The following is a 115343-nucleotide window of genomic DNA, read 5'->3' as shown; positions in this document are numbered from 1 at the left end:
TTTGACGGTTCGATCGTAATTAAGTATCGTTAAACAAGAGACGTTTTAACGGGAGGAATTTTGGGATGAAAGCGATCGAACAAACGGTTGTTCAGGAAAAGATCAATGAATTAGCGAATCAAGATGTATATGTACATTTAGAAACAACGAATGGGGCCTATGCCAGCCATTTTGATGAGAAAGCATACAATGTGGGGGCGTTTATTAGAAATGCGCACGTTTCGTACCAGCACGGTAAGATTGTCAGCACAGGAGGTTCTTATCGGGTTGGGCTAAAACTGGACCTTGGCTGGGTTTATGCTGAGGGAGTGACCGACTTTGAAATCGATGATAAAGGGCGACTGTTGATGGCGGGCCATGACCGGGAAGGGCGCCTAATGGTTGCTCTGGAAATTAGTGAAACTCCTTTTTCTCATGAGGCGGATGTTCATGAGTAATCAGCATGTTGTCGTTATTTTTCCTCATCCAGATGATGAATCATTCGGTGCCTCTGGTACCATTTCTAAATTTAGGGCTGAAGGGATTCCCGTCACCTATCTATGTGGAACGCTTGGTGAAATGGGCAGAAATATGGGAAGTCCGGTATTCGCGAACCGGGAAACATTATCTTCTTATCGAAAGCAGGAATTAACTGAAGCTGCAAGGCGGTTGGATATTGATGTTGAACTGCTGGGATATCGGGACAAGACATTAGAATTTGAACCGCGGGAAGAGGTAGCTGACTACTTGTTGAAAAGGTTGAAAGCCTTGCAGCCCAGCCTCGTCATTACACACTATCCAGGTTATGCTGTTCACCCTGATCATGATGCCCTGGCAGCGGCAGCAGTTTCTGCTGTCGGTCAAATGGATGAGTCGTTACGGCCTGAAGTATGGATGCATGCCATTTCCAACCATCATGAGGAAGATCTCGGAGAACCAGATTATATTTTGGATATTGAACCTTATTGGGAGCAGAAGCTGGCGGCGATTCAGGCGCATTTATCCCAGGCTGATGGCATGATGAGCTTAATTGATAACCATGATAAGAAGTCAGAACAGACAGCACGATTGAAGTTAGAACGTTTTTATAAATGGAAGTTCACTTAATGTTCTTAAGCACCTTAGATGACAGTATTGTCTTTAAGGTGCTTTTTTAGTTTTCAACTCTTCTAAATGGGGAAGGCTTAAAGAAAAGGAGCGATTAGATCATGAATGAAGAACGCATGAGAATTCTTACGATGATTGAAAAAGGTACCATTTCTGCAGAAGAAGGAGCTAAGCTGCTGACTGCTATTGAAGAAAAGGATTCAAATACGAAATCCTCAAAAAAGAAATATGGCTTCAAGGATTTTATCGGTGAAGCTGTTGATAAAATAAAAAATACAGACTTTGATTTATCGTTTGGAGAGTCTGTTGAATTCAAACATGAATTTGAAACGGATGCGACATCTTTTCACGATATTGATGCATCGATTGCCAACGGATCGCTTGACATTCTACCGTGGCAAGAAGACCGTGTTCGTGCTGAATATCAAGTGAAAGTGTATCAAGTTGAAAGTGAAGAGGAAGCCAGGTCCAGATTTCAGACAGACAATCAGTTTGAAGTTGGCCAGGAGATTCTGCGGATATCGTGCCCATCTAAAAAAGTGAAAGCTTCCATAAAACTTTATGTACCGGAAAGTGAATATGAGTTTATTAAAGTTAAAATATCAAATGGATCTGTGACGTCTACATCGATTAATGCGACTCATTTTCATTTAAAAACTGCAAATGGATCTATCCAGTTAAAAGGAGCTCAAGGGGAAGCGAGTAAACTTTCAACAGGTAATGGTTCTATTACCGTGACGGACAGTAAGTTTGAAACGTGTGAAACGGAAACCATCCATGGCAGTATGACGCTTTATGGCCAGTTCGGAAAAAATGACGCTGCTACGATTTCAGGGGCGATTCATGTAACGAACAGCGGCGGGCATGCGCATACCGGTTTTTTCAAAACTGTAAGAGGAAGCATCACATTGACACTGCCGCCTCATAAACGTATAGACGGCAAAATGAAATCTTCTGTTGGAAGTTTGAATTGTGAGCTCGACAATTACAAAATTTTGAATAATAAAAAGGAAGTCATGAATAAAGAGCTTCAATTCGAAGCACATGAAGAGTATGAAGATGCGTATCATTTAGAAGCAGAAACAAAAACGGGATCTGTGACGATTAAGAATCCTCGTTTGTAAATCCTGCTGCTAGAAGTGAGGGATAGAGGATGAAAAGCTGGATATTACACATTTTGGTGAATGCGGCCGCCATCATTATCGTCGGCGCCTTGTTTGCTTCGGTATCGATCGATGGATTTGGAGGGGCCTTGCTGGCTGCCTTTATACTATCGACATTGAACGCTATTGTTCGCCCTATTCTGGTGGTGTTAACCTTACCGATTACAGTCGTAACCCTTGGGTTATTTTTATTTATTGTTAATGCGATCACGTTAGCCATGACAGATGCTTTCTTAGGAAGTACATTCGAAATCACTAGTTTCGGAATGACGATTGTGGCCGCCATTTTGATTTCACTGATTAACCTTGTGTTGAACAGCTTTATTAAAGAATAATAGCAAAAACATAGACCGGTCTGCTTTCTATGGCGGACCGGTCTCTTTTTTCTCTAAGCTTGAAAAACGTGCTACAATAGGAGAAGTGACTGCATGATTTATTCCACAGGAGGTAAAGGTTATGAACAAGGTTAGAACGGAGCATTTACTTGAGCAGTTTAACTTGGAGATTGTGGCAGGAGAAGACGGTATTCACCGTGAAATACATATGAGTGATATTTCCCGTCCGGGGATCGAAATGACGGGATACTTTAAATATTACCCGAAAAGAAGGTTACAACTGTTAGGAAAAACGGAGCTTTCTTATTTCAATGACCTCACACATGAGCAACGTCGCGACAGAGCTGAGCAATTGTGTACGGATGTTACGCCGGGAATTGTTATTACGAGAGGCATGGATATTCCTGAAGAGTTGTCAGTGGCTGCTAAGGAAGGGGCTGTTCCACTGATGCGTTCCCCTTATAAAACGACAAGAGTAATCAGTCGGCTGACTAATTTTTTGGAAACAAAATTTGCCCCTTTCACAGCGATTCACGGGGTGTTGGTCGATATCTATGGGATCGGAGTACTGATTACTGGACAAAGCGGAGTCGGTAAAAGTGAAACGGCCTTGGAACTCGTGAAGCGCGGGCATCGCCTCGTCGCTGATGATAGTGTAGAGATTAGACAAGAGGATTATGACCGTTTAATTGGAAACAGTCCCCCGCTGATTGAACACTTGCTTGAGATCCGAGGGCTGGGTATTATTAATGTTATGACCTTGTTCGGAGCGGGTGCGGTTAGGAGTTTCAAGCGTATTACCCTTGTGATCAATCTTGAAATATGGGATAAAAACAAACAGTATGATCGCCTCGGCCTTGAAGAAGAGACGATGAAAATTATGGATGTTGAGATTCCTAAAGCGACCATTCCGGTTCGTCCAGGACGTAACTTAGCTGTCATTATTGAAGTGGCCGCGATGAACTTCCGTTTGAAACGAATGGGTGTGAACGCTGCGGAAGAATTTTCAGAGCGTTTAACAAAAGTAATTGATGATGATCAATCGAATAATGAGTAAGGGAGAGTGACCTTGTGGCTTGTACACCCGAAGCATTGGATCGTGTATTTTTACAGCTAGGCCCCCTGTCAGTCTATTGGTATGGTGTCATTATTGCAGCTGGCGCATTTCTTGGCTTATGGCTGGCAACTAAAGAATCAGAACGATTAGGGGTAAACAAAGATTATATGGTAGATATCGTGGTCTATGCGATACCTGCTGCGATCGTATGTGCACGTATTTATTATGTTGTGTTTGAATGGGACCGTTACGTAGGCGGCCCGTGGTGGGACGTGTTTGCGATATGGGAAGGCGGAATTGCGATTCACGGAGCGTTAATAGGCGCTGTTTTGACCGCTTATTTATATACTAAGCTTAAGGGTGTGTCTTTCTGGATGATGACGGACATTGCCGCCCCCAGCATTATATTAGGACAGGCTATAGGCCGTTGGGGCAACTTTATGAACCAGGAGGCTCATGGTGGTCCTGTTACGGAAAGCTTTTATAACAACTATATGCAATACTTACCTGAGTTTATTAATCAGCAGATGTGTATCGGTGGAACAATGTATCATCCTACTTTTTTATATGAGTCATTGTGGAACATTGGAGGATTTATAGTCTTGTTAATCTTAAGATACAAATTTAATCCTCGTCGTGGTGAAGTGTTCTTAAGTTATGTAATCTGGTATTCTTTCGGACGCTTCTTTATCGAAGGCATGCGTATGGATAGCTTGTACTTGTTTGGGGAAATTCGCACAGCCCAGCTTATTTCTGTTGTCCTTATCGCTTTAGCCATTGTGATTATGGTTTATCGTCGAAAGACCGGTTTAGCGGATAAATATTATAATGGAAAGAAAGTAAAATAGAGGAGAGACATAGGCATGTACGGCATCTTAAAGCGTGGACTAACTAAAGGTCTTCAACTGACATGGACATTAGGAAAAGTTATTTTCCCCGTCACTCTGATTGTGACGATTCTTCAGTTCACTCCAGTCCTTCCGTGGGCAATGAATAAGCTTGAACCAATTATGGGGTGGATTGGTCTCTCCGGGGAGGCGGCAGTTCCACTTGTGCTCGGAAATTTCCTGAACTTATATGCTGGAATTGCTGCGATTATTTCCTTTGATTTTACTGTGAAAGAAGTATTTATACTAGCCGTCATGCTGTCTTTTTCACATAACCTTTTGATAGAATCTACAGTTGCGAAAAAGGTGGGAGTCAGTTGGTGGTTTGTAGTAGGTGTCAGGCTAAGTCTTGCCTTTGTATCTGCTTTTCTGATTAATTTGTTTTGGAAAGGTGGACAGGAGCAGGCGGTTTATGGGTTCGCTCCTGAGCAGCAGGCTGTTCCTGAAGGGTGGACAGAGATTATAATGCATGGTGTGCAAACAGCATTGATCGGAATTGTCCAGTTGGCTTTTATTGTTATACCGTTAATGATCGTAATGCAATATTTACGGGAGAGCGGCTGGCTGACTAGATTTTCTGGCTGGGTGGCTCCGGCGATCCGTTTTCTTGGAATGGAGCGTAATACATCGATGACACTCGTGGCTGGTCTTACGATTGGTCTCGCATATGGGGCGGGGCTGATGATTCAAGCTGTAGAAGAAGATGGCGTTTCTAAAAAAGACATGTATTTGGCAGTATTATTTTTAGTGTCCTGCCATGCCGTTGTCGAGGATACACTCGTCTTTATTCCGCTTGGGATCCCGGTCTGGCCATTATTACTTATTCGGTTGTTGACAGCGATTGTGCTTACTGCTGCTGTCGGATTTGTCTGGAATAAGTTACAACGAGAAAGAAAGGAAACGACTAATGAGCATACGTACAATACTTTTTGATTTAGATGGAACACTAATTGATACAAATGAACTGATTATTGCGTCGTTTATTCATACTATTGAACGATATGGCAAACGTCCATTCAGCCGGGAGGAAATCATCGAATTTATCGGGCCGCCTTTAAAAGATAGTATGCAGCAGATTGATGCTGAACGCGTTGATGAATTGATCGATGCATATCGTGCCCATAATTTGAGCCATCATGACGATTATGTAACGGCGTATGATGGCGTGGTGGAGACAATTCAGAATTTAAAAGAACAAGGATTTCGTCTTGGAATCGTAACGACTAAGATGCGCCAGACCGTTGAGATGGGCCTCGCACTAACAGGTCTTGATCACATGTTTGATGTGGTCATAACGCTTGATGATGTGACACATGCCAAGCCGCATCCAGAGCCAATTGAAAAGGCTTTAAAAGCACTCGGATCGCAAGCATCAGAGGCACTTATGGTGGGGGATAACACTCATGATATTGAAGCAGGTCAGCATGCAGGGACAGCAACAGCCGGTGTAGCCTGGACGGTAAAAGGCAGAGAGATACTTGATGCGTTAGAACCTGATTATATGCTCACCAATATGAGGGACTTACTGAAGATAACGGGAGGATAAGTCATGCGTAAAACACAGCGTTACCCGGTAAATGAGGGCAATTCTTTGTGGCACATTTATAAGACGGTGCCTTTCTTTAAGGTGGTTAAAAATTTTATCGTCATTCAACTGGCCAGATATATGCCGTTCTTACAAGTGAAGAATTGGATGTACCGTACCTTTTTGCGTATGAAAGTTGGAGATGAAACGGCGTTCGCCCTCATGGTCATGCTGGACATCATGTTCCCGGAAAAAATATCAGTTGGCCGGAATACCGTAATTGGCTATAATACGACAATATTGGCCCATGAGTATTTAATAAAGGAGTATCGCTTAGGTAATATATCTATTGGAGACGAAGTAATGATTGGAGCGAATTCCACCATTCTTCCTGGTGTTCAGATTGGTAATGGAGCGATTGTATCAGCAGGCACTCTTGTTCATAAAGATGTGCCTGCTGGTTCATTTGTAGGAGGAAATCCAATGAAGGTTATTTATACAAAGCAAGAAATGGATGAGCGTAACCACCCCATGGAGACTGAGGTGGAAAAACATTGATGATTAACCAGCGTGTTTTACCTGCAATTAAGCACATGAAAGATTTTGAATACCTGCTGAAGTCTGACACAGAGTACATTATCCTGCTCGACACACGTCTCGGGCTGCTAAAGAAACTGGTCAAAGCAGGGCAGAAGGCGGGCAAAAGGATCTTGATTCATGTTGATCTCATTCAAGGATTAAAAGCGGATGAATATGGGATGGAGTTTCTTGGCAGGGAAGTACGCCCGGATGGCGTGATTTCCACACGTACTTCTGTTATTCAACGAGCGAAAAAATATGGACTAATAACCGTTCAAAGGCTGTTTCTGATCGACAGTCAAGCCATTGATCATAATGTTAAAATCATTAAGAAAGCTCAGCCGGATTTTGTAGAAGTTTTGCCTGGAATACTGCCTGGAATGATACAAGAAATAAAAGATCGGCTGGGCGTGCCGATCATCGCCGGTGGATTAATTCGTACTGGAGATGAAGTGGAAGAGGCCATCCGTTCGGGTGTATCAGCAGTCACCACTTCCCGCAAAGATCTGTGGGAGCTTTGAGGGTTGGGTTGTAAGAAAAGGAGAGAATCATGATGGAAAAGTACATTTTGTCGATTGACCAAGGAACCACCAGTTCACGTGCTATGCTATTTAACCACGACGGGGAAGTGGTTGAAACCGCACAAAAGGAATTTGAACAATATTTTCCGAAGCCGGGCTGGGTCGAGCATGATGCTAATGAAATATGGACCTCTGTGCTAGCCTGTATGGCCGATGTTCTGACAAAAGCCGATGTCGAGGCCGAACAAATTGCCGGTATCGGTATTACGAATCAGCGGGAAACGACGGTCATTTGGGATCGACACACAGGTAAACCAATTCATAAGGCGATCGTATGGCAATCGAGGCAGACACAGGACATATGTAATGAATTGCGTGAACAAGGACATAATGATACATTCCGCAATAAGACCGGATTGCTGTTAGATCCTTATTTCTCAGGTACAAAAGTGAAATGGGTACTGGACCATGTTGATGGCGCAAGGGAAAAAGCTGAAAATGGTGACCTCATGTTCGGTACCATAGATACGTGGCTTGTTTATAAGTTATCTGGAAAAGGGGAACACGTTACTGATTATTCGAATGCATCTAGAACGTTATTGTACAACATTTATGAGCTAAAATGGGATGAGGAGCTGCTTGATATTTTAGGTGTGCCGAAGAGCATGCTTCCAGATGTCAAGCCATCTTCGGAAGTGTATGCTCATACGGTTGATTATCATTTCTTCGGAAATAACATTCCTATAGCCGGAATAGCAGGCGATCAGCAGGCTGCCCTATTTGGTCAGGCATGTTTTGAAAAAGGAATGGCCAAAAACACATATGGTACTGGCGGATTTATGCTGATGAATACGGGAGATGAAGCTGTTCGCTCGAATAATGGGCTGTTGACAACACTGGCATGGGGACTGGATGGAAAAGTAGAATATGCTCTCGAGGGGAGCATATTCGTCTCAGGATCTGCTATTCAATGGCTTCGTGATGGTTTACAGTTGATTGAATCCTCCAAACAAAGCGAAAGTATTGCTGGAGAAGTAAACTCCACGGACGGTGTATATGTTGTTCCAGCTTTTGTTGGATTAGGTACGCCCTACTGGGATAGTGAGGCGCGCGGAGCTGTTTTTGGGTTAACGCGCGGAACGAAAAAGTCCCACTTTGTGCGGGCTACACTTGAATCTCTTGCTTATCAAACCAAAGATGTTGTCGATGCCATGGTCGAAGATTCTAACATTGATTTGAAGAAACTTCGAGTTGATGGCGGTGCTGTTAAAAATGATTTGCTTATGCAGTTTCAAAGCGATCTTTTACACGTACCTGTGGAACGCCCGAAAATCAATGAGACAACGGCTCTCGGGGCTGCTTATTTAGCGGGTCTTGCAGTAGATTTCTGGGAAGATCGAGAGGAAATTTCAAAACAATGGTCTATGGAAAAGGATTTCGAACCGCAAATGAATGAAGAGGAAAGCCGGGATCTTTACAAAGGATGGAAGAAAGCTGTAGGGGCAGCGCGGGTATTTAAATAATATCGTTCTGCTTTTACAAACGCAGAAAATCTGTTATGATAGTAAGTAAGTTAATAGATGAGGTCGGAGATACGGAGAGACCACGGCAATTTATAACAATAGTTATAAAGATGTTCGTGGTCTCTTTTTTTGTGAAATACAGTAAAGTTATTCATCACGTACGCTATTTCCACACATATTTTAACCTTTATCAGGGAATAAACGTAACAGACGGCCTCATTAGAAATGAAATGGGTAGAAGGAGAGATCGATTGTATGGAGAAATTCACCAATTATCATCGTAAGAATCAATTTGAACAACTCAATCGTGAGCAATGGGATCTGCTTGTAATCGGCGGGGGGATAACCGGAGCAGGAATTGCATTGGATGCAGCCAGCCGCGGAATGAAAACGGCAGTTGTGGAGATGCAGGACTTCGCAGCTGGTACGTCCAGCCGCTCGACTAAACTAGTACACGGAGGGCTTCGTTACTTAAAACAATTTGAGGTGAAGATGGTAGCTGAAGTAGGGAAAGAACGTGAGATTGTTTATGAAAATGGCCCCCACGTGACCACACCAGAGTGGATGATGCTGCCATTTCACGAAGGAGGCAACTTTGGCCCGTTTACTACGAATATCGGATTGAGAGTATATGATTATTTAGCAGGTGTTAAGAAAAGTGAACGGAGAACGATGCTGAGCCCCGAGGAAACGATCGAACGGGAACCGCTTGTGAAACGCGATGGGTTAAAAGGAGCTGGCTTCTATGTGGAATACAAAACAGATGATGCCCGGTTAACGCTTGAGGTCATGAAGAAAGCGGTAGAGTATGGAGCGCTGTCGACCAATTACGCCAAAGTAATCGATTTCTTATACAGCGATGCGGGTTCAGTTGAAGGAGTAATTGTGGAAGATACAATCAGCGGAGAGACTTATCAAGTTCAGGCTAAAAAAGTCGTCAACGCTGGCGGTCCGTGGGTGGATGAATTACGAGGGCTGGATGGATCTAAAAAGGGAAAAACGCTGCAGCTCACGAAAGGGGCTCACCTTGTTTTTGACCAGAGCGCATTTCCATTGAAACAGGCGGTTTATTTTGACACACCTGATGGTCGAATGATCTTCGCAATACCGCGGGATGGTAAAACATATGTAGGGACAACGGATACAGAGTATGATGGGGAGATTTCCCATCCTAAACTGACGACGGCAGATCGAGATTATATCTTGGAAGCCATTCACTATATGTTCCCAACCGTTGAAGTCACAGAAGATGATGTAGAATCCAGCTGGGTTGGGGTAAGACCGCTGATTCATGAGGAAGGCAAAGACCCATCAGAAATTTCCCGTAAAGATGAGATCTTTGTTTCCGATTCCGGTTTGATTTCAATGGCAGGCGGCAAATTGACAGGTTATCGGAAGATGGCTCAATCCGCCGTTGATTTAGTTCGTGACAAATTAATGGAAGAATACGGAATCCGCTACTCCGATTCTGAAACCATTCATAAGCCACTGTCAGGCGGGGAAGTTAACGGTTCGAAAGGGTTTAAGCAATTTAAGGAAGAGCGAATTAAGATTGGTGAATCTATGGGATTGTCGAAGGAAGCTGCTAATAAGCTCGTGAGCTTATACGGAGCTAATGTCGATACTGTATTTAATTTATTTAAGGAAAGAAAAACGGATGCTGAACGTGCACAAATCGACCCGGTTGCTTTCGCTCAGCTTGTAGTCGCGTTAGAGTATGAAATGATCTACAAACCTGTTGATTTCTTTATCAGAAGGACAGGGGCACTCTTCTTTGATATAAAGTGGGTGAAACAGCATCAACATGCAGTTATAGACTTCATGGCAAACGAGTTAGAGTGGACAGCTAAACAAAAGCAAGCGTACACGGATGAATTAAACCAATTGTTAGAAGAAGCTGTTCAGCCGGTGGAAATAGGATAGTCGTAATGGGAAGGCGGTCTCTCTTAGTATTGAGTGATCGTCTTTTCTAATGTATAATTTTACTAATTAATGTTGGTTTTTATGGAGGGGCTTTTTATGACGGATGTGCAAAGCTTGATTCGAAGGGATGCTAGAAGACAGCTGTTAACAGGCTGCATTTTCCTCACCGGAATGGTCGTTTTTATTACCTCGATTTTTTATACAAACGGCAGCAGTGCTGCCTTGGGTGTATTCTATGCTATTTTCTTTTCAGCAATAGGCGGAGCACTCCTTAAAAGCGGCTGGAAAGATTCATTAAAAGCAAAGCAGTCACTTCAATTTGTTGAGGATTTATCCCTTCAGACATTTAACAGGTTTCCTAAGCGGATGTACATTGGTCATAAGGCTTCCTCTATTTTTCATGCTACGTTATACGATATGGACGGAGCTGTTTACAGTGAGATCAAACAAGATCCGTTTGGTAATCGGCTCATGGGCACTTTAGCATCTATCTATGCGGGCGGGTGGCTGACCCCCGCCTCCTATCAGATGATTGGGGAACAGGGTGAATCTTCTTATAAAATTGATAAAAAAGGCGGTACACATTGGAGAGGGTATGTTCAGCACCCTAATGGAAACTATGTGGCTTATACTGAATTAAAGCGCAATAAGAAATCAAGTAAAAGCACGTTTTATTACATTGAAAAGGCGAATGTCCACTGGAAGGCTGAAGGTGATACGCACATCGGTCACTATACGATCTCGGACGAAGATGGAAAGGTGTGGGCTGTCGCAAAGAGGGGAGCCGTCCCGATAGAAGCGGCAGATCGCTTTGACAAAATGGCTGGTTATTTGATTGAGTGGGAAATTCGCGATAGGATCCCTCATTCATTAGTAGCTTTCTTGTTTTTGTTACAAACTAGTATGAATGGTTAGAAGCACTGGAATTGATTTTCGGTGCTTTTTTCTTTTATGAATTTGTTTGGGACCACGGGTGGAGACACAAGCTCTGGTTTGCCGATTGTGAGGGAAGGGAAAGAAATAATAAATGCTTTGACGGTTTGTCTTTATTTTGTTAACATATTAGCATACTAAAGGATTTTTCGTTTTAGAAAGGTTGGTACTTCAATGGCTAAAAGGCTTATGTTTGAAAAACCACTGGGAATGCGCGACACGCTTCCTTTTTTTTATAATCAAAAAACGAAGGCCAGGGAAAGGCTTACTTCCGCGATTCTCTCCTATGGCTATTCGCTGATGGATACCCCGCTGCTTGAGTATCATGAAACGGTGGGGAAAATGAGTGCAACACCTGAGCAGCAATTGTTTAAATTATTGGATCAGCAGGGTCATACGCTCGTTCTGCGTCCGGATATGACGGCACCAATTGCTCGAGTGGCGGCCTCACAGCTTAAAGATGCTGAGTTTCCGTTAAGGCTTGCTTACGAAGGTCCAGTTTTTCGAGCTCAACAGACAGAAGGAGGCAAACCAGCTCAGTTTGAACAAGTGGGTACGGAGCTGATTGGGGATCATTCCTCTTATGGGGATGCAGAAGTCATTGCTCTATTAGTAGATTCATTGAAGCAGTCGGGCTTAGATGAATTTGTTATTACCATTGGCCATATTGGATTTGTAAAATCTTTCTTCCAGGATTTGCTTGGGGAAGAGTCCGAAATAACAGACCTTCTTCTGCAACATCTTTATCGAAAAAATTATGTAGGTTTTCGCGAGGACGTAAAGTTGAGTCAGCTTCCTGAGGAAACAAAACATGCTTTGCTTTCCATTTTGAAACTGCGCGGCGGCGAGGAAGTGTTTACAGCTAGTAAGGCACTGGCTCGAAATCAATCGTGCATGCAGGCCGTAAATGAATTAAAGCAGCTGTATAAAATTTTGAAGCAGTATGGTGTTGACCAGTACGTCCATGTGGATCTCAATTTAATCAGTCATATGAACTATTATACGGGGATATTGTTCGAAGGTTATGCCCCTAAGCTAGGAGCATTACTTTGTAATGGAGGGCGCTATGATGCTTTGCTGCCGTCCTTTCAGCTCAACACTTCGGCAACAGGCTTTGCCATACACTTAGAACGACTGCTAGAAGCGCTTGAGGTCCAGGAACAAGAGGATGACATTAGAGTGGGAGTAATCGTCGATGATGATACACATGCGGAAGGTTTACAAAAAGCTCGAGCACTACGACAGGAAGGATTTTATGTGCTCTTGCAGCATGTTGATCAGATTCCAGATCTAGAAAAGTTTAAAGAACAGCTCCAAGAAACTGTAGATTTTACTGAAAAAGGAGGCGGTCTTGATGAATAATGCCTTAACGATCGCCATGCCAAAAGGAAGAATTTATGAGGAAGCAGCAGAGCTAATGAAGCAGGCAGGCTATCATGTGGCCTCAGATGCCGAAGATTCCAGAAAGCTGATTCTAGAGTTTCCAGAACAAAACATTAAAATTATGATGGCTAAACCAATGGATGTGGTGACTTACGTCGAATATGGAGCTGCGGATATCGGCATAGCTGGCAAAGATGTCCTGTTAGAGCAGGATCGTGATGTATATGAAGTACTGGATTTACAAATCAGTCCCTGTTATGTCGCCGTCGCCGGCCTTCCTGATCAACCGCTTGGACGGATTGCCCCTAAAATTGCAACAAAGTATCCAAGAGTGGCGTCTGACTACTTCAGGGAACAAGGTGAGCAGATTGAAATTATTCCACTGAATGGGTCCATTGAGCTTGCCCCGCTTATTGGTCTGGCTGACCGAATCGTGGATATCGTTTCTTCAGGGCGTACGTTGAAGGAGAATGGATTAATCCAATATGAAAAGATTGCTGATATTACTTCCAGGCTAATTGTGAACCCAGTGAGTTACAGGATGAAAAGCAGTGAAATTGATGTAATGGTGCGTGAGTTAAGTGCCGTCGTGGAGGTGGAACGTTCATGAGAATGATGAGAAGATCTGACGTATCCTCCCTGAGACGAAGTGTCGATCAGGGCACAAAAGAGCAGAGACAAGCGGTTCAAGACATTATCCAGCAAGTAAAGCAAAACGGAGATCAAGCTGTTCAAACCTATACGAAACAATTTGATGGGGCGGACATTGAGAACTGGCGTGTCACGAAGGCAGAATTGACTGAAGCTTATACATCAATGGATCAGGATTATAGAACGATCTTAGAAGAAGCGGCAGCGAACATTAGAAATTTTCATGAAAAGCAACAAACTGTTTCTTGGTTTGATGCGAAGGATGATGGGACGATTCTTGGACAAAAAGTGACGCCCATCGATGCAGCTGGAATTTACGTGCCTGGTGGAACGGCTGCTTACCCTTCTTCAGTACTGATGAACGTAATCCCTGCCCAGGCAGCCGGAGTTGAACGGGTCGTGATGGTAACACCGCCAGACAAGGAGGGGAATATCCCAACTGGGGTGCTCGCAGCAGCCCAGCTGCTAGGAATTGACCAGGTTTATAAAGCAGGAGGGGCTCAGGCCATTGCAGCTTTAGCTTACGGGACAGAAACATTGGACCCTGTAGACAAAATTACCGGCCCTGGGAATGTGTATGTAGCCTTAGCTAAACGGGAAGTATTCGGAAATGTTGATATCGATATGATCGCAGGACCAAGTGAGATTGCGATCTTGGCGGACCATACTGCGAAAGCTGATGAATTAGCGGCTGATTTGCTGTCGCAAGCTGAACACGATGCAAGATCTTCCAGCATTCTTGTTACAACAGATGAAACTTTGGCAGAAGACGTTCGCACCGCCGTTCACGCACAGCTCCGGTCCTTGCCCAGGTATCAAATTGCTAAAGCTAGTATTGAGGATTATGGTGCTATAATTGTGTGTGACACAAAAGCGGAGGCATTGGATACCATAAATGAAATTGCTGCGGAACACTTAGAAATTGTGACAGCAGATCCTTTTCAAGACATGGCAAAAGTTAAGCATGCGGGAGCTATTTTTCTAGGACCTTATAGCAGTGAGCCCGTCGGTGATTACTACGCAGGACCGAACCACGTGCTTCCGACGAACGGCACAGCACGGTTCTCAAGCCCGCTCACTGTAGATGATTTTGTTAAAAAGTCGAGTGTGATTTCATATAGTGAACAAGCATTACAGCAACATGCCGAAAAGATTGCGCAATTTGCCAGGTTAGAAGGATTAGAAGCTCATGCTAGAGCGATTGAAACACGCAAGGAGCGATGGAAATGACTCGAACAGCATCAATTACGAGAACGACTCGAGAAACAGATATCCGGATTGATTTAAATATTGATGGTGAAGGCCAAACTGACCTCCAGGTACAGGTGCCTTTTATGGCACATATGCTGGAGTTGTTCACGAAGCACGGGTTATTTGATTTAAATGCCACGGGTAAAGGTGATGTGGAAGTGGACGACCACCATTTAACAGAGGATCTTGGCATTTGCCTTGGGCAAGCTTTACGGCAAGCCCTGGGCGATAAAAAAGGAATTAAACGATACGGTTCTATGACGCTTCCTATGGATGAAACCCTCGTTACGGTGGCGATCGATCTGAGCGACCGTCCGCATTTTGAATGGAAAGCAGCATTGCCTAAAGACCGTGTGGGGTCATTTGATACAGAAAATGTGCATGAATTCTTTTGGAAACTTGCTGTTGAAGCACGGATGAATCTGCATATTGTGCTTCACCACGGCCATAATACTCATCACATTATCGAGGCCATGTTCAAGGCATTAGCCAGGGCACTGGATGAAGCCACCCAGATCGATTCCCGTATTCAAGGAGTGCCGAGTACGAAAGGAAGTTTATAAATGATTGGAATCATTGACTACGGAATGGGAAACTTATTCAGCGTTTCTAAAGCATTAGAAAGGCTTGATATTCCTTATGTAATAGGTGATCGCCCCAGCAAGCTTGAGAACTGTCATGGTTATATATTGCCTGGGGTTGGGGCCTTTCCCGATGCCATGAAGGCCTTGCATGAACATCAGTTTATCGACTTTATTCGAAGAAAAGTGGATGAAGGTGTACCTCTATATGGTATTTGCCTGGGGATGCAGCTTTTATTTGAAGAAAGTGAAGAAGGCGGGACTACGGCCGGACTAGGTTTATTTCCCGGGAAAATTAGACGATTCACAGGGCGAGATCAACAAGGAGTCCCTTATAAGGTGCCACACATGGGGTGGAATCGGTTAAAAATCCATCAGCCAGAGCAACCCATTTTATTCGAAGTTGAAGAAGAGTTTGTGTATTTCGTTCATTCCTATGTTGTTCAAACAGAAGATTCGTCTCTTTTATATGCCACGGCTGATTATCACATGGATGTGCCGGCTATCGTAGGGAGAGGTCCTCTCGTAGCCAGTCAGTTTCATCCTGAAAAAAGTGGTCGAGCCGGGATGCAATTATTAGAAAACTTCTGCAAGCAAATGAGTAAGGAGCATGCGTGATGAGTTTTACAATTTTTCCTGCAATAGATATGCGTGATGGAAAGTGTGTCCGCTTAGAACAAGGCGATTTTAACAAACAAACTGTTTATGGAGATAATCCCTTTGAAGTGGCAAAGGAGTTTGCTGACGTTGGAGCATCCTGGATTCATATGGTCGATTTGGACGGGGCAAAAGCAGGATCAAAGCAAAATGCCAAACATGTCTTAAGGGTGGCTCAGGACCTTGATTGTAACGTACAAGTTGGAGGAGGCATTCGATCTGAACAGGATGCGGCCTTCTACCTTGATCAAGGAGTTAACCGTGTCATAATTGGCTCGCTAGCTATTCGTGATCTTCCATTAACGAAACAGCTGTTAAAGAAGTATAAAGAAAAAATCGTAATCGGGTTAGATGCAAGAGAAGGATTTATAGCAACTGAAGGCTGGCTTGAGCGTTCTGAAGTGAAGGCGGTTGATTTAGGGAAAGAACTGGCAGAGGCTGGGGCAGAAACCTTTATTTATACCGATATTGCCAAAGATGGAATGCTTCAGGGACCAAACACGAAAGAGATTGTTCGCTTAGCGTCTGAAACAGGGGTGAACGTGATCGCTTCGGGTGGAATTCAAGGACTTGAAGACTTGAGTGAACTCAAGGAATATCAAGATCAGCACGTCATTGGCTCTATAGTAGGAAAAGCGTTGTATACGAATCGTTTCCAGCTGTCTGAAGCACTTCGAGTGGAGGTGCGCTAATGTTATCTAAACGGATTATTCCCTGCTTAGACGTGAAAGAAGGAAGAGTTGTTAAAGGTGTTCAATTCGTGGATATTCGTGATGCGGGCGACCCTGTTGAATTAGCAAAAGTATATGATGAACAAGGTGCAGATGAGCTTGTTTTTCTCGACATTTCAGCTAGTCATGAAGGAGAAAAAACGATGATAGACGTCGTTAGGGAAGTGGCTTCGGAATTAGCCATCCCTTTCACAGTTGGCGGAGGGATTCGTACGTTACAAGACATTAAGGAAACGTTACGCAGCGGTGCTGACAAAGTTTCCTTAAACTCAGCTGCAGTGAAACGTCCGGATTTGATACGAGAGGGGGCCGACTACTTTGGCAGCCAATGTATCGTTGTAGCCATTGACGCTCGTTTTGACAGCTCGGTGGACACGTGGCGTGTGTACACTCATGGCGGCAGAACCCCGACTGAGTGGCTGGTCACAGAGTGGGCCGAAGAAGCTGTTCGCCTGGGAGCGGGAGAGATTTTATTAACCTCTATGAATCAAGATGGGGAGAAATCAGGCTTTGATTTACCTTTACTACAAGCAGTTCAGGAAGTCATACAAGTTCCGGTCATTGCCTCAGGAGGTGCTGGTTCAGCACAGCATTTCTACGAAGTGTTTGAAAATGTTAATGCCGATGCGGCACTGGCTGCTTCTATTTTTCATTACAAAGAAACCTCAATAGGAAACGTGAAGAGATACTTGGCAGAGAGAGGAGTCGTGGTTCGATGAATTTGCAAGACATTCAATTCAATGAAAAAGGGTTAGTGCCTGCGATCGTGCAAGATGCTCGATCAAAAGAGGTGTTGACACTTGCTTACATGAATAAAGAATCGATTGAACTTACCTTAGAAAAAGAAGAAACGGTTTTCTACAGCCGTTCTCGAGAAGAGCTTTGGCATAAGGGTGCGACATCGGGTCATACGCAGAAAGTCGTGGAAATACGCTTTGATTGCGATCAAGATGCTTTGTTAATCCAGGTCATTCCGTCGGGGCCAGCCTGTCATAAGGGTGAATATAGCTGCTTCACAGAATCTTTACTGAGGCATGATGTACGTGCGGGCGATCAGCCCTATGCAATCATAGACGAATTAAGGAAAGTCCTGGCTGAGAGGAAGACGATTTTACCTGAGAATTCCTATACCTCCCAACTTTTTCAGCAAGGTGTAGACCGTATTGCTAAGAAAATTGGGGAGGAAGCGGGCGAAGTGATCATTGCTGCAAAAAACGATGATCCCGAAGAGCTTTCACTCGAATCAGCAGATTTATTATTTCATTTGTTACTGTTACTAACAGACCGAGGGGTCAGCCTCGATCAGGTACTGGCTGTACTGGAAAAACGCCATAAAGAATAAAAGGAGTGCTCGCTGTCAAGTTCGACAGCGGCCATTTTTTGTTTATAATGCCCTTCAAAAAATGTTTATTTTAACTCCATTCTCAGCCTTTGCACAGCAAGGGGATTGGAAAGTGAAAGATATCACTTACCAAGTCTAGTCAGGGAGAAAATTCGAAATAACTGTTATTAAATTTAGACGTTCCATCATCTAGTTGAGGAGAAGGTGGTCGTGGAAATAACTAGCTTTCCGCGGCCTCACACGACGTGGAGTCGTTCGATGTTGGCACAGGACGTGCCGAACTTAACCGAACATCCTTTAACCGGTGAGTCTCCTCGGCTTCGCCTGCGGGGCCTCACCCTGTACTATAATCCCACAGGAGTCTCGCTATTTCCTGTTCCACCTTTCTATAAAAGGGGGAAGGAACGGCCTTGTCACTGTAGAAACACTCTATGACTATTAATGGGTGAGTTTATACGTTGAAGCAACTATCCCCTATCCTTTTTACAACTCCATTTTTTATTAGATGGCTCCGATGCTCGCATTAACGAAATGGAGGATAGTAACTGCGGAATTTCTACGGAAAGGTTGGCGAGTTAAAGGTTGTTCGGTTAATTTTGGACTTCAAGGAATTTAAGGGATAGAGGAAGTTCGGCTAAAGTCGAAACGTCCTGTTTCAAGGCCGAACTACTCGACTACGCACGAGGGCATGTGCCAACGTCGAACGATAATGGGACAAACTAGACTTCTTAAGTAAACAGACGAACGATGTGCTGTTTTAGCGAAGTATATTTTCGCAGCGGTTTATATGCACCAATTGTTATTATCTTACTTTTGCTCTAACCTCATGAAAAGCGAGTTATTTCCACGACCACCTTCTCCCCATCCAAAGTCTTTATTTTTGTAAGACCATTATGAAATTGACTCATCTACAAAAAAATACAAATTTCTTCTATTTCATTTCCCGCTTCTATGTTATACTGCATAATTAGTGAGAATGGACACGGAAAATAGGGGGACCGTCATGACGACATCACCGAATCCTGCGGCAACGAATGAAAAGACAAATATCATCCCTTTTTTACCAACAGGGAATTTTTATTTCTCTCATGGAATCCATGCCTTTAAAAAACGGCGGTTCAATGCGGCTGTTAAATGGCTGAAAAAAGCCATCGAGATCAGTCCGGATGAACCGCTTTATTCTTGCCAGCTCTCTGTCGTATACACCGAGGTTGGCTCTTATCATGCTGCGAACCAGCTATTAAGTGAAGTAATTGTCCAATATGGGGAACAATATCCGGACTGTTACTACTTGATGGCTAACAATTATGCCCATCTTGGCCTTCTAAATGATGCACAAAAGTACGCCGAAAAATATTTAGATCATACGGATGATGGGGATTTTGAGGAAGCAGCCAAACAACTGCTGGGTATGCTTAATTCCTTAGAAGAGGAAGAAATTGAAGAGGACTTTGCTTTTGACGATGAAGATGAACTGCTTATCTATCAGGAAACGGCTTTTTATCATTTAGAGCATGAAGAATGGGACCAAGCTTTGCCTGTTTTACAAGAAATGATGGAACTGTTCCCTGAATTTAGTCTTGCCAAGCATAAGTATGCGTATGCCTTGTTTCAGATCGGCGAACATGCCGAAGCGATTGAATTAGAGAATGCATGGCTTAAAAAAGATCATAAGAATATACACAGCCTCGTCAACCTGGCGTGTTTTTACTTAGCCGAACAACAAGAGGAACGCGCGATTTCCTTAATCGAACCATTAAGAAACGTATATCCTATGCACGAACAACAAAAATTGGCTATCTCAGAAACGTTAGCACGAGCTGGATACTATAATGAAGCAGTGGACCGTTTTCGTGCATTGAGGAATAAACAAGTAGTGAGAAGAAGAAGCTATTATAAATGGTTTAGTATTTCTTGCTATCACACTGGTAATCCATCGCGTGCTTTGCAGCTTTGGGAAAAAGGCTGTAAACAGTTTCCCAAGTTGAGTGAAGAAGGCGGGCCATGGATTCGAGGATAAGCACATTAATGGACGCTCTTAGTAAGATTTATTATGATGTTTACAGGATTAAGATTGTGTTGACAAGGAGTTGATGATCCATGACCGAAGAAAGAATTTATGATGTCATTATAGCAGGCGCCGGTCCGGCAGGGATGACGGCAGCCGTATATACTTCAAGGGCTAATCTTGATACGTTAATGATTGAGCGTGGTATTCCAGGTGGTCAAATGGCAAATACCGAAGATGTAGAGAATTACCCTGGGTTTGATCATATTCTGGGGCCAGACCTTTCCAATAAAATGTTTGATCATGCTAAAAAGTTTGGTGCAGAGTATGCCTATGGTGATATTAAAGAAGTCATTGAGGGAAAAGAATACAAGACAGTTGTTGCCGGAAATAAAGAGTATAAAACACGTGCCCTCATCATAACAACAGGTGCACAATACAAAGCGTTAGGCGTCGAGGGTGAAAAAGAGCTGGGCGGCCGTGGTGTTTCCTATTGTGCCGTTTGTGACGGTGCCTTCTTTAAAGAGAAAGAACTTGTTGTTGTTGGCGGAGGAGACTCTGCTGTAGAAGAAGGGGTCTATCTTACCCGGTTTGCTGACAAAGTAACGATTGTTCACCGCCGTGATGAACTGCGCGCACAGAAGATTTTACAAGATCGTGCGTTTGACAATGATAAGATTGAGTTCATTTGGGATACGGTAGTGAAAGAAATCAATGATGAAGACGGCAAAGTCGGGAGCGTCACGTTGTATAATAAGAAAACTAACGAAGAATACGAGTTCGATACAAACGGTGTGTTCATTTATATCGGTCTGATCCCGCTCAGTAAACCATTTGAGAGTCTTGGGGTTACGAATGAACAAGGCTATATCGAAACAGACGAAAAAATGGAAACAAAAGTGCCAGGTGTTTTCGCGGCAGGAGATATTCGTGAGAAAGAATTACGTCAAATTGTAACAGCAACTGGGGATGGCAGTATTGCTGCTCAGTCTGCACAGAATTATATTGAGAATTTATTAGAAGAGTTAAAAACGGTAAAATAAAAAGTAACTCCAGCTTAATTCTCCTGTAACACGTATGAAACATTAATGGGGTACAATAAAAGTGATTAATTGACCCCCTTTTAATAGATCTCTATTAGGCACAGGTGTTTATCACCTGTGCATTTTTTTGTGTCTTTTTGCGAAAATTAAAATTGGTATTATATAGACTGTAAGAGAACGAAAAAAAACTGTGACTTGCATCCAGACCTTATTACTCCGGGGATAAAACGTAAGTGATTTCCCTTAATGAAGCAAGCATAACATTGTAGCCAATTACGTATTCATTGTATAATAGATAAGAATGCCCTCTAGAGAATAAATGAGGTGACAAGACGTGCAACGTGTAGCAAACTGTATTTTACGAAAAGATAATCATATATTAATGTTAAAAAAACCAAGGCGTGGCTGGTATGTTGTCCCTGGCGGAAAAATGGAGGCTGGGGAAAATATTAAAGATTCTGTAGTCCGTGAATTCCACGAAGAAACGGGTTTACGTATCAAAGATCCTGAACTAAAAGGTTCTTTTACATTTATCATGAAAGAGGACGATCAAACTGTTCAGGAGTGGATGATGTTTACCTTTTATACAACAGACTATCAAGGCGAGCTATTAGAAGTCAGTGAAGAGGGCCAGCTCGAATGGGTAGCTGTAGAAGAAGTTCTGGATAAACCGATGGCTGAAGGTGATCGCTATATATTCAATCATATTTTATCGAGTGAAGAACAAGTATACGGTACATTCATCTATACAACTGACTTTCAATTGATCGACCAGGAACTGGACCCGTGTCGACCTACGTAATGAGGAGCGATGGCTTATGGCAGAAAAAGAAAACAATACTCAACTTGTAATCATAACTGGAATGTCTGGAGCAGGAAAGACCGTTGCTATCCAAAGTTTTGAAGACTTAGGCTTTTTTTGTGTTGATAATCTGCCGCCGACTCTTTTACCTAAATTCTTGGATTTAATGAAGGATTCAACGAATGATATTAAGAATGTTGCCCTTGTGATGGATTTAAGAGGGCGTGAATTTTTCGATTCTTTATTTGATGCCCTTGATCGTTTAGGGAATGAAGATTGGCTGGATAGTCATATCCTGTTCCTGGATGCAGAAGATCAATCCCTTGTTTCGAGATATAAGGAAACAAGACGGTCTCATCCGCTGGCTAAAGACGGCCTTCCACTCGAAGGCATTCGTCAGGAACGTAAGATGCTGGACGAACTGCAGGGACGTGCTCAAACTATTATAAATACATCCAGCCTTAAACCGAAGGAACTGAGAGATAGGATTCTCGACCGTTACAAGGCACAGAAACAGCAAGTGTTTTCTGTACAGATGGTTTCTTTCGGGTTTAAGTATGGGGTGCCGATCGATGCGGACCTTATGTTCGATGTCAGGTTTTTACCCAACCCGCATTATGTAGAAAATATGCGCCCGCTGACAGGATTAAATTCAGAAGTATCCTCCTATGTATTTAAGTGGTCTGATACTCAAAAATTTCTTGAAAAGCTTAAAGATTTGCTGCAGTTTATGCTGCCACAGTATAAGAGAGAAGGAAAGAGTCAGTTGGTAGTAGCAATCGGCTGCACAGGCGGCCAACACCGTTCTGTTGCCATAGCTGAGTATCTTTCCAATTACTTCTCCAGTGACTTTGTGACCCATGTGACGCACCGGGATATTGATAAAAGAAAGGGTTTGTAATCCATGGATCGTTTGAATAAACCCAAGGTAGTAGTCATTGGCGGAGGAACAGGGATGCCTGTATTATTGAGGGGGCTTAAATATTTTCCAATAGACCTTTCCGCGATCGTGACCGTTGCAGATGACGGAGGGAGTTCAGGAAGATTAAGAAGTGAGCTTTCTATCCCGGCACCCGGTGATATCAGGAACGTTCTCGCAGCCATGTCAGATGCAGAACCAATGCTTCTTGATTTATTTCAACACCGTTTTGTAAATGGGAACGGACTTTCTGGACATTCAATGGGGAACTTGCTGCTCGCTGCGATGACATCAATGACAGGAGATTTTTACCATGGAATTAAGGAAATTTCTCGTGTACTGAATGTGAAAGGAAATATCTATCCTATTGCTAACCACTCCATGAATCTACATGCTGAGATGGAAGATGGGACGCTTGTAACGGGAGAGTCGAATATCCCAAAAGCCAATAAGCGAATTAAACGCGTATATGTCAGCCCGCTTCCTATTCAACCATTGCCAGAGGCGATGGAGGCCATAAAGGATGCAGACCTGGTGGTGATTGCACCGGGTAGTCTCTACACTAGCATTCTGCCGAACATTATAATACCAGAGATCGGTCAGGCATTAAGAGAAACGAAGGCGAAGGTAACGTATGTGTGTAATGTGATGACACAGGAAGGGGAAACATCAGGTTATACAGCAGCTGATCATGTGCAGGCTATATATGATCATGTTGGAGAAGGATGCATTCATTCCGTTGTCGTTCATAATAAACCGATTGGGCCGAATATCAGGAAAGTTTATGCAGAAGAAAATGCAGAACCTGTGCATTATGACATGGATCGAATTAAGGCACTGGGACTAAATATTATTGAAGAAGATATTATTGATAAAAGCCAGGCAGCCATTCGCCATGATACGACTAAATTGGCTCATTTGCTGCATTCGATGTTATAGGAGAAAGCAGTCATGCCGCTTGAAGATTGTCTAAAATGGGGGTGAACATAGTGTCGTTTGCGTCAGAGATTAAAAAGGAACTAACGAATGTAGAAGCCGATGAGAAGAATAGTGTGGAAGCGGAATTGGCAGCCCTCGTTCGAATGAATGGAACATTTTCTTTATCTAATAAGTCCTATTTATTGGATATTCAAACAGAGAATGCTGCAATAGCGAGACGCATTTATATGCTGATTAAAAAGCTGTATCCATATCCTGTAGAACTTCTGGTAAGAAAGAAAATGCGTTTAAAAAAGAATAATGTTTATATTGTCAGAATGAAAGAAAACGCTGAAAGACTGTTAAAAGACTTAGAAATTTTAGTCGGGCCGTTTTCGGTCAATCCGGAGATTCCAAAAAAGTATTTGGCCACTACCGGGTGCAAGCGGGCATACTTGCGAGGAGCTTTTTTAGCGGGAGGATCTGTAAATAATCCGGAAACATCATCCTACCATTTAGAGATCCACTCTTCTGACGAATCACATAATGAGGCTTTATGTGAGCTAATGAACAGCTTTGAGTTACATGCACGTACTTTGGAGAGAAAAAAAGGGTTTATTACTTACTTAAAAGAGGCGGAGAAGATTACTGAGCTGATTAGCAATATCGGGGCCCACCAGGCTCTTTTTAAATTCGAAGATGTACGTATCGTCAGAGATATGAGAAACTCTGTGAATCGGCTTGTCAATTGCGAAACGGCCAACTTAAATAAGACGATTGGAGCTGCGTTCAGGCAGGTAGAAAATATTAGATTCATTAAACAAACAGTAGGATTAGAAGCCTTGCCTGATAAGCTTCATGAAATCGCCTCACTTCGACTTCAGCATCAGGAAGTATCGTTGAAAGAGCTGGGGGAGTTAGTATCAGGTTCTCCGATAAGTAAATCCGGTATTAACCATCGCCTGCGCAAGATCGATGATTTTGCGGACAAAGTTAGGCGAGGTGAAGTAAAGGAAAGTAGTCAAAAATAATGTAATCTGAAAAATTTCATGCTATAATGATTTACAATTGAGGACGCTTTCCTATAGAAAGCGTTCTTTATTTAAAATGGATTGTATGCGCTTTCTAAAAATAATGAAAACATGATAGAGAGGGGAATGAATAAATGATTGAACAGTCCGTAAAGGTTGAATTGGAGACAGGATTACAAGCAAGGCCTGCTGCTCAGTTTGTGCAGCAAGCAAATCGCTTTTCAGCAGATATTTTTATTGAGAAAGAGCAGAAGCGGGTGAATGCAAAGAGCATTATGGGGCTCATGAGTTTGGCAGTGGCCTATGATGAGGAGATTTTGTTAATAGCTGAGGGAACGGATGAAGAAAAAGCGATAGCTGAATTAACGGCCTTTGTGAAAGAGTAGTACGTATTTATGTGAAGAAATGAACAAAATTTTATAATCATAAATGGTTGGTGGCTCCATGGCCATACATAACAATGCCCGCTGCATGAACAGCGGGCATTTGTTTCTTATTCGCCTGTCTTTTCCATCACTTTATCGATTAGACCATATTCAACAGCTTCATGGGCTGACATGAAATTATCTCGGTCTGTGTCACGCTCGATCACTTCAAGCGGCTGACCAGTTCGTTCTGATAGAATTTGGTTTAATTTCTCGCGCATTTTGATGATACGCTTAGCGTGAATTTCAATGTCGGATGCTTGCCCTTGTGTTCCGCCGAGTGGCTGGTGGATCATCACTTCACTGTTTGGCAGTGCATAACGTTTTCCTTTTGCACCGGCATTGAGAAGGAAAGCACCCATAGAAGCGGCCATACCTGTGCAGATTGTAGAAACGTTTGGCTTGATGAACTGCATCGTATCGTAGATAGCCATTCCAGAGGTAATGGATCCACCCGGAGAGTTAATATAAAGTGAAATGTCCTTCTCAGGGTCTTCAGCAGCTAAGAATAATAGCTGAGCAACGATAGAGTTGGAAACATTATCATCAATAGCACTGCCTAGCATAATAATCCGATCTTTTAATAAACGGGAATAAATGTCATAGGCACGTTCTCCGCGGTTAGTTTGTTCAATTACTGTTGGGATTAAATTCATTGTAATTTCCTCCTTTTCATCATTGCATATATGATGGAATATGTTTTTATCATACCTTTAAGGTCAGAAAAGGTCAAACAAAAAGATTGTACCTTTTTGACTAATTTCTTTAGTCCTTGGCGGGTCTGGAGAGAGGTACAGGACTTTTTAGATTCGCGGTTATAGAAAAATAGCTGAAGATGGTACAATTGAGCATCCCTGTACCATCATTTCCCTAATTTGAGTAGGATAAACCTGTGATTATTAATAGAATTCCAAGACTCTTAAGTCAAAATAGATCTTGATTTTCTTGGTGATTAATCGTATAATATACCTTGTCTTTCTGATTTTGCGCCCGTAGCTCAGTTGGATAGAGCGGTAGATTCCGGTTCTACGTCAGTCGGGGGTTCGAATCCTCTCGGGCGCGCTTATACTTTCATTAATGATATGTTTAATTTCCCCACGCTGCCTATTTTAGCAGGTGGTTTTTTTATAGCACATTATCTAGTCAGGCTGAGTGTTAAAAGTTTCACTCGAAAATTGTGTGTGTTATTCTTGAGGATATACGAATTTGTTGGTTCTTCGTTAAGCGAAAAGGAGATTTTATGACAAATATTATTCGTTTCAAAATCATATCAACTGAAAAGATTCCAGAAGACCGTAGAATCCATATTCTTGATATCCAGCATAGAAGAAAGCTGTCCTTTAATTTAAAGTCACTGTATCGTTCTCTTGAAAGAGCGGCTGGTGAGAATGAATTGATCGAGTTCTTAGAGTCGAAGAAATTTAAAATTGACCATGGTTATTATGATTTTGTAAGCCACGTTTCTTAACGTGGCTTTTTAGTTTTATCCTTGTTACATATTAAAAAAATGCTCTATATAAGGGAGGGAAGGATAACGTGAATAAAATAACACTCTACGGAAAAAGTAATTGTAAACTGTGTGATGAAGTGAAAGAACTGGTTGTAGTTCTCGCCATGGACTATCAAATTGACATGACTGAGGTTAATATAGAGGAAGATGAGCAATTACTGCGTAGTTACTTTCTCGAAATTCCCGTCCTTTTTATTAACGGAGAAAAAATTGATTACCGGGAAATCGATGTTTTTTCGCTAAGAGAGCGGTTACACTGAGTTTTTCAGTTGCACAGCTTCACCTGCACTGATAATATATAAATTGAAAAGGATATTTTTTTGCTCCGAGCGGGACAGATTATGACTGCCTGGGACATTTCTATCCCGACGAATATACTTTTCATAATAAAGGAGCTTTTTCATGAGAGCTTTAATTGACTTACAAAAGAAATTGTTTCCAGATGTCCTTGAAGTTATGCAAAGACGTTATCAACTGCTCCACCATATTCGGTTGATGCAACCGGTAGGCAGGAGGGCGCTATCTGAGAACAGTCAACTTGCTGAAAGAACTGTCAGAAGTGAAGTAGACTTCTTGAGCAAGCAAGGAGCTGTTGATATCACATCAAGAGGGATGCACTTGACTTATGAAGGGCAAGCGATTCTTGAACAGTTAGCAGAGTTTATAAAGGATGTAACGGGAATAAAAGTTTTAGAACAGCAGTTAATGGATAAATTAAAATTAGACGATGTTGTCGTTATTCCAGGTGACAGTGATCAGTTAGACTGGGTTAAACAGGAAATGGGTAAAGCTTGTGTTGAATACTTGAAGGCACATTTGCATTCAAGAGAAACAGTGGCTATTACCGGTGGCTCGACAATGGCTGCTGTTGCAGAAATGATGACACCTCTCGAAAAAGCGAGTCAATGTATGTTCGTGCCTGCTCGTGGAGGTCTTGGAGAGCGTGTCGAGAACCAAGCCAATACGATTTGTGCTGAAATGGCGAAAAAAGCCCGAGGAGACTATCGTCTTCTCTACGTTCCGGACCCCTTAAGTGAGGAATCTTATCAGACGATCATTGAAGAACCATCTATTAAAGAAGTGCTGGATATGATCCGTGACGCGGGTATGGTTGTTCACGGAATAGGAGAGGCTATGACAATGGCCGAACGACGTAAAACGCCAACTTCTCAACTGGAGTTAATTCATGAAAGACAAGCAGTAGGAGAAGCGTTTGGTTATTACTTTAACGAATCAGGCGAGATCGTTCATAAAGTTCGGACGGTTGGATTGCAGCTAGAGGATCTGTCCTCAGCCGATGATGTTATCGCGGTGGCGGGAGGAAGGTCGAAAGCACAGGCGATTGCTTCCTATTTTCAGCCGGGTCAAAGTAATATACTGATTACCGATGAAGGTGCTGCGTCAGAGTTAGTAAGGGGTTACCCCTTTTAAATAAAAATTGTTTACTATTTTAAGGAGGAATTAAGCATGACTGTAAGAGTAGGTATTAACGGTTTCGGCCGCATTGGACGTAATGTTTTCCGTGCTGCGCTTAAAAATAATGAAGTAGAGGTTGTAGCTGTAAATGATTTAACGGATGCCAATATGCTGGCACACTTGCTACAGTATGATACAGTTCACGGTAAGCTTGAGGAAGAGGTTACTGTTAATGGCGATAATCTAGTAGTTGGCGGGCAAGAGATCAAGGTTCTTTCTGAAAAAGATCCTGCTAACCTTGGCTGGGGAGATCTTGGAGTAGAAATCGTTATCGAATCTACCGGTCGCTTTACTCAGCGTGACGATGCGAAGAAACACCTTGATGCAGGAGCGAAGAAAGTTGTCATTTCTGCACCAGCAAAACAAGAAGACCTTACAGTAGTTATGGGTGTAAACGAAGATCAATATAACAAAGATGAGCACCATGTAATTTCTAACGCTTCTTGTACGACAAACTGTCTTGCACCATACGCAAAGGTATTAAATGATAAATTTGGTCTTAAACGCGGAATGATGACAACTGTTCACTCTTATACGAATGATCAGCAAATTCTTGACTTGCCGCACAAAGACTATCGTCGTGCGCGTGCCGCTGGTCAGAACATCATCCCAACTACAACAGGTGCTGCTCAGGCTGTAGCTAAAGTTCTTCCTGAACTAGACGGCAAACTTAGCGGTATGGCGATGCGTGTTCCAACAGCTAATGTTTCCATCGTTGACCTTGTTGCAGAATTAGATAAAGATGTAACAGCTGAAGAAGTGAATGCAGCACTTAAAGAAGAAGCAGAAGGCAACCTTAAAGGCATTCTGGATTATAGTGACGAGCCTTTAGTTTCAACAGACTATAACGGCAACACTCATTCTTCTATTATTGATGGTCTATCTACCCTGATTCTTGAAGACAATATGGTCAAAATTGTTTCATGGTATGATAACGAAACAGGCTACTCTAACCGTTGTGTAGACCTTGCTGTATATCTTAAGAGCAAAGGCCTATAATACGAGTATCACTGACTAACAATTTCATGTATGCTATTAGATAAAGGAGGGGGTCCATGCATGTCCTCCTCCTTTATCCATGTGATTAAGAGTTCCTGATTAGGCGTTTTCACATAAATGTTTCGTGGAAACGTACATAATGGGCAGGAACTTTTCCTGACCAAATTGAAGGAGGTTGTCCATTTCATGAATAAAAAAACAATTCGTGATGTAGACGTAAGAGGAAAAACCGTTTTTTGCCGTGTTGACTTTAACGTTCCCATGAGCGGGGGTGAGGTGACGGATGACACAAGAATTAAGGCAGCATTGCCGACGATTAAACACTTATCTGGCAATGGAGCTAAAGTGGTTCTTGCGAGTCACCTTGGACGACCTAAAGGCGAAGTCGTGGAAGAATTACGGCTTGATTCGGTGGCCAAGCGTTTAAGTGAACTCATCGGTCAAACCATCACGAAAACCGATGGAGTAGTGGGCGAAGAAGTGAATACAGCTCTTTCAGAAACACAGGGAGGAGATATTCTTCTGATTGAAAACGTTCGCTTTCATCCTGGTGAAGAAAAAAATGACCCTGAATTAGCAAAGGCTTTTGCCAATATGGCTGATTTATATGTGAATGATGCTTTTGGTGCTGCACACCGGGCTCATGCTTCTACAGCTGGGATTGCAGAACATATCCCTGCAGTTGCAGGCTTTTTAATGGAGAAAGAGATTAAGGTGCTGAGTAACGCTTTATCGAATCCTGATCGTCCGTTCACAGCCATCATCGGAGGCGCAAAGGTAAAAGATAAAATTGGCGTTATAGACAACCTCATTGATAAAGTAGATCATCTCATCATCGGCGGTGGACTGGCCTATACGTTCGTAAAAGCTCAAGGTCATGAAATAGGCAAGTCGCTGCTTGAAGAAGATAAGATTGATCTTGCGAAAGAATACATGAAAAAAGCAGATGAAAAAGGTGTCGATTTCCTCATGCCCGAAGATGTAATTGTTGCTGATGATTTCTCTGACTCTGCCAACACGAAAGAAGTAGCAATCGATAACATACCGGCTGATTGGGAAGCCTTGGATATCGGTCCGAAAACGAGAGAAAAGTATGCAGACGTGATCAAAAACTCCAAGTTAGTAATCTGGAATGGACCTATGGGGGTATTTGAACTTGAGTCATTTGCAAATGGCACGAAGAGTGTAGCCAATGCACTTGCAGAGACGGAAGGTTATTCCGTGATTGGCGGCGGGGATTCAGCTGCAGCCGTAGAGAAGTTTGGTTTTGCTGATGAAATGGACCACGTATCTACGGGAGGCGGAGCATCCCTTGAGTTTATGGAAGGGAAAGAACTTCCAGGCGTAGCTTTACTTAACAATAAATAATTTGTGGAGAGGTGTTTGTGACATGCGTAAGCAAGTAATTGCAGGTAACTGGAAAATGAACAAAACGCACTCAGAGGCAAATGAATTTGTTCAAGCAACTAAAAATGAAGTTCCTTCAGCAAGTGCAGTGGAATCTATCGTTTGTGCTCCATTTCCATTTCTTCAAAAAATGGTAGAAGAAACGAAGGGGACTTCACTTGAGATTGGTGCTCAAAACATGCACTTTGAGGAAAGTGGTGCCTTCACAGGTGAAGTAAGCCCGGTTATGCTTAAAGAGCTTGGTGTTACTTATGTTGTACTTGGTCACTCTGAACGTCGCGAGATTTTTGAAGAGACGGATGAAGTGGTGAATAAGAAAGTTCATGCAGCCTTTAACAATGAATTAACACCGATTGTTTGTGTAGGAGAAACGCTTGAGCAGCGTGAAGCTGACCAAACGATGAACCATGTAGAATCACAGGTGAAAAAGGCGTTGGAAGGCCTGACTGCTGAGCAGATTTCTAATACGATCATCGCTTATGAACCAATATGGGCGATCGGAACAGGTCGTACAGCAACGTCTGAGCAGGCTAATGAAGTTTGCACACATATTCGTAAAGTGGTCGGCGAATTTGCTAGTACAGAGGCAGCAGAAGCAGTACGTATTCAATACGGCGGCAGTGTAAAACCAGCTAACGTAGACGAGCTTCTCTCTCAATCTGATATTGATGGTGCATTAGTTGGTGGAGCAAGTCTCGAAGCTGATTCTTTCCTAAAACTAGTGGAGGCAGGTAAGCATGAGTAAGCAAAATTTAGCTGCCCTCATTATTCTGGATGGCTTTGCCATTCGAGATGAAGAAATGGGTAATGCGGTGAAGCAAGCAAACACTCCTAACTTTGATCGATATTGGAATGACTTCCCTCATGCTCAACTGCAAGCGAGTGGCGAGTATGTCGGTCTTCCAGACGGGCAGATGGGAAATTCTGAAGTCGGTCATTTAAACATTGGGGCCGGCCGCATCGTTTATCAAAGCTTAACACGGATTAATTTAGCCATCCGCAAACAAGAGTTTATGAAAAATGAGGCACTAGTACAAGCTATAACACACGCTAAAGAGAATAAGAGGGGTCTGCACATCTTTGGTCTTCTTTCAGACGGGGGAATTCACAGTCATATTAACCATATGTATGCTCTCCTTCAACTTGCAGCAGATTACGGCTTAGATAGAGTATATGTGCACGGATTTCTTGACGGCCGGGATGTTGATCAACAATCAGCTCTGACCTATATTAAACAAGCACAAGAGAAAATGGCTGAAATAGGTGTAGGGCAGTTTGCTACGCTTTCCGGTCGTTACTACGCGATGGATCGGGATAACCGCTGGGATCGCGTGAAAAAGTCTTACGACGCAATTGCCTATGGTGAAGGTCCGGCTTATTCTGATCCACTTGAAGCTGTTAAGGAATCCTATGAAAAGGAAATCTATGATGAATTTGTAGAACCGGTTGTGATTACGGATGATTCAGGCCATCATATCGCTTCGATCGAGGATGAAGATGCTGTCGTCTTTTTCAATTTCCGCCCTGACAGAGCCATTCAAATTTCACGTTCTTTTGCTAACAATGAGTTCAATGATTTTGATCGAGGAGAAAATGCGCCTAAGAACCTTCACTTTGTCAGTATGACTCAATATAGTGATGCAGTGGATAGTAACATTGCTTTTGCACCAAATGAGTTAAAAAATACTGTCGGTGAAGTTTTGGAAAGTCATAAAATGAACCAGCTTCGTATCGCTGAAACTGAGAAGTATCCTCATGTCACATTCTTTATGAGTGGGGGGCGTGAGAAGGAATTTGAAGGCGAAGAGCGGATCCTGATCGATTCACCGAAAGTAGCTACTTACGATCTGCAGCCGGAAATGAGTGCATATCAGGTAACGGACGCCCTGCTTGGTGAACTGGATGCAGACAAGCACAATGCGATCATTTTGAATTTTGCCAACCCTGATATGGTGGGGCATTCAGGTATGCTTGAACCAACGGTTAAGGCGATTGAAACCGTAGATGAATGTTTAGGAAAGATTGTAGATAAGATACATGAAAAAGGCGGTCATGCTATAATTACGGCAGATCATGGGAATTCCGATGAGGTGACGACACTTGACGGAAATCCAATGACTGCTCATACGACCAACCCTGTTCCTGTCATTGTTACAAAGGATGGGATAAAGCTTCGTCAGGATGGAATTCTTGGGGACTTATCACCTACGCTGCTACAGTTGTTAAAAGTCGAACAGCCTGAAGAGATGACAGGGAAATCATTGATTAAATAAAAAGGAGAGATTTTAATGCCATATATTACAGATGTATACGCACGTGAGGTACTTGATTCACGTGGTAACCCAACCGTTGAAGTTGAAGTTTATACAGAATCCGGAGCTTTTGGCAGTGCACTTGTTCCAAGCGGGGCTTCAACTGGTGAGTACGAAGCTGTTGAATTGCGCGACGTAGATAAGGATCGTTATTTAGGGAAAGGTGTTATCCAGGCCGTTGATAACGTAAATGAAAAAATTGCTCCTAATCTATTAGGTATGGATGTAACACAGCAAGTGATCATTGACCAGTTGATGATCGAGCTTGACGGAACTGAAAACAAAGGAAAATTAGGTGCAAATGCTATTTTGGGCGTTTCTATGGCTGTAGCTCATGCAGCTGCTGACGTAGTTGGACAGCCTCTTTACAAGTATCTTGGAGGGTTCACGGCTTCAACGCTTCCAACTCCAATGATGAATATCCTAAATGGCGGAGAGCATGCAGACAATAACGTTGATATTCAAGAATTCATGATTATGCCTGTGGGTGCACCGACCTTTAAAGAAGCTGTACGCATGGGGGCAGAGATTTTCCATGCGTTGAAGAAAGTATTGAAAGCAAAAGGCTACAATACAGGTGTTGGTGATGAAGGTGGGTTTGCTCCAAACCTTCAGTCGAACGAAGAAGCTCTTTCTACAATCATTGAAGCGATTGAAGAAGCAGGGTACAAGCCTGATGAAGAAGTTAAGCTGGCGATGGATGTTGCCTCTTCCGAAATCTATGAGGATGGCAAGTACAACCTGAAAGGCGAAGGAGTAGTACGTACTTCTGAGGAAATGGTTGACTGGTACGAAGAACTTGTCAATAAATATCCGATTGTTTCTATTGAAGATGGACTTGATGAAAATGATTGGAAGGGTACGAAGCTATTAACAAATCGAATTGGCGATCGTGTTCAATTAGTTGGTGATGATCTATTCGTTACAAACACAACGAAGCTGGCTCGTGCTATTGAAGAAGGTGTTGGGAACTCTATCCTAATCAAGGTTAACCAAATCGGTTCACTAACTGAAACGTTTGAAGCCATCGAGATGGCCAAGCGTGCTGGCTACACAGCTGTTATCTCTCACCGTTCTGGTGAAACCGAAGATGCTACAATAGCTGACATTGCCGTTGCAACGAATGCTGGACAAATTAAGACAGGTGCTCCATCACGAACAGACCGAGTAGCTAAATACAACCAGCTTCTCCGCATTGAAGATCAGCTGCTGGGAACAGCTACTTATGCAGGAGAGAAGGCATTTTACAACCTTAATAAGTAATACACAGGAGTATAACTTCGACTGACCACTTGGCGCCGTGCCAAGTGGTTTTTTTATGAAAAAATAGGGCATTCAATTAGAAATATTCTGTGTTATGATGGAGGATAGTTGTCAGAGTGGTTAGTAGGAGAGCAAAGAGTATGAAAAATTGGATAGCCATAGTCATTTGGCTGATTATAAGTTATGTTGCATTCACTGGGTATTCGATCTGGACATATGGAGAAGAACAGGATAACCTCCAGGCTGAAGCAGCCATTGTATTAGGAGCTGCTCAATGGAATGGCAAGCCAAGCCCTGTGTTTGAAGGCCGTTTAAAACAAGGAATTGAACTTTATAAGGATGGACAAGTTGAATATCTAATTTTTACCGGTGGAGAAAGTGAACATGCAGTGACCTCTGAAGCGGAGGTAGGTCGTAATTACGCAGTAAACCATGGAGTTCCTAAGTCAGATATTCTCATTGAGAGTACATCGCAGGTTACAAAAGAAAATTTGATCAATGCGAAGGAAGTGGCTGAAAAGAAAAAAGTTGATTCCTTCCTGATTGTTAGTGATAAATATCACTTGAAAAGAGCTGTAGCGGTGGCAAGGGAAAATGGAATGGAAGCGACTGGGGTGCCAACTGATTATTCCGCCTATAAAACATTAGAAACTAAAATGCCCTTCTTTTTAAGGGAATGGGTTTATTTTATCGGTTATAAGCTGTTGGATCCTTTTCGCTCATAAAGGCGGGGAAATTGATGAATGTGATAGATGCTATACAATCTCGACGGTCGATTCACGACTTTAAAAATAAATTAGTAGATGAAGCAGTGTTGCAGGAGGTTTTTCAGATAGCCAGCTGGGCACCAAATCATCGTTTAAAAGAACCCTGGAACGTAGTGGTGTATCAGAATGAGGGCGCACAGCATTATGCCGATTTGGTTATTGAAAGTTATTTGAGGCAAGGCTTTGCCGAAGGATATTCTGCTGAGAAAGCGGAGAAGATGATGAACGGAATAAAGCAATTCCTCATTCGCATCCCTCACCATGCTTTAATTTATCTAGATCGTGATCCTGACATTCATAAGTTTGAAGAGGATTATTCTGCGGTTTGCGCCTTTATTCAGAATGCACAACTGGCTGCATGGGAGAGGGGTGTCGGCGCATTGTGGACCACGAGTCCTTATATTCATGACACTGAATTTATGAAAGGGATTGGCCTTGACCCGACATCTCATAAGGTGGCAGGTGTCATACAGTTGGGATACCCAGCCCGTATTCCCGAGCCGAAAGCACGGCGCAAAGTTCAACTTACCTTTCAAAATGAATTGTTTGAGTCAAATTCACAATAGCTCTTTTACACTAAAGACTGACAGGCATCTGAGTAAGGTTCCGTATTTTTAATTGGAAAATGGGGGTTGGGAAACCACTCGCTTTCCACGGGGAAGACGGCAAGACTCCTCGGTCTGCGACCTCCGGGGTCTCGCCAGTCTTTCCTTTCCCGTAGGAGTCTCGCAGTTTCCCATCCCCATTTCGTTATTGAGAGTAACGGAACCATCTTAATAAAAATCGAGTTGTAAAAGGCTAGTAAATAATTTCTTCAACAGATATACTCATCATCAAGGGCCATGGAGTGTATCTGCAGTGATAGAGAGCCGTTTCTTCTTGCTTTATAGAAAGGCGGGAGGGGGAAATAACGAGACTCCTATGGGAAGCTCACAAATTAGAAGATGTTCGGTTAAGTACGGGGGAGGGAAGTTCGACTAAGTTTGGCACGCCCTGAGTCAATACCGGATGGGGCATAGCTAAAACTCATAAGTAAAAAGACGAACAATGTGCTGTTTTAGCGGAGAAAATATACGGAGACTCCTGCGGGAGGAAAGGCCTAGGTGAGACCTCGCAGTGCGCCAGCACAAGAAGGCTCAACAGCCGCCCGCGGAAAGCGAAGTATATTTTCGTAGCGGTTTATATGCACCAATTATAGACTTGAGAGGTGCTTCCTTTTACCACCCCCAAGCTGTACTAAAGCTGAGGGTTATAAAATTCATTTATTCAACAAAAAAATCTGATGTCCAGTTCAATGGACATCAGATTTTTTATGCTCTTCCTTATCGTGACTCTCATCCGGCAATGGATCAACTGTGTGTTTGTAGTCGTATCCTTTTGAAATAGCTACGGCGAAGGCAGCGGCCACCCCAAGTACGATCGCCACACAAATAATCATAATGATCGTAAATGTCATGCAAACACTTCTTTCCTATTACAATTTGAAAAAGAAGATCTTTTATCTATGATCATTTTGCCATAAACTAAGAGTGATTTCTATACGAGATTTGCTTTATCTTTAATGAAATCAACAACTTCTTCCGCAGTACCCATAGCTAGAATTTCATCCTTGTAGGAAGCCAGCTCCTGTTTAGATAAAGATTTGATTTGGGTTCGCGCTGGCAGTACGGAAGTGGCGCTCATGCTGAATTCATCCAATCCAAGTGAAAGAAGCAGTGGGATAGCAATTTCATCTCCTGCCATTTCTCCACACATTCCAGCCCACTTGCCTTCTGAGTGAGCCGCTTCAATTACATTGTTTACAAGATTTAAGATAGCTGGGTTGTAAGGCTGATACAAGTAAGAAACGCGTTCATTCATTCGGTCAGCAGCCATTGTGTATTGGATTAAGTCATTTGTTCCAATACTGAAGAAATCAACTTCTTTAGCGAACTGGCGAGCAATTACAGCTGTTGCTGGAATTTCAACCATCATTCCTACTTCAATTTGGTCGGATACATCCTGGCCTTCTTGAACAAGCTTGTCTTTCTCTTCATTTAATATAGTCTTTGCCTGACGGAATTCATCTAACGTTGCAATCATCGGGAACATAATTTTTAAGTTTCCATGGACACTTGCCCGCAGCAGCGCACGCAATTGAATGCGGAAAATGTCATCACGTTCCAGGCAAAGGCGAATTGCTCGGAAGCCAAGGAATGGATTCATTTCCTTTGGAAGGTCTAAATAGTCTAGTTCTTTATCGCCGCCGATATCAAGCGTACGAACAACTACAGGTTTGTCTCCCATTTGCTTTAAGACAGAAGAATAAGCATCGTACTGCTCTTCTTCCGTAGGCAGTTGGTTCTTGCCCATATAAAGAAACTCAGTTCGGTAAAGACCAACACCTTCTCCGCCATTATTTAAAACGCCCTCAACATCCTCAGGGGTCCCGATGTTGGCAACAAGTTCTACATGTTCCCCTTCAGAGGTCTTCGTTGGTTCATCTTTGAGCTTAGCCCATTCTTGTTTTTTCTTTTCAAAATCGGCAAGCTTTTGTTGGTAAGTTTCGATTTCATCAGAAGTCGGGTCAAGGATGACATTACCGTCAATCCCATCCACAATAATCATGGAATCGTTCTCAGCCTGACGTGTCACGTCTTTAGTACCAACTACTGCTGGAATTTCAAGGGAGCGGGCCATAATAGCAGAGTGAGATGTACGTCCGCCGATATCTGTGGTGAACCCTTTTACATATTGTTTGTTAAGCTGCGCCGTATCAGAAGGAGTGAGATCGTCAGCGACTATGACCACTTCTTCATTAATTAAGGCAGGATCAGGGAAAGTGACGTTAAGTAGGTGTGCCATTACACGTTTCGTTACGTCCTGAATATCAGCTGCACGTTCTTTCATATATTCATTGTCCATATTTTTGAACATGTTGATGAACATATCGGCTGTCTCATCCAAAGCTGCTTCAGCATTTACATCTTCAGATTTTATTTTATCTTCAATCGGATTAATAAGTTCCGGATCACTTAAAACGAGCAAGTGTGCAGAAAAGATCTCCGCATGTTCATCGCCCAACGTTTTCTTCGTGTGTTCTTTAATTTTTTCAAGCTCGCTCTTTGAAACATCGATAGCATCATGGAGACGCTTGATTTCATCAGCAGGTTGGTCAATTTTTGTCTTATCGTAAGTAAGGTCTGGAGCTTCTAAGCGATAGACCTTAGCAATAGCAATACCACTGGAAGCCCCAATTCCTTGTAACTGTCCCATGCAATTATTCCCCCAGACCTTCATTCTTCATTGTCGTTGCCAGATGATCGATCGCTTCTTGCTCGTCATTTCCTTCAGCAGTAATTTTAACTTCAGCTCCTGCTGGGATTCCTAAGCTCATAATGCCCATAATGGATTTTAAGTTAACTGCCTTCTCTTTATAATGCAGGTTAATATCTGACTCATACTTGCCTGCATTCTGTACAAGTACGGTAGCCGGGCGAGCGTGAACGCCGTCTGCAGATGTAATGTTAAATGTTTTTTCTACCATGATTATTCCTCCTTGATAAATCGGTATTTAATGCAAAGATACCCTAACTATACTATTTTAAGCCTTTCGCAGGTCTTTTTTCAAGAATCCTACTATAATTGCAGCCACAATTGATCCTATAAGGATAGCCAGGATGTACAGCATAGCTTGTGTTAAGCCGCCCTGTACTAATCCAATGACAACGATTCCTCCATGCGGTGCTGTTAGATGAATGGTGAAAAGCGCTGTTAGCATCCCTGTTATTGCAGATCCAGCAACCATGGATGGAATGACTCTCCCAGGGTCTGCTGCAGCAAATGGAATGGCCCCTTCAGTAATGAAAAAAGCACCGAGAGCATAGGCTGTTTTTCCAGTTTCGCGTTCCTGATCAGTATATTTGTTTTTGAAGAGTGTTGTTGAAATAGCCATAGCTAATGGTGGAACCATTCCTCCGGCCATGACAATGGCAATAAATTCATAATTTCCTGCCTGAAGCGTAGCTAACCCAAAGGTATAGGCGGCTTTGTTAATAGGTCCCCCCATGTCTACGGCCATCATTCCTCCTAAAATTAATCCGACAAGAGCAATGTTGGCGCCGCTTAGCCCTTCAAGCCAGCTCAGCAGGCCTGTGTAGATGCTCGTTAAAGGAGGATTGATCAGTAACATGATCATTCCTGTTCCGAAAATCGATAACACGGGATAAAACAGAACCGTTTTGAGTCCATCAAGTACATTTGGCAGTCCCGCCAGTAGTTTTTTAATTCCAACAGTCAGGTAACCAGCAAGGAAACCAGCAATTAAGCCACCTAAAAATCCGGAGCCTGTACCGTCTGTGCCTGATGTGATAGCAATTAATCCCCCGACCATACCAGGAGCAAAGCCAGGTCGATCAGCAATGCTGGAGGCTATAAAACCTGCTAAGACAGGTACGAGCAGGAACATAGCATTGCCGCCGCCAATAATACTTAACATTTCAGCGAAGCGGTTGTATTGATCACTGTCCGGATTTGCCGCGTTAATCCCAAAGAAGAAAGAGATCGCAATGAGAATACCACCACCGACTACGAATGGAAGCATGTTTGAGACCCCATTCATAAGGTGCTTGTAAAATCCTGTCCGTTGATTTTGATCACCGGTGGAAGAGTCAGAACTGTTTTGGTTTCCATGATAGATAGGAGCATCTTTATGGATCGCTTTATTGAGTAAGTCTTCTGGTTCATGAATGGCCTTTGCCACCGGAACTTCAATAACTGGTTTTCCATTAAAACCGCTCATATCCACTTTTGTATCAGCTGCAACAATGATCGCATCAGCCTCGGCGATGTCCTCTTCAGTCAGGCGGTTTTTTACACCACTTGAGCCGTTAGTCTGGACTTTAATATTGATTCCCATTTCTTTGGCCGTATCTTTAAGTTTATCAGCAGCCATATACGTATGTGCGATCCCGGTAGGACAGGCAGTTATGGCAAGGATTTTTCCGTCGGTAGAAGTTGTTTCTTCCTCCTCATCTTCCTCTGCCTCTTTCGCATTGATCGCTTCAATGACATCACTTTCCGTTTTAGCCGTTTCAAGCTTTGTACGGAAATTCTTATCCATTAAGAACGATGATAAACGAGACAGCGTTTCTAAATGGGTTTGATTCGCTCCTTCAGAGGCAGCGATCATAAAAAAGAGGTTGGTGGGCTGACCGTCTAAGGATTCATAATCAAGACCTTCTTGCGAGCGTCCAAAGGCAATGGCCGGTTCAGCAACCGCGGAAGTTTTAGCATGGGGGATAGCAATCCCTTCTCCAATACCTGTAGTACTTTGTTGTTCGCGAGCCTCGATCGCCTTTATATATTCTTCTCGATCAGACAGTTTGCCTGCTTCGTCCAACTTACCGATTAACTCATCAATTGCTTCCGCCTTCGATGAAGCACTCATATTAAGAACGATTGTTTTCGTTGTTAATAGGTCAGTAATCTTCATTTGTGTTTCCCTCCTTAAGAAGTGGGGTGATTGTTATTTGATTTAACAAATTTTCTACATCTGATTGCTGGCATAAGTCATCCTGGAAAGCTGTAGCACTTCCGGCGGCTACACCATATCTAAAAGCTTCTTTCATGTCCTTGTTTAAAGAAAGAGCAGAGATAAATCCAGCAACAACTGAATCTCCAGCTCCTACTGAGTTTTTAACATTTCCTTGAGGCACATCCGCATGCATCTGTACCTGTTCATTTACATAAACAGCTCCTTCTCCCCCCATGGAGACGATCACATGTTTAGTACCTTGCTGAACCAACTTTTGTGCATAGTAGGCGGCTTGTTCTTTTGTTTCAATGGCTGTGTTAAACAAATTACCAAGCTCGTCATCATTTGGTTTCAATAAAAATAAAGATTTACCAATTAATTGTTTTAACGCCTCTCCAGAAGTGTCTGCTACAAGCAACACTCCATTGGTTTCACAGATGTCGGATACTTGAGAATAAAAATCTTCCGGGAGAGAGGACGGCACATTTCCTGCCAGAATGAGAATATCGTTTGTTTTCATTTTTTTAAATTGTGCCAGCAACTCTTCCAGGTGCCGGGAATTTATCGCTGGACCCGGACCGTTAATTTCGGATTCTTGATCATCTTTTAGCTTGACGTTAATCCTTGTATATTGTCCTGTATCGACAAATTGATGATGAACTGCTTCCTGGTCTAGAGAGTCGGTGATAAACTTGCCTGTAAATTTTCCAAGGTAGCCAAGTGCCGTGTTTTTTATAGAGAGTCTAGCCATAACCCGGGAGACGTTAATTCCTTTTCCTCCTGGATAAAATAATGTCTTATCTGCCCGGTTCAACTTACCTAGCTGAACTTGGTCAATCTGCATAATATAGTCTATCGAAGGATTTAAAGTACAAGTATAGATCATGGTGTCACAACCTTTAAGATAGTTTTTTCATTATAAGAAGCGGATAAAGCCCCTTGATAATTTGTAATGATGCTTGCCTCTGCTAGATCAGCAATTTTTGAAAAGGCGACTTCCTCAAACTTAGAGTGGTCAGCCAGGACAAATCGTTTTTGAGAAAGAGATAACGCTGAGCGTTTAATGACCGCCTCCTCAGGATCAGGAGTGGTAAAACCGTCTTCTAGTGTAAGACCGTTTACACCAAGAAAACATTGATCGTATCGATATTGCTCTAAGTTTTTTAAAGCCATGGTTCCAATTATTGCTTTAGTCCGCTGCTTAACAAATCCTCCGAGAATATACGTGGGAATCGAATGGCTGCTAAGCGCATGAAGATGATTCAATCCATTTGTAACGACAGTAATGTCTTTATCCGATAAATGGGGGATCATTTCGTAAGTTGTAGAACCGGCATCAATAAAGATACAATCTCCATCTCGAACCAGAGATGCAGCCATTATTGCAATGGAAGTTTTTTCCTGATGGTTTTTAGTTGTTTTTTCAAGTAGTGTTGGTTCCTCGCTTGTGGCTTGCCTTAACGATGCACCACCGTGTACCCGCTTAAGCTTCCCTAACTGTTCCAATTGATCCAAATCACGTCTAATCGTCGATTCAGAGGAGGTAGTATGTTCAACAAGTTGTTTGATTGTAACGGTATGATGTTCTTCAATCAGTTCAAGAATTAGCCTATGTCGTTCAGGTGTTAACAATCAGACTCCTCCTTTCTCATTCCTTTTAACTATATTTTAAAGTAAGCCTTTACAAAAATCAATCATAAACAGTCAAATTCGATCATTATCAGTCAAATTATTTTCAAAAACAGTCATAAGGTAATTCTGCGATCTATAATTTTCCAAAAATATTCTTTTGATTCCCTTTTAATCATCTAAATTTTCTTGCTGATTGGGGGCTTTTATGCTACATTTAAAAATAGTTACTTGTGCGTCTTTAGGAGGTGTTGGCACATCATGGAAACACTTGCGATTACTTTATTAGCGATTGATACGGTTGCCTTAATTGTTCTTGTGCTATTACAATCTGGAAAAAGTGCCGGGTTATCTGGAGCTATCTCTGGAGGAGCTGAACAATTGTTCGGGAAACAGAAAGCGCGCGGAATCGATGCCGTTCTTCATCGGGCAACTGTTATAACAGGAGTCTTATTCTTTGTCCTTTCTTTCCTGGCAGCTTACGTCTTAGGATAGTCTTAAATAAATGATGAAAAGCCGTGCTTTTTTACATAAGCACGGCTTTTTTAGTGGAATAAATAAATCTGATGTGATTTGTGACTGAATTTGGTAAGATAGAAACATTGCAAATCAGGAATGATTTTTTCCATTTAAGGAAATAGTTGAAGTAAGGAGACCAAACGATATGAAAATAAAACAACCAGAACCATTTACATTTGAAGCGGGAGATCGTGCAGTGTTATTACTTCACGGATTTACAGGCCATTCTGCTGATGTACGGATGCTTGGCCGGTTTCTCCAGAAGCATGGGTATACAAGTCATGCCCCCATTTACCGTGGCCATGGACAGGAATTAGAGGCGTTGATTGATGTGACACCAGAGCAATGGTGGACAGATGTAAAGGACGCATTGAACCACTTACGCGAATTGGGATATGAACAAATTGCAGTGGCTGGTCTGTCATTGGGTGGAGTTCTTGGATTGAAACTTGCATACTCAGAGCCTATTAAGGGTATCGTGACAATGTGTGCACCGATGTTCTTCGATAATGAAACACAGCTGACCCAGGGCTTTCAGTTTAAAGCGAAGCAATACAAACAGTTAGAAGGGAAAGACAAAGATACAATTGAGGGAGAAATCCAGCAATTATTAGATGAATCAGAAGGTATGTTTAAACAGCTGGGACGATTCATCACCAGTGTTCACGATGAAGTCGACCAAATCTATACGCCGGCTTTTATCGTTCAAGCTGAACAAGATGAGATGATTAATACAGAAAGTGCTAATTATATTTATGAGCAAATAGAGTCCGATCAAAAGGATATCAAATGGTACAAAAACTCTGGCCATGTGATCACAATGGATAAAGAAAAAGAACAGCTTTATGAGGACATCCTCGCATTTCTTGAATCTCTTGATTGGTCTTAAGGACCGGAGTCTTGTCCTTTGCTTAAAGGAGGTAAGACGAAGATGAACAATGAGTTATTACAAAAAGTACGTGAACACTTTAATGAAAAAGCTTCTAAACCTTTGTCGGTGAGTGAACTTGAAGAGGCGCTTGAGCTTCAAGGATCAGACGAGTTCAAAGACCTGATGAAAGCCCTGAATCAATTGGAAGAACAGGGTGAACTTGTTCGAACGAGGAAAAACCGCTTTGGACTGCCGGAGAAAATGAATTTAATCCGCGGCAGGATCCAGATGCATGCAAAGGGTTTTGCGTTTCTGCTCCCGGAAGACGATAGTAAGGATGATGTTTATATCCATCATTCTGATTTACATTCAGCCATGAACAATGACACAGTACTCGTTCGTGTCGAAAAGCGGGACGAGAATGGTCAGCGCCCAGAGGGGACGGTTATCCGAATTGTGGAGCGTGCTACCACACGAGTGGTCGGAACATTTGAATCAAGCCGTAACTTTGGATTTGTGGTTGCCGATGATAAACGGATTCCCAATGATATCTTTATCCCTAAAGGTCAAACAAATGGTGCAATAGAGGGGCATAAAGTCATTGTATCGATTACCAAGTTTCCTGAAGAGCGGATGAGTGCGGAAGGGGAAGTTGTGGAGATACTGGGTCATAAAAACGATCCAGGGATCGACATCATCTCGATTATTCATAAGCATGGCATTAAGACTGAATTTCCAGAGGAGGTTCTCGACCAGGCTGGCCAGACACCTGATCAAATCTCAGAAGATGAGATTGGCAATCGCCGTGATCTCCGTGATGAGATGATTGTGACCATTGATGGAGCAGACGCTAAAGATTTAGATGATGCGGTCACAGTCAAAAAACTGGATAATGGCCATTATAAATTAGGAGTCCATATTGCGGATGTTACGTATTATGTTGAAGAGAATTCTCCTATTGATAAAGAAGCTAAGGAACGGGCGACAAGTGTTTACTTAGTTGACCGAGTGATCCCGATGATCCCCCATCGGTTATCGAATGGGATATGTTCGCTTAACCCTCAAGTGGATCGATTAACGTTATCGTGTGAAATGGAAATTAATAGCCAAGGTGATGTAGTCGGGCACGAAATTTTCCAAAGTGTCATTAAAACGAACGAACGGATGACGTATCGTGACGTCAATTCGATATTAGAGGACAACGATGAAGAACTCATAGAAAAGTATAAAGATCTTGTGCCGATGTTCCGTGAAATGGAAGGACTGGCTGCTACGCTGCGAAAGAAGAGGTTTGGTCGTGGTGCGATTGATTTTGATTTTAAAGAAGCCGGTGTGATTGTTGATGAAGAAGGCAAGGCTGTTGACGTTAAAATTCGTGAACGTTCTGTAGCTGAACGTCTGATTGAAGAGTTCATGCTGGCAGCTAACGAGACGGTGGCTGAGCATTTCCACTGGATGGACGTGCCGTTTATTCACCGTGTACACGAGGATCCGGATGAGTCAAAACTACAAAATTTCTTTGAATTTGTAGCTAATTTAGGATTTGCAGTTAAAGGATCTGCCGATAACATACACCCTCAAGCCTTGCAGAAAGTACTTGAAGAAGTGAAAGAAACTCAGGAAGAAATGATTATTTCGAAGCTGATGCTTCGCTCTATGCAGCAGGCAAAATATGATCCACAGAGTCTTGGCCACTTCGGCTTATCAACTGAGTTCTACACCCATTTCACCTCACCGATTCGGAGATACCCTGATTTAATCGTCCATCGGCTAATTCGAACGTATTTGGTGGAAGACAAATTAGATTATAATACTCGGAAGCATTGGAAAGACCAGCTCCCTGAAATCGCCAAACACTCTTCAGAGATGGAGCGAGCTGCTGTTGATGCTGAGCGGGAAACAGATGATCTGAAAAAAGCGGAATACATGGAAGATAAAATCGGCGAAGAGTATGAGGGTGTAATTAGTTCAGTGACGAGTTTCGGCCTGTTTGTAGAGCTGCCTAACACGGTAGAGGGGCTTGTTCATGTGAGTACACTGACAGATGATTACTACAATTTTCAGGAAAAGCAGTTTGCCATGATCGGTGAGCGGACAGGCAATATGTTTAGAATCGGTGACGAAATCACGATTAAAGTTGTCAATGTAAACTTAGACGAAAGAGTGGTGGATTTTGAAGTAGTTGGGATGAAACCTAGAAAACAACGGGAACGTAAATCCCGCCCAACCCAAATTCAATCAAAAGCTCCTGAGCAGAAAAAAAACAAGAAAAAGAAAAAGCAAAAAGGAAATAAACCTTTTTATCGTAATAAAGGACTTCCTAAAAAGGGAAGAAAGAAAAAGAAGTAAATTTACCTTTTATATAGACTAAGCGCGCGGTAAGTTACTGCGCGCTTGGTTATGTCGGGTTACTATCCCGTAAAGAATCCATGGGTCCTGGACTTCGTAAGGGCTTAAATAAGGTATTTGTTTAAATCCTTCTTCTGAAAAGTCGATCCAGCAGCCGTAATTGTCCTTATTCTTTTTCCAGTGGTCATAGATGGTCTCAAAAAACCCGGGCTGTTGATAATGATCGTTCCAAAAATATTTAACATGAGAATACTGATACTTCTTTTGATCATTTTTGATTAAAACAAATCTTGTTTGATCAGGATTCACATACATACTAGCATCTTCTAAGTATTTCTCTGTGAAAAGCACTTGATCGTATGGTAAAGGGTAATAACATTCATAAGGAAACAAACCAAGGGCGTTATCTGACAAACTGAGTAAATAGGAGAATTTCTCTTTTATATCATAAATTCCTTTCCAAACTTTTCCTGGAGTATGACCGTTTAACTTCTCAGGTGATGTTAAGGTCAAGTAATGACTTACTTGGCCTGGCTGTAATCCTATCTTTTCAAGTACTTTACGAGTAGGGTAGTTTGAGAGATGAGTGTTTGCCCCAATCCATTTGATTTCAGGCATATCTCTTAGTTCTTTGACTACTTGAGAAAGCAATGCAGTAGAATACCCTTTTGAACGAAGGGTAAGGTCGCTTCTTAACCGTCCAATCATGGCATATTGGTTCTCCCCAAATAAGCTGTATCCCCCAATGGAAACCAACTTCCCTTCGCGAAACAAGCCGAATAGCTCCTGTGTGTCGGAACTAATTAGCCGGTCAAAAATACGAATTATATAATCATCATCGATCCCTGTGTTCATCTGTTTTACAGCAGGTAGATCATGGAGTGATAATTTTTTGATAGGCATGACTTGGGAGTTCAATGTAATCGCTCCTTTTGTTAACATTTGTAAAGTATCATCTCACACCCTCGTTAAGAGTGTCCATAAGAAGGTTCTCTCATAAGATTCAAATTGGATATACATCAGATATTTGGTACAATTAAATTCACGTATTAGAGGAGGAAATCGCTATGCCAAGAGGAAATGGAAAGACCATCGCGCAAAATAAAAAAGCGCGTCATGATTTTTTTATAGAAGAAACCTTTGAAGCGGGGATTGTCTTACAAGGGACCGAAATTAAGTCAATACGGGCAAGTCGTGTAAACTTGAAAGATAGCTTCGCACGTATTCGTAACGGAGAGGTTTATCTGCATAATCTTCATATCTCTCCATATGAACAGGGCAATATTTTTAACCATGATCCTACTAGAAGCCGTAAACTTCTGCTTCACCGGAAGCAAATCAATCAGTTGATTGGTCAAACTCAGCAAAAGGGGTATTCTCTCGTTCCCCTGAAGATTTATATTAAAAATGGGGTAGCCAAAGTACTGATTGGCCTAGGAAAAGGGAAGAAGAAATATGATAAGCGTGAGGATCTCAAACGTAAGCAGGTCAATCGTGAAATTGACCGGGCTATTAAAGACAGTTTAAAATAATTGCTTGATTTTTAGTGCAAATGTGCTATAATAATTATGTCGTAAACAAAATATGAATAAAGAGCTTGATGCTCTATCCTTAATCCTAACGGGGACGTTACGGATTCGACGGGGATAGGTCGAGCTTGGGTTGCAAGTCGAGCGACGACTCGTAAAACGTCATTTGCCTATAATAACTGGCGAATCTAACGATAACCTAGCTGTAGCTGCGTAAGTAGTCTATAGCTGATCCTTCCTGGCATCGCCCGTGTGCTAGATGAAGGGTCTCAAACTGAAGCGGGCTACGCGTTTTTCCACCGCCTGAGGAAAAACGAAGAGACTAATCAGGCTAGCTGCTCGGAAGCCCGTTGATAGGCCGAAGAGACAGTGAAAGACAATATATCAACTACGCTTGTAGAAGCCCGAGTGCCGATATCTCCGGACGTGGGTTCGACTCCCACCGTCTCCACCAATACATAATTTGGTGGCTGAATACAATAATTAATGCGGTCTTACCATTGCGGTGAGGCCGCTTTTTATGTTTATCTTTCATAGATAGAAAGCAGGCGTGGTACCGCCTGCTTTCTTCTTGATGATTGGGATCAAGTTAGTTAGGAAGCTTGTTCTTTTGTTTTTTTACTTGCTTCTTATGCGCATGGCTATGAGCTTTATACCGATCCTCTTCAACTTCATTGGAGGATTTTTTACCTTGTGGAACAGTGTGTTGTGATACTTCTCTTATACCGGCTTGATCTTTTTCATATACAAGCGAAGCTCGCGTAGAAATGTCTGCTCCGGGTTCTGTCACATACGGAAGAACACGATAGTCCGTTTTCCATTGATGGGGCGTTACGTGGCAGCGAACATAACCCCGGTAATCATTAAAAAATTGAATGTGGTCATTTAGAGTTAAAATCCGCTCCGTATCTGCCCGTTGATCTGAACCGTTTCCACCCGAGGTAATGGAAGTCCCAACGAATTCTGCCCCATAAACTTGCGAGTCAGGCTTATTAAAATCAGCAATTAAGTTCGATGCCCAGTTCGCATGGACATCCCCTGTTAAGACAATAAAGTTATCCATGTCTTTGCTTTTAACGAAATCGGTAATTCGCTGGCGGGCCGGCGTGTATCCGTCCCAAGCATCCATGCTGAACAGTGGTTCGTCAGCGCTTGGACCGTAGTTTCGCTGAGCGAAGAAAATCTGTTGGGCCATGACGTTCCACTTAGATTGTGATTGACCAAGGTTTTGAAGCAGCCAATCCTCTTGTTTCTCACCGAGAAGGGTGCGTGATGAATCAAGAGATTCAGCTGTTTGAGGAGAACTTGTGTCTCCATTTGCCTGATCAGAACGATATTGGCGTGTATCCAGAACAAAGAAATTTGCTAAATCACCATAGGAGAATTGGCGATATAGCTGCATATCAGTACCATGCGGCATGGAAGACCGTCTCAGCGGCATATGTTCGTAATACGCCTGATAGGCAGCGACACGGCGTTTTACAAATTCTTCAACGGCCTGCCCTTTTTCCGGAATCATATCAGCATAGTTGTTTTCCACTTCATGGTCATCCCAGGTGACAACCCATGGAAAAGCAGCGTGGGCTGATTGAAGATCCTGATCAGTTCGATATTGTGCATGCCGGTTTCGGTAATCATCCAGCGTTTTAATTTCTGGTCCATTATGGTCTCTGACGTTTCCTGTACCGGAAACATATTCATTTGGTCCATATTCATATATGTAGTCTCCCAAATGAAAGACAAGGTCAAGATTTTCTTTAGCCATATGTTTGTATGCCGTATAATAACCATGTTCGTATTGTTGGCAAGAAGCAAAGGCAAAAGTAAGACTTGATACGCTGGCACCAGCTGCCGGTATCGTTTTAGTTTTACCTACCTGGCTAAGCTCATGGCCTGCCTTAAATCGATAGAAATATACGGTGTCTGGCTGAAGTTTGTCTACTTCTACATGGACAGAATGAGCTAATTCCGGCCTCGCTACCTCCGTTCCGCGCTGAACAATGTGGCGGAAGTGCTCATCTTTCGCTAATTCCCATTTTACCGGAATATTGTGCCAAGGAACTCCGCCGCCATTAAGAGGTTCTGGAGCAAGCCTCGTCCAAAGTACAACACTGTTAGACAAAGGGTCTCCAGAAGCAACCCCAAGTGAAAAAGGATAGCTGCTGAATTTCGCAGCAGATGCGTCCACCTTTAAACCTCCCATCGACTGAGCGATAACGAGTCCGAGGGAAAGACCTGCAATTTTTCCTGCCCCTTGCAGAAAATCCCGTCGGTCGAAGTTTTTCGATTGACTTTCCTGATTTAACTGTTCGATCCATTGATCCAATGGTTTTTCTTGTGACATGTTACCTTCACCTCTCTAATTCTAAATAAGTTGTTTCGTGTTTTATGATAGAGGTTGATTATTAATGAGTTGTTAATTGTTGTAAATTAACAAAGAGGAGGTCACACGAGGATAGATATATATTAGTAGAATGATCGAACAATTAAAGTTACTTATATTTCCAAATGATAAGTATTTACCTAGTTGAATTTAAAAATCAGTCCGTTAATCACGTGGCTTAAGAACTATTTTTCTTCATTATGAGTTAAAGAAAATAAAATAATTTTATTGAGAAAATGAAGCTCTTTAGCATTTTCCTCAATGAGATCGAAGAATTAGAGTTGAGTAAAGAGGCATTGCGGACATTTGCTCCCTTAATGGCTGACCATATGATGAGGGAAGAATGCTACTATTTGATCAAGCTTTCAGAATCGACAGAGCTTCAGCATCCAGAATGCGCCTCCACTAAACCTCGTCTCCAAACATGAGATGTATGTATGAAAAAGAACTTTAAAGTAAGAGAAGTCCATAATAGGAGAGTTCATGTGCGCCATGAGCTCTCTTTTTTATTGCATAATAAGCCCATCAAAGGAAATCATATAAGCAAGTGAGTAGGTTTATACATAGATTGTTAAGGTGAACGCTCCATAGTTTAATACTGTCATTGAGTGAGAAATTGGATCAAAAAACGAGGAGCTTGGTATAAATGGTTCGAATTTGTGAAATATGCGGTAGAATTCAGCAAACAGCTGGAGATAACCTGTCTGAACACACATATGATAGTTACGATGTATGTGAGATGTGCTTAGAGGATCAAGAATTCGGATTTTGCCCATGAATAATCCTTGAATAACAATACAAAGCATGAAAATACCGAAGCTGTCTCTGCTTCGGTATTTTCAAATTATGCTGGTGATTTAGCTGTTTTTCGTGAACCGATAAGATATTTGTGAAGAAAATACTCACATCCCCCGATGACTAAGGAAGTAATGAGGGCCCCTGTAAACGTAACCTCTGCCTCCATAAATATATTGGATAATCCCCAAATAAGGAGGAAGGATGTTATGAAATCTAACAGAGTACTTCTCCATAATGAACCCTGGTCGTTAAGCAGCATATATTCCATGACTAATCCTACAGCTAACAGAACGATGGAAACCATGATAGGCTGCCATATTGAGCCATAATCGACACCGGCTAAAAAATACATAGCTAAGATGAGTACAATCGGAAGGGTAACGATTTTGACTAAAAAGCTTGTCATAAGTTTGTATGCTCCTTTATATAAACTTCACTGACTATTATCTTTTAAAAAGTAATTTTTATTCAGAGAGTCATGCAGCCAAAAGGGCAGCAGTTTGAAAATCATAAAAAAACTGCGCACCCGATGGGATACGCAGCTATATTTATTCTTTATCTTCTCCAATAATTCTTACTTCCCGTTCAAGTTCAACTCCAAATTTATCTTTGACTGTTTGTTGTACATGTTCGATCAAAGAAATATAATCTGTTGTTGTTGCATTATCTTTATTGATGATAAAACCGGCATGCTTCGTAGAAACTTCAGCCCCGCCAATGTTCGTTCCTTGGAGTCTGCTATCTTGAATAAGTTTGCCTGCAAAGTATCCAGGTGGGCGTTTAAAGACACTGCCGCAAGACGGGTATTCTAATGGCTGTTTAGATTCACGTTTATAGGTGAGATCATCAACCACAGCTTTAATATCTTCATATTTCGCAGGTTTCAAGTTGAACGTTGCTTCGATTACAATATCCCCATTGTCTGGTATGTTACTGGTGCGATAGTCCAAGTCTAATTCTGTAGCCAGCCGCTTCACGATATCTCCGTTCTTATCTACAACATAAGCGTAGTCAAGCACATCTTTTATTTCCCCACCGTATGCACCTGCATTCATGTAGAGAGCTCCTCCAACCGTCCCAGGGATTCCGCAGGCGAATTCAAGGCCTGATAAACGTTGTTGCATGGCAAATAATGAAGCATCAATAATGCGGGCCCCACTTTGAGCTACCAGCGTATTTTCTTCTGTAGAAATGTCATCAAGGTGCTTGAGGTTGATGACGATTCCGCGGATACCACCGTCTTTAATAATTAAATTTGATCCGTTGCCAAGCAGTGTGAAGGGGATGTCCTCTTCATTAGAGAATTTTACAACTTTTTGAATTTCCTCATAAGTTGTCGGCGTGATAAAGAAATCGGCTTTTCCGCCAAGTTTTGTGTATAGGTGGTTCCTTAAGTCTTCCTCTGGTTTTATGTTTTCTGCTTTTACAAGCTCTAATAATTTATCGTGCGTTTTTTGTTTATTAAACATGAACACCATTCCTATTTCCAAGTTTTCTTCATTACTGAAGTTTATAATAAAATGGGCGATAATCAAAGTTATTTTTATACAATTATATCGCAGTAAACGTAAAATAATCCTTTCTAAAACATTATTTTCTGAATTAAGCATTCCTAACCAATTTGATTAAATCTGTTGACAGCGTTTACACAATGGTTTAGATTGTAATTAACAAGTTAACTACGTGATGGAGATCTGGAGACTCACACTAATTTTAGTACTTTATTTTTTAGAAAAGTACTGTAATTTTAGTGTGAGTCTTTTTTTGTCTTCAAAACGAGGTTAATGGAACAAAAGGAGTGAGCTTATGTCTGAATTTGTTGCTGAAGTACTGGGCACGATGATCCTGATTATTTTGGGCGGCGGAGTAGTCGGTGGAGTCGTGTTGAAAGGCACCAAAGCAGAAGGTGCCGGCTGGGTTGTGATTACGATCGGCTGGGGTCTGGCTGTAGCTATGGGTGTTTATGCAGTTGGTAATTTTACAGGAGCACATATTAATCCTGCTGTCACGCTGGGCTTTGCAGCAGCTGGAGAATTCCCTTGGTCGAAAGTGCCGTTATACATTAGTGCGCAAATGCTTGGTGCTTTTATCGGCGCTGTAATTGTATTCTTTAATTATTTGCCACATTGGAAAGAGACAAAAGATCAGGCAGCAAAACTGGGTGTATTTGCGACAGACCCGGCTATTCGCAGTCCGTTTTCTAATTTAGTTAGTGAAATAGTGGGTACATTTGTCCTGTTGATGGGATTGATGTTTATTGGTGCTAATGATTTTACAGAGGGCTTGAATCCATTGATTGTCGGGGCTTTAATTGTAGCGATTGGAATGTCCTTAGGGGGAGCCACTGGGTATGCGATCAATCCTGCCCGTGACCTTGGCCCGAGAATCGCGCATGCGCTGCTGCCGATACCGGGGAAGGGAGGATCTGATTGGAGTTATGCATGGATCCCTGTTGTAGGTCCCATTTTAGGCGGAATCTATGGTGCTGTCTTTTACCGGGCCTTGTTCCTAGGAGAATTCACGCCATTATTTTGGGTGTTAAGTGTGATCATGGCCTTCATTTTATTCGGTGCAGCGAGAGCAGAGTTGAAGAAAGGTGAAACCGCTGCAGATAAAATTGAGGAAAAGATAGTCTAATTTAACCTGACTTAAATACTATAATTGGAGGGTGATTTTCAAATGAGTGACACATTCATTTTATCGTTAGATCAGGGTACAACAAGTTCACGAGCCATTTTATTTAATCAAAAAGGAGAAATTGTTGAAACAGGCCAGCACGAATTTGAGCAATTTTTCCCTCAACCAGGCTGGGTAGAACATGATGCGAATGAAATTTGGACATCGGTTCTTGCCTGTGTGGCTGAAGTTCTTAGAAAGGCAGATGTTGAGCCTGATCAAATAGCTGGGATCGGAATCACAAATCAACGAGAAACGACGGTCGTCTGGGATAAACATACCGGAAAACCAATTTATAAAGCGATCGTTTGGCAATCCCGTCAAACGGAGGGCATTTGTAAGGATCTGCGCGAAAAAGGACATAATGAGCTTTTTAAAGAAAAAACAGGGCTATTGTTGGACCCATACTTTTCAGGAACAAAAGTGAAATGGATTCTGGACCATGTCGAAGGGGCTCGCGAAAAAGCAGAAAAAGGTGATCTGCTGTTTGGAACTATGGATACATGGCTCGTCTATAAGTTGTCTGGCGGAAAGACTCATATAACAGATTACTCAAACGCTTCCAGGACGTTACTTTTCAATATTTATGATCTTGAGTGGGATGATGAATTATTAGAAATTCTGGACATTCCAAAAACAATGCTCCCAGAGGTCAAACAATCTTCAGAAGTGTATGCGAAGACAGTTGATTATCATTTCTTCGGCCATGAGGTTCCGATCGCTGGAATTGCTGGAGACCAGCAAGCTGCCCTGTTTGGTCAGGCTTGTTTTGACAAGGGAATGGCTAAAAACACTTACGGCACGGGTTGCTTTATGTTGATGAATACTGGAGAAGAAGGGGTAACTTCTAAGCACGGGTTACTGACAACGTTGGCATGGGGAGTTGACGGAAAAGTAGAATATGCACTTGAAGGAAGTATTTTCGTAGCTGGTTCTGCTATTCAATGGCTCCGTGATGGTTTGCAACTGATTGAAAATGCGCCGCAAAGTGAAGACTTTGCGACAGCGGTTGATTCTACGGAGGGGGTTTACTTCGTTCCTGCCTTTGTTGGTTTAGGGACACCCTACTGGGATAGTGATGCTCGGGGAGCCGTGTTTGGATTAACTCGAGGAACGACCAAGGACCATTTCGTTCGGGCAACATTAGAATCGCTTGCTTATCAAACGAAAGATGTTCTTGATGCTATGATTGCTGATTCAGGAATTGATGTAAGCACATTACGTGTGGATGGCGGTGCCGTAAAAAACGACTTCTTAATGCAGTTTCAGAGTGATATTCTGGGTGTGCCAGTAGAGAGGCCTGTGGTTCAGGAAACAACAGCACTAGGAGCAGCTTATCTTGCTGGATTGGCTGTTGGGTACTGGAAGAATAAAGATGAAATCGCAAGACAATGGCGGAATGACCGTACATTCTCTGAAACCATGGAAGTTGAAAAACGAGAGCAGTTATACAGCGGCTGGAAAAAGGCCGTAGCTGCCACCAGAGAATTTAAGTAGAGCAGAAAACAGTATTCTAACCCGGCTGGGAGCAATACAGCCGGGTTAGAATTTTTTTATAAAATCCAAGTTGATCAGAACAATAAAGAAAGCGCTTCACTAGATGGAAAGTTTCATATTTTCAGAAAATTGATTGCGAATTTATGCTGAAATCTGTATCATCGTTATAATAGAAAATTATTTTATCTTGTTAGATAGGCAGGAAAGGATGAAGACAATGGCTGAGAAAAAAGATTTGCGTATTCGCAGTAAAGTGATCAGTGAAGGTGTGAACAGGGTTCCGAACCGTTCGATGTTACGTGCGGTTGGTTTTGAAGATGAAGATTTTCAAAAGCCCATGATTGGTGTTGCCAGTACATGGAGTGAAGTAACTCCTTGTAATATACATATTGATGACCTGGCAAAAGAAGCTAAGCAGGGAGCAGCCGACAATGGCGGAGCTCCGATGATTTTTAATACAATTACAGTCTCAGACGGAATTGCAATGGGACATGAAGGGATGCATTATTCTCTGCCAAGCCGTGAAATCATTGCAGATTCTATTGAGACGGTTACGAATGCAGAACGATTAGATGGCGTGGTTGCCATTGGCGGGTGTGATAAAACGACGCCAGGTTGTCTTATGGCGCTTGGCCGCTTGAATATTCCTTCCGTTTATGTTTATGGAGGCACTATCCAGCCAGGTAAGCTGAACGGTAAGGATATCGACATCGTTTCTTCATTTGAAGCAGTTGGTCAGTATCATGAGGGAACAATTGATGATGAACAACTTCATAAGGTGGAGTGTCATGCTTGTCCGGGAGCAGGAGCTTGTGGTGGTATGTACACAGCCAATACGATGGCCTCCGCTGTAGAGGCGCTCGGAATGAGCATCCCTGGGTCGTCTTCTACCCCAGCGGTAAATGATTATAAAGAACAAGAATGTAAACAAGCAGGCGAACTAGTCATTGAATTGCTTGAGAAGGGGATTTATCCTCGAGATATCATGACGAAGAAAGCCTTTGAAAATGCGGTCACTGTTGTGATGGCGCTAGGCGGGTCAACGAATGCGTTTCTGCATTTAACAGCCATGGCGCATTCCGCCGGTGTCGATCTATCCCTCGATGATTTTGAACGAATTCGTCAGGAGGTTCCGCACATTGCTGATATGAAACCGAGCGGAAAATATGTAATGCAGGATTTATATGAAAGTGGTGGAGTACCTGCAGTCATGAAGCTATTGCACGAACAAGGATTGTTGCATGGGGATTGCTTAACCGTGACTGGAAAGACAGTGGCAGAAAACCTTGAAGAAGCAGCACCGTTAAAAGAAGGTCAGCAAGTCATCGTGCCATTTGATGAGCCCATTAAACCAAATGGACCCCTTGTATTATTGAAAGGAAATCTAGCACCAGAAGGGGCAGTAGCCAAAATGTCCGGGCAGAAAATCAGCCGCTTTGAAGGACCGGCACGAGTTTTTGATGGGGAGGCAGAGGCGACAACTGCTATCGTGGAAGACCAAGTGAAAGAAGGCGACGTGGTTGTCATTAGAAATGTAGGCCCTAAAGGGGGACCTGGAATGCCGGAGATGCTTTCGATCACCTCCATGATAGTTGGGAAAGGTCTTGGAGGTAAAGTGGCTCTATTGACTGACGGGCGTTTTTCTGGAGGTTCACACGGATTTGTAATTGGACATGTTGCCCCGGAAGCTTTCGTTGGCGGCCCGGTAGGTCTACTTAAAGAAGGCGATACGATTACGATTGATAGTGATACCCAACAGATTAATTTTGACGTAACAGACGAAGAGTTAGAAAAACGAAAGCAAGAATGGGTACAACCTGAGCTGCGACATAAGACAGGTGTACTTGCGAAATATGCTCGACTCGTGTCTTCGGCTTCAAAAGGTGCTGTTACGGATCATGATTTAGACTGATCTGAAAAAAGAGCCCATGCGGCTCTTTTTTTAGGAATTATTTTCGTTAAGAGGAGGTTCTGACATGACCACACTTGGGTTGATTAGACATGGAAGCACACCGTGGAATAAAGAGAAAAGGGCACAGGGAAATTCGGATATTCCACTCGATCAAGAAGGAAGAGAGGACGCATATAAACTAGCTGAACGATTGCAGGATGAAGACTGGGATCTCATTTATTCAAGTCCATTATTGAGAGCCAAACAGACTGCTGAAATTATAGCCAAACGATTGTCTGTTCCAGAGATTTTGTTCGATCAAAGAATTAAAGAAGTATCAGGCGGACAAATTGAAGGGACAATCGAGGAAGAAAGAATAGAAAAGTGGGGAACAAACTGGCGTGATCTTGAGTTAGGAATAGAAAAACAGCCTGATGTACTAAAAAGAGGAAGGTCATTTGTGAACGATATAGTTATCAACCATCCAAATAAACGTGTGCTGGTCGTAAGTCATGGAGGTTTTATTGGACACCTTGTTCAAGGATTAGACGAAGGTTTTAAAAAAGTTGAGAGTTTAAACAACACATCTGTTACGATCGTCAATAATTTAAAGGAAAAATGGACGTGTGACCTCTATAATTGTACAAAACATTTGGCTTGAAATTAGTTCAAAAGACCCTTCGTCTGATTTTAAAAACAAAAATTGAAATTGATAGTTCTTCTCCTGAAGGGATGTGCTTAACAAAGCACGTCTTTTTTTTGTCTTTTTTAGGAAGTGGTTAAGGGTGAAAAAATCTCTATTTTCAATACAGATGGATTTAATGACTTTTATTGATGTAGCTTAGAAATAAAGATTGGTTAAAAACACTCTGTAAAGCCATAAGCTAGGAAATTTAATAGAATACTCGTTCTCTCTATTATGGAAAGGTAGTCGGGGAAATGGCGAGACTCCTGTGGGGTGATCGTACAGGGTGAGACCCCGCAGGCGTAGCCGAGGAGACTCACCGGTTAAAGGATGTTCGGTTAAGTTCGGCACGTCGTGTGCCAACACCGAACGGCCCCACGTCCTGTGGGGTCACGAAAAGCGAGTTATTTCTCCAACCACCTTATTCTCATACCCATGAAGGAACAATCAGAATTTATTTAAAATACATAACTGAAGTGGTACATAAGTTTCATTGACATTGATAATCATTATCAATTATGCTAGTCCTGCAAATCAATTGAAATTAATTATCAATTAGTGAAGGGGTTTTTTTATGCTGACACAGCTGGAGAAAAACAATCAATCCTTATTAGATACACAGGAACAACGCGAATCAAATGCTCGTTCATATCCACGTAGAATTCCAATTGCAATCGATAAAGCTCAAGGGATCTTTGTGACTGATATGGATGGGAAACAATACTATGACTGCTTAGCAGGTGCAGGGACATTAGCTCTTGGTCATAATCATCCAAAAGTGGTGGAGGCGATGGAACAAGTGATTAAGGATCAGAGGCCTCTCCACACCCTCGATTTGACAACGCCTGTAAAAGAAGAATTTATAAATGAAATATACGCTGCCTTGCCCCAAGAGTTTGTCGAAAAAGCTAAAATACAATTTTGTGGGCCCACAGGTGGAGATGCCATCGAAGCAGCAATGAAACTCGTAAAAACTGCTACGGGAAAAAGCACAATTTTATCTTTTCATGGAGGATATCACGGATCCACACATGGAACCATGTCAATTAGCGGAACTTTGGCACCTAAAGAAAAGGTGCAAGGCCTTGTACCAAACACGCACTTCATGCCTTATCCTTATGCCTATCGCTGCCCTTTTGGGATCGGGGGAGATGAAAGTCATCAAATAAGCAGCAGGTATATTGAAAACATGTTAGATGATCCTGAAAGTGGTATCCTGCCGCCAGCAGCTATGATTTTAGAAGTTGTTCAAGGAGAAGGCGGATCGATTCCGGCAAATATAGAATGGCTGAAGGAAATGCGACGAATAACAGAAGAAAGGAATATTCCGCTTATCATCGATGAAATTCAAACAGGTATTGGCCGTACTGGTAAATTCTTTGCTTTTGAGCATGCTGGAATTGTCCCTGATGTTGTGGTCTTATCTAAAGCCATAGGGGGCAGCCTGCCATTATCTGTTGTGATCTATGATAAGAAGTTAGACCAATGGCAGCCTGGAGCTCACATCGGAACGTTCAGAGGAAACCAATTGGCTATGGCTGCTGGCACAGCTACTCTTAAATTTATTAAAGATCAGAATCTAGTGACACACGCTGAAAACATGGGTGATCGATTAATGGGCTTGTTAACAAAGGTGCAAAAAGACGTACCAGAGCTAGGAGATGTTAGGGGCAGGGGATTAATGATCGGTGTTGAAATAGTAGATCCAACCTTGAAATCCTCTTCTGACGGAAGTTTTCCTGCTAATCCAGAGCTTGCTAGTGCTATTCAGAAAAATTGCTTAGAGCGAGGTTTGATTGTAGAGGTTGGCGGCAGACATGGGAGTGTTGTCCGATTGTTACCTCCTTTGATCATTACCAAAGATCAAATTGACGACGTGGCAAATATCATAAAAGAATCTATACTTGCTGGATTAGAAGAGAGGTAGTTAACCGTGCATACCTTACAAGAATTGAGAAGTGATATCACAAGCTATAAAACGTTTGATGACTTGTTTTTCCATCGAGGAGCTAAAGGATTAAAAGCCTATGAAGAGGTGGTACAGCATGTATCAGCAAAACTGACTGATGTTTTTTCAGGGTTTGACCAGCCTTATATGGGCGGGAAACCTGATAACGTTCAACAAGCAATCAGCAAGATCACCATGTCAACGAGGCAGGGAGAGACGATTAGCGATTTATTAAAGACCATTGATGCCCCTTTTTTAAAAAACAATCTCCATATATCTCACGAAAAAAGTGTGGCTCATTTGCATTGTCCTCCTTTATTATCAGGAATCGCGGCAGAGATGATCATCAGTTCACTCAATCAATCCATGGATTCATGGGATCAAAGTACTGCAGCTACTTATGTGGAACGAGAGATGATTGCGTGGTTAACAAAGCGTTTCGGGCTTTCTGAAACATCTGATGGCATCTTTTCAAGTGGTGGCAGTCAATCCAATTATATGGGGCTGCTTTTAGCTAGAGATTCCTTTTGTGAGAAGCATTGGGGCTGTCGAGTACAACAGGAAGGATTACCTGCAGCGTTTAAAAAGATGAAAATTCTATGTTCTGAAGATGCCCACTTTACGGTCCAGAAGTCAGCATCACAACTTGGATTGGGTGCTGATTCTGTCGTAACCGTAAAGACAGATCATAAGCATAGACTTAGTATTTATGATTTACAGGAAAAGCTGGAGACATTGCGGAAGGAAGGTGCTTTGCCTTTTGCTTTAGTAGGAACTTGCGGTACAACGGATTTCGGCAGTATTGACCCACTGGACAAACTGGCAGAGATCGCTGACGCAAATGGATTATGGTTCCATGCAGATGCTGCTTTTGGCGGCGCATTAATTCTAAGCCGGACACATGCTCAAAAGTTAAACGGTATTCAATTTGCTGATTCCATTACTGTAGATTTTCATAAGTTGTTTTATCAGCCTATCAGTTGTGGGGCTTTTCTCGTTAATGATGGTCGTTCATTTAAACATACGAATTATCATGCGGACTACTTAAACCCTGAAGCAGATGAAGAAGAAGGAATCGTCAATCTGGTCAACAAGTCCGTTGTAACGACAAGAAGATTCGATGCTTTCAAGCTTTTTGTTTCGCTTAGAACAGTGGGAACAGACCGTTTTTGTGACATGATTGACCATACTTTCGTTGTTGCTAATCAATCAGCACAACTTATAGAGAAGTTAGATCACTTTAATGTGTTCACTACAACTCCAGAACTAAATACGGTTATTTTTCGCTTTCAACCAAAGGGGGCCGCTGGGAAGGAACTAAATGAGCTCAATCGGTCTATCCAACAGCAGTTATTTGAAAAAGGAATGGCAGCTATTGCAAAAACTAAGGTTGGAGAGGATATCTATTTAAAGTTTACGTTATTAAATCCCAGAACGGAGATCACAGATATCAAAGCTATTTTGAAGAACATAGAGCTGTTGGGATTTAATGAGATCAAATCAAGGAGGGTAACTCAATGACTGACATTAAACAAATTGCCGAGCAGGTTACCATGCAAAGCTTCGTAAATTGTTATCTGCGTGAAACCGGGCACTACCAACTAATGAGCAGCAGCGAATTTCCACAAGTGAAGACAGAGGAAGAGCAAGTCATCGTATGTGAATTACCCCATCAAAACATGAAACTTATCTTTCCTGTTCGTTATTGGTCACTTACCGGACGCCATCAATTTGCTTACCCTTTTTATTTACAGGCTGTAGAAGATGGTATGGTTATCACTCTTGATTATATTTCATTAGTCTCTTTACTTACGAAGGAGCTATCTCTGCATCACGATCAGGGGAACACACAGGATGAACTGATGCTTCGAGTCATCTTGAGCTGTCAAAATCTGAGCAAATATATTGAAAGCCGCAAAGAAGATTCGGCGCGGTTAGTTCAAGATGATTTTGATTTTATCGAAGCGGAACAATCCTTGTTGTTAGGACACTTGCTGCACCCTACGCCTAAAAGTAAACAAGGAATATCGGATAAGGAAGACCAACTTTACTCACCTGAAATGAAAGGCGAATTTCAGCTTCACTACTTTAAAGCGAGGAAAGACTATATTATTCAGGACAGTTCCTTGCATGATTCAGCAGGGGAACAGATTATTAACCAGCTTCAAAACGATCCTGAGATATCACTGGAGATGATCGAGCAAATCCTGAATGAACAGAGTGACTTTGTCCTATTTCCTGTACATCCCCTGCAAGCTCAGGCAATGCTTGAAGATCAGGAAATTAGAGTGTTACTTAAGAAAGGCCTGCTCGACTATATAGGTCCTTTAGGTTCACCTTTTTCAGCGACGTCATCATTCCGTACGGTTTATAGAAAAGACTCCGAATATATGTACAAGTTTTCCATTCCGATAAAAATTACAAATTCCTTGCGTGTTAACCAACAAAAAGAGTTGGACAGAGGTGTTGAGATTTCCAGGCTGCTGGAAACGGAAGTGGGAAGCCGTTTGTATGAAAAATTTCCGGGATTTGAGATTATTCAGGACCCAGCTTACCTTAAACTGCAATTGCCTAATTCTGACTCTAGTTATGATGTAGTTTTACGGAGCAATCCCTTTTACGAAGGCAGTCGTCAGGTTACGTTAACGGCGGGTCTATGTCAGGATCATGCTTACAGTGAACAATCAAGACTGCAAGTACTCATCGAAAAGATCGCTGCGAGCGAAAACAGGAAAGTAGATGAGGTGAGCCTTGATTGGTTTGAACGATATCTGTCCTTAACCCTGGAACCTCTCCTTTGGTTATACAGGAAATATGGCATCGTGTTGGAAGCCCATCAGCAAAATTCGATCGTTAAGTTACAAGATGGATACCCTGTTCATTTTTATTATCGTGATAACCAAGGATACTATTACAGCAAATCTAAAGCCGAATATTTAAGAAAGATTCTGCCAGACTTGAACAAGAAAAGTGATACGATTTGTGCTGATGACATTGCGGTTGAACGGTTCAGGTATTACTTCTTCCTCAATCACTTGTTTGGATTAATTAATAGTTTTGGAATGAAAGGGTTAATCTCAGAGGAATCGTTGATGGAACTTTTACACGAACGATTAAAGCAGCATGAAGACGAGAACTCAGAATCTTCCGGGCTGCTAAACTCGCTTTTATATGATGCCCAATTGCCTTGTAAAGCTAATCTATTAACACGATTTTACGATATGGATGAGCTCATAGGTTCATTAGCAAATCAATCTGTCTATACGCTCGTGGAGAATCCTCTTTATAGGAAGGAGGAAACTGTACATGGAATATGAGGTTTATGAGGAGACGATCAGCCACACTATATCGTTTAGACCCTTTGAGCTTGGGAAGGATTTCCCGATGATTATGGAATGGATGCACAAGGAGCATGTTATTCCGTTCTGGCAGTTAAATATCTCTGAAGAAGGTTTGTTTAAGCACATGGAAAAAGCCGTTTCCGATCCGCACCAGAAGTTATATATAGGATTATTGGATGGCGTGCCTATAAGCTACTGGGAATGCTATTGGGTCAAAGGGGATATCGTGGAAGATAGCTATAAAACAGAACCTTTCGATCAAGGCATTCATTTGTTGATCGGGGAAACCAGTTATCTTGGCAAAGGACTATCACAGCATTTGCTGAGAGCAATGCTAGAGTTCCAATTCGACTATCAAGCCACACAAAAAGTGGTTGCTGAACCTGATTGCAGAAATGAGAAAATGATTCATGTATTTGAAAAGTGTGGATTTAGAAAAGTAGAACCTATCCAGTTACCTGATAAAAAGGCAATGCTCATGTTCTGTGAAAGGGAAGTTTTTGAAAAGAGGTGGTCAAGTGTCTATTCATGAACAAGAACGTATTTACGACGTGATAGGGATAGGGCTTGGTCCGTTTAACTTAGGTCTAGCCGCATTACTAGATGAGGTCAATGACATAGATGGTATGTTTCTTGACAAAAAGCCGGAGTTTGATTGGCATCCTGGAATGATGATTGAAGGCACGACACTTCAAGTTCCTTTTTTCGCTGATTTAGTAAGTTTAGCAAATGTGCAGAGTGATTATAGCTTCTTGAACTATTTACAGCAGCATGGACGATTGTATCACTTCTATTTTTTAGAGAAATTTCATATTTCACGAAAAGAATACAACCACTATTGCAAGTGGGTGTCTGATCAGCTTGAGAATTGCCGTTTTAATATGGACGTGCAGGTTGTGCATGAACTTCAGCTGGAGAACGGAGAAAAAGTGTATGAGGTACAGGTTGAGGATCTTGCCCAAAAAACAAAGACTCGAATTTTGACGAGAAATTTAGTAGTTGGGATCGGCTCAGTACCGTTTATTCCGTCAAACCTGAAGGATCATGCAGGGGAAACTATTTTCCATACGTCAGAATACTTAGACCAAAAGAAAGCCGTCTCAGATGCAGAGTCGATTACAGTAGTTGGATCTGGCCAAAGTGCGGCAGAAGTATTTCTCGATTTGCTAAAAACTAGAGGAGAAGATGCGGAAATCCATTGGTATACACGCTCAAAGGGCTTTTTCCCGATGGAATATTCGAAACTTGGATTAGAGTATTTTTCTCCTGATTATACAAAATTCTTTTATCAATTACCTCAGCATAAGAAAGATGTCTTATTACAGGAACAAGATCTGCTGTACAAAGGAATTAGTATGGAAACAATCTCGGATATATATGATTGTTTATACGAAGGAACGGTTGGAGGCGCTCAAACGTTGAACGTACATTTACAAGCGATGTCTGAAATCACGTCTATTGAAGAGGCACAAACAAATTGGAATCTGTACGGCCGACAGCTAGTTAATGGTGAAAGATTTGAAAATGAAAGTGATGTTATTATCCTTGGAACAGGGTATAAAACAGAAGTACCGAAGTTTCTAGCACCTCTTTCCCATCTAATTCGCTGGGATGAGCAGGGCAGGTACAAGGTAGAAGAAGATTATAACATTGTTAATCAAGGTAACAAGGTATTTGTCCAGAATGCGGAAATGCACTCACATGGTGTAGGGGCCCCTGACCTTGGGCTGGGAGCTTATAGAAACTCAGTCATTATTAATCGGATCGCTGGAAGAGAAGTATTTCCTTTACAGAAGCAATATGTATTCCAAACTTTTGGAACTTTAAATCATTCAGAGAAAGAAGGGTCCGTATGTTATATGCCGAGCAAATAAACGAAGTATTAGATAAAAACCGCTGGAATCTTGTCAATAAACAGTTGATCTCAAAAATGCTGGCAGAATATATGTACGAAGATATGCTTCAACCTGAGGTTGTGGCTGAAAGTGAGCTCACTGCCTATAAATTGGTTGTAAGCGATTATAAAATCTATCAATTTCTTGCCCGAAAACGGTATTTTGACAGTTTTGATGTAAAAGCAGATTCTATTGAGATTGAGGAAGATGGTAACAGAAAAGAAGCAGAAAGTGCCATTGAATTTCTTCTCGATATTCAACCGTTAATCGGAATGTCACCTGAAACGGCTGGCCATTTGATTAAGGAACTGAATCATACCTTGCTGGCTGATGCCCATATTTCAAAGGACAGTTCTTTAAGTTCTGATGAGTTAATTCATAAAGATTATGCCTGGCTTGAGGGGAAAATGACGGGCCATCCGTGGATCACTTATAACAAAGGGCGAATCGGGTTTGGCTACGATGACTACCTGGCTTATGCCCCGGAACAACAGCAGCAAGTTAACTTACTTTGGATCGGTGTTCATCACAATAGGGCAAGCTTTCAAACTGTACAGGGTGATAACTATCAAACTTTAATTGATCACGAACTAACGACCGAGGAAATAGAGATATTTCGGAGCAAGCTGGAAACATCCAATGTTGACCCGGATCATTATTACTTGATGCCCGTCCATGAGTGGCAGTGGAAGAACAGTATTATACAACAGTTCGCAGAAGACCTTGCTTTCGGTTATATAATTCCTCTAGGCAAGGGAAAGGATGACTATTTACCACAGCAATCGATTCGCACATTTGTTAATCAATCAAATGAAAAGAAACATCATGTTAAGCTGCCGATGAGCATTTTAAATACACTCGTATATAGAGGACTTCCTTCTGAACGAACGTTAATTGCACCCAAAATCACAGAATTTATTAAAGGGATTTACGAGCAGGATTCTTTTTTAAAAGAGGAGTGCCGGGTAGTTCTTCCAGGTGAAGTGGCAAGCTTAAACGTTGATCATCGATATTATGATCAGCTCAAACAAGCTCCTTATCAATTTCACGAAATGCTAGGGGTCATTTTCAGAGAAAGTATTTATTCGTATCTTGAAGAAGGTGAACAAGCCATCACATTAGCTGCTCTGTTACATGAAGATGCTGAGGGGAAACCTTATATACAGAGTTTGATCGAGCACTCTGGTCTCACCCCGGACAAATGGATAGAAGATCTGTTTCAAGTTGTTATGGACCCACTGCTTCATTTTCTATATCAATATGGAACAGTTTTTTCACCGCACGGTCAAAATACAATTCTAGTTTTGAAAGATTATAAACCTCATCGTCTCGCTGTTAAAGACTTTGTAGATGATGTCAATATTAGCGATCAGCCTTTTGAGGAGTTACGTGGATTGACTGATGATTTGAAGCAAGTGTTACGAAGTGAACCGCCGGAAGGATTAACGCAGTTCATTTTTACTGGACTATTTATTTGTCACCTGCGTTATTTGGCAGCCATATTGGATAATCATCAGTTAGTAGCTGAAACGGAGTTTTGGGAGAAACTAGCTCACACCATACATGGTTACCAAAAGAAGTTCCCTCATTTAGAATCCCGGTTTCGGTTGTTTGATTTCTTCAAACCTGAACTTACCAAACTTTGTTTAAACCGCAACCGTATGGTGGATTATGGGTACGAAGACGGTGAGGATCGACCGCACGCTTCAGAATATGGTAAAGTGACCAACGCTCTGGCTCACTATTCATTAGAAGTTTGAACAGTGTAAAAAAGTGGTAGAAAGTATGGTGTGAAACTATGTATTAAGAAAGGATTGATAGAATGGCGCGCCTTACTAGATTAGGAAAATCAGATATAAAAGTGAACCCAATTGGACTTGGAACCAATGCAGTGGGAGGGCACAATCTGTACCCGGATTTAGATGAAGAAGCTGGGAAGAATGTCGTTCGAACAGCTATTGAGCACGGAATCAACTTTTTAGATACAGCATTTATTTATGGTCCTGAACGTTCGGAAGAGCTAACTGGACAAGTCGTGAAAGAACACGGAAAGCGGGATGATGTTGTCCTCGCTACCAAAGGCGCACATCAATTTAAAGGGGAAGATGTTGTATTTAATAACACTCCCGAATTTTTAAGAGTAGCAGTGGACTCAAGTCTGAAACGGCTGCAAACCGATTATATAGATTTATTCTATATCCATTTTCCCGATGAAGATACTCCTAAAGACGAAGCTGTCGGTGCATTGAAAGATCTAAAAGATGCCGGGAAAATTCGCTCGATCGGAGTTTCAAATTTCACACTGGATCAACTGCAAGAAGCGAATAAAGACGGTTACGTTGATGTGATCCAATCAGAGTATAACTTGTTTAAACGAGAAGCTGAACGAGAATTACTTCCATATACTGCAGCAAATAACATTACGTTCGTTCCTTATTTCCCATTAGCTTCAGGGCTGCTTGCAGGTAAATATGATCAAAACACTACATTTGATGACATTAGGGCTGAAAATCCACTGTTTCAGGGTGAAGGTTTCCGCCGTAATCTGGAAAAGGTAGAGCAAGTACGTGAAATTGCCGAGTCAAAAGGTGAAGAAGTCGCTCATATTGTACTGGCCTGGTATTTAACACGTGATTCCATCGATGCCATAATTCCTGGGGCAAAAAGAGAAAACCAGGTCATCGACAACTTAAAGACATTGGATGTGCAGTTGACAGACCACGAAATCACTCAAATCGACAAGATTTTTTCATAACGAGCGTAAGAGGCCTGCCCGATGGGGCGGGTCTTTTTTATGTGGTGAAGTAAAAAATTCTTCTATAAGTAAAGCATGTTATAAGAAGGTTTCAGATATTTTTTAGTGATTTTTTTGAAAAATTTTAAAATAGGGGTTGCAAAATTGAGGGGACCATCGTAGACTGTATTATAACAGAAAACAAATTTATTGAACTGTTATACAGAAGGGAGAAGTTAAAATGAAAATGAATGAAACAAGAAGAAATTCAGGAGTTACTTGTCCGCAGTGTGGTTCAAAAGTGGAGGGCAGCAATTATACGTATATGATGGAGTGTAATCACTGCCTATCCAAGAAAGAGGAGTAATTTTTTTGGATATGTTGTTATATAACATTATGGATAATTGTTATATTAATATATAACAGAAAGGTGGGTAAGTGTAAGGGAGGAATTGCTGTTGATAACAGTCATTGGAAAGAAGACTTTGCCTGGAAAATTTACATGAGCAGAAATTACGAGGAGGAAGCGCAATGAGAAATGAGCGAGCAGAAACTTTAAGGGAGCAATGGGAGCAATCAGATAGATGGATAGGGATTACAAGACCTTACAGTGTAGAGGATGTGCTTCGGCTCAGAGGATCGATCGACATCCAATATACATTAGCGGAAAAAGGATCGAAAAAACTTTGGAATTTACTACAGGAAGAAGACTATGTTCACGCTCTTGGAGCTCTAACTGGAAATCAAGCGATGCAGCAAGTCAAAGCAGGGTTAAAAGCCATCTACTTAAGCGGTTGGCAAGTGGCGGCAGATGCCAACTTGTCCGGACAGATGTACCCAGACCAAAGCCTGTATCCGGCAAACAGTGTTCCGCAAGTAGTCAGACGGATTAATCAGGCCCTGCAGCGGGCAGACCAGATTCATCATATGGAAGGAAATAATGAGATCGATTGGTTTGCTCCGATTGTGGCAGACGCGGAAGCAGGATTCGGGGGGCAATTGAATGTATTTGAACTGATGAAGGGGATGATCGAAGCGGGAGCGGCTGCCGTTCATTTTGAAGATCAGCTTTCCTCAGAGAAAAAGTGCGGTCACCTAGGCGGAAAGGTTTTATTGCCGACGCAAACAGCGGTGCGGAATTTAATTTCCGCTCGATTTGCGGCAGATACAATGGGTGTACCTACCATCATTATTGCTCGAACAGACGCCAATGCTGCTGACTTGATTACTAGTGATGTAGATCCCGTTGATAATGAGTTTATTACAGGTGAACGTACTGCTGAAGGATTTTTCAAAACGAAAGCAGGGATTGATCAGGCGATCGCTCGCGGGTTATCTTATGCCCCTTATGCAGATTTAATATGGTGCGAAACAGCCGAGCCTAATTTAGAGGAAGCACGAAAGTTTGCAGAGGCGATTCACGCAAAGTATCCTGGAAAATTGTTAGCTTATAATTGTTCCCCATCCTTTAATTGGAAGAAAAAGCTGAATGATGAGACCATCGCTCACTTCCAAGAAAAACTGGCTGACATGGGATATAAATTCCAATTCGTTACTTTAGCTGGGTTCCATGCCCTCAACCATGGAATGTTCGAGCTTGCCCGCCAGTACAAAGATCGAGGTATGGAGGCTTATTCTGAGTTGCAGCAAGCTGAATTTGCCAGTGAGAGTTACGGCTATTCTGCAACACGCCACCAGCGGGAGGTAGGAACTGGCTACTTTGATGAGGTAGCTCAAGTGATCACTGGAGGTACTTCGTCTACTACTGCACTAAAAGGGTCTACGGAAACCGAACAATTTCAAAATGAAGGGGTAACACAAACCTGAACAAATGCCCGCTGTAAAAAGCGGGCATTTGTACTTGTAAGATGCGGGTCATTTAACGATTTACCCAGACACACTCTGTCATTTCCATCATAAACTATGCACTAGAATTATTGGAATCAAATGACAGGAGTGAGAACATGATGGTGCGCACAGGGAAACAATATAAGGAAGGGATTGATCAATTAGATACAGCGGTTTGGATAGAGGGAGATAAGGTGAAGGGCAGGATTTCTGAACATCCTGCATTTCAGGGAGTCGTCCAAAGTCAAGCTGAATTATATGATTTACAGCACATAGAGAAATTAAAAGAAGTCATGACATATACTCCTCAAAAGAATAAAGAGCGAATGGGGGTATCCTATTTAATCCCAGCTTCTAAAGCAGATCTTGAGCGTCGTCGAAAAATGGTGCAAGTGTGGGCGCGTCATTCAGCTGGATTGATGGGTAGAAGTCCAGATTATATGAATACAGTGTTAGCCGCCTTTGCGAGCTCTGTCCATTTATTAAAAAATAAACCTAACTGTTTTCCGGAACATTTAGAACAGTTTTATGAATATGCTCGCTCCCATGATTTATCTTTTACTCATACTTTTGTAAATCCCCAGAATAACCGCTCGCAATTATCTTTATTAGAAGAAGATCAAACGAATGCAAGAGTCATAAAGCGAATTGATGAAGGACTTGTTGTGAGAGGGGCAAAATTGCTGGCGACCCAGGGCGGGATAACGGATGAAATCATCGTATTCTCTGCGCCAGGAGTGCAAGATAAGTCCCATGCGTTTGCTTTCTCGATTCCGAGTGACACAGCTGGGTTAAAGTTCGCCTGCAGACCTTCATTTGTAAAAGATGCTTCACGCTTTAATGCCCCCCTTAGTTCAAGGTTTGAGGAAATGGACACTGTCGTTATATTTGATGATGTAATAGTGCCGTGGGAACGGGTCTTCTTTTACGATGATGTGAAGGTTGCAAATGACTTTTATATTAAAGGAAATTTTGTTCCGTTTACTCTTCATCAGATTGTCTCCCGCCAAGTAATCAAAATGGAATTTATTCTCGGTCTTGCCCAGATGATCGTCGACACGATTAATATTAGTGAGTATCAGCATGTGCAAAGCAAAGTGGCAGAAATCGTAAAGGGGCTTGAATCCTCAAAGGCGCTGCTTATAGCTTCGGAGATAAACGCCAGTCTTAATGCAGAGCGAGTAATGATTCCAGACAAAACTCCACTTTATGTAGCAGTAAATCAATTCCAGGAAACCTATCCAAGATTTACGGAAATTATTCAATTGCTCGGTGCCAGCGGGATGGTTACGCTTATGGATGAAGCTCAATTTCAATCCAACATAGGCAGGGAGTTAGATCATTATTTGCAAGGATTTGAAGTGAAGGGACGCGATCGGGTCGAAATTTTTACGCTAGCCTTTGACCTTTGTATGAGTTCGTTCGGCTCTAGGCAATCGTTATATGAGAAGTTCTTTTTTGGCGATCCAATCAGATTATCCCAGATTATTTATCAATCCTATCCGAAAGATAGTTACACTGCCTTCGTGAAAGAGATGCTGGAAAAAGGAAAAAGCTGACTAAGGCAGTCAGCTTTTTCTTATTTGGTATTTCTTCTTTTTGTACGTTGTTCTAACTGAGAATCTGGCTGCTGGTCAGCAACATCTTCTGTTAGACCTTGTTTGTTAACAGTTGGTGGAACTTTTCTTTTCTCGGAATTGCTTTTTTTGCTCATGCCTTGCACCTCCATAGTTTAGTATAAACTCTTACTTAATGCTTTATCCATTTATGGTTTCAAGATAACTTTAATACAATCATCATGTTTTTCATCAAAAATATCATAACCATGTTCGGCTTTATCTAGTGGCAGTCTATGTGTAATGATATCTGTTGAATCAAATTCCTCATTTTTTATCATTTTGTACAATTTAGGCATAAAGTGGACGACCGGTGCTTGTCCCATTTTTAACGTAATATTCCTCGAAAAAAAGTCACCGAGCGGGAATTGGTTATATCGAGTTCCATACACTCCTACAAGGCTTACCGTCCCCCCCTTTCTAACCACTTTACTGGCTAGTTGAATCGCTCCCATTGCTCCACCTTGAAGTTTCAAGGCACTTTCAATCATTTCGGCAACATTTTTCTTGCCATCCATACCGACGCAATCAACGACAGCATCAGCTCCTCCGCCTGTGATTTCTTTAATGTGTGAACCAAGGTCCTTCTCTTTAGAGAAATCAAATACCTCAACTTTGTTTGTTCTCCTTGCATGCTCCAGCCGATAACCGACGTAATCAATTGCGATTACTCTTTTAGCCCCTTTCATCCAGGCAAATTTTTGAGCAAGCAATCCAACAGGACCGCAGCCGAGGATGACGACTGTATCATCCTTCTTGACATCTGCCTGTTCGATTCCCCAGTATGCCGTAGGGACGATATCAGATAGGAAAAGAAGTTGTTCATCTTCTAGCTCAGCATCTTCGGGTACGACAAATGGCGTGAAGTTTCCATAAGGAACGCGAAGCAGCTCAGCTTGACCACCGGGAAATCCGCCGTACGTTTCGGAATAACCAAAGTATGCCCCTGCTTCTCCAAAGTCGTTGGAACGGTCACATTGACTTTCCAGGTTCATTTTACAGTACATACATTCCCCGCAGGACACGTTAAACGGTACGATGACTCGGTCTCCTTTTCTTACTCTTGTTACTTCTGGCCCAACTTCTTCAACAATTCCCATTGGTTCATGACCTATTATATAGTCTTCTGGAGTGTGCGGGATCATCCCGTGGACCAGGTGTAAATCTGAACCGCATATTGCTGTATTGGTAATCCTCACTAAAATATCGTCTTTCTTTTGAAGAGTAGCGTTAGGAACTTCTTTTACTTTGACATCTTTGACTCCTTGATAAGTCACAGCCTTCATCGTATAGACTCCTTTTCCTGTTTCAGTAATATCTATTGTTTGCAGGAGAATAAATGGTTATTCTTTTTCAATTTGCGAATGCTAGGAGTGAAGACGAGGAGGTATTGTATGAGTGAACAAAACAAGAAATCGAAATCAATTGGTGACCGTCCTTATGAATCAGCCGATTATGAACGAAGGGATGATACATCCCAGGGGCTTGCCACCACACACGAGCAAGTATCGGATACGTTAACGGAAGGTACGCACGATGCTAAGATTGATCAGGTTGATGAAAATGGACGTCTTGTCAGTCATAAAGGAAAAGACATTTCTAATAAACATGAATAATCTCAACATGCTCACCCCTAAATGACGGCGGTGAGCTTTTTTTAATAAAAATGTGCTAGAATGGCGGTAATCATGTAGCTGAGGAAGGGGGAAGGAACATGGAGAAAACAAGGATATTGATCGTTGAAGATGAAGAGAAAATTGCCAGAGTACTTGAGCTTGAACTGACTTATGAGGGATATGAAGTGGTAAAAGCTTTTGACGGAATGGAAGGACTGCAAAAATATCGTGAGGGACATTGGGATTTGTTACTTCTTGATATTATGCTGCCAGGGATAAGTGGAATAGAACTATTACGAAGAATTCGTTCTGATGACCAACAAATCGCCGTGATTATGTTGACAGCCAAGGATTCCGTTGAAGATAAGGTATCAGGTCTTGATCTCGGAGCGAACGATTATATAACAAAACCTTTTCAAATAGAGGAGCTTTTGGCAAGGGTACGTGCAGTATTAAGAACTCATGCTTCAGCCACAGATGACGGTGAAGCAGGTTGGATCCAAGCAGCCGATTTACGTCTTAATGAACAGACACATGAAGTGATAAGAGATGGCCAATCTATTGAACTTACTCCTAAAGAATTCAATTTGCTTGCCTACTTAATGAAAAATAAACGGCAGGTGTTGAATCGGGAACAAATCCTGGATGCCGTTTGGGGCTATGATTATTATGGGGACACAAATGTTGTAGATGTGTACATTCGCTACATACGAAATAAGATGGACAAAGAGTATGATCCTGCGTTAATTCGAACGGTTCGCGGGGTCGGTTATGTGTTGAAGGATCCGCGATGAAGTTAAGAAATAAAATTCATTTGTACACGACGGTTCTGTTTGTGGTCCTGCTCGTTCTAATTAATACAGCTGTTTATTTTTCTTTTAGCCGGATGATATTTACGAGTGAATTAGAACAGACAGAGGCGGAAGCAGAACAAATTGTTGCAACCTTGAATGAAAATCAATCCGGTGTACCAATCAGAGAGCTTTTACTCGCGTATAGTCCGATTAATGGTATCGTTCAAATAGTTATGAAGGACGCGATTGGCCCTGGTGCCGCGTCCCCTGACCATAGTAGCCTTCGAGAGAGGAGCTCTGTCACATTTTACTCCGAAGAGGTATCCAGGATTATTGATTATCAAGGGACTAAGCATGCATTGGTTTCGGTTCCCATTATATGGACTAATGGAGAAGTGGCTGCCCTGCAGGTTACCGAAAGCTTGAAAGCAGCAGAACAAAATTTAAATGTATTGCAAATAGTTCTTATCGTAGTCACGTTGATTGCGACCATTCCATTGTTTATATCAGCAAGATTTTTGAGTAATTTGATTACACGTCCCATCACTTCTATGACCAGTACAATGCAGGACATTCGAGAAAGTGGACGCTTTAAACAGTTGGAACTTCCAGAGAAATCCAAAGATGAATTGTATGTGATGGGAGAAACATTCAATGAAATGATTACTTTATTACAAGCTAATTATGAAAAGCAGGAACAATTTGTTTCGAATGCCTCCCACGAACTAAAGACGCCTTTAACGGTAATTGAATCGTATTCTAGTCTCCTGGAGCGTCGGGGCAGGCACGATGAGGCACTTTTTGATGAATCAGTCGAAGCCATTCATTCAGAAGCGGTTCGCATGAAGAATTTAACGCAACAGTTTCTGCTGTTAGCTAAACATGAAGAGTATTGGAATGTAGATTTAACGGAAATCAAACTGAGCACTTTTTTACAAGAAAGTATGCGTGCATTTGAGAAAGCGTATAAACGACGTGTTGAAGTATCCGTCGAGGAAGGTTTGAATGTGTTAGCGGATGCACAGAAGTTGAAGCAGCTGCTCTATATTTTTATGGATAATGCAAGAAAGTACAGTGAAAAAGAAATACAAGTAGATGCCTTTAGAAATGAGGGGCGGGCTCAAATTCATATCATCGATCAGGGAATTGGCATGAGCCAAGAAGACTTGGAAAGAGTATTTGAGCGATTTTATCGAGTGGATAAGGCTCGTACTAGAAAGTCTGGAGGCTTTGGATTGGGGCTGGCTCTTGCTGAAGAATTGGCACAAGTGATGGATGCGGAACTACTTTTGCACAGTGAAGAGAAGACAGGGACGAAGGCGATCATCAAACTGCCTCTTTCTCAGTGATTTCTCATTTTATTCTTGTATAGTAAGCAGTAAAACGAATGGGGAGGCATGACTGTGAATAAGAAGGTAACGAGAATTCTGCTTTCTCTTGGAGTGCTTATTCTCCTTATTGTTCTCATGTGGCAAGTTGTCCAAAGCGTCACATCTGCGGAGCCATTATCAATGGATAAGGCAAGGCAGCTGATTAAAAATCAGTATAGTGGGAAAATCGTTCAAACAGAGGAAATAAATGACGAGTTTATTTTCACAATTGAACGAGACACTGGAGAATACCAAATACGAGTAGATAAATCGACAAGTAAGATTAATGACATGGAACGCTTGACAACGAAGCAGCTGGAATCAACCGAGTCTAAAATTAGAAAACAGATAGAGAAAGAATATAAGGGCGAAATTACCTCTCTTAAAGAAAGTAAAGAAGGGAATCAGTTACAGTATGAAGTTGAGATAAAGCTTGAAGATAAAAAAGTAAAACTGACTATGACTGAAACGGGGGACGTTATTCAAGAACAGACAGTTACGGAAAATGATCAGAATACTAGTCAGGAACAGCTACCACAGAAGGCTAATCCACCGATTACGAAAGAACAAGCTCAGAAGCTTGCACTAAAGCAAGTTTCAGGAACTATAGAGGATGTAGAATATGAGGAAGAGAATGGTCAGTTTTTTTATCTGATTGATATTGAGAATGATGACGAGACTGAAGCAACGGTGCAAATTAATGCAATTACCGGCGAAATCAAGTTAAGCTGGGATGATTAGAAAAAGTGTGTCTAGTTGTGTTTTGGCTTTAAGATGGTACATTTACAAATAGACCCACTTTTCTCATGAAATTCTCATTTTATTCTAGGGAACCTCTCACTTTTCTTGTCTATATTGAGAGTAGAACTTAAATAAAGGAGGAATTTAGAAATGAAAAGAAAATTAATGACTGTTGGTGTTGCAGGGGTTGTGATTCTAGGTGGAGCGATTGGGGTGGCCGCTGCGTCAGGGACGGATACATCTAGTCAAAAGACGTCAATAACAGAAGGTGAAGCGAAGCAAATTGTTGAAAAAGAAGTTAATGGTACGATCGAAAAAGTAGAAATGGAAACCGATGACGGACAACGAATTTATGATATTCGAGTTAAAGGAGAAAATAGTAAGGAAACGGATGTCGATGTAAATGCGAAGACGGGGAAAATTATTGACATTGACCGCGACGAGGATCAAGATGATGAGTCGGAGAATGAAGCTAACGCTAACGTCAAATTGTCTATGAATGAGGCGACAGCCATTGCCAAAAAAGAGGCTGAAGGGAAAATGGTAGAAGCAGAATTAGACGATGGGCATTATGACTTTGAATTTAAGGATGGAAACAATGAATACGAAGTTAAGGTCCATGGGCAAACTGGTGAAGTGATCGAATTTGAACAGGAGAAAGATGAAGATTAGTCGAGGAGCTGCCGTAATGGCAGCTCTTTACGTTTACATAATTTTAATGCCCAAACATATTGTAATAATAATTTCTATAGGTTTGATATAATGAGAGAGTAAGGAATGTACTTAAAGGGTTGCTAATGAGGGGATAGATATGGAAACAATCAAAGAATTGATCAGCACCGTCCAAATTGACGAAGATCAAGTCATTGAAATACCTGATGAGCTTCAGCTTGTAGGTCAGGGTAGAAGTGCAGCCGTATTCCGAATCAAAGACACGATGCAGGCTGTGAAAATTTTTTACTCCGAACAGCAAGGGTTGGCTGAAAAGGAAGGGAAGATTTATGAACAGCTTTCAAACTATGTTTATTATCCAGAACTGATTGAAGTCGGGGAAGGATACTTAGTTCTTGAGTATTTAGATGGCATTACTTTTTATGATTGTTTAGTGTGTGGAATCCCGATTACACCACGTATGGTAGCTATGGTTGATGAAGCCTTGGATTATGCTCGCAGTAAAGGACTCAACCCTTCAGATATACATTTAAGAAATATAATGCTGACAAATGATCAACAGATTAAAGTGATTGATGTGGTACGCTTTTCTCAAGAGAAGGAATGTCAACATTGGCCAGATTTGAAAAAGGCCTATTATTCATACTATCAGAAACGTTTTTTTCCAAAAAGATTCTCACCATTTTTCATTGAGATGATTATCAGACTATACAGAAGAAAATTGCTTCCCTTTTAAATAGCCTCGATGCCATCAAGCATCGAGGCTATATTATGCTCAAATATAAAGATAATCCACCTCAGGTCATCCAAATTTTGGATGACCTGAGGTGGATAATTATGGGTGCCTCAATACCGCAATTTCATCAGTATGTTTTTTATTTTCTCATCTTGCATCAGGGTGGACTCGTACTTTTTAGTAATTTCTGTGAGGGCTACATCGTGATAAAAGAATTCAGTGAAAAACTTAACAAGTGGGCTGGACATGGTGGTGATTCCTTGCCATGTCTCGTGTTCTAACCCTGCAAAAAGTATCTCTTTTTCATCGATAATGATTAGTTTATGTCTTTCTAACGCCTCATGTTTTTCGACAGGCAGAAGGACATGGGTATCGCTCAGTAATGTTTTCACATCTCCTACAGATAACACTTCAATTTTAATGTTTTGCCGATTCAGGCTTTCTAATTCTGAGAGGAGCGGCTGGATATCATCACTCCAGCCGGATATATAAATTGATTGTTCGGCGCGGCTGATAAGATCTTCGGTCAGAGAAACAATAGCTGGATGATCCTGTATCGTCCATACTCGATCATCATTAGGCGTCAATTTATATTCGCTGTGTTTTAATGCTTCGACATTTTCTTGAAATTCTCGCGTTAGTTTCTCAATCGTAATGTCTAAAGGAAGTGCTGTATATAATTTCTTTCTTTCTTGAAACGAAGTAAGTAATAAACCTTTTTCTACCAATCGCCCAAGGACTTCATATACTTTAGATTTTGGCACATGTGAATACTTTACGATTGAACTGGCATCAAGCGGCTCGCTGCTTGATGTTAATACCTCAAATATTTGGCTTTCATACTGAGTAAATCCGAACTTCTGCAGCATTATGTACACCTCATTCTTAAAAGCTTTAGTGTTTAAAGAATACACATATTTAAGCATTTCGTAAAATGTATGTCGAATTACCTCTTGCCTTTTTTAGTGTAATTGGTTACCATCTTAGTGGTAACCAATATAGAGAGGGACATGACACAATGAATAAAAAAGTATACATGTTAGCGGTTGTTTCTTTTGTTGTAGGAACAGTCGAGTTAATTATTGGCGGAACATTAGACTTAATAGCTGCAGATTTGAATGTAACTTTAGGGCAAGCTGGACTACTTATTACTATTTTTTCGCTTGTTTTTGCTATTTCTTCCCCTGTTTTGTTAACAGTCACAGCTAAATATGAACGTAAACGGTTAACACTTGTTTGTTTATTGATCTTTTTCCTAGGGAATTTGCTCGCGTTTTGGAGTCCGAATTATACAATCATTATGATTGCAAGAATAATATCAGCTGCAAGCGGTTCTTTGCTCGTTGTGTTAGGAGTTACGCTTGCTTCTTCCATCGTAGAAAAAGAATTTCGGGCCCGAGCGATCGGAATCATTTTTATGGGAGTTAGTGCATCACTAGTTTTGGGAGTTCCTATTGGATTAACACTCGGTAACGCCTTTGGGTGGCGTGCTCCGTTTTTATTTATTGCCATTCTAACCCTGCTGTCGATGATCGGAGTAGCGGTTTTCTTGGAAAAAATTGAACCGAAGCCCATTATTCCATTAAGGGCACAGATTCGTACGTTAAAGAATAATAAAATTTTTAGTGCCCAGATGACATCGTTCTTTTTTCTAACAGGTCACTTGACATTATATGCTTATCTAACACCGTTTCTAAAGTCAACAATGGGTTTAAATGCTGCATGGGTGAGCATTGCATATTTAATATTTGGGGTTGCAGCAGTTTTAGGCGGAGGCGTCGGAGGTGTCATTTCTGATAAATGGGGAGCGGAACGAAGCATTATCGGAATTATTGCTGTGTTCGCGATCGCTATTTTCATGATACCGTTTGTCACTTTTTCCCTTCCTTTATTTCTAGCCGTTATGGTGATATGGAGTATGCTTAGCTGGGCTATTACCCCTGCACAGCAAAGTTATTTAATTAACGCTGCACCGGAAACTTCAGACATCCAGCAAAGTTTAAATAATTCCGCGCTGCATTTTGGGATCGCATTAGGTTCTACGGTAGGAGCATTGGTTATCGAGCAGACATCTGTTGTACACAATGCATCAGTTGGAGGGATATTTGTTTTATTAGCTTTAGGCACAGCATATTTCTCCATTACCAGAAGCAACCAAGTTGTACCCGCTAAAACCATACAAAGCTCATAAATTTTAAATTTCCTATATCTCCCACCTCAGGTCATCCATATTATGGATGACCTGAGGTGGGAGTTTTTGGATTTTCCGTTATAAGTCGGCCAATTTGACTTGGATTCATGATAGAATGGGAGCGAGCTTTAGTAAAAAGAGGGGATGATTAGATGTTTAAGAAGATGGCAACAGATGCTTTAGGTCTAAGTGATATTGGCAGTGTTATCAAACCAGAAGATTATGATAAAGTAGATGCTGACGATTATGTGATGCATGAAGACGATGAGAAGATTTATTTCCTGATTAAATCAAAATCCGATGAGTATTGCTTTACAAATAAAGCCTTGATTCATGTGGACGGGACTAGTGCAGCAAGCAAACAGCGTACGCTTCGCAGATATGCATATAGTACAAATCAGTTTACAAACGTTGAGCTGGAAACGGCTGGTACGATTGATTTGGATGTAGAGATCAAATTTCAATTAGGAAATACACACTTTGATATTGATGTGCACAAGAAATTTATTGAAGACCTTAAGGATCTGTATAAATCGTTGCTGAAAATAGCTGAAATTAATCAGGAGAACGATATTTTGACTGGGTATGCGAAGCAAAGTTTACAAACAGCTTCCGCCACGCTTCAAAATAGCCGAGGCCAGGAGTCCAGTGTTTCAGCTGAATTTAAGGATATTAACGAAACTACTTTTAATTGGTTGTTGGAAACAAAGAAAAAGTATCATATCAAAGACTTTGGATATGTTTTTGACTTGTTCATTCATAATTAAAACGAAAGCCCGGCCTTCCCTGAAAAGGGAAAGGCGGGCTTTTTTTAACTGATTAACTTTAACCCAACAGCTGCTGCAATGATCACGCTTATACAGATTAGGCGTTTCCAATCTTTGGGCTCATCAAAAAAGATCATGCCGAGAATGGCTCCTCCAGCTGCTCCTGTTCCTGTCCAGACTGCGTAGGCAGTCCCCATTGGCAGTTCCTTCATAGCTATTGATAAAAAAATAAAACTAAGCACAAACCCGGTAATCATCGCAATAAGTGATAAAACAGTTCGTGATTTGTGAAATTGGTTGATCATGGTTACGCCAAACATTTCGAATAGACCTGCAGCGATTAACGCCATCCAGCTCATACGGTTTCACGCTCCTCGTGTCCATGTGAATCGGTCAAGAGCTTTAACCCTACAATTCCACTAAGCAAAAATAAGATCAGCATGACTTTTATCCATTGAAAAGGTACTCCAAACAAGACAATCTCCGCCATTACAGTCCCGGCTGTACCCAGGCCAGTAAACACAGCATAAGAAGTACCCACTGGCAGTTTCTTTCCCGAAGCGATGAGCAGATAAAAACTAATGTAAATGGCTAAGGCGGTTCCAGACCAAGCTAATACACTTTCAGCATGTTTTAGGCCAATCACCCAACCAACTTCGAAGAAAGCCGCAACTACTAATTTGAGCCATTCTTTATTCATAGCAATTTCCTCCCTGACATGAAAAGGGGAGATATCTCACAAGTGAGATATCTCCCGGGCTTTTGTCCCTCCGTGTCACGACTAAAAGGTCGTGTGTTTTCTCTCGGTCCAGTCCAATCATTGTGATTGCGGAACCCTAGAAAACAGCTAGTTCAATTACAGTAAGTATAGAATAGAAACGTTATTCGAGCAAATAATAAGAGCAACAAAAGTAAGGAGGGTTTTCAATGGGAAGAGATGAACATAACAGTGGAAAGGGAAAGAAAAAGCACAAATTACCACAAACACCTGATGCTCAAAAACACCCTGGACGTGATATAGAATTTTCTGAAGAAATTGCTGATCATGAAGATTTTGAGGCATTAGAAAGAAGCCGAGAAGCAGATCAACGAGTTCACAACAGACATGAAAATAAATAATTCCATATTGTACCACCTCAGGTCATCCAGAATCTGGATGACCTGAGGTGGTTATTTATTCCTTTTTAATGATTAATATTTTTTTGTACAGAATAAAATGTTTAAACTTAATAACATTTATGTTAAAATACAAAATTGTGTTGAATTTCGTCGGGAATCTATAAGCTACTTAAATAATGGAGGAGGAACAAATTATGAACAGTTTGCGCAAATGGTTACCTGTTGTTTGCCTTAGTGCACTCCTTATCCTTGCTGCTTGTGGAGAATCAAGTTCAGATTCCGCAAGTGATGACAGCAAGAATGAGAAGTCAGGCGACAAAGGAACAATTAGTATTGGGATGAATAACTGGGCTGAAAACGTTGCAGTATCAAACATGTGGAAGATCATCCTGGAGAATAAAGGATATAACGTTGAACTTAAGCAAGTTCAAAAAGGTTTCCTGTATGAAGCTTTATCAAGTGGAGATTTAGATATAGGAATGGAGATTTGGCTGCCACATACAGATAAGGCTTTCTATGAAAAATATAAAGAGGAAATTGACTGGCGAGATACATGGTATGAAGGAACAAAACTTGGAATTGTTGTCCCTTCATATATGAAAGATGTTAATACGATAACAGATCTTAAAAAGCAATCAGATAAGTTTCCAGATCAAAAAATTGTAGGCATCGATGCTGGTGCTAGTATTATGTCATTAACAAAAGAGGCATTAAAAGAGTACAATTTGGATAATTATACCCTTGCATCCTCTTCTGGACCAACTATGATGGCGGAATTAAAAAACAGGATGGAAGAAAAACAACCGATCGCTGTAACCCTATGGAAACCGCATTGGGCTTTTGCAGAGTTGGATCTAAAATTCCTCGAGGATTCCAAAAATGTTTACGGAGACTCTGAAGACATTTCTTATGCAGCAAGACTTGGACTTGAGGAAGATCAGCCAGAAGTTGTGAAGTGGTTTGATAACTTTATGTTAAATGACCAACAGTTAGGCAGCTTAATGGGGGCATTGAATGAGGCGGAATCCCCTGAAGAAGGTGCCCAGAAGTGGGTAGACAATCATCAGGATCTTATTGCTGAGTGGACAAAATAATGGAAACGAAAAACAGCCTGCTTTGTTACAAAAGCAGGCTGTTTTGTAAATTAATCAAAAGGAAAGTATTCAACAAGACATGACACGGCAAGGGCTTTCTCATTTCGTTAATGATACAATGGAGGGTACGATAGAGTGTAGAAAGGGGAAATCTAGTTGTTGCATTCTATAGAACAAGCAAAGGAATCCATTGGCCAAGTTATTATCGGCCAAGATGAAGTCATTGAATTACTTTTTACTGCAATATTAGCAGATGGTCATGTGCTATTAGAAAGTGTTCCCGGGTCAGGAAAAACAAAGCTTGCCAAAAGTTTTGCCAAAATTATGAACGGGAAATTCAGCCGGGTCCAGTTTACACCTGATGTTCTGCCTAGTGATGTTACAGGAATTCAGTTCTTCAATCCCAGAACACAAGAGTTTGAGTTAAGGGAAGGACCCGTTATGACGAACGTACTCCTGGCTGATGAAATTAACCGGGCAACTCCTAAGACTCAGTCAAGCCTACTTGAAGTCATGGAGGAGAAACAAACCACTGTCGATGGGGAGACATTACATATAGCACCACCATTCTTTGTTATGGCTACACAAAATCCTATTGAGGGTAACCACGGTACATTCCCATTGCCAGAGGCTCAACTCGATCGGTTTCTTTTCAAAATAAACATGGGTTATCCATCCCTTGAAGAAGAAACAAATATTTTAAATGCGTACCGTTTGGAGGAACCGCTTCAAGAATTACAAACTTCCCTTGAAAAAGAAGAAATACTCCGGTTGCGCAAAAAAGTAAAGGAAGTCATGTTGGCAGAAGATACCCTTCAATATCTTCTCGACTTAGTCAGGTTCACGAGGAGCCATTCAGACATCGACTTGGGGGTTAGTACAAGAGGCGCTCTTGTATTTATGAGAGCTGTACAGGCAAGAGCCTTGTTAAGGGAGCGAACTTATGCTACGCCGGACGATGTTAAGAAGCTTGTTCCTTTTGTCTTTGAACATCGCATAGTACTTTCAATGGAAGGAGCGATCAGAAAAACGGTAGAACAGGTTGTTGCAGAAATAATGGAAGATGTACCTGTGCCAGTGGAAGCAGGGGACGGCAGTTGAAACAATGGAGCAAAGTAGTCGATTTAGAATCGCGTAAATTCAATGACACTTTACTGGCTTTTTTTATTGTAACGTTTATTGTCTCGGTATATGTTAACAGAACAATCCTGCTGGTTCCGTCAGGGGTGATGTTTATTTTGTTTGCGGCAAGTGCAATTTACAATAAATGGAGTGCGAGCAAGCTTCACTTAGTGAATCGGAAACAAACGGTTCGCCTGTTTCCTAACGATCAAGGCACGATTTGTTTTCGGCTGCAAAATTATTCAAGAACACCGGTGATCAATGGCAAGCTGCAATTTTTAATGGAAAAAAGTGTAGTCGTGGACAGCTGCCCCTACTCCGATGCTTCTAAAGGATACAAATATTCCTTGCCTCTTTCATTAATGAAGCAAGGGGAAACCACGATTCATCTGCCTGTCACTGCAAAGAGAAGAGGGGCAGTGAAGATGAAAGATATAAAATTCATGTTTCCTCATTTAATTAGTTTTAACTCGAGTATATTGAAGTTCCTGCCTCATTTTGAGACAGAAGTGATCGTTTATCCTGAGCTTAAGCCTATTAAAGGAATCGAAACGATTTTTGAGATTGCGCAAGGTAATCAGACGGCATTGCTTTCGCCGTATGAGGATGTTTTGACGCCGGTAGGTACAAGAAAGTATGTCTCAAGTGACCCTTTTCATCGGATTCATTGGAAAGCCTCTGCTAAAACACAACAATTAAGGACAAAAGTGTTAGAGAAACAGGTAGACATAAGCTGGTCCATTGTAGTAAATATCACCGAAGAAACGAGGCTTGGAAACGCTCATGTTTCCAAGCAGCTTGAGAATCATCTATCCTATGCTGCCTTTTTAAATCAATATGCAGTAAAGCATGGCTATCAGGTGGATATGTTTATTAATGCCCGTAAACAGCAAAGTCCGCCATATTATTACCAAGAAGAAGGAACAGGCAAAGAGCATTTGCGGAAATCGCTCGAAACGCTAGCCAGGGTAAGGAAAGACCAGCTTACAGTACCTTTCGATGAGTTGATCCATGGAATGGAGTTACACCTGTATAAAAGAAAAACAATTATTATTATTGGGGAAATCACTGACAGGTCTCGACAACAGCTGAAAATTTGGCAAAGTCGAGGGATGCGCTTGTTTCAAATCGTAGAAGATCAAGGACAGGCGCTTGCTGTCCCTCTAGATAAAAGGAGGGGGATGGATGCCTAAAAGTCAAAAGTTAATGACTCAATTTTATCAATATATTAGTGAAGGCATCCTAGTATACTTTCTCTTATTTCCTATAATTCAAATCAGCGAGCTTACCGTTAACTTCTTACTCTATGCGCTTATCATTCTATTTTCTTTTCTATGCTTTAAGGTGGCAAGCTTGGGCAATGTTACATTTGCCCCTTTTATTTTGGCAACGCCTGTCGTAGCAATTGTTGCGATTTTCTTGTTTGATTTTCCGATACCCATTGCCGTGATCATGTCAGTGATCTTAGTATGGAGGTTTTTAGCTCACGAACATGAGCCTAATAAAGAAAATCAGCCCATTATACTACTGAGCAGCATTTTGATTGTATTTGTTGAAGTTCTTCTTTCCTACGAAAACATCCTGATTTTTGTTTTGATTTTACAATGTTCCGTCATGTTATTTGGTCATCTGATGGCTCATTACTATCAAGTACCCCAAGATGAAAGAAAGAAAGGGACAAGGAATCTTATAAATGGGCTAGTTCTTTTTATTGTAGGTACAATTATGGTGATACTTGCATTAAGCCCAATCAGGTGGCTCGTGGAAAAAGCGTGGTTTCTGGCATCAGGTTTGTTCCTGCAAGGTGTAAAAGGTTTACTCTTTACATTAGAATCAGTTGGAGTAGATGTTTCGAACATTAAAGCGCTGAAAGAGAAGCCAATACTTGAACTCAATGGGCAAATGAAAGAAGAAAACAACGAAAGCTCTAAGAAGCTGATTCAGGAAGAAAATCGTGTCGATGAAGTTAGTCAAGTTATTGAATGGGGTTCGCTTTTGTTGATCGTCCTGACTATAATCATTGTCATCTTTGTAATGAGTCGTAAAAGGAGACAACCTGCAGAGGAAGATCGAACTGCTCAACATGTCTACTATTCTTCTTTATCAAGTGAAACGTTACAGAAGAAAGAAAGCAGGGCTCCAACATTTTGGAGGAGTAAACGGGCTGATCCAGTACGCAGGGAATTTCATCAATTTGAAAAGTTTTCAATCAAAAAAGGATATGGAAGAAGGGTGAATGAATCTATCGAGGAATGGTTTAAGCGTCAAAACTTTAGTGTGGCAAGGACAGACTTATATCAGCAAGTGCGCTATGGGCATGCTAAGCTGAATGAGAATGAACGCAATCGATTTTTCGAAGAGATGAGAGAATTACGTACAGATATTGAAAACAGGTCAAAGGGAAGATGATTCATAGTGGATTCAAGTTTAATCGATCTTCAAAACGGAAATAGTTTTGTAGAAAAGATTCTATAATTAAAGGAGTCGATGAACTGTATGAATCTGGACGATAAAATTAAAAAGTTAGAAAATGTACATTTGGAGAAGCCTCATCGTGTTTTCACTATGTATTTAAATACAGACCCTTCAGACCCGGATCAGCAAGGTGGAGAATGGCGCATTCATTTGAAAAATGGGTTGAATAATTTTGAAGCGTATCTTCAGGAAGAAGGGGACTCCGAGGAAAAACGAAATTTTGAAGCTGTGAAAGAGAAAGTGAATCACTATATTCAAGAAAATGAACAACATTTTGCTAAAAGTGTAGTGCTTTTTGCAACAGCTGATGATTCGGTATGGTTTGCAGAAAGATTACAGATGCCAGTCACTAGTGAATTTTATTGGGAAGAATCTCCCGTACTTGATCAGTTAAAAGAAATGCAGGAGACTTTTCCGAAGACCGGTGTTGTCTTAACTCAAAAAAATCAAATTAAATTGATTGATGCAGAGCTTGGGTCATTGAATGATACCCAGTTATTCGAACTGGACTTAAATACAGAAGATTGGCGTCAGCATCAAGGCCCCCATCATGCAGATGCCTCAATGGGATCCGGCGGTGCAAAAAGCTCAAAACAAGATGAATTTCAAGAACGGTTTGAAGCTAATCGATACCGCTGGTATAAGAGTGTTGCCCCCATAATTGATAAGCAAGCTAAACAATATGGATGGGAGCACATTTATTTAGTAGGTGACAAGAAAGAAACGGAAGATCTGCAGGAAAATATGAATAAGCAAATTCGCAAAGTGATTAACAAGAACCTTCTGGATCATGAAGAAATGCATGTGCTGGAAGAAGTCGTCAGTTAATTTGGATCGGCCCCACAGGACGTGGGGCTTTTTCTAATTAAAGTAACAAGGCGGCCCCCAATATTGTTAATATAGTAGACCCCACACCATAGATAAAGGCAGTCATATAAGCTCTTTTTTTCATCAATGTCATTACTTCGTAACTAAACGTGGAAAATGTTGTGTATCCACCGCAAAATCCGACTGTTACGAGCAACCAGATCCATTCTGGAATATTGAGAGAACGCTGTGCACCAATCAAATAACCAAGCAACATCCCTCCAGATAAATTTGCGAGTGCTGTTCCCCACGGAATCGTTCTATTCTTATTAAGCCATCGACTTAGTTCATAGCGGAGAAGCGCTCCTAGCATTCCGCCGAAAAATACGAAAACGGATGAGATCATACACGCTCACCTAACTTAATACCAGCCCATGTCATGATAGTTCCTCCAATAAGCGAAAGTGCAAGATAATAGCTACCTACATAAAAGCTTTCCTGTAGTAGTTCTATACTTTCTATTGAAAACGTAGAAAAGGTAGTTAACGACCCTGCAAATCCAGTAGTGACTCCTTTTTTGACAGACTCAGGCAAAGCAGAAGTAATAAAGTAATGAAAGAAAAAACTAAGCAGAAAGCAGCCAGCTAAGTTGACGAGTAAAGTGCCATAGGGCAGTAATGCGGTTTGATTATAAGCTTTAGAAAGCCAATAACGTACAGTAGCTCCTGCTCCGCCACCGAGAGCAACGCCTATGTAAATATATTTTCTCAAAGTATCATCTCCTTGCACCTATGTCATTATATCACGCGTTAAAAAAAGAGGTTAGGAATCGGGTTATATGTGGAATACACTTCATATAGCTTTTAGATTTATTCTCTATAAACAAGAAAAGCGCAAGGAAAGGGAGGAGCCAACGATGCAACTAACATTAGAAGTGAATGGTATGACATGCAGTCATTGCGAGAAAGCTGTTAAGGATGTGTTAACGAAACTAGAAGGGGTACATGCTGTTGAAGTGGATGTGGATAGCGGAAAGACCACCATTGCATACGATGAATCTTATGTCAGTAAAGAGTTGATGAAAGAAGCAATTGAGGCCCAGGGCTATAAGCCAGTGGGTTAACGTAAGCATGATAAAGCCTGGCGCCCAACTTTGTGGGGGCCAGGCTTTTTTGGGCCTGCAGGAAGCGGGTCAGTTCGAGGTTGGCACAGGACGTGTCGTTCTTAGTCGAACTTCCTCTGTATCCGGTACTCCCTGAATCCTACCTTGTTGTATCTATCAAGGCGCTTTTCGCTATTGCTACTAGTTATTGAACGCTATAAGGAAACTGTGTTTTGTAGCCGTTAAACTGTTGATAGGATTGTTGGACTTTTGTTTGCTCGGCCTGCTCGACAGCATACCAGCCGTTTTTGAACATAAGATTGTACAAGTTTCGCTGACAATCCTGGGTTTCTTTAAAGATAGTAGATAAATCCTGATACAATGTTTCATTGCTGGCTTCATTAAGGGCGACTGAATAAGATCCTGTCATATACTTTTCGGTTGTCAACTGGTCATTAATAAAGTCACGTTCATTCATTTGAGGCGTTTTAGGAACAGATGTTTCAGGATTTTGAATTTTATTAGATGGTTGGTTTTGATTCATGAAAGCTCCTCCTTAATTCGGTTTGTTCTGCTGATTATTTAAGTGGTTAAGCAGACGGTCGTAATGGCGTTGGTGCATTTGACCAGCTTCTTCTAAAGCTTGTTGTAATTCAGGTGTCTGGCAATTTTGTGCAAAAAAGTGTGCCTTTTTGCATGCGTTCAAATTCCAGGACAGCATATCTGAAAGATATAGCTGGTCCTTGGTGCTCACTATTGGAGGCACTTGAGCCATCGGTTGCGAACTTTTAAATTGTCCAAATTGGTTTTGCTGCATCATCGTTCACTCTCCTTATGATCATTCATTTTAGTATGATCTATAAGGCAAATTAATATGAGATAAGATTATAAACACTTGCTGTCGACATTTCAGACGAAACAATACCCATTTTCTAAAAATAGTGATAAGATATGAGTATGATAGCGTTTACAAAATATAGGCATAATACTTAAATCTTACGGTTTAACTAAAGACAAAATTCTTTGTTTGAACCATGGTTACAGGGGGTTTTTAAGTTGGAACAACTTCTTCGTAATTTCTTTTTGTTTTTGTCTAAAAATCGTTTTTTCACAAAATTGGCTAAGCAATATGGCCTGCGTTTTGGAGCTGGGCGGTTCGTTGCCGGGGAAACTATCCCTAATGCTGTAACCACCATTCAACAGTTGAACGGTAAGGGTTTGGCTGTAACCATTGATCACTTAGGAGAGTTTATAGACACTGAAAAAGAAGCTAAAGAAGCGGCGGACGGCTGTATAGAAGCGATCAAAGCGATTGCTGCCAATGGCTTGGACTCCCAGCTTTCTTTAAAGCTGACTTCAATGGGTCTAGATATTTCTGAAGACATTGTGATGGAAAACATGAGACGGATTCTCAGAGTCGCGGAAGAAAAAGACGTGTTTGTTACCATTGATATGGAAGATCATGAACGATGCGAACAGACCCTCGACATTTTCAAACAATTACGGTCTGAATTCAAACATATAGGTACAGTTTTGCAAGCTTATCTTTATCGTACAGCAGAGGATATAGAGGAGCTGGACCAGTATAATCCTAACCTCCGCCTCGTTAAAGGAGCATATAAAGAATCACCTAAAGTGGCTTTTCCTGATAAGAAAGACGTTGATGAAAATTATAAGAAAATTATCAAAATGCATTTATTAAATGGGAACTATACAGCAATAGCTACCCATGATGATGCAATGATTGAATACACAAAACAAATTGTTGAGAAGCATAATATCCCGAAAGATCAATTTGAATTTCAGATGCTATATGGAATTCGAGTGGAGAGACAGGAAGAACTGGAGAGTGAAGGATATAAAATGCGTGTATATGTACCATTTGGGAATGATTGGTATGGGTACTTTATGCGTCGATTAGCTGAGCGTCCAGCAAACGTAGCTTTTGTTCTAAAAGGTGTTATGGGGAAATAGCTCAGATGGAAAAGCATCAACCATGAGGCGTGCTTTTCTTTCTTTTTATAATGGCGGGTGACATTGAATGCTGTTCATGAAAGTTAGTCTTATTATTTATCAAAATTATCACTAAAAAGATTGCGAAATGTCAGAATATATTTTATAGTGAAAGTAGCTACTTAAAAGATAAGGCTATTTTTTTACCCATAAAATGAATGAGTATTCATTCAAAAATGGATAGGGGGAGACAAATGAGTCACAAGATTAAACGAGCGGCGGTTTTAGGATCCGGGGTTATGGGCGCTGGGATTGCTGCCCATCTGGCAAATGTGGGTATTCCAACGCTATTGTTAGATATTGTACCTCGTGAATTAAATGAGGCTGAAAAGAAACAAGGTTTGTCCTTAAATGATCAGTCTGTGCGAAACCGGCTTGCTGCAGCAAGCAAAAAAGCATTAAAGAAGCAGAAGCCATCCCCGATCACAAGCGAAGCCAGTCTCGATCTTATTGAGGTCGGCAATATGACGGATGACATGCAGAAACTTCAAGAGACTGATTGGGTGATTGAGGTTGTGGTAGAGAACCTTGATATTAAGAAGAAAGTGCTTGCGGATATCGATAAGCACCGAAAACAAGGCAGTATTGTTAGTTCAAATACTTCTGGAATATCGATTGAAGCAATGTCTGAAGAGTGTAGTGAAGATTTCCAAAAACACTTTTTGGGTACTCACTTTTTCAATCCTCCACGTTATTTGAAACTGTTAGAAGTGATCCCTACTAAGACTACAGATCCAGCTATTCTTTCTTTTATGAAGGAATTTGGCGAGGATGTCCTAGGGAAAGGTGTCGTGGTGGCAAAGGATACTCCTAACTTTATCGCTAACCGAATCGGGACTTATGGGCTGCTGGTAACTGTTCAGGAAATGATAAAGGGAAACTATAGCATAGGAGAAGTGGATTCGATCACAGGTCCGCTGATTGGCAGACCAAAGAGTGCTACATTCAGAACCCTGGATGTAGTTGGATTAGATACATTTATTCATGTGGCACATAATGTCCACGAACAGGTAGATGGAAAAGAAAAAGAAATGTTTACAATTCCTGATTTCATGAAGTCCATGTATAAAAATGGCTGGCTTGGGGCTAAAAGTGGTCAAGGCTTCTTCCTCAAGAGACGCGGGGAAAAGGGCAGCGACATACTTCAATTAAATCATGAAACACTTGAATATGAACCAAGACAGAAATTAAAAACAAAAGCTACTGAAATGGCAAAGCAGGAAAAAGGGACAAAAAGGAAGATTAAAGCACTTGTATCTGCTAAAGATGACCGTGCAGGAGATCTCATATGGTCAATCATGAAACCGGTATTACTTTATTCTGCAGAGTTATATGGAAAGATTGCTGACGATGTGCCTTCTATTGATGAAGCGATGCGCTGGGGTTTTGGCTGGGAGTTAGGACCATTTGAATTATGGGATGGGATTGGTGTTAAAGAATCAGTTGAAAGAATGAAAGCTGAAGGAGAAACGGTCCCTAGCTGGATTGACCAAATGATCAAAGATGGTCATGAACATTTCTATAAACAGAAAAGTGGAAACGTTTATTACTATGACCAAGATTCGTATCAGCAACAGTACTTCAATGCGAAACATATAAATCTTAAGCGGCTTAAAGAAACAAAAGAAGTGATTAAGAAAAATGCAGGTGCTAGTTTAATTGATCTAGGTGATGAAGTATTGGGGCTGGAATTTCATTCGCAAAGTAATTCGATAGGTATGGATATTATTCAAATGATTAATTATGCGATTGATGAAGTAGATGATACAAATTATAAAGGTCTGATTATCGGCAACCAGGGTAAGAATTTTTGTGTCGGGGCGAATCTTGGCATGATGTTAATGGAAGCGCAAGATTTCAATTTCTTTGAAATCGAATTAGTTGTGAAACAATTCCAAGATGCCATGATGAGAATAAAATATTCAAATAACCCGGTAGTTTCTGCTCCGTTTGGTATGGCGCTGGGCGGGGGTGCAGAGGTTTGTCTACCAGCTGCTGCTATTCAAGCTTCAAGTGAAACTTACATGGGATTGGTTGAAGCCGGAGTGGGCCTTATCCCTGGTGGAGGAGGAAATAAAGAGCTTTACCTCAAACATTTACGCAATATTCCTCAAGGTGTAGATATTGATTTGCAAAAGGTTGCCAATACAGTTTTTGAAAAAATAGCCATGGCTAAAGTATCCTCTTCAGCAGAAGGTGCAAAAGAAAATGGCTTTTTAGATCAGAGTGATGCCATTAGTGTAAATGGGGACCATTTACTTCATGACGCAAAACAGAAGGTAATTGGGTTAGCTGATTCTGGTTATCAGGCACCAAAACGAACAAAAGTTCCAGTTGTGGGAGAACAAGGTTTTGCCACGATGCTTCTTGGAGCTAAGTCGCTTGCACTTAGCGGCTACGCAAGTAACCATGATCTGAAAATTGCAGAAAAATTAGCTTATGTGCTAGCAGGAGGGCGTGTAAAAGAAGGAACATTAGTTGACGAACAATACTTGCTTGATTTAGAGAAAGAGGCATTTTTAAGTTTAATTGGGGAGGCAAAAACTCAGGCCAGAATGCAGCACATGTTATTGAAAGGAAAGCCGCTGCGTAATTAGAGAGGGGGAAGGAATGTGAAGGAAGCAGTAATAGTATCAGGGGCGAGAACACCTGTAGGGCGTGCGAAGAAAGGGACACTTGCACATACACGTCCTGATGACCTTGCCGCCTTAACGATAAAAGAAACTTTGAAGAGAGCAGGAGGTTATGACGGGGCGATTGATGATCTTATTATAGGATGTGCTATGCCAGAAGCTGAACAAGGTATGAATATGGCACGGAATATAGCAGGTCTTGCAGGATTACCTCATCAAGTTCCTGCTATCACCATTAACCGTTATTGTTCCTCTGGTTTGCAAAGTATTGCTTACGCAGCTGAAAAAATTATGCTTGGTCATAGCGAAACAACTCTCGCTGGAGGGGCAGAGTCCATGAGTTTAATTCCAATGGGCGGTCACGTTATTAAACCGAATGTCAAGCTTGTCGAGCAGGCCCCGGAGTATTACATGTCCATGGGGCAGACTGCTGAGGAAGTAGCCAATCGATTTTCCATTTCACGGGAAGAACAGGATGCGTTTGCTGTTCGGAGCCACGAGAGAGCTGCCAGGGCAATTCGTGAAGGAAAGTTCAAGGATGAAATTGTTCCTGTTGAAGTAACGAATCGTACACTAGACCATAAAAACCGCTTGAAAGAGGAGGAAATCACCTTTTCCATGGATGAAGGAGTACGGGAAGGCACCACGACAGAGGTGCTGGCAAAATTAAAACCAGCTTTCTCCGTTACTGGATCAGTGACGGCTGGAAACTCATCGCAAATGAGTGATGGTGCGGCATCAGTGCTCGTAATGGATCGGGAAAAAGCTGCATCTGAAGGAATGAGCCCACTGGTGAAATTTCGGTCATTTGCCGTAGCGGGGGTAGAGCCAGACATAATGGGAGTAGGCCCCGTTGAAGCAGTTCCAAAGGCATTGAAGCTCGCAGGCCTGGAACTTAAGGATATTGGTCTTTTTGAATTAAATGAAGCTTTTGCTTCTCAATCCCTGCAAGTGATTCGGAAGCTTGGTCTGGACATTGATAAGGTAAATGTAAATGGCGGAGCTATTGCATTGGGGCATCCACTTGGCTGCACGGGAACGAAGCTGACATTAAGTTTAATCCATGAAATGAAGCGCAGAAATGAACAGTTTGGCGTGGTTACTATGTGCATTGGCGGTGGAATGGGAGCTGCTGGTGTATTTGAGTTAATCTAAGAGGAGGAACAGGGATGAGCGAAACGAAAGAAATGATCAAAGGCGGCGGTTTTTTAGTAGAAGATTTAACGGCAGAAGATGTTATTACACCAGAGGACTTTACAGATGAACATCATATGATTGCTAAAACAACGGAAGATTTTGTTTTAGGTGAAGTGGTACCGAAAATTGATAACCTGGAAAACCATGAATTTGAACATTCCGTGGCTCTACTTAAAAAGGCTGGAGAACTAGGATTGTTAGGTGCTGATGTGCCAGAGGAATACGGCGGACTTCAACTTGACAAGATTAGTTCATCACTAATCACTGAAAAATTCTCGCGGGCAGGCGGCTTTTCTGTTACTCACGGAGCTCATGTTGGGATTGGTTCGCTCCCTATTGTCTTTTTTGGAAATGAGAAGCAGAAACAAAAGTATTTACCTCAGTTAGCTACAGGAGAAAAATTAGCAGCTTATGCACTTACAGAACCAGGTTCAGGGTCAGATGCTCTAGGTGCAAAGACAGCGGCTAAGCTTAATGAGGCCGGTACCCATTATATTCTTAATGGAGAGAAACAATGGATCACAAACTCGGCTTTCGCTGATTTGTTTATCGTTTATGCAAAAATAGATGGGGAGAAATTTACTGCTTTTATCGTCGAACGTGACTCTTCAGGTGTATCTACGGGTCCCGAAGAAAAGAAAATGGGAATTAAAAGTTCATCTACAAGAACCTTAGTGCTTGAAGATGTTGAAGTGCCTGTTGAGAATGTACTTGGAGAGATTGGAAAAGGACATATTATAGCATTTAACATTCTTAATGTCGGTCGTTATAAGCTGGCAATTGGCGGTGTAGGAGGTGCAAAACGCGGAATTGAATTGGCGGTTAAATATGCGAATGAACGGAAGCAGTTTAAAACGCCTATCTCAGGATTCCCTCTAATCCAGGAAAAGATTGCATCTGTTGCAGCTAATACGTATGCAAATGAAAGTTCTGTCTATCGTACGGTCGGCCTTTTTGAGCAGAGTATGGGTAAACTAAGCGATGAACAACTAAAAGATGGAGCAGCGGTGGCTAAAGTAATCGCGGAATATGCAATTGAGTGCTCTCTCAATAAAGTGTTTGCAACCGAACTGCTGGATTTTGCGGCAGACGAGGCTGTACAAATTCACGGCGGTTATGGATTTATGCAGGAATATGAAGTAGAACGTATGTATCGAGATTCAAGAATTAATCGAATTTTCGAAGGCACAAATGAAATAAACCGCATGATTGTACCAGGGACTCTACTTAAAAAAGCAATGAAAGGTGAACTGCCTCTTCTGCAAAAAGCTCAAGCACTTCAAGAAGAGATCATGACAATGATGCCTGAAGAACCAGGTGATGATGCATTAGAACAAGAAAAATATCTTTTGAAGAATGCTAAGAAAATAGCTCTCTTAGCTGCTGGTCTTGCCGCTCAGAAATACGGTGAGAAATTAGAGAATGAGCAGGAAATTCTTGTGAACATTGCTGATATCACAGGAGAAATCTACAATATGGAATCAGCAATTTTACGGACAGATAAGGCAATCCAAAAGCAAGGGGAAGAGAAAAACACTCAAAAACTCCTTTATACTCAAGTATATGTGCAGGAAGCTTTCAATCGTATCGAAGCTCATGCGAAAGAAACATTGTTAGCAGCAGAAGCTGGTGACTCGCTCAGGATGATGCTGGGAGCTTTACGAAAGCTTACACGCCATACACCTTCAAATGTAATTGCAAAAAAGCGGGAGGTTGCCCAGACGTTAATTAAAGAACAAAAATACACTGTTTAAATTAAAGGAGCCCTGTCCATGATTTTTCTTCTCAGGGCTCCTTTTGAATGTGTATCGAAATGGATTTCTTATTGCCAATCTGAACTAACGAATGATATTTTTCTTGTCAGTATGGTAAAATAAGAATCAACCATCAGTAAGGGAGGGAAGCGAATGTCATTAACCTTCTACTGGTACCCTAATTGTGGTACTTGCAAAAAAGCTAAAAAGTGGTTAGACGATAATGGCTTAGATTACGAATCAATACATATCGTTGAGCAGACACCTAATGAAGACGAACTCCGACAGCTGATCCATCATAGCGATCTTCCCGCTCGCAAATTTTTCAATACGAGTGGAAAGGTGTATCGTGAACATAATATGAAAGAAAAGTTGAAGGATGCAACAGAAAAAGAGATGATCACGTATCTGGCTTCTGATGGAATGTTAATTAAACGTCCAATCGTAACAGATGGTACAAAGGTCACGGTCGGCTTTAAAGAGGAACAGTTCACTGGGACTTGGATCTAGTGAGCAGAAGGCTGGAAATAAAAGCTCAAAGCTTTTATGGTTATATTTGTTGTTTATACTATTTATAATTTGGAGGGATAGGTATGAGTTTACCTAAAGATTTACGTTATTCTGAAGAGCATGAATGGGTAAAAGAAGAAGAAGGAAGTAAAGTACGAATTGGAATAACTGATTTTGCACAATCCGAACTTGGAGATATTGTATTTGTTGAGCTTCCAGAAGTTGGGGAAGAAATCGAAGCGGACGAGCCATTTGGTAGTGTGGAATCTGTTAAAACGGTTTCGGAATTATATGCTCCACTTAGTGGAAAAGTAGTAGAAATTAATGAGGAGCTGGAAGACAGTCCTGAATTCGTTAATGAGTCTCCATATGATAAGGCATGGATGATCATCATTGAGCCAAGTGAGTCTTCTGAAATGGAACAATTAATGTCTGCTGAGCAGTATGAAGAAATGATTGACGAAGATTAATATTCGTTTCTAATAAGAGTACAGGCAAGGTTATAAAATGGTCTTTGCCTGCATGAACACAGGCTGTTTTAAATCATGTGCAGACCATGCTTACACGGCATGGTCTGTTTCTATATAGTGGGTGATAGGGTTGAATGAAGACAGAATTGTGATTGTCGAAGGGATTACAGATAAAAAGAAGCTGAATAAAGTTTTGAAAGAGACCGTGGAGATTATATGTACGCATGGTACACTGGGAATTGAAAGAATGGAGGAGTTAATTCTTGATAACAACCTTGATCATAGACCAGTCTTTATTTTGGTAGATGAAGATGATTCCGGTTACAAACTTCGAAAGCAACTCACTGAAGAACTCCCTCATGCCGTTCATATTTATATTGATAAAGCATTTAGAGAAGTAGCAGCTACCCCAGAGCCTGAACTTGCTCGTGCACTGCTGAGCAGACATTTTCAAGTTAAGCCAATGTATTTAATCTAGGAGGAGCAATTTGCTTACATTAGACGAGTCAAAAGCAGCTAATCACCTTAATGAGAAGCATACAGCGCTCACTTTTATTCACAGTCCCTTTTGTGGAACATGTCACATTGCCAGAAAAATGTTAGTCACTATAGAAGAAGTTTATCAATCGGGCTTATTTTATGAGTTAAATGCTTCACTACACCCGAAACTAATGCAAGATTATAGAATAGAAAGTGTTCCGTGTATGCTGATTACAAAGGAGGGCGGGGTGGTTGAGAAGATCTATGCATTCCACTCTGTCCCACATATGTTAGAGAGAATAGCGCAATATGTAAAAAAGTAGCTTGATTTCCCGGGAAATGGCGAACGATTCCAAGGGAATAAGGCAGGGATCTCCCCTCTAAATCACGAAAATTTTATTGTGAAGTTATAAGGGGGGATTAGTTTGGTTGAGTTGGTGGAAGAGTGGATCAATCGAGTTAATGGCAGGTCAGATCTACTTCCAAGGTGGAAAAAGAGAAAAATGCTTTTAACCATTCAAGCAAATAATGATGATATTAAAATTTATATTTCACAAGATGGAATGAAGCTCACGCGTGAAAAGGACCTCACGGATCGTTTACAGATTTCCTCCACTTATAAAGTATTTCACCAGTTGTTAGGAGGAAACCTTAAACTTACTGCGCTCCCGAAGTCTATCGTAAGAATAGAAGGAGAGTATCGTGATGTACTTTTAATAGAATCGTTACTAATGCTGTCTCATTAGATTAGAGTACCAACAGCTTCTACAATGGTGAGAAATGAGGTTTGATCACCAAATTTATGCGTTACATCCCCATCTTTGTTAATGAGAATGGTAGTAGGTACTCCTTCGCATTTATACTGGTTATACACTTTCACTCCGTTGTCCTCCAAAGTTGGCTGGGTGAGAAATTTCTCCGTGAATATTCTCCCGTCATTGTTATTTCTCTCCCGCCCCTTAACGTTTATTGTAATCATCTTTACTTTTTCTTCGTCCAAGGATTTGAAGAGCTGCTCTTTCTTTGGTAAATCCACTCCACAATCAGGGCACCAGGAAGCCCAAAAAGTGATCATAATTACTTTTCCAAGATCCTCTGTTAATCGGTATGTTTCCTGAGAATGAATAAAGGGTAATTCGAAGTCAATTTCCTCGTTCATTTTAGCTCCTCCTAACTTTTTCATTGACGAGAATGCAACCCCATGCTAACATATTCTTATTATAAATATCGACATCTTCACTTACCAAGAGAGGCAGAGGGACTGGCCCTTTGACGCCCGGCAACCGGTTTTCTTACAATACGGTGCTAATTCCAGCAAAGCAGAGAGCTTTGAAAGATGAGAAGAGAATGGAAAGACCATCTCTTCTAAAAGGAAGAGATTTCTTTATGTCGATTTTTGTTGACAGGTTAAAGAAGTGGTGCTAAAATCCTGTTTGTATCATTCAGAAAACTACATTTGAAAATATGAATATACGTATCTCTTATCAAGAGAGGCGGAGGGACTGGCCCGTTGATGCCCGGCAACCGTCAAGTTTAATAACTTGAAAAGGTGCCAATTCCTGCAAAGCTTTATGCTTTGGCAGATGAGAGAACAGAAGATATCAAGACGTGTATACGCCTTTCTGTTCTCAACAGAAAGGCGTTTTTTAATTTATTTTATGGCTATAGCGCTTTTCCCTTTAGAAGGTGGTTCATTTTAATCAGTGTAGTTTTCGAACACAGGGAATTGCAGCTTGTTTTTAGGAGGCGCAGTGTTGATTTCGATTAAGGAATTATCAAAAGTTTTTTATACGAAAGATCAGAATGTCCGTGCAGTTGATAAGCTGGACTTGGATATTGATAAAGGTGAAATATACGGGGTTATTGGTTACAGTGGTGCTGGTAAAAGTACGTTTATTAGGCTTTTGAATCGTCTTGAGGAGCCAAGTAGCGGACGTGTAACCATTGATAACGAAAATGTTACTGAACTAAAGAAAGGTAAACTGAGAGTGGCCAGACAGGAAATAGGTATGATCTTTCAACATTTTAATCTGCTTTGGTCAAGAACAGTTTTCGATAATATATCCTTTCCGTTAGAAATAGCCGGGATAAAAAAAGAAGAGCGTAAAAAACGTGTAAATGAACTGATCGATTTGGTGGGGTTGTCGGGCAGAGGTGGTTCCTACCCTTCACAATTAAGCGGTGGTCAGAAGCAAAGAGTGGGAATTGCCAGAGCATTGGCTAACAATCCCAAAGTACTCTTGTGTGATGAAGCAACTTCAGCACTTGATCCTGAAACCACAGACTCTATATTGGAGTTGTTAGTCGATATTAACCGAAAGCTCGGATTAACGATCGTCTTGATCACTCATGAAATGCATGTGATTCGGAAAATTTGTCATCGGGTCGCCGTAATGGAAGAAGGGAAAATTGTCGAGTCAGGGGATGTGCTGGATGTATTTCTGTATCCTAAACAAAAAGTTACGAAACGGTTTGTGGACCAAGTAATGGGTGACCCTGATCGAGAACATTCTTTAGGACTTATCAATGAAACATACAAAACCGGTGAGATCGTAAAACTTCACTTTATTGGTGAAAGCACGAACCAGGCTCTTATTAGTGAACTTTCCAGGGAGTTTACGGTTGATGTAAATATTCTTCATGGGAAAATTACGCAAACTCAAAAAGGAGCTTATGGCACCTTGTTTGTCCAGTTTGTTGGAGATAAAGAAGAAATAGACAGGGCAATCGCTTATATTCAAACCACTTCTGTCCAAGTGGAGGTGAACCCAGATGAATAATGGATTGTTCGCAAATGTTGAAATGCAAGATATGATTACTGCAACGAATGAAACACTATTTATGACAAGTATTTCAGTAGCAGGGACGTTTATACTCGGATTGTTACTTGGATTGCTTTTATACCTGTCAGGACCGGGAGGATTATGGCAGAACAAACCATTAAACTGGGTCACGGCATCATTAGTTAACGTATTTCGAGCCATTCCTTTTATTATTTTAATCCTGTTATTATTCCCATTTACTGATTTTCTGATGGGAACGATTCGCGGACCTAGAGCGGCTCTTCCGGCCCTTATTATTGGGGGCGCACCTTTCTATGCCAGATTGGTGGAAATTGCCTTGAAGGAAGTGGATAAAGGCGTTATTGAAGCTGCAAAATCAATGGGAGCAAAATATTCCACCATTATTTTCAAAGTATTACTGCCAGAGTCAATGCCTGCGTTGATATCAGGAATTACGGTAACAGCCATTGCGCTGATTGGTTACACGGCGGTAGCAGGTGTGATTGGTGCAGGGGGACTTGGTGACTTTGCATACTTTTACGGATTTCAACGCAGTGATTTTGGTGTTGTACTTGTGTGTACGTTCTTAATTGTAGTAATCGTATTTATATTCCAATTCATTGGAGACGTAATTTCCCACAAATTGGATAAAAGATAAACTTTATATAAAAGGGGATGGAAAGTATGAAAAAATTATGGACTGGTGTTACTGCTTTATTATTGATCTTAGTCCTCTCTGCATGTGGTTCTTCTGATGAAAGTTCTTCTTCTGGTAAAACGGAAATCAAGGTGGGAGCAACCAGTATTCCACACGCTGAAATTCTTCAGCAAGCAAAACCGATTCTTAAAGAAAAAGGAATTTCACTAAAAATCGAAGAATATCAGGACTATATTTTGCCTAACAAGGATTTAGCTGAAGGCAGAATTGATGCGAATTACTTTCAGCATATCCCTTACTTAAAGGCACAGAAAGAAGAACACGGATATGATTTTGCAAACCTTGGTGGAATTCATATCGAACCAATGGGGATTTACTCAAAGAATATTTCCAGTATTGATGAAATCAAAGAGGGCACAACGGTGATTATGAGCCGGTCAGTAGCTGACCACGGACGTATTTTATCGCTTCTTGAAAAAGAAGGCTTGATTAAACTGGATGAAAGCATTGATGCGGTGAATGCAACCGTTGAAGATATTGTAGAAAATCCTAAAAATCTAAAATTTGATACAGGTATCGACGCTGCTCTTCTCCCTAAAACATACAAGCGAGAAGAAGGCGCATTAGTAGCCATTAACACCAATTACGCTATTCAGGCCGGTTTGAACCCTAGTGAAGACGCGTTAATTCTAGAAGATTCTGAATCACCATATGTGAACGTTGTAGCTGCAAAAAGTGAGGATAAAGATTCCAAAGCTCTTCAAACACTAGTTGAAGTTCTTCACTCAGAAGAGATCCAAACTTATATCAAGGAAGAATATGATGGAGCGGTTGTTCCAGTTGATGGAAAGTAAAATAAAGTAACGCATACGATACGTGACTTCGTTCATACTAAACGGAGTCACGTATTTCTATTATAGGAGGCATTTCATATGGAAGAACAGGATGTCAACTGGACAACGGCATTTTTACAAGAGTATAAACATGGTATAGGTGTCTTTTCAGAAAAAATGCCTGAGGCTGCACGTCATTTTAATGCTTTTTCAGAAGCATGTTTCAATGATGGAGAACTCTCTAAAAAAGATAAGCAGCTTATGGCTCTTAGTATAAGCATTGTTGCTCAGGATGAGTATTGCATGATTTATCATACAAAAGGCTGCGTGGATCAAGCTGCAAGTGAGCAGGAAATCATGGAGGCTTGCGGAGTGGCTGCTGCATTCGGAGGCGGGGCTGCACTAAGTCAGGCAGTGACACTCGTACAGGACGCTTACTCTGATTTATCTACAACTAAACATTAGACGTTATTTATTCAAGAGTTTTTTGAAAAGTGAAGTAAATCAGACTTATTATAAACAAATAGATGTATAAGGTTGTATTATTATTCAAATTCGCTTCAAAAATCCGTTTTTAGGTTTATTTCAACTTTGGCGCGGGTAATGTTCTGTGATAAGCTAAATTGTGTAAAAAATCTGAAAGGGTTGATTTATTATTAGTGACTATCTGAGTTTGAATTACACTGCTGAAATGGAAAAAGCGATGCAACAAGCCCATAACATTAGTTATGCGGAATACAGCAGTAAGTTGGATGAAAGATTAAAAATTGAAGAAAAACGCCAACGTGAATTCGAACGGAGTCAGAAAATGGTCGCACAAGTGGATCGTCAACTCCACAAATAAGGTGATAAAGAATCAGGTGATCTTAGGACACCTGATTTTTTTGTTGCGTAAAAATTTGTTATTATAATAAGGAAGGAACTTGTTAACTCGTTGATTTAGAACCTTTCAAATTAACGGATGGAACTACGTGCTTACAATGGAAATCAGTTGATATCAGATTCTAAATGATATAAGATTGTAATGAGAATAAATTGAGAATGGTTTTTTAATCTACATTAACCAGCACATTCAATAACTATAGATACTGGAGGTATTATTTATGGCAGGGTCAACGCTTGAAATCAAGGATCTTCATGTAGAAATTGAAGGTCAGCAAATCTTAAAAGGTGTAAATCTTACAATTACTGGCGGGGAATTTCACGCTGTTATGGGTCCTAATGGAACTGGTAAATCAACACTTGCATCAGCAGTAATGGGACACCCTAAATATGAAGTAACTCAAGGTGAAATCCTTCTTGACGGTAAAGACGTTCTTGAAATGGAAGTTGATGAGCGTGCACAAGCCGGGTTGTTCTTAGCAATGCAGTATCCAAGTGAAATTAGTGGGGTAACAAACTCTGACTTTTTACGTTCAGCGATTAATGCACAGCGTGAAGAAGGCGATGAAATTTCTCTAATGAAATTCATTAAAGAGATGGATGCTACTATGGACACTCTTGATATGGATAAGAATATGGCGCAGCGTTACCTTAACGAAGGCTTCTCTGGCGGTGAGAAAAAGCGCAATGAAATCCTACAACTTATGATGGTTCAACCAGCTATCGCTATTCTCGATGAGATTGACTCTGGTTTAGATATCGATGCATTGAAAGTAGTTGCGAAAGGGATTAACCAAATGCGCAATGATTCATTTGGGTGCTTGATGATTACCCACTATCAGCGTCTGCTTAATTACATTACACCGGACAAAGTACACGTCATGATGCAAGGACGCGTTGTGAAATCCGGCGGTCCAGAGCTAGCACAGCGTCTTGAAGAAGAAGGTTATGACTGGATCAAGCAGGAGCTTGGCATCGAAGACGAAACGATCGGTCAACAGGCGTAATAGACAGGAGGGATAATATGACTGTAAAAGTCTCACTACCATACGACAAAGAATATGTAACACAATTCTCTCAAGGTTTACAAGAACCAGAGTGGATGCAGGCTTTTCGTTTACATGCCCTAGAGAAATCAGCTTCTTTGGACATGCCAAAGCCTGACAAAACCAATGTTAGTAATTGGAATTTCTCGGATTTCAAGCATGATGTAAGTGGAGAAACGATTGCATCATTGACAGATCTTCCTGAAGAAATACAGAACTTTCTTGATCATGAAAAAGAACAGCAAAATCTTGTGATTCAGCGTAACCATACGGTTGCTTACGGGGAACTTGATCCAAAACTGAAAGAGCAGGGTGTGGTGTTCACAGATATGAAAACGGCTGTACGTGAACATAGTAATTTGATCAAGGAGTATTATATGACGGATGCTGTTCATGTTGATGAGCACCGTTTGACGGCGCTGCATGCAGCTTTAATGAATGGCGGGGTATTCTTATATGTTCCTAAGAATGTAGAAGTAGAAGAACCCCTGCAAGCTATCTTCTGGCAGGAGGACCCGGAAGCTTCTCTGATTAATCACGTATTAGTGGTGGCTGAAGAAAACAGTTCTGTCACGTATGTAGAGAATTATATTTCTCATAATAAAGAAGAAAAAACTTCGGCTAATAACATTACAGAAGTTTTTGCTAAAGCTGGGTCAAAAGTATCTTTTGGAGCAGTTGATAACTTTGAAGCAGGTACAACTGTATATACTAATCGACGCGGCGTAGCAGATCGCGATGCTGTGATTGAGTGGGCCCTTGGGCAAATGAACGAAGGTGACACAATTTCTGAAAACATCACCCATTTAATTGGTGATAACTCACATTCTGATGCTAAAACGGTAGCAATTGGCCGCGGTTCACAAAAACAAAACTTCACAGCAAACATTACACACTTTGGAAAAGCTTCCGAGGGGTATATCCTCCAGCATGGTGTAATGAAGGATAAATCATCAGCGATCTTTAATGGCATCGGAAAAATTGAACATGGTGCTACAAAGTCTAATGCCGAACAGGAATCCCGAGTTCTTATGTTGAGTAAGGATGCTAGAGGCGATGCCAATCCAATTTTGCTAATTGATGAAGATGATGTTACGGCGGGTCACGCAGCTTCTGTTGGCCGTGTAGACCCTGTTCAGATGTACTATTTGATGAGTCGGGGGATTTCTCAATTAGAAGCAGAGCGTCTGATTATACACGGGTTTTTAGCACCGGTGGTAAAACAGCTGCCTGTAGAAGCTGTTAAACAGCAGTTGACGAGAGTGATTGAAAGGAAAGTCTATTAATGGATATTAAAGCGGTTCGTGACGCCTTTCCGATTTTGCATCAGGAAGTAAATGGACATCCGCTCGTTTATCTGGATTCTTCCGCAACATCTCAAAAACCTGTTCAGGTCATTGACAAGATTTCTGAATATTACCGTGGGTATAATTCAAATGTGCACCGTGGCGTTCACACTCTTGGAACACATGCGACTGATGAATATGAAGGAGCCCGTGAAAAGGTTCGAAAGTTTATTCATGCAAACAGTACGCAAGAAGTTATTTTTACAAGAGGGACAACTACAGCCATAAACACTGTTGCTGTAAGCTATGGGCGCGAAAATGTAGGGGAGGGTGATGAAATCGTCATTACCCCGATGGAGCACCATAGTAATATCATTCCGTGGCAGCAATTAGCAAAAGCGACTGGAGCTACATTGAAATATGTGCCGCTTCAGGCTGATGGCACAATTCTTTTAGATGATGTTGAGAAGACGGTCACAGAGAATACTAAGATTGTTGCTCTAGCACATGTATCAAATGTGCTGGGAACCATTAACCCTATTAAAGAAGTAGCTGCCATAGCTCATAAGAATGGTGCCGTTATTCTTGTAGATGGAGCTCAAGGGGCTCCGCACATGAATGTGGATGTCCAGGATCTTGACTGCGACTTTTATGCCTTCTCTGGACATAAAATGTGCGGACCAACTGGCATCGGTGTTCTTTATGGGAAGAAGAGCTTGCTCAATGAAATGGAACCCGTAGAGTTTGGCGGAGAGATGATTGACTTTGTTAACCTTTATGATTCAACATGGAAAGAACTTCCGTGGAAATTCGAGGGAGGCACTCCAGTAATAGCCGGCGCTATAGGCCTTGGAGCTGCGATCGATTTTCTTACTGAAGTCGGCTTAGATCAGATAGTTGAACATGAGCATAAGTTGATCGAGTACGCACGGAAACAAATGGAACAGGTAGAAGGGTTAACGATTTATGGACCTGAAAAAAGGGCTGGACTGATTACTTTTAATTTATCAGACGTTCATCCGCATGATTTAGCAACTGTCTTAGATGCGGAAGGAATTGCAGTTCGCGCCGGACATCACTGTGCTCAGCCCCTAATGAAGTGGCTTGAGGTGTCTGCTACCGCCCGGGCAAGTTTTTACCTATATAATACGGAAGAAGATATTGATCGATTTGTTCAAGGATTACAAACGACAAAGGAGTATTTTGGTGATGTCTTTTAATAACCTAGATACACTTTATCGCCAAGTTATTATGGACCATTACAAAAACCCTCGTAATCGTGGTACAGTAGAGGGAGATCATCTTACTGTTGATATGAATAATCCAACATGTGGTGATCGAATTCAGCTTCAGCTTCAAGTGAATGATGATATAGTTGAAGATGCTAAGTTTGATGGCGAAGGCTGTTCGATTAGCATGTCCTCAGCATCCATGATGACACAGGCGATCAAAGGTAAAAAAGTTGAAGAAGCCTTAAAGATGTCCCATATGTTTTCTGACTTAATGCTTGGCAATGAAGTTGAAGATAGTGACATGGACCTTGGGGACATTGAAGCTTTGCAAGGTGTTGCTAAGTTTCCAGCACGTATTAAATGTGCAACGCTGGCATGGAAGGCAATGGAAAAAGGTGTGGACGATGAACAAGAAGCTTAATTGTTTTTATATACCAAAAGGAGGTATTTAATCATGGCTAAAAAAGCGCCAGAAGTTGGGGAATACCAATACGGATTTCATGAAAGAGACGTATCTATTTTCCGAACTGAAAAAGGTTTGACAGCAGAAGTTGTTAAGCAAATCTCCGATTATAAAGAAGAACCAGAGTGGATGCTTGATTTCCGTCTTAAATCTCTTGAACAGTTCTATAAAAAGCCAATGCCTCAATGGGGCGGCGACTTGTCGGAACTGGACTTTGATGATATTACGTACTATGTAAAACCATCTGAAGGTTCAGAACGTTCATGGGATGAAGTTCCGGAAGAAATTAAAAACACTTTCGATCGTCTGGGAATTCCTGAAGCAGAGCAGAAGTATCTTGCAGGGGTTTCTGCTCAGTACGAATCTGAAGTAGTTTATCACAACATGGAGAAAGATCTTGAAGAGCTAGGTGTAGTCTTTAAAGATACTGACACGGCCCTGAAAGAAAATGAAGAGCTGTTTAGAGAGTACTTTGCCAAATCTATTCCAGCTTCAGATAACAAATTCTCTGCCCTGAATTCGGCTGTTTGGTCTGGTGGTTCTTTCATTTATGTTCCAAAAGGACAGAAAGTTGAGACACCATTACAGGCTTATTTCAGAATTAACTCTGAGAACATGGGACAATTTGAGCGTACCCTAATCATTGTTGATGAAGGAGCTTCTGTACATTATGTTGAAGGTTGTACAGCACCGACTTACTCATCAAGCTCATTACACAGTGCAGTAGTTGAGATTTTTGTTAAAAAGAATGCATACTGTCGTTATACAACGATCCAAAACTGGGCTAACAATGTGTATAACCTTGTTACGAAACGCGCTGTTGCGGAAGAGAATGCCACAATGGAATGGGTAGACGGTAACTTAGGCTCTAAGCTTACAATGAAATACCCATCTGTGATTCTTAAGGGTGAAGGTGCTCGCGGAATGACGTTGTCTATCGCACTTGCTGGTAAAGGACAACATCAGGATGCAGGGGCAAAAATGCACCACCTGGCACCGAATACTTCTTCTACAATCGTATCAAAATCAATTTCTAAACACGGTGGTAAAGTAACATACCGAGGAATTGTACAATTTGGACGTAAAGCAGAAGGTGCCCGCTCTAACGTTGAGTGTGATACGCTGATTATGGATAATAAGTCTACCTCAGATACGATACCTTACAATGAAATAATGAATGAAAATATTTCTTTGGAACACGAAGCTAAGGTTTCGAAAGTGTCTGAGGAGCAATTGTTCTATCTGATGAGCCGCGGTATTTCCGAAGAGGAAGCAACTGAAATGATTGTAATGGGCTTTATTGAACCATTTACAAAAGAACTTCCTATGGAATACGCTGTAGAAATGAACCGTCTCATTAAATTCGAGATGGAAGGTTCTATTGGTTAATAACTATAAACCCTTATCACAACAAGTGTGATAAGGGTTTATTTTTGTGTTTGTTTTATGCCGAAGATCCGTACAATACAATGGTATAAATAGTCACAAAAGTTTGCCAATAATTGATGCTGGTTTAGTAAATTTCGTTAAGTTGTGATACACTATACAGATAAGAAACAATAGAATGAATATTAACTATAGGGATCTTTAATGGATAGTACAAGCAAAGAATACTTACAACTCTTTAAAAATGTAAAGTTTCACTAATAATGACCCATTTTGATCAATCTTTTCAAAATGGGTTTTTTAATCCTGAACAACAAGGGTACGAGGTAACATTGAAAACCGTAGCTCCAGCAATTGTGTTCCAATCAATAGCTGGCTCGGATGCGGATGCAACGGTAGCTCCATGGCTTCCTACAACACACAGCTCTTTCTATGAGAAATACAAAAAAGACTTTGTTGATTTAGGTGAGAACTTAACAGGAACAAAGAATGGATTCGTTGTTCCTGAATACATGGACATTGATTCAATTAAGGATTTACAATCAAAAGAATAACAACATAAATAAAGAGTCTGGGAAGTTTAGTTAAGTCCAAGCCTCTTCTATTGGACAAAGAAGAATTGATACTACGCCGTACAGATGGTTTCTATCTGTACGGCTTTTTACTTCACGACCCAAGGTAAACACTAGGAGGGTTGTCTTCAGACTCATGTTTTCGTCATAGAAAACGTGATACTATAATATTATCTCTAATACAGATAGAAGGTTTTGTATGTTTATAATCATTGCATTATTTATTGGATTTGTAACAGCATTGGCTGGAAGTGTTGCAGGGCTGGGCGGCGGAGTCATATTAGTACCTGCGCTTCTATTTCTTAGCGATCATTATCAATCATTTACTTGGGTCACTCCGCAGAAAATTGTGGGAATATCTTTAGTTGTGATGATTTTTACGGGGTTGTCATCAACTCTATCCTATTTTAAACATAAACGAGTGGACCTTAAGGCAGGGTTTCTTCTACTGATTGGAAGCGTCCCTGGGGGGATATTAGGCTCATGGTTAATTCAGTTTTTCGAAACAAATCACTTTGCCTTATTGTTTGGAAGTGTCATGATTATTGTATCCTTATTATTTTTTCTTCCAAGAAAACCACCTAGTAAGATCGTATTAAAGGGGAAGAAAAGGATTGTAGACCTTAATGGAGAAAAGTATTCTTATACGTTTCCCTTTGGCTATGGATTCCTTTTATCTTTTACAATAGGTATATTATCTGGACTGCTTGGGATAGGTGGAGGGTCGCTTATCGTTCCAGCTTTGATTCTGTTGTTTCGATTTCCGCCCCATATTGCGACCGCAACCTCGATGTTCATTATTTTCATTTCAAGTATAACCAGTGCGACAACTCATATCTATTTAGGGCATGTTGATTGGGCTCGAGCCCTTTATTTTATCCCTGGTGCCTATTTGGGAGGCATGTGCGGAGCATTCATTAATCGAAAAGTTGATGGACAGGCGGTGGAATGGTTTCTCCGCATATTACTTATTATGGCTGGCATACGATTAATCTGGCAAGGTATTGGATAAGGAGACTGATTATGAAGGAAAAAATCTTTTTATATTATACCAGCGATTTGCATAGTCACTTTGAGAATTGGCCTCAAATTGTAGGGTATTTTAATCAACGAAAAAAACTGCACCATATAAATGAGGAGAGCTTTTGGCTGTTGGATAATGGGGATCATGTTGATCGGTTCCACCCATTAACAGAAGGCTTGATGGGAAAAGGAAATGTTGAACTTCTTAATGAAGCAGGCTATAGTTTTGCAAACTTAGGAAACAATGAAGGAATCACCTTATCCTATGATGACCTGTATTCCTTATACGATAAAGCTGATTTCGAAATTGTTTGTGCTAATTTACACTCTCAAAAAACTGCTCAGCCTCATTGGTTGAAACCCTACAAAGTAGTTCAATCCAAACACGGGGTTAAGATCGGGGTGATAGGGCTTACGGCTCCTTTTGAGACTTTTTACAGGCTGCTTGGCTGGTCAATTGATTCGCCTTTTGATGTATTAGATCAGCTCTTGGAAGAGGTTCAGGGACAAGCTGATATTATCGTCCTTCTCTCCCACTTAGGCATGTATGATGATGAAGAGATTGCTAAACGTTATCGGGGTATTGATGTAATTATCGGGGGTCACACGCACCACCTCTTTCAAAATGGTGAAATAACAAATGAATCTATATTAACAGCCGTCGGCAAACACGGTACCCATTTAGGTGAAGTGCTAATTGAGTGGGATCATGGTACACAGTCGATAACTAACAAAGAAGCTTACGCCGTGCCTACAGAAAATATGAAAAAAGATAACATAGTTATAAAGCAGGTAGAAGATAAGAGGCGCCATGCGGTTGAACATCTTCAGACCCCTCTAGCCAGCATTGAGCAGCCGTTAAAGATTGCCTGGTTTAAGGAAACACCGCTTATGAAACAGTTTACCGAAGAAATGCAAAACTGGACTGATGCAGATCTTGCTATGCTGAATTCCGGTGTGTTATTGGATCATATTCATTCTGGGGAGATCACGCTGGAGGACATTCATAGAATTTGCCCCCATCCAATGAATCCATGCAAAGTTGAACTTTTCGGTGATGAACTGCTGGAAGTGATTCGAGTCGCTCATACAAAAAAATTCACGGAAATTCGACTAAAGGGCTTAGGATTTAGAGGAGAAGTGATTGGAAAAATGGTGTTTTCGGGAGTAGAGATCGAAACGGAAGAAGGATCTGATGGTGAAATTCATGTCCGTGACGTTCGTATGAATGGAAAGGCCATTGATAAGAAAAGGGCTTATTCATTGGGCACTGCTGACACCTTTACGTTTGGCAGACTTTTTCCTGAAATTGCCTATGCTAAAAATAAAAAATATTACATGCCAGAGCTGCTGCGCGATGTTCTTGCCCAGTCTCTCCGTTCATCATGTAAAGAGGAACGGAGTACTCACTTTTAACTTGAATGATGGTAAAATGTGAAACAACTTTATAACTGGATGCTTAAACCCCTCCTCACCGACATATAGATAGTGCAGGAGGGGTTGTTCTATGAAAAAAAAGAAAGCAAATCCACCCTCAATTGGGAAGAGGATTCTTATTACTTTTATTTGTTTCCTGATTATTACCGGTTCGTGCCTATGGTTAATTGACAGAGGAATTACACCAGCAATCCAGGATATCGCAAATACGAAAGCTCATCAATTGGCGAGGGTTGCTATTAACGAAGCAGTGAGCAGGCAAATTTCTGAGGGTATAGATTACGATGACCTGGTGGAGATTGAAAAAGATAATGAAGGAAACATAGTTTCTATGGGATGGAATTCTCTCGTTGTAAATAAGGCTTTAAGGGACACCACTATGAGAATACAGCATTTTCTTAGACGAATGGAACAAAATGATTTGCCCATGGATGTAACATTAAAGGCGGATCTTGAACCATCGGAAGAAGGCAAAGGCGTAGAACCAGTTACCTTAATTAAGGTTCCAATCGGACTAGCAACAAACAACACACTTCTATCAAACTTGGGACCTAAGGTGCCAGTTCAATTACAGGTGATTGGAGATGTTCAAACACAATTTAAAAATGAAATTACTGAATATGGAATTAACTCTGCACATTTTCAACTGTGGATTCATTATAAAGTTAGCTTGAGAGTGGTCATCCCTTTTTCTTCAAAACCTACAGTAGTAACCAATAAAATTCCGATAGATACTCGCACGATTATGGGTGAAGTACCTGAATTTTATAATGAAGATGGTAACAATGAGTCACCGACGTTCTCCATCCCAATGGACCCCTTGCAATAAAGGAAGGTTCCTGATAAACTGTGTAGGAACTGAATATGCGTGACCTTATCAGATCGGTGAGGTAGAGGCGCAGGCTTTATTAGTATTCTGTGGGAGAATGACAACGAAGATCACACGAAGAAAGGGGAGTCCTGCCGAAGTTTAATACAGCTGTCAATCTGTTTTAATCTGGTGTATATCTAAATAAGAAATACACTCTCATGCATGCTTTTATTGGTGTATGGGGCGCTACTGATCGAAATGGAGGATAATCAAGTTGCTAACAAGGCAATGATAGATTATTTTCTATCATTGTCTTTTTTGTGTTTTAATTGCTCTTTTACATTCCTCAATTTTTATCTCCAGTAGAATCCCGCAGTCACCGAATAACCATCTTAAGTTAAACGGAGGGGACGATCTTGGAAGGAACGATTTACTCACTAATTCCACCATTACTTATGCTTGTGCTTGTAATTGCAACGAGAAAGGTTATATTGTCATTAGCTGCAGGCATCATTGTTGGGGCGTTTATGCTGACACAGTTAAATATAATGGAAGGAATTCAAATGATTTGGAGTGTTTTCGCTTCGATTTTTTATAGCGAAGGAGCTCTTAATACAGGCAATATTTATTTGTTGGCCTTTTTACTTTTACTCGGAATTGCTACAGCTTTTATGACAGCCTCGGGCAGTAGCAGAGCTTTTGGTAAATGGGCTGTAAACCGTATTAAAACACGAAGAGGGGCAAAGCTTGTTCCTGTTCTGCTAGGAATAATTATTTTTATCGATGACTATTTTAACGCACTTGCGGTTGGACAGGTAGCCAGGCCTGTTACAGACCGTCACAAGATTTCCAGGGCCAAGCTTGCTTATTATATAGACTCAACTTCGGCACCGGTAACTGTTATTTCCCCTATTTCAAGCTGGGGCGCTTATATTATCGGTACAATAGGAAGCATCCTAGCTGCAAATGAAATTACTGATTATCAAGCGTTCGAAGCTTTTGTCAGAATGATTCCTTATAACTTTTATGTGTTTGCGGCATTACTTCTTGTTTTCCTAACCGTATTTATGAAAGTAGACATTGGACCGATGCGTACTCATGAAAAAAGAGCGGTCCAAACAGGTGAACTCATTGATCCTGATAAAAAAAATGATGTTCCTGGAGACTTAAATGAGGAGTTTCAAGAGCATAATCATGGCAAGATATCTCACCTCGTCTGGCCGATTACTGTGTTAATTGTGGGTACAGTTCTGTCTATGGTCATAACTGGGATAAGAAATTCATCTGAGTCAGTGAACTTATTAAGCATATTTGCTAATACAAATGTAAACATTTCGTTGTTTATTGGTGGATTATTATCGGTACTTTTAGCAGGGGCTCTTTACTTTAAACAGCCTGAACCTAAGTCAAGTATGAACCACGTATTTGTGGAAGGGATAAAGGCGATGCTGCCAGCAGTATATATTCTTCTTTTTGCCTGGATGATCGGGGACATCATCAACCAGCTTGGAACAGGCGAGTATTTGGTCAGTTTTGTGAACCAGGCATCGATTAACATAGCTTTACTGCCGTTTCTAATCTTTATAGTAGCAGGATTCATGGCGTTAGCAACAGGGACGTCGTGGGGAACCTTTGGTATTATGCTCCCTATAGCAGGCCAGGTTGCTGCGGGGATTGATGTAAGTCTAGTCCTGCCTGCTTTATCAGCGGTGCTGGCGGGCTCTGTATTTGGAGACCATTGCTCACCAATTTCGGACACAACCATTCTGTCTTCAACCGGTGCGGGCTCCAATCATATTGATCATGTACTAACACAATTACCTTATGCTTTTATGGCAGCCTTCGCTGCAGGAATTGGTTATTTATTGTTAGGTTTCACAGGACAATTGGTATGGGCATTCATAATTACGATCATCATCACCGCTGTAATAGCTGCTATTGTCCATTTCTATTTATCAAAAGACTATAGTACTGGGTAAAATATACTCGTTAGAGAGGCGCTTTAAAGCGCCTCTCTTTTTATTTCATTCACAATTAAAGGCGCTTTTAGGAAAATTGAATACCAAAATATTGCTTTGACATCTAATGAGCAGTATGGTTATAATCTAAGTATAAATAATCAGAAAAAAAGAAAAATTATAAAGATTCTCTTTTCCTTGCTTGTCACATAAAGTATAGAGAAAGGATTCTGATTATGAAAGGGAGGTCTTTTCACATGGAAAATCGATCACAATGGGGGTCACGGGCAGGATTTTTATTTGCTGCCATGGGTTCGGCAATTGGTTTAGGGAACATCTGGCGTTTTCCCGCCACAGCTTATGAAAGTGGAGGCGGCGCATTTATTATTCCTTATCTGTTTGCATTATTAACAGCAGGGATACCGTTACTAATTTTGGAATACACGGTAGGTCATAAGTACCGTGGTTCAGCTCCTAAATCTCTAGGCAGGGTTAGAAAAGGGTTCGAGTGGATAGGCTGGTGGCAAGTAACGATTGCTTTCGTTATTTCTACTTATTACGCCGTGATTATTGCCTGGGCAATTATGTATGCATATTATTCTTTTGGTTTAACATGGGGCGATGATCCTACCAGCTTTTTCGTAGGAGACTTTTTAACACTCACAGATCCAGGGACTTTCGGTGGTCTAGTTCCTAAAATTTTACTTCCACTGTTAATTGTCTGGGTTATTACATTGGGTGTTCTTTCTAAAGGTGTTAAGAAAGGTATTGAAAGAGCAAACAAATTCTTTATTCCTACCTTAATTATCCTGTTTACGATTATGGTCATTAGAGCTGTTACTTTGGAAGGGGCTGCAGCAGGGCTGTCAGCATTCTTTACACCTGATTGGTCTAGTATTGCCGATCCACAGGTTTGGGTAGCAGCATATGGACAGATATTCTTCAGTTTATCAATTGCTTTTGCTATTATGGTGACTTATGCTTCCTATCTTCCTAAGAAATCTGATATAACGAACAATGCCTTTATTACTGGATTTGCTAACTCTTCCTTTGAAATCCTGGCGGGGATTGGTGTTTTTGCCGCAATCGGTTTTATGGCATTTACCTATGATACAACCGTCAGTCAGCTAGCGGCTGAGAAGGGTGTAGGGGGAGTAGGACTTGCTTTTATGGTATTTCCGGAAATTGTCAGCCAAATTCCTGGGATTCCAAGAATTTTTGGCTTTCTATTCTTTGCATCTTTAGTATTGGCAGGGTTGTCTTCACTTATTTCGATTACGGAGACATACGTTGCAGCTGTATCTGAAAAGTTCAATATTTCACGCGGCAAATCAATAGCGTTTGGTGGAGGGCTTTCTGCTCTTATTTCTTTACTTTACGCTACGCGAGGAGGACTGAACCTTTTGGACACTGTAGACCATTTCATCAACTCCTACGGGGTAGCAATGGCCGGGCTGTTCGAAGTTGTGGCCTTAGCCTGGTTCGCTAAGGGACTCAAGGGTTTTCAATCACATGCTAACGAAATTTCTGATATTAGATTAGGTACCTGGTGGCGAATTTGCCTTGGGATAATTACACCTGTAGTGCTTGGGTACATGCTTCTACAAAACTTACGTGCGGAATTATCAGCGGCATACGGAGGTTATCCAATTGATTTCTTATTTAACTTTGGATGGATTGTTGCCATTGGAGCCATTTTCGTTGGGGCATTAATGTCCATTAAAAAGTGGCCGAACAATGAATTGGAACAGCAGTCAAATGAAGAGAAAAAGGAGGTTGCTCGCTAATGGCTATCGTCATGTTTATTGTCACTATAGTTATAATTTGGGGCGGCCTGGCACTTAGTATAACGAATGCAGTGAAAAAATCTAAATCTCAAGGTTAGAAGAAAAAGCCTGGTGCTTCCTGAATGAGAAGCACCAGGCCTTCTTTTTATAAAGTTTTATTTTGAATTTCGATCCATCTTTTCCCACTTCTTTAAATAAGGATAAGGGTCAAATGACCATTCATTTTTTCCATTATCTTTGTACATGCCGTAATGAAGGTGAGGAGGAAATTTCCCTGAGGTACCTGGAGGTCCATAACCAGTAGCACCGACACTACCAATTACATCTCCGGGCTTTACTACGTCTCCCACCTCGACACCATCTTTAAACCCATTTAAATGGGCATAATAATGGTAAATATTATAAATATCTCTTATTCCAATTCTCCAACCTCCATATTTGTTCCAGCCTTTCATTTCAACCACACCGTAAGTGGTGGATTTTACAGGTACTCCATTGTTAGCAAAGATGTCCGTTCCCTCATGGATTCGTCTTCCGCCAAATCCACGTGCATCACCCCATGTGTTGTTATAACTGTAATTGGCTTCAAGAGGCAATGGGAAGTCCCGGTCTGTCAATGCTACGGTCTGGAACTTTTTAAATACTTCGGCCGTATTCATAATGGTTTGAACTGTTAAATCACGTTTATAATAATTCCATAAAGCTATTCTGATATCGTCTTTAGTTGTACCATAGGACTTTATATAATTTCCTATGGACCAAAGAATGTCTTCATCATTTGTTATGTCAGC

At 41.3% G+C, this 115343-nt stretch carries 119 protein-coding genes, 1 tRNA gene, 1 other RNA gene, 1 pseudogene and 4 riboswitches (1 of these 126 running past the window's edge); of the genes and pseudogenes, 100 read left to right on the top strand and 22 right to left on the bottom strand.

What is annotated here, in order from left to right:
* The first annotated feature begins 65 nt into the window (after positions 1 to 65).
* The 28 genes from B5354_RS06590 (at position 66) to B5354_RS06455 (ending at position 25235) form a co-directional block, all read left to right on the top strand.
* Positions 66 to 437 carry a YojF family protein gene (locus B5354_RS06590; RefSeq protein WP_079527144.1) on the top strand — a complete coding sequence of 124 codons (372 nt, stop codon included), beginning with the start codon at positions 66 to 68 and terminating at the stop codon, positions 435 to 437.
* Positions 430 to 1086: a bacillithiol biosynthesis deacetylase BshB2 gene (gene bshB2, locus B5354_RS06585; protein WP_079527142.1), complete on the top strand. Its 657-nt coding sequence runs from the start codon at positions 430 to 432 to the stop codon at positions 1084 to 1086. Before B5354_RS06590 ends, bshB2 begins: the two co-directional genes overlap by 8 nt.
* 101 nt (positions 1087 to 1187) lie before the next feature.
* On the top strand, positions 1188 to 2210 hold the full coding sequence (locus B5354_RS06580; protein WP_079527140.1) for a DUF4097 family beta strand repeat-containing protein: 1023 nt from the start codon (positions 1188 to 1190) through the stop codon (positions 2208 to 2210).
* Between the two features lie 29 nt (positions 2211 to 2239).
* Complete coding sequence (locus tag B5354_RS06575) at positions 2240 to 2584, top strand: phage holin family protein (protein WP_079527138.1); 345 nt, start codon at positions 2240 to 2242, stop codon at positions 2582 to 2584.
* 121 nt (positions 2585 to 2705) lie between these two features.
* Positions 2706 to 3641, top strand: a complete 936-nt coding sequence (gene hprK / locus B5354_RS06570) for an HPr(Ser) kinase/phosphatase (protein WP_079527136.1) — start codon at positions 2706 to 2708, stop codon at positions 3639 to 3641.
* 14 nt (positions 3642 to 3655) lie between these two features.
* Positions 3656 to 4489, top strand: coding sequence for a prolipoprotein diacylglyceryl transferase (gene lgt / locus B5354_RS06565; RefSeq protein ID WP_079527134.1), 834 nt, complete (start codon positions 3656 to 3658; stop codon positions 4487 to 4489).
* A 15-nt stretch (positions 4490 to 4504) separates the two neighbouring features.
* On the top strand, positions 4505 to 5461 hold the full coding sequence (locus tag B5354_RS06560; protein WP_079527132.1) for a nucleoside recognition domain-containing protein: 957 nt from the start codon (positions 4505 to 4507) through the stop codon (positions 5459 to 5461).
* Positions 5436 to 6074, top strand: coding sequence for a pyrophosphatase PpaX (gene ppaX / locus B5354_RS06555; protein ID WP_079527130.1), 639 nt, complete (start codon positions 5436 to 5438; stop codon positions 6072 to 6074). Before B5354_RS06560 ends, ppaX begins: the two co-directional genes overlap by 26 nt.
* Positions 6075 to 6077: 3 nt before the next feature.
* Entirely contained in the window at positions 6078 to 6611 is a 534-nt protein-coding gene (locus tag B5354_RS06550) for an acyltransferase (protein WP_079527128.1), read from the top strand.
* Positions 6611 to 7153 (top strand): glycerol-3-phosphate responsive antiterminator, encoded by a 543-nt coding sequence (locus B5354_RS06545; protein WP_079527126.1) that lies wholly within the window; start codon positions 6611 to 6613, stop codon positions 7151 to 7153. Before B5354_RS06550 ends, B5354_RS06545 begins: the two co-directional genes overlap by 1 nt.
* A 29-nt stretch (positions 7154 to 7182) precedes the next feature.
* A complete protein-coding gene (gene glpK / locus B5354_RS06540; protein WP_079527124.1) occupies positions 7183 to 8676 on the top strand; it encodes a glycerol kinase GlpK in 1494 nt (497 codons plus the stop codon).
* Between the two features lie 255 nt (positions 8677 to 8931).
* On the top strand, positions 8932 to 10599 hold the full coding sequence (locus B5354_RS06535; protein WP_079527122.1) for a glycerol-3-phosphate dehydrogenase/oxidase: 1668 nt from the start codon (positions 8932 to 8934) through the stop codon (positions 10597 to 10599).
* A gap of 96 nt (positions 10600 to 10695) precedes the next feature.
* Positions 10696 to 11514 carry a hypothetical protein gene (locus B5354_RS06530; protein WP_079527120.1) on the top strand — a complete coding sequence of 273 codons (819 nt, stop codon included), beginning with the start codon at positions 10696 to 10698 and terminating at the stop codon, positions 11512 to 11514.
* A gap of 192 nt (positions 11515 to 11706) precedes the next feature.
* Positions 11707 to 12894 (top strand): ATP phosphoribosyltransferase regulatory subunit, encoded by a 1188-nt coding sequence (locus B5354_RS06525; protein WP_079527118.1) that lies wholly within the window; start codon positions 11707 to 11709, stop codon positions 12892 to 12894.
* Complete coding sequence (gene hisG, locus B5354_RS06520; RefSeq protein WP_079527116.1) at positions 12887 to 13525, top strand: ATP phosphoribosyltransferase; 639 nt, start codon at positions 12887 to 12889, stop codon at positions 13523 to 13525. Before B5354_RS06525 ends, hisG begins: the two co-directional genes overlap by 8 nt.
* Positions 13522 to 14796, top strand: a complete 1275-nt coding sequence (gene hisD / locus B5354_RS06515) for a histidinol dehydrogenase (RefSeq protein ID WP_079527114.1) — start codon at positions 13522 to 13524, stop codon at positions 14794 to 14796. Before hisG ends, hisD begins: the two co-directional genes overlap by 4 nt.
* Entirely contained in the window at positions 14793 to 15380 is a 588-nt protein-coding gene (hisB, locus tag B5354_RS06510; protein WP_079527112.1) for an imidazoleglycerol-phosphate dehydratase HisB, read from the top strand. The genes hisD and hisB overlap by 4 nt, the downstream gene beginning before the upstream one ends.
* Positions 15381 to 16016, top strand: a complete 636-nt coding sequence (gene hisH / locus B5354_RS06505; protein ID WP_079527110.1) for an imidazole glycerol phosphate synthase subunit HisH — start codon at positions 15381 to 15383, stop codon at positions 16014 to 16016.
* The gene (gene hisA / locus B5354_RS06500) at positions 16016 to 16747 is read left to right on the top strand and encodes a 1-(5-phosphoribosyl)-5-[(5-phosphoribosylamino)methylideneamino]imidazole-4-carboxamide isomerase (RefSeq protein ID WP_079527108.1); all 732 of its coding nucleotides are present in this window, start codon (positions 16016 to 16018) and stop codon (positions 16745 to 16747) included. The genes hisH and hisA overlap by 1 nt, the downstream gene beginning before the upstream one ends.
* Complete coding sequence (hisF, locus tag B5354_RS06495) at positions 16747 to 17505, top strand: imidazole glycerol phosphate synthase subunit HisF (RefSeq protein WP_079527106.1); 759 nt, start codon at positions 16747 to 16749, stop codon at positions 17503 to 17505. The genes hisA and hisF overlap by 1 nt, the downstream gene beginning before the upstream one ends.
* Positions 17502 to 18128: a bifunctional phosphoribosyl-AMP cyclohydrolase/phosphoribosyl-ATP diphosphatase HisIE gene (gene hisIE, locus B5354_RS06490; RefSeq protein WP_079527104.1), complete on the top strand. Its 627-nt coding sequence runs from the start codon at positions 17502 to 17504 to the stop codon at positions 18126 to 18128. The genes hisF and hisIE overlap by 4 nt, the downstream gene beginning before the upstream one ends.
* Before the next feature lie 1003 nt (positions 18129 to 19131).
* On the top strand, positions 19132 to 20148 hold the full coding sequence (locus B5354_RS06485) for a tetratricopeptide repeat protein (RefSeq protein ID WP_079527102.1): 1017 nt from the start codon (positions 19132 to 19134) through the stop codon (positions 20146 to 20148).
* A gap of 80 nt (positions 20149 to 20228) precedes the next feature.
* Positions 20229 to 21179 (top strand): thioredoxin-disulfide reductase, encoded by a 951-nt coding sequence (trxB, locus tag B5354_RS06480; RefSeq protein WP_079527100.1) that lies wholly within the window; start codon positions 20229 to 20231, stop codon positions 21177 to 21179.
* Between the two features lie 334 nt (positions 21180 to 21513).
* Positions 21514 to 21981 carry an 8-oxo-dGTP diphosphatase gene (locus B5354_RS06475; protein ID WP_079527098.1) on the top strand — a complete coding sequence of 156 codons (468 nt, stop codon included), beginning with the start codon at positions 21514 to 21516 and terminating at the stop codon, positions 21979 to 21981.
* Positions 21982 to 21997: 16 nt separating this feature from the next.
* Entirely contained in the window at positions 21998 to 22882 is an 885-nt protein-coding gene (gene rapZ, locus B5354_RS06470; protein WP_079527096.1) for an RNase adapter RapZ, read from the top strand.
* Between the two features lie 3 nt (positions 22883 to 22885).
* Positions 22886 to 23839: a gluconeogenesis factor YvcK family protein gene (locus B5354_RS06465; protein WP_079527094.1), complete on the top strand. Its 954-nt coding sequence runs from the start codon at positions 22886 to 22888 to the stop codon at positions 23837 to 23839.
* Between the two features lie 50 nt (positions 23840 to 23889).
* Positions 23890 to 24849, top strand: a complete 960-nt coding sequence (gene whiA / locus B5354_RS06460; protein ID WP_079527092.1) for a DNA-binding protein WhiA — start codon at positions 23890 to 23892, stop codon at positions 24847 to 24849.
* 134 nt (positions 24850 to 24983) lie between these two features.
* The gene (locus tag B5354_RS06455; protein ID WP_079527090.1) at positions 24984 to 25235 is read left to right on the top strand and encodes an HPr family phosphocarrier protein; all 252 of its coding nucleotides are present in this window, start codon (positions 24984 to 24986) and stop codon (positions 25233 to 25235) included.
* Positions 25236 to 25342: 107 nt separating this feature from the next.
* Here B5354_RS06455 and clpP read toward each other — a convergent pair whose 3' ends face one another.
* Complete coding sequence (gene clpP, locus B5354_RS06450; protein ID WP_275897946.1) at positions 25343 to 25936, bottom strand: ATP-dependent Clp endopeptidase proteolytic subunit ClpP; 594 nt, start codon at positions 25934 to 25936, stop codon at positions 25343 to 25345.
* Between the two features lie 324 nt (positions 25937 to 26260).
* On the opposite strand from clpP, the gene B5354_RS06445 reads away from it, so the two are divergent.
* The 11 genes from B5354_RS06445 (at position 26261) to B5354_RS06395 (ending at position 35574) form a co-directional block, all read left to right on the top strand.
* A tRNA-Arg gene (locus B5354_RS06445) sits at positions 26261 to 26336 on the top strand.
* Between the two features lie 178 nt (positions 26337 to 26514).
* Positions 26515 to 26742, top strand: coding sequence for a hypothetical protein (locus tag B5354_RS06440; protein ID WP_079527086.1), 228 nt, complete (start codon positions 26515 to 26517; stop codon positions 26740 to 26742).
* A 68-nt stretch (positions 26743 to 26810) separates the two neighbouring features.
* A complete protein-coding gene (locus B5354_RS06435; RefSeq protein ID WP_079527084.1) occupies positions 26811 to 27044 on the top strand; it encodes a glutaredoxin family protein in 234 nt (77 codons plus the stop codon).
* Between the two features lie 142 nt (positions 27045 to 27186).
* The gene (locus B5354_RS06430; protein WP_079527082.1) at positions 27187 to 28215 is read left to right on the top strand and encodes a sugar-binding transcriptional regulator; all 1029 of its coding nucleotides are present in this window, start codon (positions 27187 to 27189) and stop codon (positions 28213 to 28215) included.
* 36 nt (positions 28216 to 28251) lie between these two features.
* The gene (gene gap / locus B5354_RS06425) at positions 28252 to 29259 is read left to right on the top strand and encodes a type I glyceraldehyde-3-phosphate dehydrogenase (protein WP_079527080.1); all 1008 of its coding nucleotides are present in this window, start codon (positions 28252 to 28254) and stop codon (positions 29257 to 29259) included.
* A 186-nt stretch (positions 29260 to 29445) separates the two neighbouring features.
* A complete protein-coding gene (locus B5354_RS06420; protein ID WP_079527078.1) occupies positions 29446 to 30627 on the top strand; it encodes a phosphoglycerate kinase in 1182 nt (393 codons plus the stop codon).
* Between the two features lie 22 nt (positions 30628 to 30649).
* Positions 30650 to 31411 (top strand): triose-phosphate isomerase, encoded by a 762-nt coding sequence (tpiA, locus tag B5354_RS06415; RefSeq protein ID WP_079527077.1) that lies wholly within the window; start codon positions 30650 to 30652, stop codon positions 31409 to 31411.
* Complete coding sequence (gpmI, locus tag B5354_RS06410) at positions 31404 to 32939, top strand: 2,3-bisphosphoglycerate-independent phosphoglycerate mutase (RefSeq protein ID WP_079527076.1); 1536 nt, start codon at positions 31404 to 31406, stop codon at positions 32937 to 32939. Before tpiA ends, gpmI begins: the two co-directional genes overlap by 8 nt.
* Positions 32940 to 32954: 15 nt before the next feature.
* Positions 32955 to 34241: a phosphopyruvate hydratase gene (gene eno, locus B5354_RS06405; protein ID WP_079527075.1), complete on the top strand. Its 1287-nt coding sequence runs from the start codon at positions 32955 to 32957 to the stop codon at positions 34239 to 34241.
* 140 nt (positions 34242 to 34381) lie between these two features.
* The gene (locus B5354_RS06400; RefSeq protein WP_079527073.1) at positions 34382 to 34966 is read left to right on the top strand and encodes a YdcF family protein; all 585 of its coding nucleotides are present in this window, start codon (positions 34382 to 34384) and stop codon (positions 34964 to 34966) included.
* A 14-nt stretch (positions 34967 to 34980) separates the two neighbouring features.
* A complete protein-coding gene (locus B5354_RS06395) occupies positions 34981 to 35574 on the top strand; it encodes a nitroreductase family protein (protein WP_079527071.1) in 594 nt (197 codons plus the stop codon).
* 725 nt (positions 35575 to 36299) lie between these two features.
* On the opposite strand, the gene ytzI is transcribed toward B5354_RS06395, so the two are convergent.
* From ytzI to B5354_RS06365, 6 genes are all read right to left on the bottom strand, one after another.
* A complete protein-coding gene (ytzI, locus tag B5354_RS06390) occupies positions 36300 to 36464 on the bottom strand; it encodes a YtzI protein (RefSeq protein WP_079527069.1) in 165 nt (54 codons plus the stop codon).
* 80 nt (positions 36465 to 36544) lie between these two features.
* A complete protein-coding gene (gene ptsP, locus B5354_RS06385; protein ID WP_079527067.1) occupies positions 36545 to 38263 on the bottom strand; it encodes a phosphoenolpyruvate--protein phosphotransferase in 1719 nt (572 codons plus the stop codon).
* A 4-nt stretch (positions 38264 to 38267) separates the two neighbouring features.
* Complete coding sequence (locus tag B5354_RS06380) at positions 38268 to 38534, bottom strand: phosphocarrier protein HPr (protein ID WP_079527065.1); 267 nt, start codon at positions 38532 to 38534, stop codon at positions 38268 to 38270.
* A gap of 57 nt (positions 38535 to 38591) precedes the next feature.
* A complete protein-coding gene (locus B5354_RS06375; RefSeq protein WP_079527063.1) occupies positions 38592 to 40481 on the bottom strand; it encodes a PTS fructose transporter subunit IIABC in 1890 nt (629 codons plus the stop codon).
* Positions 40468 to 41409 (bottom strand): 1-phosphofructokinase, encoded by a 942-nt coding sequence (gene pfkB, locus B5354_RS06370; protein ID WP_079527061.1) that lies wholly within the window; start codon positions 41407 to 41409, stop codon positions 40468 to 40470. The genes B5354_RS06375 and pfkB overlap by 14 nt, the downstream gene beginning before the upstream one ends.
* Positions 41406 to 42155, bottom strand: coding sequence for a DeoR/GlpR family DNA-binding transcription regulator (locus tag B5354_RS06365; protein WP_079527059.1), 750 nt, complete (start codon positions 42153 to 42155; stop codon positions 41406 to 41408). Before B5354_RS06365 ends, pfkB begins: the two co-directional genes overlap by 4 nt.
* A gap of 258 nt (positions 42156 to 42413) precedes the next feature.
* Between B5354_RS06365 and secG the strand changes: the two genes are divergently transcribed.
* The 3 genes from secG (at position 42414) to rnr (ending at position 45891) form a co-directional block, all read left to right on the top strand.
* Entirely contained in the window at positions 42414 to 42647 is a 234-nt protein-coding gene (gene secG / locus B5354_RS06360; protein ID WP_079527057.1) for a preprotein translocase subunit SecG, read from the top strand.
* A 169-nt stretch (positions 42648 to 42816) separates the two neighbouring features.
* Positions 42817 to 43560, top strand: a complete 744-nt coding sequence (locus tag B5354_RS06355) for an alpha/beta hydrolase (RefSeq protein ID WP_079527055.1) — start codon at positions 42817 to 42819, stop codon at positions 43558 to 43560.
* A gap of 42 nt (positions 43561 to 43602) precedes the next feature.
* Positions 43603 to 45891: a ribonuclease R gene (gene rnr, locus B5354_RS06350; protein ID WP_079527054.1), complete on the top strand. Its 2289-nt coding sequence runs from the start codon at positions 43603 to 43605 to the stop codon at positions 45889 to 45891.
* Positions 45892 to 45909: 18 nt separating this feature from the next.
* On the opposite strand, the gene B5354_RS06345 is transcribed toward rnr, so the two are convergent.
* On the bottom strand, positions 45910 to 46809 hold the full coding sequence (locus B5354_RS06345; protein WP_245804731.1) for a GNAT family N-acetyltransferase: 900 nt from the start codon (positions 46807 to 46809) through the stop codon (positions 45910 to 45912).
* Between the two features lie 149 nt (positions 46810 to 46958).
* Here B5354_RS06345 and smpB point away from each other — a divergent pair, with 149 nt between their 5' ends.
* Both smpB and ssrA read left to right on the top strand, forming a co-directional pair.
* A complete protein-coding gene (gene smpB / locus B5354_RS06340; protein WP_079527050.1) occupies positions 46959 to 47423 on the top strand; it encodes an SsrA-binding protein SmpB in 465 nt (154 codons plus the stop codon).
* 90 nt (positions 47424 to 47513) lie between these two features.
* Positions 47514 to 47874: a transfer-messenger RNA gene (gene ssrA / locus B5354_RS06335) on the top strand.
* 135 nt (positions 47875 to 48009) lie between these two features.
* On the opposite strand, the gene B5354_RS06330 is transcribed toward ssrA, so the two are convergent.
* Entirely contained in the window at positions 48010 to 49764 is a 1755-nt protein-coding gene (locus B5354_RS06330) for an alkaline phosphatase D family protein (protein WP_079527048.1), read from the bottom strand.
* A gap of 272 nt (positions 49765 to 50036) precedes the next feature.
* Between B5354_RS06330 and B5354_RS06325 the strand changes: the two are divergent.
* Positions 50037 to 50231 (top strand): annotated as a pseudogene (locus B5354_RS06325) (DUF2935 domain-containing protein); the annotation flags it as partial.
* A 416-nt stretch (positions 50232 to 50647) separates the two neighbouring features.
* Here the strand turns inward: B5354_RS06325 and B5354_RS06320 are convergent.
* Complete coding sequence (locus tag B5354_RS06320) at positions 50648 to 51007, bottom strand: DUF2512 family protein (protein ID WP_079527044.1); 360 nt, start codon at positions 51005 to 51007, stop codon at positions 50648 to 50650.
* A gap of 142 nt (positions 51008 to 51149) precedes the next feature.
* Positions 51150 to 52070, bottom strand: coding sequence for a UDP-N-acetylmuramate dehydrogenase (murB, locus tag B5354_RS06315; RefSeq protein ID WP_079527042.1), 921 nt, complete (start codon positions 52068 to 52070; stop codon positions 51150 to 51152).
* 337 nt (positions 52071 to 52407) lie between these two features.
* Between murB and B5354_RS06310 the strand changes: the two genes are divergently transcribed.
* From B5354_RS06310 to hpaB, 14 genes are all read left to right on the top strand, one after another.
* Positions 52408 to 53238, top strand: coding sequence for an MIP/aquaporin family protein (locus tag B5354_RS06310; protein WP_079527040.1), 831 nt, complete (start codon positions 52408 to 52410; stop codon positions 53236 to 53238).
* Between the two features lie 42 nt (positions 53239 to 53280).
* Positions 53281 to 54774: a glycerol kinase GlpK gene (gene glpK / locus B5354_RS06305; protein ID WP_079527038.1), complete on the top strand. Its 1494-nt coding sequence runs from the start codon at positions 53281 to 53283 to the stop codon at positions 54772 to 54774.
* Positions 54775 to 54991: 217 nt separating this feature from the next.
* Positions 54992 to 56686: a dihydroxy-acid dehydratase gene (gene ilvD, locus B5354_RS06300; protein WP_079527036.1), complete on the top strand. Its 1695-nt coding sequence runs from the start codon at positions 54992 to 54994 to the stop codon at positions 56684 to 56686.
* A 64-nt stretch (positions 56687 to 56750) separates the two neighbouring features.
* Positions 56751 to 57326 (top strand): histidine phosphatase family protein, encoded by a 576-nt coding sequence (locus B5354_RS06295; RefSeq protein ID WP_079527034.1) that lies wholly within the window; start codon positions 56751 to 56753, stop codon positions 57324 to 57326.
* 598 nt (positions 57327 to 57924) lie between these two features.
* Positions 57925 to 59277, top strand: coding sequence for an aspartate aminotransferase family protein (locus tag B5354_RS06290; protein ID WP_079527032.1), 1353 nt, complete (start codon positions 57925 to 57927; stop codon positions 59275 to 59277).
* Between the two features lie 6 nt (positions 59278 to 59283).
* On the top strand, positions 59284 to 60819 hold the full coding sequence (locus B5354_RS06285) for a pyridoxal phosphate-dependent decarboxylase family protein (protein WP_245804730.1): 1536 nt from the start codon (positions 59284 to 59286) through the stop codon (positions 60817 to 60819).
* Positions 60816 to 62615 carry an IucA/IucC family protein gene (locus B5354_RS06280; RefSeq protein ID WP_079527030.1) on the top strand — a complete coding sequence of 600 codons (1800 nt, stop codon included), beginning with the start codon at positions 60816 to 60818 and terminating at the stop codon, positions 62613 to 62615. Before B5354_RS06285 ends, B5354_RS06280 begins: the two co-directional genes overlap by 4 nt.
* Before the next feature lie 16 nt (positions 62616 to 62631).
* A complete protein-coding gene (locus B5354_RS06275; RefSeq protein ID WP_079529098.1) occupies positions 62632 to 63171 on the top strand; it encodes a GNAT family N-acetyltransferase in 540 nt (179 codons plus the stop codon).
* Positions 63158 to 64513: a lysine N(6)-hydroxylase/L-ornithine N(5)-oxygenase family protein gene (locus B5354_RS06270; RefSeq protein WP_079527028.1), complete on the top strand. Its 1356-nt coding sequence runs from the start codon at positions 63158 to 63160 to the stop codon at positions 64511 to 64513. The genes B5354_RS06275 and B5354_RS06270 overlap by 14 nt, the downstream gene beginning before the upstream one ends.
* Complete coding sequence (locus tag B5354_RS06265) at positions 64492 to 66294, top strand: IucA/IucC family protein (protein WP_079527026.1); 1803 nt, start codon at positions 64492 to 64494, stop codon at positions 66292 to 66294. The genes B5354_RS06270 and B5354_RS06265 overlap by 22 nt, the downstream gene beginning before the upstream one ends.
* 62 nt (positions 66295 to 66356) lie before the next feature.
* Positions 66357 to 67289 carry an aldo/keto reductase gene (locus B5354_RS06260; RefSeq protein ID WP_079527024.1) on the top strand — a complete coding sequence of 311 codons (933 nt, stop codon included), beginning with the start codon at positions 66357 to 66359 and terminating at the stop codon, positions 67287 to 67289.
* A 220-nt stretch (positions 67290 to 67509) separates the two neighbouring features.
* Entirely contained in the window at positions 67510 to 67635 is a 126-nt protein-coding gene (locus tag B5354_RS20875) for a hypothetical protein (protein ID WP_281252739.1), read from the top strand.
* Between the two features lie 164 nt (positions 67636 to 67799).
* Positions 67800 to 69095, top strand: a complete 1296-nt coding sequence (aceA, locus tag B5354_RS06255; RefSeq protein ID WP_079527022.1) for an isocitrate lyase — start codon at positions 67800 to 67802, stop codon at positions 69093 to 69095.
* Between the two features lie 137 nt (positions 69096 to 69232).
* The gene (hpaB, locus tag B5354_RS06250; RefSeq protein WP_079527020.1) at positions 69233 to 70675 is read left to right on the top strand and encodes a 4-hydroxyphenylacetate 3-monooxygenase, oxygenase component; all 1443 of its coding nucleotides are present in this window, start codon (positions 69233 to 69235) and stop codon (positions 70673 to 70675) included.
* A 20-nt stretch (positions 70676 to 70695) separates the two neighbouring features.
* Here hpaB and B5354_RS20870 read toward each other — a convergent pair whose 3' ends face one another.
* Both B5354_RS20870 and B5354_RS06245 read right to left on the bottom strand, forming a co-directional pair.
* Complete coding sequence (locus B5354_RS20870; RefSeq protein WP_275897922.1) at positions 70696 to 70830, bottom strand: hypothetical protein; 135 nt, start codon at positions 70828 to 70830, stop codon at positions 70696 to 70698.
* Positions 70831 to 70881: 51 nt separating this feature from the next.
* Entirely contained in the window at positions 70882 to 72018 is a 1137-nt protein-coding gene (locus B5354_RS06245; RefSeq protein WP_079527018.1) for a zinc-dependent alcohol dehydrogenase, read from the bottom strand.
* Positions 72019 to 72126: 108 nt separating this feature from the next.
* On the opposite strand from B5354_RS06245, the gene B5354_RS06240 reads away from it, so the two are divergent.
* From B5354_RS06240 to B5354_RS06215, 6 genes are all read left to right on the top strand, one after another.
* Positions 72127 to 72348 (top strand): YozQ family protein, encoded by a 222-nt coding sequence (locus B5354_RS06240; RefSeq protein ID WP_079527016.1) that lies wholly within the window; start codon positions 72127 to 72129, stop codon positions 72346 to 72348.
* A 98-nt stretch (positions 72349 to 72446) separates the two neighbouring features.
* Positions 72447 to 73142, top strand: coding sequence for a response regulator transcription factor (locus B5354_RS06235; protein ID WP_079527014.1), 696 nt, complete (start codon positions 72447 to 72449; stop codon positions 73140 to 73142).
* The gene (locus B5354_RS06230) at positions 73139 to 74491 is read left to right on the top strand and encodes a sensor histidine kinase (protein WP_079527012.1); all 1353 of its coding nucleotides are present in this window, start codon (positions 73139 to 73141) and stop codon (positions 74489 to 74491) included. The genes B5354_RS06235 and B5354_RS06230 overlap by 4 nt, the downstream gene beginning before the upstream one ends.
* A 54-nt stretch (positions 74492 to 74545) precedes the next feature.
* A complete protein-coding gene (locus tag B5354_RS06225) occupies positions 74546 to 75253 on the top strand; it encodes a PepSY domain-containing protein (RefSeq protein ID WP_176142422.1) in 708 nt (235 codons plus the stop codon).
* A 150-nt stretch (positions 75254 to 75403) separates the two neighbouring features.
* Positions 75404 to 75925 (top strand): PepSY domain-containing protein, encoded by a 522-nt coding sequence (locus tag B5354_RS06220; RefSeq protein ID WP_079527008.1) that lies wholly within the window; start codon positions 75404 to 75406, stop codon positions 75923 to 75925.
* A gap of 139 nt (positions 75926 to 76064) precedes the next feature.
* Entirely contained in the window at positions 76065 to 76661 is a 597-nt protein-coding gene (locus B5354_RS06215) for a serine/threonine-protein kinase (protein WP_079527006.1), read from the top strand.
* Positions 76662 to 76771: 110 nt separating this feature from the next.
* Here B5354_RS06215 and B5354_RS06210 read toward each other — a convergent pair whose 3' ends face one another.
* Positions 76772 to 77530 (bottom strand): TrmB family transcriptional regulator, encoded by a 759-nt coding sequence (locus tag B5354_RS06210; protein ID WP_079527004.1) that lies wholly within the window; start codon positions 77528 to 77530, stop codon positions 76772 to 76774.
* A gap of 149 nt (positions 77531 to 77679) precedes the next feature.
* Here B5354_RS06210 and B5354_RS06205 point away from each other — a divergent pair, with 149 nt between their 5' ends.
* Positions 77680 to 78852 (top strand): MFS transporter, encoded by a 1173-nt coding sequence (locus tag B5354_RS06205; protein ID WP_079527002.1) that lies wholly within the window; start codon positions 77680 to 77682, stop codon positions 78850 to 78852.
* Positions 78853 to 79004: 152 nt separating this feature from the next.
* Positions 79005 to 79619, top strand: a complete 615-nt coding sequence (locus tag B5354_RS06200; protein WP_079527000.1) for a PH domain-containing protein — start codon at positions 79005 to 79007, stop codon at positions 79617 to 79619.
* A gap of 44 nt (positions 79620 to 79663) precedes the next feature.
* Here the strand turns inward: B5354_RS06200 and B5354_RS06195 are convergent, their stop codons facing one another.
* The gene (locus B5354_RS06195; RefSeq protein WP_079526998.1) at positions 79664 to 79978 is read right to left on the bottom strand and encodes a DMT family transporter; all 315 of its coding nucleotides are present in this window, start codon (positions 79976 to 79978) and stop codon (positions 79664 to 79666) included.
* The gene (locus B5354_RS06190) at positions 79975 to 80319 is read right to left on the bottom strand and encodes a DMT family transporter (RefSeq protein WP_079526996.1); all 345 of its coding nucleotides are present in this window, start codon (positions 80317 to 80319) and stop codon (positions 79975 to 79977) included. The genes B5354_RS06195 and B5354_RS06190 overlap by 4 nt, the downstream gene beginning before the upstream one ends.
* A 49-nt stretch (positions 80320 to 80368) precedes the next feature.
* Positions 80369 to 80470, bottom strand: a riboswitch (guanidine-I (ykkC/yxkD leader).
* Between the two features lie 76 nt (positions 80471 to 80546).
* Between B5354_RS06190 and B5354_RS06185 the strand changes: the two genes are divergently transcribed.
* From B5354_RS06185 to B5354_RS06160, 6 genes are all read left to right on the top strand, one after another.
* Positions 80547 to 80738, top strand: a complete 192-nt coding sequence (locus tag B5354_RS06185) for a YfhD family protein (protein WP_079526994.1) — start codon at positions 80547 to 80549, stop codon at positions 80736 to 80738.
* Positions 80739 to 80932: 194 nt separating this feature from the next.
* On the top strand, positions 80933 to 81832 hold the full coding sequence (locus tag B5354_RS06180; RefSeq protein WP_079526992.1) for a glycine betaine ABC transporter substrate-binding protein: 900 nt from the start codon (positions 80933 to 80935) through the stop codon (positions 81830 to 81832).
* 159 nt (positions 81833 to 81991) lie between these two features.
* The gene (locus B5354_RS06175) at positions 81992 to 82933 is read left to right on the top strand and encodes an AAA family ATPase (protein WP_139377120.1); all 942 of its coding nucleotides are present in this window, start codon (positions 81992 to 81994) and stop codon (positions 82931 to 82933) included.
* Complete coding sequence (locus B5354_RS06170; RefSeq protein WP_079526988.1) at positions 82930 to 84147, top strand: DUF58 domain-containing protein; 1218 nt, start codon at positions 82930 to 82932, stop codon at positions 84145 to 84147. The genes B5354_RS06175 and B5354_RS06170 overlap by 4 nt, the downstream gene beginning before the upstream one ends.
* Positions 84140 to 85363 (top strand): hypothetical protein, encoded by a 1224-nt coding sequence (locus B5354_RS06165; protein WP_079526986.1) that lies wholly within the window; start codon positions 84140 to 84142, stop codon positions 85361 to 85363. Before B5354_RS06170 ends, B5354_RS06165 begins: the two co-directional genes overlap by 8 nt.
* An 87-nt stretch (positions 85364 to 85450) precedes the next feature.
* The gene (locus tag B5354_RS06160; protein WP_079526984.1) at positions 85451 to 86257 is read left to right on the top strand and encodes a VLRF1 family aeRF1-type release factor; all 807 of its coding nucleotides are present in this window, start codon (positions 85451 to 85453) and stop codon (positions 86255 to 86257) included.
* Positions 86258 to 86294: 37 nt separating this feature from the next.
* Here the strand turns inward: B5354_RS06160 and crcB (B5354_RS06155) are convergent, their stop codons facing one another.
* Together crcB (B5354_RS06155) and crcB (B5354_RS06150) are read right to left on the bottom strand one after the other, a co-directional pair.
* The gene (crcB, locus tag B5354_RS06155) at positions 86295 to 86642 is read right to left on the bottom strand and encodes a fluoride efflux transporter CrcB (protein ID WP_079526982.1); all 348 of its coding nucleotides are present in this window, start codon (positions 86640 to 86642) and stop codon (positions 86295 to 86297) included.
* Complete coding sequence (gene crcB / locus B5354_RS06150; RefSeq protein ID WP_176142421.1) at positions 86639 to 87007, bottom strand: fluoride efflux transporter CrcB; 369 nt, start codon at positions 87005 to 87007, stop codon at positions 86639 to 86641. Before crcB (B5354_RS06150) ends, crcB (B5354_RS06155) begins: the two co-directional genes overlap by 4 nt.
* Positions 87008 to 87152: 145 nt before the next feature.
* Here crcB (B5354_RS06150) and B5354_RS06145 point away from each other — a divergent pair, with 145 nt between their 5' ends.
* The gene (locus tag B5354_RS06145) at positions 87153 to 87359 is read left to right on the top strand and encodes a copper ion binding protein (RefSeq protein WP_079529097.1); all 207 of its coding nucleotides are present in this window, start codon (positions 87153 to 87155) and stop codon (positions 87357 to 87359) included.
* Between the two features lie 184 nt (positions 87360 to 87543).
* Here the strand turns inward: B5354_RS06145 and B5354_RS06140 are convergent, their stop codons facing one another.
* Both B5354_RS06140 and B5354_RS06135 read right to left on the bottom strand, forming a co-directional pair.
* Positions 87544 to 87882, bottom strand: coding sequence for a spore coat protein (locus B5354_RS06140; RefSeq protein WP_079526978.1), 339 nt, complete (start codon positions 87880 to 87882; stop codon positions 87544 to 87546).
* A 12-nt stretch (positions 87883 to 87894) separates the two neighbouring features.
* Entirely contained in the window at positions 87895 to 88158 is a 264-nt protein-coding gene (locus tag B5354_RS06135) for a hypothetical protein (RefSeq protein ID WP_425432095.1), read from the bottom strand.
* A gap of 236 nt (positions 88159 to 88394) precedes the next feature.
* On the opposite strand from B5354_RS06135, the gene B5354_RS06130 reads away from it, so the two are divergent.
* The 9 genes from B5354_RS06130 to B5354_RS06090 all read left to right on the top strand — a co-directional run bounded on the left by B5354_RS06130 (position 88395) and on the right by B5354_RS06090 (position 97141).
* Entirely contained in the window at positions 88395 to 89312 is a 918-nt protein-coding gene (locus B5354_RS06130) for a proline dehydrogenase family protein (protein WP_079526977.1), read from the top strand.
* A 233-nt stretch (positions 89313 to 89545) separates the two neighbouring features.
* A complete protein-coding gene (locus B5354_RS06125) occupies positions 89546 to 91948 on the top strand; it encodes a 3-hydroxyacyl-CoA dehydrogenase/enoyl-CoA hydratase family protein (RefSeq protein WP_079526975.1) in 2403 nt (800 codons plus the stop codon).
* A 15-nt stretch (positions 91949 to 91963) separates the two neighbouring features.
* Positions 91964 to 93139, top strand: a complete 1176-nt coding sequence (locus B5354_RS06120) for an acetyl-CoA C-acetyltransferase (RefSeq protein WP_079526973.1) — start codon at positions 91964 to 91966, stop codon at positions 93137 to 93139.
* A 14-nt stretch (positions 93140 to 93153) separates the two neighbouring features.
* On the top strand, positions 93154 to 94935 hold the full coding sequence (locus B5354_RS06115; RefSeq protein ID WP_079526971.1) for an acyl-CoA dehydrogenase family protein: 1782 nt from the start codon (positions 93154 to 93156) through the stop codon (positions 94933 to 94935).
* Between the two features lie 153 nt (positions 94936 to 95088).
* The gene (locus B5354_RS06110; protein WP_079526969.1) at positions 95089 to 95445 is read left to right on the top strand and encodes an arsenate reductase family protein; all 357 of its coding nucleotides are present in this window, start codon (positions 95089 to 95091) and stop codon (positions 95443 to 95445) included.
* A gap of 83 nt (positions 95446 to 95528) precedes the next feature.
* Entirely contained in the window at positions 95529 to 95915 is a 387-nt protein-coding gene (gene gcvH / locus B5354_RS06105) for a glycine cleavage system protein GcvH (RefSeq protein WP_079526967.1), read from the top strand.
* 130 nt (positions 95916 to 96045) lie between these two features.
* Complete coding sequence (locus B5354_RS06100; protein WP_079526965.1) at positions 96046 to 96393, top strand: toprim domain-containing protein; 348 nt, start codon at positions 96046 to 96048, stop codon at positions 96391 to 96393.
* 10 nt (positions 96394 to 96403) lie between these two features.
* Positions 96404 to 96718 (top strand): thioredoxin family protein, encoded by a 315-nt coding sequence (locus B5354_RS06095; RefSeq protein ID WP_079526962.1) that lies wholly within the window; start codon positions 96404 to 96406, stop codon positions 96716 to 96718.
* Positions 96719 to 96820: 102 nt separating this feature from the next.
* Positions 96821 to 97141, top strand: coding sequence for a hypothetical protein (locus B5354_RS06090; protein ID WP_079526960.1), 321 nt, complete (start codon positions 96821 to 96823; stop codon positions 97139 to 97141).
* Here B5354_RS06090 and B5354_RS06085 read toward each other — a convergent pair.
* A complete protein-coding gene (locus tag B5354_RS06085; protein ID WP_079526958.1) occupies positions 97138 to 97554 on the bottom strand; it encodes a TlpA family protein disulfide reductase in 417 nt (138 codons plus the stop codon). The two genes, B5354_RS06090 and B5354_RS06085, sit on opposite strands and share 4 nt — an antisense overlap.
* Positions 97555 to 97632: 78 nt before the next feature.
* Positions 97633 to 97738: riboswitch (SAM riboswitch) on the top strand.
* 135 nt (positions 97739 to 97873) lie between these two features.
* A riboswitch (SAM riboswitch) is annotated at positions 97874 to 97985 on the top strand.
* A gap of 164 nt (positions 97986 to 98149) precedes the next feature.
* Between B5354_RS06085 and B5354_RS06080 the strand changes: the two genes are divergently transcribed.
* The 17 genes from B5354_RS06080 (at position 98150) to B5354_RS20205 (ending at position 114650) form a co-directional block, all read left to right on the top strand.
* The gene (locus B5354_RS06080; protein WP_079526956.1) at positions 98150 to 99175 is read left to right on the top strand and encodes a methionine ABC transporter ATP-binding protein; all 1026 of its coding nucleotides are present in this window, start codon (positions 98150 to 98152) and stop codon (positions 99173 to 99175) included.
* On the top strand, positions 99168 to 99836 hold the full coding sequence (locus tag B5354_RS06075) for a methionine ABC transporter permease (protein ID WP_079526954.1): 669 nt from the start codon (positions 99168 to 99170) through the stop codon (positions 99834 to 99836). Before B5354_RS06080 ends, B5354_RS06075 begins: the two co-directional genes overlap by 8 nt.
* A 26-nt stretch (positions 99837 to 99862) precedes the next feature.
* The gene (locus B5354_RS06070) at positions 99863 to 100690 is read left to right on the top strand and encodes a MetQ/NlpA family ABC transporter substrate-binding protein (protein ID WP_079526952.1); all 828 of its coding nucleotides are present in this window, start codon (positions 99863 to 99865) and stop codon (positions 100688 to 100690) included.
* A gap of 78 nt (positions 100691 to 100768) precedes the next feature.
* Positions 100769 to 101134: a carboxymuconolactone decarboxylase family protein gene (locus tag B5354_RS06065; RefSeq protein ID WP_079526950.1), complete on the top strand. Its 366-nt coding sequence runs from the start codon at positions 100769 to 100771 to the stop codon at positions 101132 to 101134.
* Between the two features lie 208 nt (positions 101135 to 101342).
* Positions 101343 to 101513 carry a YuzK family famiily protein gene (locus B5354_RS20440; RefSeq protein WP_163526118.1) on the top strand — a complete coding sequence of 57 codons (171 nt, stop codon included), beginning with the start codon at positions 101343 to 101345 and terminating at the stop codon, positions 101511 to 101513.
* Positions 101514 to 101772: 259 nt separating this feature from the next.
* Entirely contained in the window at positions 101773 to 102558 is a 786-nt protein-coding gene (gene sufC, locus B5354_RS06060; RefSeq protein ID WP_079526948.1) for a Fe-S cluster assembly ATPase SufC, read from the top strand.
* A gap of 17 nt (positions 102559 to 102575) precedes the next feature.
* A complete protein-coding gene (gene sufD, locus B5354_RS06055) occupies positions 102576 to 103883 on the top strand; it encodes a Fe-S cluster assembly protein SufD (RefSeq protein WP_079526946.1) in 1308 nt (435 codons plus the stop codon).
* A complete protein-coding gene (locus tag B5354_RS06050; protein WP_079526944.1) occupies positions 103883 to 105103 on the top strand; it encodes a cysteine desulfurase in 1221 nt (406 codons plus the stop codon). The genes sufD and B5354_RS06050 overlap by 1 nt, the downstream gene beginning before the upstream one ends.
* On the top strand, positions 105093 to 105536 hold the full coding sequence (gene sufU / locus B5354_RS06045) for a Fe-S cluster assembly sulfur transfer protein SufU (RefSeq protein WP_079526942.1): 444 nt from the start codon (positions 105093 to 105095) through the stop codon (positions 105534 to 105536). Before B5354_RS06050 ends, sufU begins: the two co-directional genes overlap by 11 nt.
* A gap of 33 nt (positions 105537 to 105569) precedes the next feature.
* Positions 105570 to 106967 carry a Fe-S cluster assembly protein SufB gene (gene sufB / locus B5354_RS06040; RefSeq protein ID WP_079526940.1) on the top strand — a complete coding sequence of 466 codons (1398 nt, stop codon included), beginning with the start codon at positions 105570 to 105572 and terminating at the stop codon, positions 106965 to 106967.
* A 260-nt stretch (positions 106968 to 107227) separates the two neighbouring features.
* A complete protein-coding gene (locus B5354_RS06035) occupies positions 107228 to 107518 on the top strand; it encodes a glycine betaine ABC transporter substrate-binding protein (RefSeq protein ID WP_079526938.1) in 291 nt (96 codons plus the stop codon).
* A gap of 217 nt (positions 107519 to 107735) precedes the next feature.
* Positions 107736 to 108548: a sulfite exporter TauE/SafE family protein gene (locus B5354_RS06030; protein ID WP_079526936.1), complete on the top strand. Its 813-nt coding sequence runs from the start codon at positions 107736 to 107738 to the stop codon at positions 108546 to 108548.
* 11 nt (positions 108549 to 108559) lie between these two features.
* Positions 108560 to 109975 (top strand): bifunctional metallophosphatase/5'-nucleotidase, encoded by a 1416-nt coding sequence (locus tag B5354_RS06025; protein WP_176142420.1) that lies wholly within the window; start codon positions 108560 to 108562, stop codon positions 109973 to 109975.
* A gap of 91 nt (positions 109976 to 110066) precedes the next feature.
* Positions 110067 to 110825, top strand: coding sequence for a sporulation protein YunB (yunB, locus tag B5354_RS06020; RefSeq protein WP_079526934.1), 759 nt, complete (start codon positions 110067 to 110069; stop codon positions 110823 to 110825).
* Between the two features lie 54 nt (positions 110826 to 110879).
* Positions 110880 to 111064, top strand: a riboswitch (Lysine riboswitch).
* A gap of 159 nt (positions 111065 to 111223) precedes the next feature.
* Positions 111224 to 112786 (top strand): Na+/H+ antiporter NhaC family protein, encoded by a 1563-nt coding sequence (locus B5354_RS06015; protein ID WP_079526932.1) that lies wholly within the window; start codon positions 111224 to 111226, stop codon positions 112784 to 112786.
* Between the two features lie 236 nt (positions 112787 to 113022).
* Entirely contained in the window at positions 113023 to 114552 is a 1530-nt protein-coding gene (locus B5354_RS06010) for a sodium-dependent transporter (protein ID WP_079526930.1), read from the top strand.
* A complete protein-coding gene (locus B5354_RS20205; protein ID WP_139377078.1) occupies positions 114552 to 114650 on the top strand; it encodes a methionine/alanine import family NSS transporter small subunit in 99 nt (32 codons plus the stop codon). Before B5354_RS06010 ends, B5354_RS20205 begins: the two co-directional genes overlap by 1 nt.
* A 57-nt stretch (positions 114651 to 114707) precedes the next feature.
* Here B5354_RS20205 and B5354_RS06005 read toward each other — a convergent pair whose 3' ends face one another.
* Positions 114708 to 115343, bottom strand: partial view of a M23 family metallopeptidase gene (locus B5354_RS06005; protein ID WP_079526928.1) — the 3' portion only. It continues 309 nt past the right edge of the window; the window shows 636 of its 945 coding nt (coding positions 310-945); the start codon falls outside the window, past its right edge — the gene reads right to left on this strand; the stop codon is at positions 114708 to 114710.

This window comes from Halobacillus hunanensis (genome assembly GCF_900166655.1).
GTDB classification, from domain to species: domain Bacteria; phylum Bacillota; class Bacilli; order Bacillales; family Halobacillaceae; genus Halobacillus_A; species Halobacillus_A hunanensis.
Note: the sequence above shows the minus strand (reverse complement) of the source record. Positions and strands in the feature narration are given on the sequence as shown.

Excerpts from the sequence above, each read along its gene's own strand:
- B5354_RS06545 (WP_079527126.1), top strand. The coding sequence starts at position 6,611 with ATGATTAACCAGCGTGTTTTACCTGCAATTAAGCACATGAAAGATTTT.
- B5354_RS06210 (WP_079527004.1), bottom strand. The coding sequence starts at position 77,530 with ATGCTGCAGAAGTTCGGATTTACTCAGTATGAAAGCCAAATATTTGAG.
- rnr (WP_079527054.1), top strand. The coding sequence starts at position 43,603 with ATGAACAATGAGTTATTACAAAAAGTACGTGAACACTTTAATGAAAAA.
- ilvD (WP_079527036.1), top strand. The coding sequence starts at position 54,992 with ATGGCTGAGAAAAAAGATTTGCGTATTCGCAGTAAAGTGATCAGTGAA.
- B5354_RS06355 (WP_079527055.1), top strand. The coding sequence starts at position 42,817 with ATGAAAATAAAACAACCAGAACCATTTACATTTGAAGCGGGAGATCGT.
- B5354_RS06135 (WP_425432095.1), bottom strand. The coding sequence starts at position 88,158 with ATGATGCAGCAAAACCAATTTGGACAATTTAAAAGTTCGCAACCGATG.
- B5354_RS06420 (WP_079527078.1), top strand. The coding sequence starts at position 29,446 with ATGAATAAAAAAACAATTCGTGATGTAGACGTAAGAGGAAAAACCGTT.
- B5354_RS06575 (WP_079527138.1), top strand. The coding sequence starts at position 2,240 with ATGAAAAGCTGGATATTACACATTTTGGTGAATGCGGCCGCCATCATT.
- secG (WP_079527057.1), top strand. The coding sequence starts at position 42,414 with ATGGAAACACTTGCGATTACTTTATTAGCGATTGATACGGTTGCCTTA.
- B5354_RS06180 (WP_079526992.1), top strand. The coding sequence starts at position 80,933 with ATGAACAGTTTGCGCAAATGGTTACCTGTTGTTTGCCTTAGTGCACTC.
- B5354_RS06260 (WP_079527024.1), top strand. The coding sequence starts at position 66,357 with ATGGCGCGCCTTACTAGATTAGGAAAATCAGATATAAAAGTGAACCCA.
- pfkB (WP_079527061.1), bottom strand. The coding sequence starts at position 41,409 with ATGATCTATACTTGTACTTTAAATCCTTCGATAGACTATATTATGCAG.
- B5354_RS06145 (WP_079529097.1), top strand. The coding sequence starts at position 87,153 with ATGCAACTAACATTAGAAGTGAATGGTATGACATGCAGTCATTGCGAG.
- B5354_RS06205 (WP_079527002.1), top strand. The coding sequence starts at position 77,680 with ATGAATAAAAAAGTATACATGTTAGCGGTTGTTTCTTTTGTTGTAGGA.
- B5354_RS06065 (WP_079526950.1), top strand. The coding sequence starts at position 100,769 with ATGGAAGAACAGGATGTCAACTGGACAACGGCATTTTTACAAGAGTAT.
- B5354_RS06050 (WP_079526944.1), top strand. The coding sequence starts at position 103,883 with ATGGATATTAAAGCGGTTCGTGACGCCTTTCCGATTTTGCATCAGGAA.
- sufB (WP_079526940.1), top strand. The coding sequence starts at position 105,570 with ATGGCTAAAAAAGCGCCAGAAGTTGGGGAATACCAATACGGATTTCAT.
- B5354_RS06085 (WP_079526958.1), bottom strand. The coding sequence starts at position 97,554 with ATGAACGAGGAAATTGACTTCGAATTACCCTTTATTCATTCTCAGGAA.
- B5354_RS20870 (WP_275897922.1), bottom strand. The coding sequence starts at position 70,830 with ATGAGCAAAAAAAGCAATTCCGAGAAAAGAAAAGTTCCACCAACTGTT.
- B5354_RS06215 (WP_079527006.1), top strand. The coding sequence starts at position 76,065 with ATGGAAACAATCAAAGAATTGATCAGCACCGTCCAAATTGACGAAGAT.
- eno (WP_079527075.1), top strand. The coding sequence starts at position 32,955 with ATGCCATATATTACAGATGTATACGCACGTGAGGTACTTGATTCACGT.
- B5354_RS06430 (WP_079527082.1), top strand. The coding sequence starts at position 27,187 with ATGAGAGCTTTAATTGACTTACAAAAGAAATTGTTTCCAGATGTCCTT.
- B5354_RS06265 (WP_079527026.1), top strand. The coding sequence starts at position 64,492 with ATGTTATATGCCGAGCAAATAAACGAAGTATTAGATAAAAACCGCTGG.
- B5354_RS06550 (WP_079527128.1), top strand. The coding sequence starts at position 6,078 with ATGCGTAAAACACAGCGTTACCCGGTAAATGAGGGCAATTCTTTGTGG.
- gap (WP_079527080.1), top strand. The coding sequence starts at position 28,252 with ATGACTGTAAGAGTAGGTATTAACGGTTTCGGCCGCATTGGACGTAAT.
- B5354_RS06560 (WP_079527132.1), top strand. The coding sequence starts at position 4,505 with ATGTACGGCATCTTAAAGCGTGGACTAACTAAAGGTCTTCAACTGACA.
- B5354_RS06165 (WP_079526986.1), top strand. The coding sequence starts at position 84,140 with ATGCCTAAAAGTCAAAAGTTAATGACTCAATTTTATCAATATATTAGT.
- B5354_RS06320 (WP_079527044.1), bottom strand. The coding sequence starts at position 51,007 with ATGACAAGCTTTTTAGTCAAAATCGTTACCCTTCCGATTGTACTCATC.
- tpiA (WP_079527077.1), top strand. The coding sequence starts at position 30,650 with ATGCGTAAGCAAGTAATTGCAGGTAACTGGAAAATGAACAAAACGCAC.
- sufC (WP_079526948.1), top strand. The coding sequence starts at position 101,773 with ATGGCAGGGTCAACGCTTGAAATCAAGGATCTTCATGTAGAAATTGAA.
- B5354_RS06295 (WP_079527034.1), top strand. The coding sequence starts at position 56,751 with ATGACCACACTTGGGTTGATTAGACATGGAAGCACACCGTGGAATAAA.
- B5354_RS06025 (WP_176142420.1), top strand. The coding sequence starts at position 108,560 with ATGAAGGAAAAAATCTTTTTATATTATACCAGCGATTTGCATAGTCAC.
- B5354_RS20875 (WP_281252739.1), top strand. The coding sequence starts at position 67,510 with ATGAAAATGAATGAAACAAGAAGAAATTCAGGAGTTACTTGTCCGCAG.
- B5354_RS06525 (WP_079527118.1), top strand. The coding sequence starts at position 11,707 with ATGGCTAAAAGGCTTATGTTTGAAAAACCACTGGGAATGCGCGACACG.
- B5354_RS20205 (WP_139377078.1), top strand. The coding sequence starts at position 114,552 with ATGGCTATCGTCATGTTTATTGTCACTATAGTTATAATTTGGGGCGGC.
- B5354_RS06075 (WP_079526954.1), top strand. The coding sequence starts at position 99,168 with ATGAATAATGGATTGTTCGCAAATGTTGAAATGCAAGATATGATTACT.
- trxB (WP_079527100.1), top strand. The coding sequence starts at position 20,229 with ATGACCGAAGAAAGAATTTATGATGTCATTATAGCAGGCGCCGGTCCG.
- gcvH (WP_079526967.1), top strand. The coding sequence starts at position 95,529 with ATGAGTTTACCTAAAGATTTACGTTATTCTGAAGAGCATGAATGGGTA.
- B5354_RS06380 (WP_079527065.1), bottom strand. The coding sequence starts at position 38,534 with ATGGTAGAAAAAACATTTAACATTACATCTGCAGACGGCGTTCACGCT.
- B5354_RS06280 (WP_079527030.1), top strand. The coding sequence starts at position 60,816 with ATGACTGACATTAAACAAATTGCCGAGCAGGTTACCATGCAAAGCTTC.
- B5354_RS06115 (WP_079526971.1), top strand. The coding sequence starts at position 93,154 with ATGAGCGAAACGAAAGAAATGATCAAAGGCGGCGGTTTTTTAGTAGAA.
- sufD (WP_079526946.1), top strand. The coding sequence starts at position 102,576 with ATGACTGTAAAAGTCTCACTACCATACGACAAAGAATATGTAACACAA.
- hisF (WP_079527106.1), top strand. The coding sequence starts at position 16,747 with ATGTTATCTAAACGGATTATTCCCTGCTTAGACGTGAAAGAAGGAAGA.
- B5354_RS06110 (WP_079526969.1), top strand. The coding sequence starts at position 95,089 with ATGTCATTAACCTTCTACTGGTACCCTAATTGTGGTACTTGCAAAAAA.
- B5354_RS06400 (WP_079527073.1), top strand. The coding sequence starts at position 34,382 with ATGAAAAATTGGATAGCCATAGTCATTTGGCTGATTATAAGTTATGTT.
- smpB (WP_079527050.1), top strand. The coding sequence starts at position 46,959 with ATGCCAAGAGGAAATGGAAAGACCATCGCGCAAAATAAAAAAGCGCGT.
- B5354_RS06030 (WP_079526936.1), top strand. The coding sequence starts at position 107,736 with ATGTTTATAATCATTGCATTATTTATTGGATTTGTAACAGCATTGGCT.
- B5354_RS06125 (WP_079526975.1), top strand. The coding sequence starts at position 89,546 with ATGAGTCACAAGATTAAACGAGCGGCGGTTTTAGGATCCGGGGTTATG.
- B5354_RS06455 (WP_079527090.1), top strand. The coding sequence starts at position 24,984 with ATGATTGAACAGTCCGTAAAGGTTGAATTGGAGACAGGATTACAAGCA.
- ytzI (WP_079527069.1), bottom strand. The coding sequence starts at position 36,464 with ATGACATTTACGATCATTATGATTATTTGTGTGGCGATCGTACTTGGG.
- B5354_RS06160 (WP_079526984.1), top strand. The coding sequence starts at position 85,451 with ATGAATCTGGACGATAAAATTAAAAAGTTAGAAAATGTACATTTGGAG.
- yunB (WP_079526934.1), top strand. The coding sequence starts at position 110,067 with ATGAAAAAAAAGAAAGCAAATCCACCCTCAATTGGGAAGAGGATTCTT.
- B5354_RS06070 (WP_079526952.1), top strand. The coding sequence starts at position 99,863 with ATGAAAAAATTATGGACTGGTGTTACTGCTTTATTATTGATCTTAGTC.
- B5354_RS06230 (WP_079527012.1), top strand. The coding sequence starts at position 73,139 with ATGAAGTTAAGAAATAAAATTCATTTGTACACGACGGTTCTGTTTGTG.
- hisA (WP_079527108.1), top strand. The coding sequence starts at position 16,016 with ATGAGTTTTACAATTTTTCCTGCAATAGATATGCGTGATGGAAAGTGT.
- B5354_RS06535 (WP_079527122.1), top strand. The coding sequence starts at position 8,932 with ATGGAGAAATTCACCAATTATCATCGTAAGAATCAATTTGAACAACTC.
- B5354_RS06140 (WP_079526978.1), bottom strand. The coding sequence starts at position 87,882 with ATGAATCAAAACCAACCATCTAATAAAATTCAAAATCCTGAAACATCT.
- B5354_RS06035 (WP_079526938.1), top strand. The coding sequence starts at position 107,228 with ATGACCCATTTTGATCAATCTTTTCAAAATGGGTTTTTTAATCCTGAA.
- B5354_RS06375 (WP_079527063.1), bottom strand. The coding sequence starts at position 40,481 with ATGAAGATTACTGACCTATTAACAACGAAAACAATCGTTCTTAATATG.
- B5354_RS06235 (WP_079527014.1), top strand. The coding sequence starts at position 72,447 with ATGGAGAAAACAAGGATATTGATCGTTGAAGATGAAGAGAAAATTGCC.
- ppaX (WP_079527130.1), top strand. The coding sequence starts at position 5,436 with ATGAGCATACGTACAATACTTTTTGATTTAGATGGAACACTAATTGAT.
- B5354_RS06580 (WP_079527140.1), top strand. The coding sequence starts at position 1,188 with ATGAATGAAGAACGCATGAGAATTCTTACGATGATTGAAAAAGGTACC.
- B5354_RS06395 (WP_079527071.1), top strand. The coding sequence starts at position 34,981 with ATGAATGTGATAGATGCTATACAATCTCGACGGTCGATTCACGACTTT.
- crcB (WP_079526982.1), bottom strand. The coding sequence starts at position 86,642 with ATGATCTCATCCGTTTTCGTATTTTTCGGCGGAATGCTAGGAGCGCTT.
- glpK (WP_079527124.1), top strand. The coding sequence starts at position 7,183 with ATGATGGAAAAGTACATTTTGTCGATTGACCAAGGAACCACCAGTTCA.
- hprK (WP_079527136.1), top strand. The coding sequence starts at position 2,706 with ATGAACAAGGTTAGAACGGAGCATTTACTTGAGCAGTTTAACTTGGAG.
- B5354_RS06465 (WP_079527094.1), top strand. The coding sequence starts at position 22,886 with ATGGATCGTTTGAATAAACCCAAGGTAGTAGTCATTGGCGGAGGAACA.
- rapZ (WP_079527096.1), top strand. The coding sequence starts at position 21,998 with ATGGCAGAAAAAGAAAACAATACTCAACTTGTAATCATAACTGGAATG.
- aceA (WP_079527022.1), top strand. The coding sequence starts at position 67,800 with ATGAGAAATGAGCGAGCAGAAACTTTAAGGGAGCAATGGGAGCAATCA.
- B5354_RS06290 (WP_079527032.1), top strand. The coding sequence starts at position 57,925 with ATGCTGACACAGCTGGAGAAAAACAATCAATCCTTATTAGATACACAG.
- B5354_RS06330 (WP_079527048.1), bottom strand. The coding sequence starts at position 49,764 with ATGTCACAAGAAAAACCATTGGATCAATGGATCGAACAGTTAAATCAG.
- B5354_RS06485 (WP_079527102.1), top strand. The coding sequence starts at position 19,132 with ATGACGACATCACCGAATCCTGCGGCAACGAATGAAAAGACAAATATC.
- hisD (WP_079527114.1), top strand. The coding sequence starts at position 13,522 with ATGAGAATGATGAGAAGATCTGACGTATCCTCCCTGAGACGAAGTGTC.
- B5354_RS06200 (WP_079527000.1), top strand. The coding sequence starts at position 79,005 with ATGTTTAAGAAGATGGCAACAGATGCTTTAGGTCTAAGTGATATTGGC.
- B5354_RS06185 (WP_079526994.1), top strand. The coding sequence starts at position 80,547 with ATGGGAAGAGATGAACATAACAGTGGAAAGGGAAAGAAAAAGCACAAA.
- B5354_RS06310 (WP_079527040.1), top strand. The coding sequence starts at position 52,408 with ATGTCTGAATTTGTTGCTGAAGTACTGGGCACGATGATCCTGATTATT.
- B5354_RS06010 (WP_079526930.1), top strand. The coding sequence starts at position 113,023 with ATGGAAAATCGATCACAATGGGGGTCACGGGCAGGATTTTTATTTGCT.
- hpaB (WP_079527020.1), top strand. The coding sequence starts at position 69,233 with ATGATGGTGCGCACAGGGAAACAATATAAGGAAGGGATTGATCAATTA.
- murB (WP_079527042.1), bottom strand. The coding sequence starts at position 52,070 with ATGTTTAATAAACAAAAAACGCACGATAAATTATTAGAGCTTGTAAAA.
- hisH (WP_079527110.1), top strand. The coding sequence starts at position 15,381 with ATGATTGGAATCATTGACTACGGAATGGGAAACTTATTCAGCGTTTCT.
- B5354_RS06190 (WP_079526996.1), bottom strand. The coding sequence starts at position 80,319 with ATGAATAAAGAATGGCTCAAATTAGTAGTTGCGGCTTTCTTCGAAGTT.
- B5354_RS06220 (WP_079527008.1), top strand. The coding sequence starts at position 75,404 with ATGAAAAGAAAATTAATGACTGTTGGTGTTGCAGGGGTTGTGATTCTA.
- B5354_RS06245 (WP_079527018.1), bottom strand. The coding sequence starts at position 72,018 with ATGAAGGCTGTGACTTATCAAGGAGTCAAAGATGTCAAAGTAAAAGAA.
- B5354_RS06590 (WP_079527144.1), top strand. The coding sequence starts at position 66 with ATGAAAGCGATCGAACAAACGGTTGTTCAGGAAAAGATCAATGAATTA.
- hisIE (WP_079527104.1), top strand. The coding sequence starts at position 17,502 with ATGAATTTGCAAGACATTCAATTCAATGAAAAAGGGTTAGTGCCTGCG.
- hisG (WP_079527116.1), top strand. The coding sequence starts at position 12,887 with ATGAATAATGCCTTAACGATCGCCATGCCAAAAGGAAGAATTTATGAG.
- B5354_RS06530 (WP_079527120.1), top strand. The coding sequence starts at position 10,696 with ATGACGGATGTGCAAAGCTTGATTCGAAGGGATGCTAGAAGACAGCTG.
- gpmI (WP_079527076.1), top strand. The coding sequence starts at position 31,404 with ATGAGTAAGCAAAATTTAGCTGCCCTCATTATTCTGGATGGCTTTGCC.
- hisB (WP_079527112.1), top strand. The coding sequence starts at position 14,793 with ATGACTCGAACAGCATCAATTACGAGAACGACTCGAGAAACAGATATC.
- ptsP (WP_079527067.1), bottom strand. The coding sequence starts at position 38,263 with ATGGGACAGTTACAAGGAATTGGGGCTTCCAGTGGTATTGCTATTGCT.
- B5354_RS06195 (WP_079526998.1), bottom strand. The coding sequence starts at position 79,978 with ATGAGCTGGATGGCGTTAATCGCTGCAGGTCTATTCGAAATGTTTGGC.
- sufU (WP_079526942.1), top strand. The coding sequence starts at position 105,093 with ATGTCTTTTAATAACCTAGATACACTTTATCGCCAAGTTATTATGGAC.
- B5354_RS06240 (WP_079527016.1), top strand. The coding sequence starts at position 72,127 with ATGAGTGAACAAAACAAGAAATCGAAATCAATTGGTGACCGTCCTTAT.
- glpK (WP_079527038.1), top strand. The coding sequence starts at position 53,281 with ATGAGTGACACATTCATTTTATCGTTAGATCAGGGTACAACAAGTTCA.
- bshB2 (WP_079527142.1), top strand. The coding sequence starts at position 430 with ATGAGTAATCAGCATGTTGTCGTTATTTTTCCTCATCCAGATGATGAA.
- B5354_RS06440 (WP_079527086.1), top strand. The coding sequence starts at position 26,515 with ATGACAAATATTATTCGTTTCAAAATCATATCAACTGAAAAGATTCCA.